The following is a 113813-nucleotide window of genomic DNA, read 5'->3' as shown; positions in this document are numbered from 1 at the left end:
CACGTCGTGGCCGGTCAGCACTCCCGGTTGGAGGCGGCCGGTGACGCGCACGATGCAGTGGTCGCCGCCCGCGTCCTCCAGGTGGATCAGGTCCACCGCGCCCGGTTCGGTCACCATCGGCCTCACTCTCGTCCTGGTCCGGCGGGCATCCTCCCGCATCGCCGTTGTCGCGCTCCCGCCGCCCTCGCGACGCCACCCAGATCACGTCCGGCATCACGTCCGGCATCACGTCCGGCAGCCGGCGGGGGTGAGGTCGAGGGGGCGGCCTTCCGGGCTGAGGGCGATGGCCCAGAGGCCGTGGGTGGCGGGGTGGAGGGGGGTGCGGGCCTGGCGGGCGAGTTGGTGGTCGAGGTAGGTGACGGTGTCCCGGTGGTTGACGGCGTTCCAGGCGTGCGGGCGGCCGTAGGCGTCGAGGGTGAGGAGGACGGCCTGGGAGCCGTGGCCGGCGCGACGGAGGTCGTCGGCGAGGCGGTCGAAGGCCCGGCCGCTGTCGCCCAGGTCGCGGAAGGGTGCGCCGAGTTCGCGTTCGGCGCGGTCCCGGCCGCCGCGTTCGCTGGCGTCTCCCTCGGTGGGGATGCGCGGGGCGGCGCAGGTGGGTCGGCCGGTGTAGCACTCGACCGCGGAGAGGGCGATCTCCAGGCTGTTGTTGGCCCGGCCCGGTTCGCGGTAGCCGCCGTCGTTGACGGCCTCCGCCCAGCCGCCGACCGCCGGATGGGGGTGGCGTACGGGCAGCCCCTCCCCGTCGCGGGGCGCACGGCGTTCGAGCTCGGCCTGGTGTTCCGGGTCGACGGGCCCGAGCCCGCCGGGCCGCCCGTACGGGCGGCTGTCGGCGATGCTGCGCAGCCGGACGGCCGGGTCGTCGGGGCGGGCTCCGTGCCGTGCGCGCAGGGCGAGTTGGAGGGCCATCGCGTGGGCGGTCGCGACCGGGACGGCGCCCCAGGCGAGGGCGGGGTCGGCGGCGGCGGTGGCGCTGTCCCGGCGTCGGGTGTCCGTGTGGTGCGGCTCGGGTCGGGCGGGTACCGGGGTGGTGCCGACGATCGGCGACGTGCCCGGGGCCGGTGGTTCGGCGTGGGCCGGCGGCGGACCGAGAACGGCCGGCGGCGCGGCGCCGACCGGAGGCCGCGGCGCGGGAGCACCCGGCCGGGGCTCGGTGGAGACCGCCCCACCCGACCCCGACCCGCCGGCCCCTGCCCCGCCGGATCCCGACCCGCTGCCGCCCGCTCCGACGCCGCTGCCGAACGGCGCCGCCACGTTCGCGGGTCCGCCGCCGCCCGCGAGCGGTCCGGGCCCGACGGCACCGATACCACCGATGCCACCGATGCCACCGACGGGTCCGGCCGCACCGGCGGTCCCGGCGGTACCTGCCAAGGGGTACCCGGCACCGTACGCCGGTGTCCCGAAGTGCCCCGCGACGCCGACCGGCCGGGGCGCGGACGGGCCGTCCGACGCCGGTCCGGTCGCAGCACCCGGCGCGACACCGGGCGCTGGCGGGGCGCTCACCGAGTCGGTCCGTACGGTCACCGGCCCGCCCCCGCCGTGGGTCGTAGCCGCAGGGGCCTGGAGCGGGTAGTCCCCGTCCGACCAGCCCGCCGCCGACCCGCCGCCCTGACGAACCGGCGCGGCGACCGACCGGCCGGACGCCCCGTCGTCCCGCGCCGGCGGCGTCCAGTCGCCACCGCCGGCCACCGCCCGGTGCTGCCCCTGCCACCCTCCGGTCGCGTACGAGGCCCCCGACGCCACCGCACCGGCGGGCGCGCTCGCGGCGGCGGCGATGTCCGCCCCGCCCGCGACCGGCCCCGCGGTCGGCCCCCCGACCGCCCCCGGGTCCGCCACGACGGCCGAGGCCACGGTCACCGTGCCGGGCACCTTCGGATCGAGCTTCCCGTCCGCCCCCGGGCCGTCGACCGGCTTCCCGTCCGTGCTCCCGTCCGTCCTCCCGTCCGGGCCGGCCGAGGGGTCCGTCGTCGCCGTCGGCCCGGCGAGCGGCAGCCCGTGGATCTCCTTGCCGTGCTCGTCGGTGAGCACCGGCTTCCCGTGCTCGTCCAGCCGGACGGCCAGGTCGGCCACCCCGACGACCGGCTTGCCGTCCGGTCCGGGTGCGACCAGCAGCCCGGAGGCGTCGTCCACGGGCGTGCCGTCGGCGCGGAGGATGACCGGCCGACCGTCCTGGCCGAGGACGGGCTGCCCGTGCTCGTCGAGCTTGACGGTGAGCCCGGGCACACCGACCAGCGGCTTGCCGTCCTTCCCCGCGAGCAGGACCAGCCCGGAACCGTCCGCGCCCAGTACGCCCGGTTCGCGTAGGGCGACGGGCAGTCCGGCGGCGAGCGGGTCGAAGGCGCCGGTGCGGTACGAGGCGGCGGTGATCCCCGTGCCCTGCGCGGTGCCAAGTCGGAGCAGGGCGACGGCGGCCGGCTCCTTGAGGGCCGTGGCGAGGGCGTCCTTCATGGCGCGGCCGAGTTCGCCGAGCAGCCCGCCGATCTTCAGCGCGGCGGCCTCGACGGCGACGGCCGCCACACCCGCCGCGACCTGTTCGGTGGCGGCGTTCTTCACCCCGGCCGCGAGGCCGCCGACGGCCTTCCGCAGCCCGCCGACCACCCCGTCCGCCCCCGCACCCGGCCCCGGATCGGCGTCGGCCGCCGCGGCGACCTTGCCCGCCGCCGCCTTGGCCTCGGCGGCCTGCTCCTCGGCCTGTGCGAGGTCGGCGGCGAGCTGCTGCAGGGTCGCGATGATCTCGGCCTTGCAGGTGTCCACGGCCCGGGCGGCCGTGTCGAAGGCGCCGGCGACCAGCCCGACCGCGGCGTGTGCGTCGTCCAGGTGCCCCTTGCCGCCGCCGCTGAAGGTCTGCCAGTACGCGCCGAAGGACTCGACCGCGTGGCCGGAGTTGTCTGCGGTGACGCGCTGGACGGACTCGCCGCAGCGGCGGGTGAGGCGGTCGGCCTCCTTGCCGAACTCCCGCCAGACTCCGGCCGCCCTGCGCAGGCCCTCCTCGTCGGCCTGCGGCCACTGGTGGCCGGTCCTGGCCAGCACCGGGGCCAGTTCCTCGGGCAGTTTCCGGGACACGCGCTTCCCCCTCCGAGCCGGGTCCGTCAGACGGACATGTCCTTGGGGACGGCGGGGGCCGCCCCCGGGGTTGCCCCCGCCGTCGAGTAGGTCGAGTAGACCGCCGAGACCGCCGACGCCGCGGACCCGCTTCCGGCCCCGGGCCGGCCTGCGGGCCCGCCCCCAGCCGCGCCCTCGGCCCCGGCACCGAACCCGCCGGCCGCCGAGGTGTCCGTGTCCGTCGTCCGCCCGGCCATCGTGTGCAGCCCGGTCCCGACCTTCCCCACCCGCCCGGCCAGCCCGCGCAGCCCACCGACGAGTTCGCCGTGTGCCGGGCCGTACACGGCGGCGAAGCCGCTGCCGGGCGAGTCCGTTCCCCAGGGGGTGCCGAGCGCGGCCAGGTCCCGTTCCAGGGCGGCTACGGCCTTCGTCAGCTCACCCCCGAGCTTCTCGAACTCCTTCCCCTCGCCGTGCAGTTCCCACGGCTTGAGGACGAACCTGCCGCCCGCACGGTCCGACGCCCCGGTGTTTCCGCCTGCCATCCCCGTACCTCCCCGTAGCGGACCGGCCGCCATCCTAGGCACGCTCGCGCCCCCGCCCGCAGCGCCCGACGGACCTCTTCACCCCGCCTTCACCCGCACCGAACCCTGCCCGGCCGTTCACCCGACCCCACACCCCAGCCCACGCCCGACCCCACACCCGAACCCCGACCCCACACCCGAACCCCGCCCCCGAACCCAAACCCCGCCCCCGAACCCGCACCCGAACCCGCGCCCCGACCCCTCCCAAAACCGCCGCCGCGCCCTCACCCCCGTCACCACCCGCGCGAAAGCTCTACCCTTGCCGGGTGGCACCAGCAGAAACGTCCAAGAAGAAGGCCAAGGCCTCCCCCGCCCCCGTCGACCTCGCGATGCCGACCCTGCGCCGCGAGATCCCGCGCGACGAGGTCCCGCTCGACTTCCCGCGCGCCTGGGTCGAGTTCGCCGACCCCGCCGACGAGGAGCAGGTCTTCCGCTGCGATCTCACCTGGCTTACCTCCCGCTGGTCCTGTGTCTTCGGCCAGGGCTGCCACGGCATCCGCGAGGGCCGCGGCGAGTCGGACGGGTGCTGCACGCTGGGCGCGCACTACTCGGACGAGGACGACGAGAAGCGCGTCCTGGGCCACGCGGCGCGGCTGACCCCCGAGCTGTGGGAGAACTTCGCCGAGGGCACCGACGCCAAGGGCGGGCTCGTCTCCGACGGCGGCATCACCATGCTGGACGAGGACGGCGACCGCCAGACCCGCCGGGTCAACGGCGCCTGCATCTTCGTGAACAGCCCGGACTTCGCGGGCGGCGCCGGCTGCGCCCTGCACGCGCTCGCGCTCAAGGAGGGCCGCGAGCCGCTGGAGACCAAGCCGGACGTCTGCTGGCAGCTGCCGATCCGCCGCACCTACGACTGGATCGACCGCCCGGACGACAGCCGCTACCTGCAGGTCTCGATCGGCGAGTACGACCGCCGCGGCTGGGGCCCGGGCGGCCACGACCTGCACTGGTGGTGCACCGGCGCCCCGGCGGCCCACCAGGGCGCGGAGCCGGTGTACGTGAGCTACCGCCCCGAGCTCACCGAGCTGATGGGCAAGGCCGGGTACGACGTGCTGGCCCGCCTCTGTGAGGAGCGGATCGCCACCAAGGGGGACCGCAAGGTCGCCCCGCACCCGGCCGACCCCACCACGAAGGCCTCCACGACGAAGGCCTCCACCACGAAGGCCCCGTCCTCCAAGGCCCCGTCCTCCAAGGCCGGCCCCACCACGAAGGCCAAGAAGAAGGACTGACCTACTTGTCGATGTCGCCGACCACGAAGAACATCGACCCCAGGATCGCCACCATGTCCGCGACCAGCGTCCCCGGCAGCAGCTCGGTCAGCGCCTGGATGTTGTTGAAGGACGCCGAGCGCAGCTTGAGCCGCCACGGCGTCTTGTCGCCGCGCGAGACCAGGTAGTAGCCGTTGATCCCGAGCGGGTTCTCGGTCCACGCGTAGGTGCTGCCCTCGGGTGCCTTGAGCACCTTGGGCAGCCGCTGGTTGACCGGGCCGGGGGCCAGGGTGGCGATCTTGTCGAGGCAGGCGTCGGCGAGGTCGAGCGCGTTGAGGGTCTGCTCCAGCAGGCACTCGAAGCGGGCCAGGCAGTCGCCCTCCTCGCGGGTGACCACGGTGAGCACCTGCCGCAGTTCCTCGGAGCCGTACGCCAGGTAGGGCTCGTCGCGGCGCAGGTCGAGGTCGAGGCCGCTGGCGCGGGCGATCGGGCCGCTGACGCCGTAAGCCTCGGCCTGTGCCCGGGTGAGGACGCCGACGCCGGCGGTGCGGGCGCGGAAGATCTCGTTGCCGAGGACGAGCTCCTCGAAGACGGGCATCTGCGAGCGGACGGTCGCGACGGCGGTGCGGACCCGGCCGAGCCAGCCGGCCGGGAGGTCCTCCTTGAGGCCGCCGACCCGGTTGAACATGTAGTGCATCCGACCGCCGGAGGCTTCCTCCAGCACGTGCTGGAGGTCCTCGCGCCCGGTGAAGGCGTGGAAGATCGGGGTGATCCCGCCCAGCTCCAGCGGGTAGGAGCCGAGGAACATCAGGTGGTTGAGCACCCGGTTGAGCTCGGCGAGCAGGGTGCGGATCCACACCGCCCGCTCGGGGACCTCCATGCCGAGCATCCGCTCGACGCCGAGGACGACGCCGAGTTCGTTGGAGAAGGCGGAGAGCCAGTCGTGCCGGTTGGCCAGCATGATGATCTGCCGGTAGTCACGGGCCTCGAACAGCTTCTCCGCGCCCCGGTGCATGTAGCCGATCACCGGCTCGGCGGTGATGATGCGCTCGCCGTCGAGCAGCAGGCGCAGCCGCAGCACGCCGTGCGTGGCCGGGTGCTGCGGGCCGATGTTGAGCACCATGTCGGTGGTGCCCGCCTCGCCGGTGAAGTTCTCGGCTCCCGCCCCGATGCCGACCGTGGTCTCCCTCATGCCCCCAGAGTCTGCCATCCCGGCAGGGACTCCGAGCTCAGAGCCCCTCGAAGATCTCAAGGGGTGACATCCGGACGGCCTGGACCAGCCACCCGAATCCGCCCAGCCCGTTCGGGTCGGTCAGCTCGGCTCCCTCCCCCGCGCCGCTCAGCGCCCGCAGGTAGCCCGCCGGGTCGGTGGAGGCGAGGGCGAGCGGCGGGCGGCCGCCGCTCACGCCGAGCGCGCGCAGGGCCTCGCGCTGCGTCGTCCACAGGCTGTGGAGACCGGGTGCGGCGACGGCGTCCAGGGCCACGTGCGCGGTGACGTCGCAGGAGCCGTCCGGCACCGGGGCGACCTCCCGGCCGTCCCGGAAGCCGGTGACGGTGCCGAAGGGCGGCCGCCGCCCCGCCGTGTGCCCGTAGTCGACCGCGACGGCCAGCCCGCGCTCCAGCCCGGCGACGGCCCGCGCCCAGGCGGCGTCCCGGGATCCGCCGAACTCCACCACCTCCCCGGGCTCCGTGACTGGCCACCAGCGCTCGGCCCAGGCCGCGTCCGTCTCCGACACCTCCGCGCCCGGCCGCACCGCGCCGGTCGCGGTGTCCACCTCGACGTAGCGCAGCACCCCGTCCTCGTCCACCTCGCCGGCGTCCAGCGGCACGTTGTCCAGCCACTCGTTGGCGAACAGCAGCCCGGTCACGCCCTGCGGCAGCTCGTCCGTCCACAGGACTGTGGACGGAAGCCCGGCCGGGCGCCGGGCGATCTCCACGCCGTACGGGCGCAGCCGCGCCAGCACCCCGGCGGGCAGCTCGGCCAGCACACCGGTCAGCAGTTCCCCCCGCCCGGCCCCCACGTCCACGAAGGCCAGCTCCTCCGGACGACCGAGGGCCGCGTCAACCTCAAGGAGCAGCCGGGCCACCGCACGGGCGAACCTCGGCGAGGCGTGCACGGAGGTCCGGAAGTGCCCGGCGGGGCCCTCCGGCCTGCGGTAGAAGCCGCGGTCGGGGTCGTACAGGGCCTGTTCCATGGCGGGCGCCCACCGCATCCAAGTCATGGGGCGGGACGCTACCCGGCGGTCGGAGGGCCCTCCCACTCGGAGCGGGTGCTTCTCCGACCTACGGAGTAGGACGGATCGCCCTACCGGCGGACCTGGACACACGGAGCGACTGCCTACGCTGGACACGTGCATCGACTCAACGCCTGGCTCCGCCGTCACCCCATGGTGGTCGACTCCGCCTGGGCGGCGATGGTGCTCTTCATCGGCCTGGTGCCGAACGACAACATCCCCGACGGCGGCTGGCGCTTCGGCGCGGACGTCCTGGTCGCGCTGGTGCTGCCCGCGCTGATGGTCTTCCGGCGTCGCTACCCCGACGTCACCGTGGCTGCCGCCACCGGCCTGGGCGTCAGCCAGGTGCTCGCCGACGTCGAGCCGGGCGGCTCCTCGATCGCCTACCTGGTCTTCGCCTACACCGGTGCCGCCTTCGGCCAGAAGTGGACCTCCCGGCTGGCGCTGACCGCCGGGCTGGCCGCCGGGCCACTGGTGTTCTGGCAGATGCACCCGGTGAAGACGGTCCGCGAGGGCCCCGGCCACTACGTCTCCCGCTCGTACAGCCTGGGCGAGGCAGCACTGATCATGCTGCTGATGAGCACCCCGTTCATCCTGTGCTGGGCCTGGGGCCGGCTGACCAGGGTGCGCCGCGCCTACCTGACCGAGCTGGAGGACCGCGCCGCCCGGCTGGAGCGCGAGCGGGACGCCCAGGCCAAGGTGGCGGTCGCCGCCGAGCGGGCCCGGATCGCCCGCGAGCTGCACGACGTGGTCGCGCACAACGTCTCGGTGATGATCGTCCAGGCCGACGGCGCCGCGTACGTCCTCGACAACTCCCCGCAGCAGGCGAAGGAGGCGCTCGGCACGATCGCCTCGACCGGCCGCCAGGCGCTGGTCGAGATGCGCCGGCTGCTGGGCGTGCTGCGCACCTCCGACACCACCGCCGAGGAGTACGTGCCGCAGCCGGGGGTGGAGGAGCTGCCGGAGCTGCTGGAGCAGGTCCGCACCGCCGGGCTGCAGGTGGACTACGCGACCTCCGGGCACCCGCGCGAGCTGCCGCGCGGGGTCGAGCTGACGGTCTACCGGATCGTCCAAGAGGCGCTCACCAACGTCCGCAAGCACGGCGGCCCCGATGTGCACGCCCGGGTCGCGGTCGACTTCGGCGAGCGCGAGCTGGCCGTGCTGGTGGAGGACGACGGGCGCGGCAGCACCGACGAACAGCTGGCCTCCGGCGGCACGGACGGCCTCGGCCACGGCCTGATCGGCATGCGCGAGCGGGTCGGCATGGTCAGCGGCAGCCTCGACGTGGGCCCGCGCCCCGGCGGGGGTTTCCGGATCCGCGCCGTCCTGCCGCTGAAGGCCGCACACTGATCCTCCGCCCCCCTTTCTAGGAGCCACCTTGACCATCCGCGTGATGCTCGTCGACGACCAGGAACTGCTGCGCACCGGGTTCCGGATGATCCTGCAGTCGCAGGGCGACATCGAGATCGCCGCCGAGGCGGGCGACGGCGCGCAGGCCGTGGAGCAGCTGCGGCACACCAAGGTGGACGTGATCCTGATGGACGTCCGGATGCCGCGCCTGGACGGTGTGCAGGCGACCCGCCGGATCTGCCTGGCCGAGGACGGCAGCCCGCTGCCGGGCGCCCCGCACGTGCTGATCCTCACCACCTTCGACCTGGACGAGTACGCCTTCGCCGCGCTCAAGGCCGGCGCCAGCGGCTTCCTGCTCAAGGATGTTCCGCCGACCGAGCTGGTGGCCGCGATCCGCGCGGTGCACGGCGGGGACGCCGTGGTGGCCCCGACCACCACCCGCCGGATGATCGACCGCTTCGCCGAGGTGCTGCCCACCCCGCAGAGCGCGCCCGGCTCGAACGTCCTCGGCCCGCTGACCGAGCGCGAGCGCGAGGTGTTCCTGCTGGTCGCCCAGGGCCTGTCGAACGGTGAGATCGCGGCCCGGCTGGTGCTCTCCGAGGCGACCGTGAAGACCCACGTCGGCCGGATCCTGGCCAAGCTCAACCTGCGCGACCGGGTCCAGGCCGTGGTGCTGGCGTACGAGGCCGGGCTGATCCGGGCCGGGGCCACCGACTGAGTCTCCCTGGCGGCCCGGCGCCGACCGTAGACTGGGGCGGTACGTCCGGTACCCGACGAGTGGACCGGAACGGTCATTCAGGACAAGGGTGGATGCGTGGATCCGTCCGACTTCGCCGGCTCCGGCGAGTTCGCCCCGTTCGCCGACGGTCTCGGCGACCCCGCTTTCGGGGATCCCCGTGATCCCGGCAACCGCCCGGCCCGGCTGGCCGTCGGCGTGGTCGGCACCGGCCGCGTCGGCCCTGCGCTGGGCGCCGCGCTGCAGCTCGCCGGGCACACCGTGGTCGCCGCGTCGGGGGTCTCCGCCACCTCCCGCCGCCGCGCCGAGGCGCTGCTGCCGGGGGTGCGGATCGTCACCCCGCCGCAGGTGCTGGCCGCCGCCGACCTGGTCCTGCTGACCGTCCCGGACGACGCGCTGGCCGACCTGGTGGCCGGGCTGGCCGCCACCGGCGCCGTGCGCCCGGGCCAGCTGGTCGTGCACACCTCCGGCGCGCACGGCGTGGCCGTCCTGGAGCCCGCCACCCGGGCCGGGGCGCTGCCGCTGGCCCTGCACCCGGCGATGACCTTCACCGGCACCTCGGTCGACCTGGCCCGGCTGGCCGGCTGCCCCTTCGGCGTGACCGCCCCCGAGGAGCTGCGGCCGGTCGCCGAGGCGCTGGTGGTGGAGATGGGCGGCGAGCCCGAGTGGGTGCCCGAGGAGGTCCGCCCGCTCTACCACACGGCCCTCGCGCACGGCGCGAACCACCTGGTCACCCTGGTCGCCCAGGCGATGGAGCTGCTGCGCACGGCGGGCGTCGCCGAGCCGGGCCGGATGCTCGGCCCGCTGCTGGGGGCCGCCCTGGACAACAGCCTGCGCTCCGGCGACGCGGCCCTCACCGGCCCGGTCGCCCGGGGCGACTCGGGCACCGTGCGGCGCCACCTGGCGCAGCTCAGTACGGTGTCCCCCGACATCCCGGCGGCCTACCGCGCGATGGCCCGCGCCACCGCACAGCGGGCGCTCGCCAACGGAACGATCGACGAAACGTCGGCGGCGGCGCTGCTGGACGTACTGAACGAGGAGACGCGCTAATGGCACGCGGCAAGCAGCCGAACAAGCCCCAGCGGACGCCGAAGGTCCACCGGGCCGTCGTCACCCGCACCGTGGACGACTTCGAGGCCGCGTTCTGGCCGGACGAGCAGCCGGTGGACAACGCCGTGGTGATGACCATGGGCGCGCTGCACGAGGGCCACGCCGCGCTGATCCGGGCCGCCCGCAAGCAGGTCGGCCGGGACGGCCGGGTCGCGGTGACGGTCTTCGTCAACCCGCTGCAGTTCGGCGCGGACGAGGACCTGGACCGCTACCCGCGCACCCTCGACGCCGATGTGAAGCTGGCCGAGGAGAACGGCGCCGACGTGGTCTTCGCGCCGTCCGTCGAGGAGGTCTACCCGAACGGCGAGCCTCAGGTGCGCCTGGTGGCGGGCCCGATGGGCGAGCGCTTCGAGGGCGCCACCCGCCCCGGGCACTTCGACGGCGTGCTGACCGTGGTCGCCAAGCTGCTGCACATCACCGACCCGGACTTCGCCTTCTTCGGCGAGAAGGACGCCCAGCAGCTGGCGGTCATCCGGCGGATGGTCGCCGACCTGGACTTCGACGTCGAGATCGTCGGCGTGCCGACCGCCCGCGAGGAGGACGGCCTGGCGCTGTCCTCGCGCAACCGCTACCTCTCCGAGGAGGAGCGCACCCGCGCCCTCGCGCTCTCCGAGGCCCTGTTCGCCGGCCGGGACGTCGCCGCGCAGGGCCCGAAGGCCGTCCGCGAGGCCGCCTCGGCCGTCCTGGACGCTGCCGAGGGCGTCACCCCCGACTACCTCGCCCTGATCGACCCGCACGACTTCTCCGAGGCGGCGGACGACTTCCAGGGCGAGGCGGTGCTGGCCGTCGCCGCGACGGTGGGCTCGACCCGTCTGATCGACAACGTCCGCATCATCGTCCGGTAGTTCCGGCAGTTCCGACCCCCTCAGGCATGCACTCACAGGAGGCGTGACCCGCAATGCTCCGCACCATGCTCAAGTCCAAGATCCACCGGGCCACCGTGACCCAGGCCGACCTGCACTACGTCGGCTCCGTCACGGTGGACGAGGACCTGCTCGACGCCGCCGACCTGCTCCCCGGGGAGCTGGTCCACATCGTCGACATCAACAACGGCGCCCGGCTGGAGACGTACACCATCGCCGGCCCGCGCGGCTCCGGCGTCATCGGCATCAACGGCGCCGCCGCCCGTCTGGTCCACCCCGGCGACCTGGTCATACTCATCGCCTACGGGCAGATGGACACGGCCGAGGCCAAGGGCTACGAGCCGAAGATCGTCTTCGTGGACGAGCGGAACCGGATCACCGGCCTGGGCGGGGACCCGGCGGAAGCCCGGGAGGGCACCGGACTGCTCCGCGGCGACGCGGCGTACGGTGGCGGCAACGGCGCGGCCGACGCCGCCTCGCGCTGAAGGAGCCACCGACCCATGTCCATGCACCGCCTCACCGCCCCGGCCCCCGGCTGGACCGCCACCACCGACGTGGTGGTGGTCGGTTCCGGGGTCGCCGGCCTCACCGTCGCACTCAACGTCCGCAAGGCAGGCCTGCGGGCCATGGTGGTCACCAAGGCGATGCTGGACGACGGCTCCACCCGCTGGGCCCAGGGCGGCATCGCGGCCGCCCTGGGCGAGGGGGACACCCCCGAGCAGCACCTGGACGACACGCTGGTGGCCGGCGCCGGGCTCTGTGACGAGGAGGCCGTGCGCACCCTGGTCACCGAGGGCCCGGACGCCGTCCGCCGGCTGATCGCGGTCGGCGCCGCCTTCGACCGCGGCGAGGACGGCGAGATCCTGCTGACCCGCGAGGGCGGCCACCACCGCCGCCGGATCGCGCACGCCGGCGGGGACGCCACCGGTGCCGAGATATCGCGGGCCCTGGTCGCCGCCGTCCGCACCGACCCGGACATCGAGCTGATCGAGCACGCGCTCGTCCTCGACCTGCTCACCGACGCCGACGGCCACGCCGCCGGGCTCACCCTGCACGTGATGGGCGAGGGCCAGCGTGACGGCGTCGGCGCCGTCCGGGCCCGCGCGGTGGTGCTCGCCACCGGCGGCATGGGCCAGGTCTTCTCCGCCACCACCAACCCTGCGGTCTCCACCGGCGACGGCGTGGCGCTCGCACTGCGGGCCGGCGCCGCCGTCACCGACCTGGAGTTCGTCCAGTTCCACCCGACCGTGCTCTGGCTCGGCCCGGAGGCCGAGGGCCAGCAGCCGCTGGTCTCCGAGGCCGTCCGCGGCGAGGGCGCGCACCTGGTGGACGCCGCCGGCACCCGCTTCATGCTCGGGCAGCACGAGCTGGCCGAACTGGCCCCGCGCGACATCGTCGCCAAGGCGATCACCCGGCGCATGCAGGAGCAGGGCGCCGAGCACATGTACCTGGACGGGCGGCACTTCGGCGCCGAGATGTGGGAGCAGCGCTTCCCGACCATCCTGGCCTCCTGCCGCGCGCACGGGATCGACCCGGTCACCGAGCCGATCCCGGTCGCCCCGGCCGCGCACTACGCGTCCGGCGGCATCCGCACCGACCGGCACGGCCGCACCAGCGTCCCCGGCCTGTACGCCTGCGGCGAGGTCGCCTGCACCGGGGTGCACGGCGCCAACCGGCTGGCCTCCAACTCGCTGCTGGAGGGCCTGGTGTTCGCCGAGCGGATCGCGGCCGACCTGACGGGGCGGCACCGGGCCGGCGAGCTGCCCGAGCGCACCGTGGACGTCGACGCCGCGCGGGCCGCGCACCCCGTCCCGCTGCCACCGTCCGAGTCGCGGGCCGACGTCCAGCGGCTGATGTCGCGCGGCGCGGGCGTGCTGCGCTCGGCCGCCTCGATGGCCGACACCGCGGCCGGGCTCGCCCTGATCTCCGAGTCGGCGTACGCGCACGTCGCCGAGGAGAAGCCGGCCGACCCCCGGGTGGAGACCTGGGAGGCCGCCAACCTGCTGCTGGTCGCCACCGCACTGGTCGCGGCCGCCGCGCAGCGCGAGGAGACCCGCGGCTGCCACTGGCGCCAGGACTTCCCCGAGCGCGACGACGCCCACTGGCGGCGCCACCTGATCACCACCCTCGCCGCCACCGGCGGTCCCGTCAGCACCCCTGAGGAGCAGTAGAACCATGACCCACTCCCACGAGGAACTCCCCCTGGCTGACCAGGGCGGCGGCTGCGGCGACGGTTGCGCCTGCGGGGACGGCGAGGGCTACGAGACCGGCCTGGACCCGCAGCTGGCCGAGCTGCTGGAGCAGGCCGGGCTGGACCCGGTCGAGGTCGAGGACATCGCCACCCTCGCGCTGGCCGAGGACCTGGCCGGCGGCGAGGACGTCACCTCGGTGGCCACGGTGCCCGCCGACGCCGTCGCCACCGCCGACTTCACCGCCCGTCAGGCCGGCGTGGTGGCCGGCCTGCGGATCGCCGAGGCGGTCGTCTCGCTGATCTGCGAGGAGGAGTTCGAGGTCGAGCGGCACGTCGAGGACGGCGACCGGGTCGAGGCCGGCCAGGTGCTGCTCTCGGTCCGCTCCCGCACCCGCGACCTGCTGACCGCCGAGCGCAGCGCGCTCAACCTGCTCTGCCACCTGTCCGGCATCGCCACCGCGACCCGCGCCTGGGCGGACGCCCTGGAGGGCACCGGCGCCGTCGTCCGGGACACCCGCAAGACCACCCCGGGCCTGCGCGCGCTGGAGAAGTTCGCGGTGCGCTGCGGCGGCGGCGCCAACCACCGGATGGCGCTGTCCGACGCCGCCCTGGTGAAGGACAACCACGTGGTCGCGGCCGGCGGCGTGGCCGAGGCCTTCCGGGCCGTCCGGGCCGCGTACCCGGAGCTGCCGGTCGAGGTCGAGGTGGACGAGATCGAGCAGATCGCGCCCGTCCTGGAGGCCGGTGCCGACCTGATCCTGCTGGACAACTTCACCGTGGGGCAGCTGAAGGAGGCCGTCGCCCTGGTGGCCGGCCGGGCGAAGCTGGAGGCCTCCGGCGGACTGACCCTGGCCGGCGCGCGCGAGGTCGCCCAGACTGGTGTCGACTACCTGGCCGTGGGCGCGCTCACGCACTCCTCGCCGATCCTGGACATCGGCCTGGACCTGCGCGCCTGACCGTCAGGAGCAGAGCAGAGCAGACCGTCCCGACTCGCAGAAAGCGCCCCATGCTCCTCACCATCGACGTCGGCAACACCCAGACCACGCTCGGCCTGTTCGACGGCGAGGACGTGGTGGAACACTGGCGGATCTCCACCGATCCGCGCCGCACGGCCGATGAACTGGCCGTGCTGCTGCAGGGGTTGATGGGCAACCACACCGCGGTCCGGGAGGCCTCGGTGGAGGGCCTGGCGATCTGCTCGTCCGTTCCCGCCGTGCTCCACGAGCTCCGCGAGGTGACCCGCCGCTACTACGGCGACGTCCCCGCGGTGATCGTGGAGCCCGGCGTGAAGACCGGGGTGCACGTCCTGATGGACAACCCCAAGGAGGTCGGCGCCGACCGGATCGTCAACGCGCTGGCCGCCAACCACCTGTACGGCGGCCCGTGCATCGTGGTCGACTTCGGCACCGCGACCACCTTCGACGCCGTCAACGCCCGCGGCGACTACGTGGGCGGCGCGATCGCCCCCGGCATCGAGATCTCCGTCGAGGCGCTCGGCGTCCGCGGCGCCCAGCTGCGCAAGATCGAGCTGGCCCGCCCGCGCAACGTGATCGGCAAGAACACCGTCGAGGGCATGCAGTCGGGCATCCTCTACGGGTTCGCCGGCCAGGTCGACGGCCTGGTCGACCGGATGGCCCGCGAGCTCGCCAAGGACCCGGACGACGTCCAGGTGATCGCCACCGGCGGCCTCGCCACCCTCGTCCTCGGCGAGGCCACCACCATCGACGTCCACGAGCCCTGGCTGACCCTCATCGGCCTGCGTCTGGTCTACGAGCGCAACCGGCCGAGCTGACCGTCCGGTTCCGTCCTGTCCGCCGCCGCCTCGCGCCGCCCCGTCACATGGATGACCAGGTGCGCGCGGGGCAGCGCCACGGGCGTGGCGAAAGGTTTCTCCAGCGGGCCGATCGTGCGGACTTCGGCGCGACGCTACCGACAAATCGGATATTCCTCACGTAGTGTCAGCCCATGCCTACGCCACACGGATCGCGCGGCGGCATGGCCTTCAGCGCCGACGAAGTCCGCGTGCTGCGCCGAGCCCTCGCCCAAGCCCTGCACCCCGCCGTTCCCGTCCACTTCCAGGGTCCCGACCGGCCGGCGCTCGCCGGGCCGGGCGCCGAGCTCTGGGCGGAGGACGTCCAGGACGCCCTGCGCCTGACCGAGGCGATCGACGAGGCCGTCCAGGAGGGCGGCCGACTGCGCGCCTTCCTGCTCGCCGACCTCGGCCGCTACCGCACCGCCCTGCCCGGCAGCGCGCCCGGCTACCTGGAGCGGCTGGAGGAGGCGGTGTCCGACGGCTACCTGCCCGGGCCGGAGGACCTCACCGCGCTGCGCGGGCTGACGCGTCAGCCCTGCGGCCAGGGCGAGCGCTCGCGCCGCTCGCGGCTGGCCGGGCGCTGCCACGCGCTGGCCGAGGCCGCCGTCCGCGAACGCCTCGCCCTCGCCACCGGCCAGCCGCGCCACCTGGTGGCCGTACCGAGCCCCGCCGCACCCCCCAGCAGTCACCCCACCCCTGTAGGAGGACGGACCACCATGAGCAGCACCGACTCCCGCCCGGAGCAGCCCGCCGAGCCCGCCCCGAAGACCCCGCCCCGTCCGCACCGGATGCCCACTCCGGCCGAGCTCTTCGGCCGCCGCCCCAAGCCCCCGGCCAGGCCCGCCCCGCCCGCCGAGGAGGCCCCCGAGGAGATCGAGCTCGCCACCGGCACCGGCTGAACCGCCCGGGCCCGTGAGGGGAGACCGCCGCCGCGGTCTCCCCTCACGCGCAATCCGGTCGCGGAGCACGGTGTACGGCTGGCTACCCTTGTGGGGTGAGCGATCAGAGCCTTGTTCCCGCGACCGACGACCTTCCCGAGCAGATGCGCGTCCGGCGCGAGAAGCTGGACCGGCTCCGGGCGGCCGGTGTCGACCCGTACCCGGTCGGATTCCCCCGCACCAGCACCATCGTGGACCTGCGTGCCAAGCACCCCGACCTGGAGCCGGACACCGCCACCGGCGAGCGGGTCGGCATCACCGGCCGGGTGATCCTCTCCCGCACCGGTGGCAAGCTGTGCTTCGCCACCCTGCGCGACGGCACCGGCGACCTGCAGGTGATGTTCTCCCTGGACAAGCTGGGCGCGGAGCGGCTGGCGGCCTGGAAGTCCGACATCGACCTCGGTGACCAGGTCGGCGTCGAGGGCGAGGTGATCACCTCCAAGCGCGGCGAGCTGTCCGTGATGGTGGACCGCTGGGAGCTCACCGCCAAGTGCCTGCGCCCGCTGCCGGACAAGCACAAGGGCCTGACCGACCCGGAGGCCCGGGTCCGCCAGCGCTACGTGGACCTGATCGTCAACCCCGAGGCCCGCGAGATCCTGCACCTGCGCAGCCGCGTGGTCCGCTCGATCCGCCGCACCTACGAGGACCGCGGCTACATCGAGGTCGAGACCCCGATGCTGCAGCCGGTGCACGGCGGCGCCAACGCCCGTCCGTTCAAGACGCACATCAACGCGTACGACATCGACCTCTACATGCGCATCGCCCCCGAGCTGTACCTCAAGCGGCTGGTGGTCGGCGGCGCCGAGAAGGTCTTCGAGATCAACCGCAACTTCCGCAACGAGGGCGCGGACTCCACCCACAACCCGGAGTTCACCTCGCTGGAGTCGTACGAGGCCTACGGCGACTACGACACCCAGGCCGAGCTGATCCGGGCGACGATCGTCAACGCGGCCCGGGACGCGCTGGGCACCACGGTGATCAAGGGCGTGGACGCGCACGGCGTCGAGCACGAGATCGACCTGGCCGAGCCGTGGGCGGAGGTCAGCGTCTACCCGGGCATCTCCGCGCACCTGGGCGTCGAGGTCACCCCGGAGACCACCGTCGAGGAGCTGCGCAAGCTGGCCGCCGAGCACGGCATCCCGTTCGAGAAGGAGTGGGGCCACGGTCAGATCGTGCTGGAGATGGTCGAGCGCCTGCTGGAGGAGAACGCCGTCCGGCCGACCTTCATCAAGGACTACCCGACCGAGGTCTCCCCGCTGACCCGCGAGCACCGCTCGATCCCGGGCGTGGCCGAGAAGTGGGACCTGGTGATCTTCGGCACCGAGATCGGCACCGCCTACTCGGAGCTGGTCGACCCGGTCGAGCAGCGCGCCCGCCTCACCGCCCAGTCCCTGCTGGCGGCCGGCGGCGACGTCGAGGCGATGCAGGTGGACGAGGACTTCCTGCGCGCGCTGGAGTACGCGATGCCCCCGACCGGTGGCCTCGGCCTCGGCGTGGACCGCCTGATCATGCTGCTGACCGGCAAGAACATCCGGGAGACCGTGCTCTTCCCGCTGGTGAAGCCGGAGCCGAAGGCTGCCGCCGCGACGGCGGAGAAGACCGAGGAGGAGTGACCTGATGGACTACGTCAGCGCGATCGTGCCGCCGCTGGTCATGGCGATCGGCTTCGGGTTCCTGGTGCGGGCCATCATCCGCAGCCAGGGCGGGAGCCGGAAGGCCAAGGAAGACTTCGACTGATCCCCCGGGGCCCCGGACCGTCCCCGGGCCCCGGACGACCCGCGGGGAGCCCGCGACTGACGCCGTCAGCCGCCCCGAACGACACGCGCGCCGCCATTCCCGAATCCCGGGGGTGGCGGCGCGCCGGTTTGGCGCACTTCACAAGATTTGCCCCATTCACTCCCTATCCTGGCCGCACTATGGTCCGGCAACTCGGCGAACTTGAGAACGCCATCATGACCCGGGTGTGGCAGTGGAACCGACCGGTGACGGTTCGCGAGGTTCTCCTGGATCTGCAGTCGGAACGCGAAATCGCGTACACCACGGTGATGACCGTCCTGGACAAGCTCCACAGAAAGGGCTGGCTGCGCCGCGAGCGGGTCGGCCGGGCCTATCGATATGAACCCGTCTCCTCGCGTGAGGCGTACACGGCGGCCCTGATGAACGACGCCTGGGCCACCAGTGACAATCCGGCGGCCGCCCTGGTGCACTTCTTCGGCCTGATGTCGCCCGAGCAACGCGAGGCGCTGCGGGACGCGTTGCGGGTCGCCGCTCTGTTCCCGCCCGATCCGCCGGGGGCGGATTCCGCGCCGGCGGACGGCCCGGATACCGCCGAAGCGGATACCCGCGGACCGGATACCGGTGGGACCGCACCCGGGGCGACGCGATAACGTCCCGCCATGGAGGTCACCATCCGCCGCGCACGGACCACGGACGTGCGGGCAGTACGCAGGCTCATCGACGCCTACTCGCGCGACGGCATTCTGCTGGACAAGCCCACTGTCACACTGTTCGAATCCGTCCAGGAGTTCTGGGTCGCGGAACGCGACGACAACGGCGCGGTGGTGGCCTGCGGCGCCCTGCACGTGATGTGGGAGGACCTCGCCGAGGTCAGGACACTCGCGGTCGATCCGGTCTGCCAGGGGTTCGGCATCGGGCATCTGCTGCTGGAGAAGCTGGTGCAGACGGCTCGCTGGCTCGGCGTCCGTCGGATTTTCTGCTTGACGTTCGAGGTCCCGTTCTTCGCGAAACACGGTTTCGTCGAGATCGGGGAGGTCCAGGAAACCGATGATGGTACGACAGACCCGGCGGCGATCGCTACGGATGTCTATGAAGAACTCCTCCGCTCGTACGATGAAGGCGTCGCCGAGTTCCTCGACCTGGAGCGGGTGAAGCCCAACACACTGGGCAACTCGCGCATGCTGCTGCACCTCTGACCGGCTCCGCCCGGGTCAAGGGTTTGTGTTTTCCGGAGAAAAGCGCTTTCCTTTCCTTAGGCAATGGGTCGTTTAGCGGAAAGGGAAGCCCGTGGCACAGAGGGTGCAGGTCATTCTTGAAGACGATCTCGACGGTGGTTCGGCGGACGAGACGGTGACGTTCGCGCTCGACGGCGTTGCCTACGAGATCGACCTGAAGAGCGCCAACGCGGACAAGCTCCGCGGTCTGCTGGCGCCGTACGTGGAGAAGGGCCGCAAGCAGAGCGGCCGGCTCGCCGGCGCCCGCCGCCCGGGCCGCACCTCGGCCCAGCGCCCCTCCGGCAGCGCTCCGGACACCGCGAAGGTCCGCGCGTGGGCCAAGGAGCAGGGCATGGACGTCAACGACCGCGGCCGCGTGCCGAGCACGGTCCGCGAGGCCTACGACAAGGCCAACGCGTCCTGACCCCGGCGCCGCCGGCACACCGGAGCGGGTGCGGGGCCCCGGCTGCCGCGCGCGGCACCGACGACACACGCGCGGGGCGCGGAGGAGTCTCCTCCGCGCCCCGCGGCGCGTACCCGGACGACCGCGGCGCGTGTCCGGACGGCCACGGCGCCACCGCTGCCGCGAGGCGTCCGGGGTACGGGCTCGGGCGGCGGAACAATCACGAGCTGTGCAACGCTGTAGGGGCGAAGCGGTAACGCGGACACCACCGGGATGGCGTACCGACCATCCGGGCCGCCGTTGAACCACCGTCACCGCGGCCCGACTTCTCGCCAGGCGAACACCGCCACCGCGGAAACTGCGCGAGAAGCGCCCCGATACCGGGTATGAATGCAGGTGGACGGGTTCTCGGACCCGTCCAGGGGCAGTATGCGCGACCGGCCGGAGAGGTCCGGCCGCGCCCCGGCGGCGCTTGTTCGCCGATGGCGTAGCGGATTCCGGTGCATCCGGCCCACCAGTGGGAACACCGTTTCCCAGCATCAGGTTGGGATTGGTGTCGGCTGGTCGCGCAGCATCTCTCTCCTCTACCGGGGAGTGAATCCGTGGGCCGCGCCGCTGAGCGGGACTAGCATGCGGAAGGACAGGGCGGGGACGGACCCCGAACTGCCCGACCGCTCTGAGGAGCGATAAACGATGTTCGAGAGGTTCACCGACCGCGCGCGGCGGGTTGTCGTCCTGGCTCAGGAAGAAGCCCGGATGCTCAACCACAACTACATCGGCACCGAGCACATCCTCCTGGGTCTGATCCACGAGGGCGAGGGCGTCGCCGCCAAGGCCCTGGAGAGCCTCGGGATTTCTCTTGAGGCCGTTCGCCAGCAGGTCGAGGAGATCATCGGCCAGGGCCAGCAGGCCCCGTCCGGTCACATTCCCTTCACGCCCCGGGCGAAGAAGGTCCTGGAGCTGTCGCTCCGAGAGGCCCTTCAGCTCGGCCACAACTACATCGGCACCGAGCACATCCTGCTCGGCCTGATCCGCGAGGGCGAGGGCGTCGCCGCCCAGGTCCTGGTCAAGCTGGGTGCCGACCTCAACCGGGTGCGCCAGCAGGTCATCCAGCTGCTCTCCGGCTACCAGACCAGCGGCGGCAAGGAGTCGGCCACGGCCGGCGGGCCCGCCGAGGGCACCCCGTCGACCTCGCTGGTCCTGGACCAGTTCGGCCGCAACCTCACCCAGGCCGCCCGCGAGGCCAAGCTCGACCCGGTCATCGGGCGCGAGAAGGAGATCGAGCGGGTCATGCAGGTGCTGTCCCGCCGCACCAAGAACAACCCGGTGCTGATCGGTGAGCCCGGCGTCGGCAAGACCGCCGTGGTCGAGGGCCTGGCGCAGGCGATCGTCAAGGGCGAGGTCCCGGAGACGCTCAAGGACAAGCAGCTCTACACGCTGGACCTGGGCGCCCTGGTGGCCGGCTCGCGCTACCGCGGTGACTTCGAGGAGCGCCTGAAGAAGGTGCTCAAGGAGATCCGCACCCGCGGCGACATCATCCTGTTCATCGACGAGCTGCACACCCTGGTCGGCGCGGGCGCCGCCGAGGGCGCCATCGACGCCGCCAGCATCCTCAAGCCGATGCTGGCCCGCGGCGAGCTGCAGACCATCGGTGCCACCACCCTGGACGAGTACCGCAAGCACCTGGAGAAGGACGCCGCGCTGGAGCGCCGCTTCCAGCCGATCCAGGTCGCGGAGCCGTCGCTGCCGCACACCATCGAGATCCTCAAGGGTCTGCGCGACCGCTACGAGGCCCACCACCGGGTCTCCATCACGGACGCCGCCCTGGTCGCCGCCGCCACCCTGGCCGACCGGTACATCTCGGACCGCTTCCTGCCGGACAAGGCGATCGACCTGATCGACGAGGCCGGTTCCCGGATGCGCATCCGCCGGATGACCGCGCCGCCGGACCTGCGCGAGTTCGACGAGAAGATCGCCGACGTGCGCCGCGAGAAGGAGAGCGCGATCGACGCGCAGGACTTCGAGAAGGCCGCGTCCCTGCGCGACGACGAGAAGCAGCTCCTGCAGGCCAAGGCCAAGCGCGAGAAGGAGTGGAAGGCCGGCGACATGGACGTCGTCGCGGAGGTCAACGAGGAGCTCATCGCCGAGGTCCTGGCCACCGCCACCGGCATCCCGGTCTTCAAGCTGACCGAGGAGGAGACCTCCCGCCTGCTGCGCATGGAGGACGAGCTGCACAAGCGCGTCATCGGCCAGAAGGACGCCATCAAGGCGCTCTCCCAGGCCATCCGGCGCACCCGTGCGGGCCTCAAGGACCCGAAGCGCCCCGGCGGTTCGTTCATCTTCGCCGGCCCGTCCGGTGTCGGTAAGACCGAGCTGTCCAAGACGCTCGCCGAGTTCCTCTTCGGCGACGAGGACGCGCTGATCGCGCTCGACATGTCCGAGTTCTCCGAGAAGCACACCGTCTCCCGGCTGTTCGGCTCCCCGCCCGGGTACGTGGGCTACGAGGAGGGCGGCCAGCTGACCGAGAAGGTCCGCCGCAAGCCGTTCTCGGTCGTCCTCTTCGACGAGGTCGAGAAGGCCCACCCGGACATCTTCAACTCGCTGCTGCAGATCCTGGAGGACGGTCGTCTGACCGACTCCCAGGGCCGCGTGGTCGACTTCAAGAACACCGTCATCATCATGACGACCAACCTCGGCACCCGGGACATCTCCAAGGGCTTCAACCTCGGCTTCGCGGCCACGGGTGACACCCAGACCGGGTACGAGCGGATGAAGGCGAAGGTCGGCGAGGAGCTCAAGCAGCACTTCCGCCCCGAGTTCCTGAACCGTGTCGACGACATCGTGGTGTTCCACCAGCTGTCCGAGGACGACATCATCCAGATCGTCGACCTCATGATCGACAAGGTGGACGAGCGGCTCAAGGACAAGGACATGGGCCTGGAGCTCAGCGTCGAGGCCAAGAAGCTGCTGGCCAAGCGCGGCTACGACCCGATCCTGGGTGCCCGTCCGCTGCGCCGCACCATCCAGCGCGAGATCGAGGACCACCTCTCCGAGAAGATCCTCTTCGGTGAGCTGCGGGCCGGCCACATCGTCGTCGTCGACGTCGACGGTGAGGGCAAGGAGGCCAAGTTCACCTTCCGCGGCGAGGAGAAGTCGGCCGTCGCGGACACCCCGGCCGCGGTCGCCTCGTCCGGTCCGGACCTGACGAAGTAGCCAACTTTTAACAGACAACTTCACAGCAACCGAGCCCCCGGCCTGAACGCCGGGGGCTCGGTGCGTTCCGCCCCGCCGGAGCGGGTCTCGCCGCGCGCCCGGACGGGCGGCTTCCGTGCTGGTTCGTACGGATGCGGTCGATTTCTCAGCCAGGTTTAACGAACATACGGTTGACAGATGGTCAGCTGATGGGGAGTCGCGGAGCATAGCGCCGTGACCATGTCATGGTCAAGGTCTATCTTTTTTATGCACGCTTGTATCAAATGACGTCCACCTGTCTTTCATTTTGGTTTGCCGGGCTTTGGCCATGAGCTGGCCCCGGTCGGGGAGGACGTCACAACGTTGAAGAACACCAGGAGAACCGCTGCGGCTGCGACTGCCGCGGCGGTCATAGTCACGCTCGGCGCGGGCCTGTTCCCGAGCACCGCGGTCGCGGCCGGCTCGGCCCCCGCGCCGAAGGACCCGGCCGAGGCCGTCCAGAACACCGAGCACAACATCCCGGGTCCGCTGACCGCCAAGGAGGAGGCCCAGCACAAGGCCGCCACCGAGCAGCTGCTCAACGGCACGGCCCAGGTCGAGCAGCACAACGGCAGCACCAGCGTGAAGCTCGGCAAGGACAAGTACGTCGAGCTCGCCCGTGAGCGCACGGACAAGATCTTCACGATCCTCGTCGACTTCGGCGACCAGGTCGACAACACCACCAAGACCGCCGACGGCAAGGTCAAGTACGGTGGCGAGGCCGGCCCGAAGCACAACGAGATCGCTGCGCCGGACCCTGCCACCAACAACTCGACCGCCTGGCAGGCCGACTACAACCAGCAGCACTACCAGGACCTGTACTTCTCCAAGGACAAGCCCTCGCTGAAGACCTTCTACGAGAAGCAGTCCTCGGGCCGCTACTCGGTCGACGGCGTGGTCTCGGACTGGGTCCGGGTGCCGTGGAACGAGGCCCGGTACGGCTCCGACTACTGCGGCTCCAACGTCTGCGCCAGCGCCCAGGACCTGATCCGCGACGCCGTGGACATCTGGTACAAGGACCAGCTGGCGAAGGGTCAGACCGACGCCCAGATCAAGGCGACGCTGGCCCAGTACGACCAGTGGGACCGCTACGGCTCGCACCACGACGGCAACTTCAACCAGCCCGACGGGTACATCGATCACTTCCAGATCGTGCACGCCGGTGAGGACAAGTCGGCCGGTGGCGGCAAGCAGGGCACCAAGGCCCTGTGGGCGCACCGCTCGTACGTCTACGGCAACCTGACGGGCCAGGCCGGCCCCGAGGGCAACAAGCTCGGCGGCGTGCAGGTCGGCAACTCCGGCCTCTGGATCGGCGACTACACGATGCAGCCGGAGAACGGCGGCCTCGGCGTCTTCGCCCACGAGTACGGCCACGACCTCGGTCTGCCGGACCTCTACGACACCGCCGGCAAGGGCATCGACAACTCGGTCGGCTTCTGGTCGCTGATGTCCTCCGGTTCCTGGCTCGGCGAGGGCAAGAACAGCATCGGCGACATGCCGAACGACCTCGACGCCTGGAGCAAGTACCAGCTCGGTTGGCTGAAGGTCGACCGCGCCAAGGCGGGCACCGAGTCGACGCACCACATCGGCCCGGTCGAGTACAACACCAACCTGCCGCAGGCGCTCCTCGTCGACCTGCCGAAGAAGAGCATCACCACCGACATCAACAAGCCGTTCGCGGGCGGCAACGAGTGGTGGAGCGGCAGCGCCGACAACCTGAACGTCACGCTCACCCGTGACGTCGACCTGACCGGCAAGACCAAGGCCAGCATCAACGCCAAGGCCTGGTACGAGCTGGAGCCGGACTTCGACTACGCCTTCGGCGAGGTCTCCACCGACGGTGGCAAGACCTGGACCGTCGTGGACGGCACCTGGAACGGCACCGCGCTCCCGAAGGAGAACGGCCGCCCGGCCGTCAACGGCCTCGCCGCCACCTGGGGCGACCTGTCCTTCAACCTGGACGCCTACGCCGGCCAGAAGATCCAGTTCCGCTACCACAACACCACCGACGGCGGCCTGCACTACAAGGGCTTCGCGGTGGACAACGTCTCGGTGACCGCCGACGGCGCCACCGTGTTCAGCGACGACGTGGAGAACGGTGTCAACGGCTGGGCCGCCACCGGCTTCACCCGCTTCGGCGGCTCGTACACCAAGGACTACGCGCAGTACTACATCGCGGAGAACAAGCAGTACGTGTCGTTCGACGCGACGCTGAAGACCGGCCCGTACAACTTCGGCTTCGCCGACAAGCCGGGCTGGGTCGAGCACTACGCGTACCAGCCCGGCCTGCTGATCTGGTACTGGGACGAGTCGCAGACCGACAACAACGTCAGCGCCCACCCGGGCCACGGCCTGGTCCTGCCGGTCGACTCGCACCCGGCGGCGATGAAGTGGTCGGACGGCACCCTGATGCGTCCGCGCATGCAGGGCTTCGACTCCACCTTCGGTTCGCGCCGCGTCCCGGCGCTGACCCTGCACAAGGCCGGCGTCGAGACCGTCGTCCCGAAGTCCAAGGGTGTCGACGAGTTCTCCGACCTGAAGTCCTGGTGGTCGAAGGACAACCCGTACAGCGGTGTCGACGTCCCGAAGACCGGCACCAGCATCGAGGTCGAGAACGAGTCCTCGAACTACCTGGAGACCTGGATCCGGGTCCGCCCGGTCGACAACTGATCGAGCCCGTAGCGATCGGCCTGTGACCAGGCAGCTCTGACGGAACCACGTCCGGCCCGTCCCCGCACCGCGCGGGGGCGGGCCGGACGCCTTTGTCGGGCCCGGTGCTTTCGTCGGGCCCGGTGCCTTTGTCGGGCCCGGTGTTCATCGCCGGGCCCGACGCTTCGTCAGGACCGGGCGGCGCGGGTCCGCAGCCGGTCCAGGAAGGCCGCGGCCGCCACCTCGACGTCGGAGCCGTTCCAGTCGAGGGCGGGCGAGGCGACCGTGACCTCGGTCATCGCCAGGCCCGGCAGCTCGCGTTCGCGCCAGGCGCCGAACAGCCCGATCCCGGTCTCCTCGGCCTGCTCCAGCGAGACCTCCTCCAACTCCTCGGCCGGGTACGGCAGCCAGAGCCGGAACTGGTGGGTGTGCGGCGGGGCCGGGTGCACCCGGGCGCCGGGGACGGCGGCGAAGGCCCGGGCCAGCGCCTCGGCGACCGTCCGGGCGTGCGCCACGTACCCCTCCAGCAGCGGCAGTTCGCGCTCCAGCCCGGCCAGCGCGGCCAGCGCGAACGGCCACTGCTGGAAGAGCTGCCCGCCGTAGCGGTGGCGCCAGGCCTTGGCGGTGCGCACGAAGCCCGCCGAACCGGCCAGCGCGGCACCGCTGATCCCGCCGAGCGTCTTGTAGAAGGAGACGTAGACCGAGTCGGCCAGGGCGGCGACCTCCGGCAGCGGGCGGCCGAGCGCGACCGCGGACTCCCAGATCCGCGCCCCGTCCAGGTGCAGCGCCGCGCCGTGCTCGTCCCGCACCACCGCGGCCAGCGCCCGCAGCCGCTCCCAGTCGGGCAGCACGAACCCGGCGTCGCGCAGCGGCAGTTCCAGGCTCAGCGCGGCGTACGGCTCGTCCAGGGCGCGCACCTCCTCGGCGGTGGGCTGACGCGGCGCGACGGTCGGCCAGAGGCTGCGCAGGCCGGTGAGGACGCCCAGCGCGTGCCGCTCGTGCCGGTCGGTGTGGGCCAGCGGGTGAGTGGCGACGGTGCGCAGCCCGGCGGCCTCGGCGTGGATCCGCAGGGCGACCTGCTGGGCCATCGTGCCGGTCGGGAAGAAGGCCGCGTCCTCGGTGCCGAGCAGCCCGGCGACCCGCAGCTCCAGGGCCCGGACCACGCCGTCGCCGTACTGGTCCGGCCGGTCGTCCAGATCGGGGGCGGCTCCCTTCCCGTCCGGAGGCGGATCGGCCAGGTCCGCGAGGCGTTCGCGGATGGTCGCCGGCCGGACGCCGGACAGGATGCGCTCGCAGCCGCGCAGGGCGGCGAAGCGGCGGTCCGCCGGGCTCGGGCGGCCACCGGCGTCGGGGTCTTCGCTCCTGTTGCCATACATGGGTCGATGGTCCCGCAGCGGGCCCGACCGGTCATCGGTGCGGACGCAAGCGGTTCGGACGGAGGCGGTTCGGGCCCGCCAAACCCCGGCCGCGGGTGGTACTGGTCACAGGCCGGGGACCCGGTACGACCCGCGGTAGTAGCGGGGCCGGGCGGGCCGGCGAGCCGCCCCGAAGCGGCCGTGGACGATCGGACGCCGTGATCGTCACTCCGCCGGTTCGCGGATCCGGCGCCGCGTCGACTACACGCGGTAGTACGTCACACCGTTTGGGAGTGCGCCCGGTGACGGTTAGACCTGTGTGGTCCCCCGCTCAGCAGACGCCCCGGACGGGCCCGTCGTGCTGCGCCCGTCTCGACCCGTGAGGTGCGGCCACCGATGTCCACCGTCCCGCCCGTGGGGCCGACCCTGCGCCGGCTCGCCGCCCGCACGGCGGCCCAGGCGGCCGCCTGGCAGCCCAGGCTCGGCCATGCCGTCCGCACCCGTGTCGCGCCACTGCGCACGGCCTGGCAGCCCCGGCTGGGCCACGCCGTCCGCACCCATGTCGCGCCACTGCGCACGGCCTGGCAGCCCCGGCTGGGCCACGCCGTCCGCACCCATGTCGCGCCACTGCGCACGCTCGCCACGCCCCGGCACACCACCCTGCCGGGCAGCCGTCAGCGGGCCGAGCACGACCACGCGCTGGCCTCGGTCGGGGCGGCCGCGGCGCTGCTGGCCGGCGTCCTGCTGGTCGCCGCGCCCGGCAGCGCCTCGGCGCAGACCGTGCGGCCCACCACGCCGGGCAGCTCGGCCTTCACCGCGCCGCAGGCGGAGGTGCCCGCGCCGGGACTGGTCCAGGTGGCCGGGCCCAGCTCGTACAAGCTGTCCGGGGACGGTCCCTCGGCCCAGCAGTCCGTGGCGGTGGCGGCCAACCTGCTGCCCTCCGATCCGCCCGCCCCGGCTGCCCCGGCTGCGGAGCCGGAGCCGGCCGCCGCGCCGGCGCCCGAACCGGAGCCCGCCCCCGCGCCCGCCCCTGCCCCCGCCCCCGAGTGGTCGGCGCCGGTGCCGGACGCGCCGACCAGCAATCCGTACGGGGTGGCCAACCGCGAGTACGCGGCCGGGTACCACACCGGGGTGGACTTCGCGGTCTCCCCGGGCACGCCGCTGCTGGCGGTCGGCAACGCGACCGTGGTGTCGGCCGGTTGGGACGGCGCGTACGGCAAGGAGGTCGTGCTGCGGCTCGCGGACGGGCACTTCGCGCAGTACGCGCACATGTCCTCGCTCGCGGTCTCGGCGGGCCAGCACGTGTCGGCGGGCCAGCGGATCGGGCTGTCCGGGAGCACCGGCAACTCGACCGGGCCGCACCTGCACTTCGAGATCCGCACCAGCAACCGCTACGGCGCGGTGGTCAACCCGATCGCGTACCTCGCGGGGCACGGCGTCACGAACTTCTGACCGTCCCTCACGGACGGGCGGAGGCGGGTGCCTGCGGCGCCGGCGGGGCCGGAGTCGGGGCGGGCGGTGCCGCGGGGTGGCTGATCCGGCCGCCGATCTCCAGCGCGATCTCCCGGGCCGCCCGGATCGCGTCGTCCAGCGTGGCCGCCGTGTCCAGCGGCTCGCCCCAGACGTTCTCGGCGTGGCCGCAGTCCGCGGTGTCCTGCTTGAGCAGGAACAGCGCCGAGTGGACGGTGAACAGCGCCATCGCCGCCCGCAGCCGGTCCGGGAAGTCCGCCTTCGGCCCGTGCACCAGCTGCACCATGGTGATCATGCGGTCGCGGAAGGCCAGCCCGGCCGGGGACTCGCGCAGCGCGGGCTGGTTCTCGTGGAAGAAGCGCAGCAGCGGGGCCCGCTCGGCCATCCCGTCCGCGAAGCGGCGGATCAGCTCGTCGCGCATCTCCGGGCTCCAGGACTGCTTGCGGCCCCACTCGATGGTCTCGTCGATCGGCGCGGCCATCCGCTCGACGATGCCCAGGACGATGTCGTCCTTGGTCTTGAAGTGGTAGTAGAGCGCGGCCTTGGTCACACCCAGGCGGTCGGCGATCTCGCGCAGTGAGGTCTGCTCGTAGCCCTGCTCGGAGAAGAGCTCCAGCGACACCTCGATGATGCGAGCCCGGGTGTCGCTGCGGGGGCTGTGCGGAGTGCCCATGGCCTGCCTCATGACTGCGTCGGTGACTGCTGCGGACTCCCGGTGGCGTCCGCCCCGGGCAACATTCTCCCTGCCCAGGTGGCCGGTTCGGAAACTGGCTTGACGACCGGCTAGGGAACAACTTACCGTGCCGACGGTACAAGAAACTAGCCGGGCGTCAAGTAAGTAGCCGCCGCGCGGCGCGGATGCGCGTCCGAACCACCCTCCGGGAGACCCCACCTCATGTCACAGTCCAAGACCGCCGGCCCGGTACCGGAGGACAAGACGGCCGAGGAGGAGCAGCCGCGGTCACCCCGCGAGATCCGCCTCGTCATGGTCGGTCTGGTCGTCACCATGCTGCTGGCCATGCTCGACAACCTGATCGTCGGCACGGCGATGCCGACCATCGTCGGCGACCTGGGCGGCGCCGAGCACCTGTCCTGGGTCGTCACCGCGTACACCCTGGCCACCGCCGCCTCGACCCCGATCTGGGGCAAGCTCGGCGACATGTACGGCCGCAAGGGCACCTTCCTCACCTCGATCGTGATCTTCCTGGTGGGTTCGGCGCTGTCCGGCCTGTCGCAGAACATGAACGAGCTGATCGGCTTCCGCGCCGTGCAGGGCCTGGGCGCCGGCGGTCTGATGGTCGGCGTCATGTCGATCATGGGCGCGCTGGTTCCGCCGCGCGACCGCGGCAAGTACCAGGGCATGTTCGCCGCGGTGATGGCCCTCGCCACCATCGGCGGCCCGCTGGCCGGCGGCTTCATCACCGACCACCTGAGCTGGCACTGGACCTTCTACATCAACCTGCCGCTCGGCGTGATCGCGCTCGCCGTGGTCGTCGTCACCCTGAAGCTCCCGAAGGTCCGCAGCACGGCCAAGATCGACTACCTGGGCGCCATCCTGCTCACCGTCGGCATCACCTCGCTCGTGCTGATCACCACCTGGGGCGGCCAGCAGTACGAGTGGGGCTCCAAGCAGATCCTCGGCCTGGCCGCGCTCGCCGCCGCCTCGCTGATCGCCTTCTGCTACGTGGAGCAGCGGGTCGAGGAGCCGATGCTCCCGCTGACCCTGTTCAAGAACCTGAACTTCACCCTGGTCTCGATCATCGGCTTCATCGTCGGCTTCGTGATGTTCGGATCGACCGTCTTCCTGCCGCTCTACCAGCAGATCGTCCAGGGCGCCTCGGCGACCAACTCCGGCCTGCTGCTGATGCCGATGATGCTGGGCATGCTGGTCGTCTCGCTGGTGGTCGGCCAGGCCGTGACCAAGACCGGCAAGTACCGGATCTTCCCGATCATCGGCACCATCGTGATGACCGTCGGTCTGATCCTGCTCTCCACCATGGGCATCCACACCAGCAGCTTCACCTCGGCCTGCTGGATGGTCGTGCTCGGCGCGGGCATGGGCTTCCTGATGCAGATCACCATGCTGGTCGCGCAGAACAGCGTCGAGCTCAAGGACATGGGCGTGGCCAGCTCCACCGCCACCCTGTTCCGCACCATCGGCGGTTCCTTCGGTGTCGCGCTGTTCGGCGCGCTGTTCAACAACCGGGTGACCGACACCATGAAGGAGAAGCTCGGCGAGCAGGCCGCCGGCGGCGGCGTGAAGGACCCGGGCCAGATGAGCCCGGCCGCCCTGCGCAAGCTGCCCGAGAACATCCAGGACGCCTACCACCACGCGGTGTCCAACGGCATGCACACCGTCTTCCTGTGGGGCGCCGGGGTGGCCGTGATCGCGATCGCCGCGGCGGTGTTCCTGCGCGAGGTGCCGCTGCGCGGCACCGGCAAGGGCGAGCAGCCGGCCGAGGCCTCGCTGGAGGCGGCGGCCGTCTGACGGTCCCCGCTCCGTACGCCCCCGTACGACCGCGGCGCCCCCGGGAGATCCTCCTCCCGGGGGCGCCGTCGTGTCTGGGGCGTCGTCGTCCCGGGACGTTGTCGTCCCGGGACGTTGTCGTCCCGGGGCGTTGTCGTTGCGGCTTACTGCGGCAGGCGGTAGACGCCCTGCTCGACCGGCTCGACCAGACCGTCCGCGACCAGGCCGTCCAGGGCCCGGGCCCGCTGCACCGCGTCCGGCCAGACCGCGTCCAGCCGGGCCTGCTCGACCGTCCCGTGCGCCTCGCGCAGCACCGCGAGCAGCTTGCCGCGCACCTGGCGGTCCGTCCCCTCGTAGGACTGCCCGCGCCGGGCCGGGCCCTCGTACGGCGGACGGCCGGCCCGCTGCCAGGCGCAGCCGGCGAAGAGCGGGCACTCCCCGCACTCCGGGCCGCGCGCGGTGCAGACCAGCGCACCCAGCTCCATGACGCCGACCGCCCAGGTGGCGGCGGTGTCGGCGTCGGCGGGCAGCAGCGTGGTGGCGGTGCGGCGCTCGGCGGCGGTGGTGGCCTGGGCCGGGTACTCGACTCCGGTCACCGCGCGGGCGAAGACCCGCCGGACGTTGGTGTCCAGCACCACGTGCCGCTGGCGGAAGGCGAAGGAGGCGACCGCCGCGGCGGTGTACTCCCCCACCCCGGGCAGCGAGAGCAGCGTGGCGTGGTCGTCCGGGACCTCGCCGTCGTGCTCCTCGGTGATCGCCACCGCGGCCGCGTGCAACCGCAGCGCGCGGCGCGGGTAGCCCAGCCGGCCCCACATCCGGACCGCCTCGCCGGGCGCGTCGGCGGCGAGGTCGGCAGGGGTCGGCCAGCGGGTCAGCCATGCCTCCCAGGCGGGCAGCACGCGCTTGACCGGGGTCTGCTGGAGCATGAACTCGCTCACCATGACCGCCCAGGGCGTCGCGTCCGGGGCCCGCCAGGGCAGGTCGCGCTTGGTCGCCTCGTACCAGTCCAGGACGGTCGAGTGGAACAGCGGCAGGGGCATCGGGAGCCGGGCGGCGTCGGTACCGATGGCGGTGGCGGTGATGGCAGTCATGGCCCTTCGATCCTCCCACGCCCGCCGACCCGGCCGAAGTGGAGGAGGCCGGTCCGGATCCCCGGAGAGAATCACGGCGAACGTCCCGGAGAACGTCCCGGAGAATCAGCCCTTCGGGGCTCCCTCGAACGGATCAAATGGCGGATCATGTGAAGGAAGGGACGACTGTGCGGTGTTGGTGAGTCAATCGCCACACACAGTCTCGTAGAGTTTGGTCGTGCCCTCTCTGCGTCAACCCGTGGGACCGCTGCCGGCCTCGATCTACTGGCGTCGGCGCGTCGTCGTGCTCGCCGCCGTCGCGGCGGTCGCCGCCCTGATCGCCTGGCTGATGACCGATCAGGGCGGAGGCGGTGACGGCGGCTCACAGAGCAAGGCCGCCCAGGCCGTTCCGTCCCAGAGCCAGACCCCGGCCCAGGCCATCACGCCCGGCGCCTCGCCGAGCGGCCCCGCGGCGCGCCCGGGCGGCGGCTCGGGCGGTTCCGGCGGCGGCCCGGTGGCGGGCGGTGGCGGCACGGAGGTCAACCTCAGCGGCGGTTCCACCGGCGGCGCCAACCCGGCCCCCGCGGGTGGTTCCGGCGGCTCGGGCGGTTCCGGCGGCGGGCCCGGGGGCGGTGCGGCGGGCGGCTCCGGCGGCTCCGGCGGCGGCGTCCCGGCGTTCAACACCCCCGAGGTCATGGCGCTCCCGGTCTGCGCCTCCTCGCAGGTCGCCCTGGAGCTGGCCGGCACCCAGAACTCGTTCCAGCCCAAGGACAAGCCGCGGCTCGCCCTGACGGTCAAGAACTCCACCGGCGCCAACTGCCGGGTGGACCTGGGCCGGATCGCCTCCGCGATCACCGTGAGCGCCAGCAACGGCGAGCGGGTCTGGTCCTCCGGCGACTGCCCGGCCGACAAGGGCAGCATCTGGGTGCAGCTGGCGGCGAACGGCAGCCAGACCGAGACCTTCACCTGGGACCGCAGCCGCAGCAAGCCGCAGTGTGCCACCGCCGACCCGACGCCGCCGTCGAACGGCACCTACGTGGTGCTCGCCGAGCTCACCGGGCTCTCCGGGGACAAGGTCTCGGCGCGGACCTCGATCCGGCTGGACAACTGAGGGTCGGTCGACTCCGTTCGGGAGCCCCCGGTCGCCGCGGCGGCCGGGGGCTCCGGCGTTCCGGGGATCCGGGGCTGCGGGACTCCGGGGCTGCGGGACTCCGGGGCTCCGGGGATCCGGCTCTCTGACGTGACGGGGTTCCCGGGGCGGTGGCTCGAGGCCTGGACGCGGGACGGCCCCCGGGGAAGCGATTCCCCGGGGGCCGTCCGCACGTCGTCGGATCAGACGTAGCGTTCCAGGATGGACGATTCGGCAAGACGGGACAGGCCCTCGCGGACCGAGCGGGCCCGGGTCTCGCCGACACCCTCGACCGTCTGCAGGTCGTCGATGCTCGCGGCGAGCAGCTTCTGCAGGCCGCCGAAGTGCTCGACCAGGCGCTCTATCACCGTGTTGGGCAGGCGCGGGATCTTCGCCAGCAGGCGGTAGCCGCGCGGCGAGACCGCGGAGTCCAGGGACTCCGGCGTGCCCGAGTAGCCGAGCGCCTTGGCGACGGTCTGCAGGTCCAGCAGCTCGGCGTGGGTGAGCGCCTCCAGGTCGGCCAGCACCTCGGTGACCGTCCGGCCCTTCTTGGCGGCCCGCTCCGGGAAGTAGTCCCGGGCGACCAGTTCGCGCTCCGGCTCCACGCCCGCGATCAGCTCGTCCAGCTGCAGCGAGAGCAGGCGGCCGTCGATGCCGAGCTCCAGCACGTAGCCGGCGATCTCGGTGGCGATCAGCCGCACCATCTCCAGGCGCTGGGCCACGGCCGTGACGTCCCGGACCGTCACCAGGTCCTCGATCTCCAGCGCGGAGAGCGTGCCGGCCACCTCGTCCAGGCGCAGCTTGTAGCGCTCCAGGGTGGCCAGCGCCTGGTTGGCGCGGGACAGCACCGTGGTGGAGTCCTCCAGCACCCGGCGGGTGCCGTTGACGTACATCGCGATCAGCCGCATCGAGTGCGAGACCGCGACCACCGGGAAGCCGGTCTGCCGGTTGACCCGCTCGGCGGTGCGGTGACGGGTGCCGGTCTCGTCGGTCGGAATGGTCGAATCCGGCATCAGGTGCACGCCGGCCCGGACGATCTTGGTGATGTCCTTGTCGAGCACCACCGCGCCGTCCAGCTTGCACAGCTCGCGCAGCCGGGTCGCGGTGAACTCCACGTCCAGGACGAAGCCGCCGGTGCAGATGGGCTCGACCGTCTTGTCGAAGCCCAGCACGATCAGGCCGCCGGTATTGGCCCGCAGGACCCGCTCCAGGCCGTCACGCAACGCCGTGCCGGGCGCGATGGCGGTGAGGGAGGCCCGCAGCAGGGCCTCCTCACGGGAGGCCTTGTCCGCCCCCCGGTCGCTGGCTGCCACGTGACTCCTCCGGTCGACCCCGTGCCGCGCGCCTCGCGCCGTGCGCCGGTCCGCGGTCTGTTGCTCTGTCGCTCAGTACCGCTCGGTACTGCCTACTGGCCAATGAGACTGGGGAAAGTCTAACTGCGTGTGGCTTCGGCAGGGCTTGGGTCAGCGCAGTTCGTCGGAGTCGAGCGGCTCCCAGCCGTCCATCAGCTCCTCCGGGTAGGCCGTGACCCGGGCCGAGCGCGGGGCCGGCGGCGCCGACGGTGCCTCAGCACGGGCCTCGGCACGCCCCTCCCCGCGGGCGTCCCCACGTGCCTCCCCGCGCGGCTTGGCGGCGGACCGGCGGCGGCCCGGGATGGCCCGCAGCGCCTCGCCGATGTCGGCCACCTCGACCACCTTCATGCCCGGGGGCACCTTGCCCGGGTCCGGCGGGACCAGGGCGTGGGTGAAGCCCAGCCGGTGCGCCTCGGCGAGCCGGCGCTGCACGCCCGTCACCCGCCGCACCTCGCCCGCCAGGCCGACCTCGCCGATCGCCACCAGGTTGCTGGGCAGCGGGGTGTCGGTGGAGGAGCTGGCCACCGCGAGCGCGACCGCGAGGTCGGCGGACGGCTCGCTCAGCTTCACCCCGCCCACCGTCGCGGTGTAGATGTCCTGCTTGCCGAGCTTCACCCCGCCGTGCCGTTCGACCACGGCCAGGATCATCGCGATCCGGGGCGACTCCAGGCCCGATGTGGTCCGGCGCGGCGAGGGGATCTGCGAATCCACCATCAGCGCCTGCACCTCGGCGACCAGCGGGCGCTTGCCCTCCAGCGTGACGGTGAGGCAGGTGCCCGGGACGGGCTTGTCACGCCTGGTCAGGAAGAGGCCGGACGGGTCGGCCAGGCCGACGATGCCCTCGTCGTGCAGCTCGAAGCAGCCCACCTCGTCGGTGGCGCCGTAGCGGTTCTTGACCCCGCGGATGAGGCGCAGCCGGGCGTGCCGGTCGCCCTCGAAGCTGAGCACCACGTCCACCAGGTGCTCCAGCAGGCGCGGGCCGGCGATCTGGCCGTCCTTGGTCACGTGGCCGACCAGCAGGGTGGCCATGCCGCGCTCCTTGGACGCCCGGATCAGCGCGCCCGCCACCTCGCGGACCTGGGCCGGGCCGCCGGGGGCGCCGTCCAGCTCGGCGGAGGCGATGGTCTGCACCGAGTCCAGGATCAGCAGGCCGGGGTTGACCGCCTCGATGTGCCCCAGCACCGCGCCCAGGTCGGACTCGGCGGCGAGGTAGAGGTGCTCGGAGAGGGCGTTGATCCGGTCGGCGCGCAGCCGGACCTGGCCGGCCGATTCCTCGCCGGTGACGTAGAGCGTGCGGTGCCGGTCGGTGGCCGCCTTGGCCGCGACGTCCAGCAGCAGGGTGGACTTGCCGACGCCGGGCTCGCCGGCCAGCAGCACCACCGCGCCGGGTACCAGCCCGCCGCCGAGCACCCGGTCCAGCTCCGGGACGCCCGTCGAACGGGCCGTCGCGACCTGGCCGTCCACCTGGGCGATCGGGCGGGCCGGAGCGCTGACCGGGCCGGCGGCCGTCGTCCGGATCGGCACCGCGCCGTACTCCTCGACCGTCCCCCAGGCGTTGCACTCCGGGCAGCGGCCGACCCACTTGGGCAGCTGGTTGCCGCACTCGGTGCAGCGGTACGCGGGGCGCGGCTTTGCGGTGGTCTTGGAACGCGGAGGCATGCGGCCCACGGTAGCGCCTGGGTACGACAGCGGCGGTCCGCCACCGGGCTCGCCGCGCGTCCACACAGATGGGCGATGTTGTTACCCGAAAGAAGTACATACGTGGCGATTGGCGGGGACGGGCCGTCCGGGTTCCCTACCGTCGGACGGGTGACAACGCGAACTGTTGGGCCGGTCGGGCCGCAGGCCTCCGCCGTGCTCGCGGCGTACGACCGGCAGGTGGACGGCCTGTTCACCTACTGCCTCTCGGTGCTGTGCGAGCACGACGCCGCTGCCGGCGCCCTGCGCGAGGTCCGTGAGCTGGCGCAGCGGCACGGCGCCCGGCTGGCCGAGCCCGGACTGGTACGGGCCTGGCTGTTCTCGCTGGCCCGGTACTGCTGCCTGCGGCGGCTGGCGGACGGGGTCGGGGCTGCGGACGGGGGTGCCGCTGCGGCCGGGCCCTCGGCCGGGGACGGGGCCGCGGCCGCGGGCGGGGCCCGGATCGGGTTCGGGGCCGGGCAGGCGGCGGGGGCGGCGGGGGCGGAGCCGAGCGAGGTCGACGCGGCCCGGCGGCGTCGCGAGCTGGCCTCGCTCGCCTGGCCGGAGGCGGCCGGCACCGACCCCGAGCAGCGCGAGGCGCTGGAGCTGTCCGTCCGGCACCGGCTGACGCCACTGGAGGTGGCGGCGGTGCTGGGCCTGCCGTTCGAGCGGACCCGCGCGCTGCTGGTCGGCGCGGAGACCGAGGTCGCCCGGACCAGGGCGGCGCTGCTGGTGCTCGGTGTGGGCAGCTGCCCGGAGCTGGACCGGCTCGGTGGGGCCGGGGCGGAGTCCTGGCGGGACTGGGTGCTCGGCCCGGCGCTGCGGCGGGAGCTGGTGCAGCACGTGGTGGACTGCCCGACCTGCCGGGGGACGGCGGATCGGGTGGCCGCCGGCGAGGCGGCGGAGGGGGCGGCGGGACTGTCCGGGCTGCCGTTGCTGGCTGCTCCGGCGGGGGCGACGGGTGCTGTGGGACCTGCGGGTGCCGCGGGTGTCGTGGGTGTGGTGGGTGTCGTGGGTATTGCGGGCGTTGGAGGTGTCGGGGGCGTCGCGGGTGCCTTCGGCCGTGTGGGGGCTGAGCCCGGGCTGCGGTTCGACCAGAGCGGCTTTCCCCGGCACCGGGCACCGGACGCGGGGCGCGGGCTGGCGGTCCGGCGGCGGGTGGTGACCACGGGTGTGCTGGCGGCCGTCCTGGCGGCACCGGTGGTCGCGCTCTGGGCCGGGCACCGGGGCGGCGGGTCGGGGGCGGCGGCCTCGGTGTCTGCGGTGCGGGTGGACGAGGCCGGCCGGGAGAGCGGGCAACGGTCACCGCAGCCGTGGCCGGGGGGCGCGGGCCCGGCCGGGCGGGGAGGACCGGGGGTACCAGGGCTGGAGCTGGCGGGGACGGGCGGGGGCGGCGGTGCAGAAACGTTGCTTCCCGGCTTTCCGCGGCTGACCTTCCAGGGTGCCGTGGTCCCGGTCCCCGCCCACGGCGCCACCCCGCTCGGCAGCCCGACCCTGGTCGCCGCCCCGGCCCCCGTACTCGAACGGGCCTCCGGACCCGGCGCGCCCGAACCGGCCCCAGCCGGACTGCTCACCGTCGAAGCCGGCGAGTACGGCAGCCGTACGGTCCTCACCCTCACCAACTCCGGCACCACGGAGATCCGCTGGCACGCGGTGACGGACGCCGGCTGGCTCCGGCTCAGCCGCGACTCCGGCACGCTCGCACCCGGCCAACGCATCACCGTGATCGTCACCGTGGACGAGGACCTCGCACCGACCACACACTGGACCGCCCGGATCGCGCTGCCGCCCTCGCAGGCGGTGGTCACCCTGGAGGGCGGCCCGCAGAACCGCGGCGGCTCGGCCTCCTCCCCGGCCGCCCCGCCCCCGACGACGTCCGCCCCACCGACGGACTCCCCTTCACCGACCGGCACGGGCGCACCCTCCCCGTCGGGCTCGCCGTCGTCGGCGCCGCCGGTCGGCACGCCGACGGGTTCCCCGTCCCATTCGGGCACCCCGACGGCTCCCCCGACAAGCAGCAGCCCCTCGCCGCATCCGACCGGGACGGGGACACCGCCGGTGTCACCGACGGCATCGGCGTCGGCGTCGGCGTCTGCGCGCTAGAGCGTGCCCCGCAGCGCAGACGCGCCACCGGTGGAGGGGTGAGGAGTGCGCGAAAAGTCGGCCAGACCGACTTCTCGCGCACCGTGTGGGCCCGCCAGCAGGGCTACACGGGACCACGGGACCACGGGACCACGGCAGCACGGCAGCACGGCAGCACGGCAGCACGGCAGCACGGACAAATATGTAGACCGGTCGGCATAGTCCAGCCCGCTGCCACCACCGGAATGCACAGAAAATCGACCAGGCCGACTTCTCGCGCACTGCGCCGGTTCCTGACGGGCTGATATGTAGACCGGTCGTCATAATTCTCCCGGGGCGAACACCGGGACGCACAGGAAGTCGATCGGGCCGACTTTTCGTGCACCGCCGGCCCCGGGACCCCGCAGAGTATGTAGACCGGTCTTCATAATCCTCCCCGCTCCGCGGGCGGGCGGGCCGGTGGCTCGGGGCCGGCGTTGGGGGTGGGCGTCAGGTGCGGTGGATCGGGGGGACCTGGTAGGTGCCGTTCAGGACCGGGGGTTCGGGCTGGTAGAGGCGGATGATGGGGCGGAACTCGCCGGGTGGGACGGGGAGCCAGTTGGCGGCGGCGGTCGGATCCTCGGGTTGGTCGTGCTGGAGGGTCAGCGTGAGGGAGCCGTCCGCGCCGTAGACCAGGCCCGGGGTGCGGTCGCCGATCGAGTAGCGGTCGATCGGGTTCTCCACCAGGTAGTAGTCCGGGACGGAGTACATCGTGACGGACCAGAAGGCATCGGCCGGGGGCAGTTGCTCGAAGCGCAGCGTGTAGTTGTTGGCGCCGCTGAGGGGGCGGCCGTCGGAGTCGTCGTAGGTCATCGCGTACGAGGCCTCGTAGGCGTGGTTGCCCCAGAGCCCGGCCCGGGCGGCGGCGGCGCGGCTGAGGTAGGCGGCGCGGCGGTCGGGGATGCGCCACTCGGGGTCGTCCAGGGTGCCGGGCCCGAGGTGGTCGGTGTTGTAGTCGAAGAGGTGGAGCGCGGAGCGCCACTCCCCCGGCGGGTGGTCCTCCGGCGGGCGGGTGGCGTCCTCGACCCGTTCGCGGCCGGCGGCCAGGCCCTTGGCCAGCGAGAGCGTCCACTCGGGGACGGCGGCGCGGTACGGCGAGGCGCCGTCGTCCAGCAGGCCGAGCGGGGCGAAGCGCCGCTGGTACTCGATGTCCGCGGTGGCCGGCGGGAAGGCCTGCATCCACACCCTCAGACGTTCGAAGAAGGCCAGCCGCTCGGGCACGTCCGGGTCGGGCTCGGGCAGTCCGGCGACCAGCCCGCCGGGTTCCAGCGGTTCCAGGGCGAGGGCCGACTGCAGGGCCTTGACCCGCGGCAGGTCGTCCGGGCCGGCGCAGGCGAAGCGGCCGACCACGGTGCCGACGGTGGTCGGCAGCTCGATCACCCGGTCCGGGTCGGACGGGGTGCCGTGCCAGCCGGGCGGGACGATCAGCCAGGTCTGCGCGCCGGTGCCGGTGGCGCGGCGGCCGAGGTAGGCGACGTTGTCCGTCCAGGCGTCGATGACCTGCAGCACGTAGTAGGAGCCCGCGGTGTCCGGGACGTGCAGGACCTGCGGGCCCTCGGAGAGGTCGAGCTGGGCGATCGAGTAGATCGTGTCGTTGTTGACCGAGACGAAGTCGTCGGCCGGGCCGGCCAGCCGGGTGGCGTGGCTGAAGTGGTTGAACGGCGCCGCCGGCAGGGTGCCCAGGCCGCCCCTGGTGAAGCGCTCGACCATGGTGAGGCCGGCGACCAGCGGGTAGCCGTAGACGTACGCGTCGGCGGCCAGGGCCTCCAGCTCGGGCTGATTCATCGGGGGTCCTTCGTGCGGTCGGTCGGGACGAGGCGGTCGGTCAGGACGAGCGGCGGTCGGCGAAGGCGGGTCGGGTCGGCAGGGTCGCAGTCAGCAGGGTCGCGGTCAGCGCGGGTCGAGCGGCGGGAGTCGCCAGCGGCCGTCGAGGACGACCCGGTCCGGCCCGTAGAGCCGGAGCACCACGGTGAACGGGCCGTCCGGGGCGGGCAGCCAGTTGGCGGAGTGGTCGGCGTCGGCGGGCCGCTTGTGCTGGACGTAGAGGGTCAGTCCGCCGTCCTGGTCGCGGACCAGGCCGGGGGTGCGGTCGCCGATCGAGTAGCGGTCCAGGGTGTTGTCGACCAGCCGGTGGTCCGGCAGCGCGTACAGGGTGGTGGACCAGCCGAAGCGGGCCGGCGGCAGCGCGTCCGGCGCGAAGCGGATGACGTGGTCGCGGTCGGCGGCGTCCGGTGGGTGGCGGCCCGCACTGTCCGCTTCCCAACGGCCGTACCAGGCTTCCTCGGTGGGCAGCCCGTGGGGCTCGGTCGCGGCGCCGACGGCCTGCCGGAGGAAGTCCGCGCCGATCTGCTCCCGGGTGCCGAACAGCCCGGCGCGGTCGCGGAGTCCGGCGATGGCGTGCGTCAGCCGTGCGCGGCCGTCGGCGATGCCGCGTTCGATCTCGGTGCGCAGCTCCAGTGGTAGGGCCGCGGGCTCGAACTCGCCGCGGCCGTCGACGCCGAGGTCCACGAGGCGGCCGCGCAGGTCGGTTTCGGCGGGCGGCAGCGGGACGGGGCCGTCCGCCGGGAAGAAGCCGAGCAGGAAGTCGAGGAAGGCGAGGAACTCAAGGCCGTCCGGGACCTCCTCGCGCCAGACCGGCCAGACCGGCTCCGGGGCGGGCGTCGGCGTGGGCGTTCCGGCGTATTCGTGCAGCGGGCGCAGGTGGTACCGCTCCTGGACGGCGGCGACTTCGGCGACCTCGGTAGGTGTGTTCCCGGTCAGCCGGGTGCGACCGAGGATGCCGACCAGCCGGGTGGCGGTGCGGATCACGCTGCGGATGCCGGGCGGGGGCTCGCCCCGCCAGTCGGGGCCGGCCACCAGGTGGTCGCCGGCCTGCGGGCCGGTGGTCCGGGACCCGATGAACCCGGCGTACACGGTGTCCAGTTCCTGCAGTGGGAGGACGTGGTAGCGGTCCTCGGCGGGGACGGAGAGCACCCAGGGCTCGGCGCGCAGGTCGAGCCAGGCCCGGGAGTACGGCGTGTCCCCGTCCTCGCCCCCGGTGACGGGGACGGGGACGGCGGCGGGGGTGACATCGGGGGTCTCGGCAGGCGTGTCGGCGGGGGTGGGCGGCTGCGGGTGGTGGCGGAAGACCCCGAAGCCGCCGACGTACGACGGATCCGCGTCGTCCAGGGCCTGGGCGTAGAGGGCCCGGTAGTTGCGCAGGATCGGTTGGGCGCGGATCCAGGCTTCGGCAGCGGTCGCGCGGACGGTGGCCGGGTCCACGAGTGCCGGGTTGACCATGCTGTCGCTCTCCCATTGCCGAATCAGGCGCAATCTCCACAGACCGGTACAGATCGGATGCTAAGTCGGCCGGAAGGGGGCGGCACGTCGGATCGGGCGCCCGCCGACACGTGCCCCGCACCGGGCCGGCACCACAGGATCTGCCCAGCGCTAAATCCGGGCGTACGGGTGGGACGGCAGGGAGAGGGTGGGCGGTATGAAGATCCTCCTGCTCGGCGGCTCGTCCTTCCTCGGACGGGCCTACGCCGCCGAGGCCCTCTCCCGGGGCCACCTGGTGACCACCTTCAACCGCGGCCGCAGCGCCACCGACCTGCCCGGCGTCGAGACCGTCCGGGGCGACCGCGACAGCGCCGAGGACATCGCCCGGCTGGTGGACGGCCGCGCCTGGGACGCCGTCGTCGACACCTCCGCCCAGCAGCCCGCCCAGGCCGCACTCACGGCGGGCCTGCTGCGTGACCGGGCCGGGCACTACACCGTCGTCTCCTCCGTACACGCCTTCGCCGACTGGCCCGACCGGGTGATCGACGAGGACTCCCCGCTGCACCCCTGCCCCGCCGACACTCCGCCCGACCAGCCGTTCAGCCCCGCCCTGAAGGCCGGCTGCGAGCGCGCGGTGCTGGAGATCTTCGGGGCCGAGCGCACGCTGGTCCTCAACAGCGGGCTGCTCGTCGGACCGTACGAGATCGGCGGCCGGCTGCCCTGGTGGCTGGAGCGGATGGCGCGCGGCGGCCGGGTGCTGGCCCCGGGGGACCCTCAGCGGACCATGCAGGTGATCGACGTCCGGGACTTCGCCGTCTTCGGGCTGGACCTGCTGACGGCCCGGACGGCGGGGCGGTTCCTCACCACGGCGCCGCCCGGACGGCTGCGCTTCGGCGAGTGGCTGGAGACCTGCCGGGCGGTCGCGGGCGTCGCGGACACCGAGCTGGTCTGGGTCCCGGACGCGAAGCTGCTCGCCGAGGGGCCGGACCGGGTCGAGCCGTGGAGCGAACTGCCGCTGTGGGCCCCGGACCTGCCCGAGCTGACCGGCACCTGGCTCGCCGACACCGGCCGGGCGGAGGCCGCCGGGCTGCGCTGCCGACCGTTCGCCGAGACCGCCGGGGACACCTGGGAGTGGCTGCGGGAGCGCGGGCCAGCCGAGGACACCGACGCCGCCGGGCGCAAGGGCCGACCGGGTGCGGCCGCACGGCAGGGCATCGAACCCACCAAGGAGCGCAGGCTGTTGGCCGCGTTCGGGTAAGCCGACTGTCGGAACGGGCCGTGGAGTGGGAAGTCGGCCGGGCCGACTTCCCACTCACCGTCGGTGCCCTCAGTGCGTCGGCGCCCTCGGCCTGTCCGGCGCCCTCAGTGTGTCCGGCGTCTCTAGTGTGTCCGGCGCGTGACCAGCTCGGCGAGCGCCAGCAGTTCGTCGGCCGCGGACGGCTCCGGTACGGCGGCGGCCAGCTGCGCCATCGCCGCGGCCATCCGCTCGCAGGACTGCCCCTGCGCCCACCCGCGCCCACCGGCCCCCTCGACGGCCGCCGCGCACTGCGCCAACTCGTCCTGGCTCAAGGGGCGTTCGAGTGTGTACAGCTCGGCCAGCCGCGCGCCGTCGACGGTCCCGGAGCCCAGCGCGGCAACCACCGGCAGCGACTTCTTCCGGGCGACCAGGTCGGCGCCGACCGGCTTGCCGGTCACCGCGGGGTCCCCCCAGATGCCGATCAGGTCGTCGATCAGCTGGAACGCCAGGCCGATCTCCCGGCCGAAGCCGTCCATCGCCTGCGCCACCTCCTCGGACGCCCCGCCGTACAGGGCACCCATCGCACAGGCGGCGCCGAGCAGGGCACCGGTCTTGGCCTCCGCCATCGCCAGGCACTCCGGCAGCGAGACGTCGTTGCGCTGCTCGAAGGCGCAGTCGATCTGCTGGCCCTCGCAGAGCTCGACCACGCAGTCGGCGAGCCGGCGGATCGAGCCGTGGGCGGCGGGGTGGGTGTCCTCGGCGAGCAGCCGCAGCGCGAGGGAGTGCATGGCGTCCCCGGCCAGGATGGCCTCGGTGGTGCCGAACACCCGCCAGGCGGTGGGCCGGTGACGCCGGGTGTCGTCCCGGTCGATGACGTCGTCGTGGAGCAGGGTGAAGTTGTGCACCAGCTCCACTGCGGCGGCCGCGGCGGCGGCCTCGCCAGGCGTGCCGCCCAGGGCCTGGGTGGCGGCGAGGACCATGGCCGGCCGGATCGCCTTGCCGGCGGAGGCCGCGGCGGGGGTGCCGTCCGCCTCCCACCAGCCGAAGTGGTAGCCGGCGACCTTGCGCATCGTGCCGGGCAGCGAGTCGACGGCGGCCCGCATGACCGGGTCGACCAGCGCGCGGGCACGGGCGAGGATGTCGGCCGCCTCCTGCCCCTCTTTGTGGTCCCGCTCCAGTGTGGGACTCGTCATGGGTCTCCCCCTTCTTGGCGCCTGTCGTGGAATGGCCCGGCGCGGACGGGCCGGGGTCGCACTGCGGGTGTCGACGGCGGCCGGCTCGGCGGCTGCGTGCGGTACGGTCCCGGGCACACCGGGAGGCGCCGGAGCCGCACCGGGACGCGTCGGAACCGCACGGGGCGCGTCGGAACCGCACGGGACATGCCGGAACCGCACCCAAGCGCGTCGAAACCCGCACGGGACCCGCCAGGGCGCGCCGCCGACCGGGGTGTGGTGGCACCTCCGGCCGGACGACGCGGATCTCCGATCGGCCCCGCCGGGCCGTCAGCGGTGCGCGATGTCCACGTTCTCCAGGACACCGACCGCATCCGGCACCAGGATCGCGGCGGAGTAGTAGGCGGTCACCAGGTAGGAAATGATGGCCTTGTCGTCGATTCCCATGAACCGCACCGAAAGGCTCGGCTGGTATTCGTCCGGAATTCCGGTCTGGTGCAGCCCGATGACACCCTGGTTGTCCTCGCCGATTCGCATCGCGATGATCGAGCTGGTGTTCCCGACGATCGGGATCTTGTTGCACGGGAAGACCGGCACCCCGCGCCAGGACATGACGTGCCGGCCCTCGACCTCGACCGTGCCCGGGTTGATGCCCCGCTTGTTGAGCTCCCGGCCGAAGGCGGCGATGGCCCTGGGGTGGGCCAGGAACATCTTGGTGCTGCGCCGGCGGCTGAGCAGCTCGTCCATGTCGTCCGGGGTGGGCGGGCCGGAGTGGGTCTGGATCCGCTGGTCGTACGCGGCGTTCTCCAGCAGGCCGAACTCGGGGTTGTTGACGAGCTCGTGCTCCTGGCGCTCGCGCAGGGCCTCGATGGTCAGCCGGAGCTGGTGCTCGGTCTGGTTCATCGGCTGGTTGTAGAGGTCCGCGACGCGCGCGTGCACCTTGAGGATGGTCTGCGCGACGCTCAGCTCGTACTCGCGGGGCTTGAGCTCGTAGTCCACGAAGGCGCCGGGCAGCTCGTACTCGCCCTCGTGGCCGGCGGAGAGGTCGATCGCGGCCTCGCCGTGCTTGTTCTGCGCCTGCTGGAAGCCGTTCAGGTACTCGATGACCTGCAGCTGCAGCGCCTCGGAGCGGTCGTGCAGCTCCTGGAAGGAGGGCCAGGACAGCGCCATCACGGTGCCGGAGGTCGCGGCGCGGACGGTGTACGGCCAGGTGCCGCCGTCCTGCTGGACCGCCTCGTCACCGAGGTGGTCACCGTCGGCGAGGGTGCCGACCACCGTCTCCTCGCCGTACTTGCCGGTGCCCATCCGGTCGAGCTTTCCGTGCGCGATCACGAAGACCTCGGTGATCGGCGTGCCGGCCTCGACCAGGACGTCCCCCGGGTCGACCTCCCGCTGCACGAAGCGCGAGGCCAGCTCCTCCAGCACGGCGTCGTCCTGGAAGCCGCGCAGCACCGGCACCTCGGCGAGCGTCGGCGGGACGATCCGCACCTCGGCACCGGTCTTGACGAAGCCCACCCGGCCCCGGCCGACCGAGTAGCGCAGGCGGCGGTTGACCCGGTAGGTACCGCCGGACACCTGCACCCAGGGCAGCTTCCTGAGCAGCCAGCGCGGGCTGATGCCCTGCATCTGCGGCGCGGACTTGGTGGTCGTCGCGAGGTTCCGCGCGCCCGCCGTGCTCAGACTCTGCTGCTGCCGGATCTCCGTCTGCGCGCCCGGCGCAGGAATACCGGCATTGGTTTCGGTCGACATGAGGGGAGCCCTTCGCATACCCGATACCCGATGAAGTCACCTTGCACATTCGTGTTGCAGCTTCATGGTGGGCCCATTCGAGGGCAGCCCGCAATCACTCATACGAGTGGTTTGGAATAGCCGAACAAATAGTACGAATAGATCAACTGATCGATATTTGTTCGACTATTTATTCGAACATACCGGGCTCCGGCACCCCATCTTCCCCCATCCACCCCCTCACCCGCGCCACCCCTTGACACTTCGGCGCCGCCGCACCCCCCACATCCACCATCACCGCTTCCCCGCACCGCGGCATCGCCGCTACAGCGGCCCGTCCCAGTCGAGCGTCGGCTCCAGCACCCCCTCCAGGGTGAGCAGCCAGCGCTTCACCTCGATCCCGACCCGGCCGCCGCCGAACCCGCCGATCCCGTCCGCCGCCACCACCCGGTGGCAGGGCACCAACAGGGGGACGGGGTTGGCGGCCATCATCTGCCCGACCGTCCGGGCGGCCAGACCGGGCTCGGTGACGTCCTCGAACACCCCGCTGCGGGCGGCCAGTTCGCCGTACGTCACGGTGCGGCCGTACGGCACCTCGCGCCAGAGCGTCTGCAGGACGGCGCGGTGCGGGCCGGAGCTCAGGCTCCAGTCGATCGGCAGGCCCAACTCGTGGGTGCGGCCCGCCAGGTAGGCGCCGATCCGCTCGGTGACGGCAGTGATCTTCGCTTCGTCGGTGCACGGCGGCGCCTCGCCGTCGCGCCCGCCGTAGCCGGCCGCGGCCACGCCCAGTGGGGTCACCGCGATGTGCATCGGGCCACTGGGCAGCGGCGTCGGCACGGTCAGCCAGGACATCGACCAGGACTGCGGCACGCTCGGGCCCCCACCCTCCGCCGGACCGGCCGTCGGCCACCCCGGCGCCCGGGGGGCGTCCCCGCCCCGCGCGTCATCGTACGGCGGTCGAGCGGCCGTTCGGCGGTGGGCGGTGTCGGTCAGAGCCGCCCCTTCAGCTGGGTGGCGAGCGCCTGGCACCAGTGCGCCAGCTCGGCACGGTCGGGGGTGCGGCCCTCGCACAGCAGGGCGAGCTGCGCCTCGTTGATCCGGTTCGGACCCGGGATCTCCAACAGGTAGGCCATTTCGGCCAGCACGACGGCGAGCCGTTCGGCGTCCGTGTGGTCCAGGGTGACCGCGGACTCGTGGTGGCTGATGGTGAGCGAACCGGGCATTGTTCAACCTCCTCCGTCACCCCCCACCCTCCACGGTACGACCGGGTCGGCCGCCCCGCCCGCCGCGGAGGCGTGCGCGGGTGGGGCAGCCTGTTGCGCTCCGGGGCCGGCCGGGCGTGGTGCGCGGTGGGCCGCACCGGGGGCCGGGGGTGCGCCCCGGAGCCGTCCGAGGGGTTGGTCAGTTCTCCGAGCCCTCCTCCCAGCGGCGGTTCCGTACGGCCGGTATGCCCAACACTACGGCTCCGGCCGCCAGTTGCCAGACTGATCCGAACATAAGCAGCGTGTCCACGCCAAATCGGCTCCCCAGCGGGCCGGCCACCGCGAGGCCGAGCGGGCCGAGGGCGAAGGAGCCGAGCACGCCGAAGGACGTCACCCGGCCGAGCAGTTCCACCGGCACCCACTTCTGCGTCGTCGAGCTGTAGAGCGTCCCGCAGACCGCCGAGCCGACCCCGGCCACCAGCGCGCCGGCGGCCACCCAGGGCAACGGCGCCCCGAGGGCGAGCACCCCGGAGGGCAGCGCCCAGCCCAGCGCGGCCACCGACGCCACCGCGAGCGGACGGGCGGGCACGCGGCCGAGCATCACGAGGCCGCCCAGCACCGCGCCGACGCCGTACACCCCCATCACCAGGCCCCAGCCGGGGGCACCGCCGAGGTCCCGCTGCGCGGTGAGCGGGCCGAGCACCAGGAAGGGCGCCCAGACCAGCAGGTTGAACAGGCCCATCTGCGCGGTGGTGATCCACAACCACGGACGGGAGGCGAACTCCGACCAGCCGGCCCGCAGTTCGCCCGGCAACGACTCCCCGCCGTCCGCCGCCACCCGCTCGGGCAGCCGCAGCCTGGCCAGCGCGAAAGCGCCGACGCCGTACGTCACCGCGTCGACCAGCAGCACCGCGGCCGGGCCGTTGGTCGCGGTCACCAGGCCCGCCGCGGCGGGACCGACCACGGTCGACACCGAACGGGACAGCCCCAGCAGGGTGTTGGCGTCCGCCACCAGCTCCTTGCGGCGCACCAGGTCGGGCACGATCGCGCCGAAGGCCGGCATGAACAGCCCCTCGCCGATCCCCCACACCGCGACCAGGGCGACCATCACCCAGACCGGCGCGTGCCCGGCCGCCAACAGCCCGGCGAACAGCGCCTGGACCAGGCCGCGCAGGACGTCCGACCCGAGCATCACCCGCCGGCTGCCGAGCCGGTCGGCGATCACCCCGCCGGCCAGCAGCACCAGCACCACGGGGAGGATCCGGGCCGCCAGCACCCACCCCAGGTCGGTGCCGCTGCCGCCGCCCTCGCCCCCGCCGCCGCTGCCGCTGCCGTCGAGCACCGCGAAGGTCACCGCCACCGGCGCCATCGACGAGCCGACGAGGGAGGTCGTGTACCCGATGAAGAACCACAGGAATTCGCGCTCGCCCAGCACGGCGAGCCGGTCTCCCGGGCGCCTGCGGCGGGCCGGGATCCGTTCGGTCTGCACTGCCATGGGCAGCAAGTCTGGATTCGGCGGTGGCGGGGTTCAAGGGTTTCCGACGAAAAACTTGAGTCTTTCCGCATCAATTTTCGGAGTTCGGCCACCTGCCGCAGTAAATGGACACCATCATGGCTTTCCACCTGCTGTTTACTGCGAATCACAGCTATTCTCCGAGGGACTTCGGTGATTCGATTTACTGCGGAAGAGAGCGAACGTGACAGAGACCCCGGCAGGGCTCCCACCGGTCGAGTACGCCGTCGCCGTCGAGCGCTACCTGGCCGCCTCCGGGCTCGCCGAAGGCTCCCGGCGGATCTACCGGATCGCCCTCGACACCTGGGCCTGGGCACTCGCCGACCGCCCCGCCCCCACCGGGCCCGAACGGCGGCGCGCCCGGCCGCCCGTCCTGCCGCTCGCGCTGCTCGACCACCCGGACGCCACCGCCCGGCTCCGCGCCGCCGTCGGCCGGCGCGCCGCCGACACCGACCCGCGCACGCTCAACCGGGAACTCTCCACCCTGCGCGCGGCCGCGGCCTGGTGGCGGGCCCGCGGCTGGATCGCCGGCGATCCAGCCGCCGACCTGCACCCCCACCCCCTGCCCGAACCCGCCGCAGCCAACGCCCCGTTGACCCCCGACGAGCTTCGCGCCCTGTTCGCCCTGCGCGCCCCGCTGCGCGAGCAGACCCTGTGGCACCTGCTGCACGAGACGGGCGCCGCCATCGAGACCGTCCTGGCCCTGGACACCGACCACCTCGACCTCCCCCGCCGCCGCACCCGCCCCGGCCACGCCCCGGTCCACTGGCAGTCCGGCACCGCCCGCCTGCTCCCCCTGCTCGTCGTCGGCCGCGCCACCGGACCGCTCTTCCTCACCGACCGCCGCGCCCCCACCGGCACCCCCACCGCCGACCGCTGCCCCTACACCGGCCGCGCCCGCCTCTCCTACCGCCGCGCCGCCGAGCTCTTCACCACCCACACCCGGGCACTCGGCCCCGGCTGGACCCTCCGACGGCTCCGCGCGGCGCGCTGAGGGTCGGGTGGTCGGTGCGGGGACGGTGGCTGCGGGGGCACGCTCCGGCGACTGCGGGCGGCGTGCCGAAGGCCGGCCCTCCGGGATCGACACCGGGTGCACCTGCGGCTACTCCTCCGGCGGCGGCACCGCGCGGCGTCCCTGGTCGAGCAACTCGTCCAGGGATTCCGCCAGTTGCGGCAGGCTCGGCCGGTCCTCCGGGGTGAGGCGGAGGCAGCCGTCGATGGCGGCGGCGAGGAGGCGCGGGAGGCGACGGCTGCGGGTCACCGGGGGGACGGGGCCGTGCGGGGACGGGCCGGGGAAGGGGCCGGTGCCGGTGGCGGCCTCGTAGAGGGTGACGCCGATGCCCCAGGCGTCGGTGGCCGCCGTGAGCAGGCCGCCGGAGGCCTGCTCGGGGGCGAGGTAGCCGTCCGTGCCGATGCCGGGCGTGCCCGGGCCCGGGGGGCGGGCGATGCTGAGGTCGAGCACCTTGGCGTGGCGGCAGTCGATCACGATGTTGGAGGGCTTGAGGTCGAGGTGCAGCAGGCCCTGCCGGTGCAGGTAGCGGGTCGCCGAGCAGAGGTGCAGTCCGAGCACGGCCAGGTCGGTGGCGGCAGGTCGGCGCGGTCGGGTGTCCAGCAGGTGGGCGAGGGTCTCGCCGGTGAGGGTCTCGAGCACCGCGTACGGCTGCGGGCGCTCGCCCGTGCCGTAGCCGCGCACCAGGTGCGGGTGGGTGAACTCGGTCAGCCAGCGACCCTCGCGGAGCAGGCGCTCGCGCAGTCGGCGTTCGCGGCGGCGGTCGGGCCGGAGCACCTTGACCACGCAGCGGCAGTCCCGCTCCTCGCTCCAGCAGTCGTACACGTCGAGCCAGCCGGTGCGGCACAGGTGCGCCAGGACCTGGTAGCCGGGGGCGATGGGGTCACCCGGGGGAAGCGGCTTCCGGGACGTCATGGCGCCACCTCCTGGAGCGGCGGCCGGTGCAGCCGGTCGAGCCGGGCGTAGCCGTCGTCGCCGGCCAGCAGCTCCCGGTGGGTGCCGCAGGCGGCGACGCAGCCGCCGCGGAGCAGCACGATCCGGTCCGCGTTCCGTACGGTCAGCAGGTTGTGCGAGATGATGATCGTCGTCCGGCCGCGCATCAGCCGTCCCAGCGGCTCCAGGATCCGCCGCCCCGACTCCGCGTCCAGCCCGGTCGTCGGCTCGTCCAGCAGCAGGACGGGCGCGTCCCGGACCATCGCGCGGGCGATGGCGATCCGCTGCCGCTGCCCGCCCGAGAGCAGGCCGCCCTGCCGGCCCACCAGCGTGTCGTAGCCGTCCGGCAGCCGGCTGACGAACTCGTGGGCGTCGGCGGCCTTCGCGGCCGCGACGACCTGGGCGTCGGTCGCGCCCGGCCGGCCATAGGCGATGTTCTCCCGGACGGTGCCGTGGATCACCAGGGTCTCCTGCAGCAGGACCGCGATGTGCTCCCGCAGGTCGGCCAGGGCGAGTTCGCGCAGGTCGATGCCGTCGAGCCGGACGGCCCCGCGCTCCGGGTCGTAGAAGCGCAGCAGCAGCTTGGCGGTCGTCGACTTGCCGGCCCCGCTCTCCCCCACCAGGGCCACCGTCTCGCCCGGTTCGGCGTGGAAGGACACGTCGAACAGCCCCACCCGGGTCGTGCCCGGGTAGCGGAACCACACCCGGTCGAAGGCCACCGCGCCGCGGATCCGGGCGGGGCGCAGCGGCGCCGGTGGATCGGCCACCTGCGGCCGCTGGTCGAGCAGTTCGATGATCCGCTCGGCGGCGGCCGAGGCGGAGTAGAAACCGTTGCTGAGCCGCGAGATCCCCCGGATCGGGCCGTACAGCCGGCTCAACAGGGCGACGAAGACGAGGAGTTCGCCCAGCGTCAGGCGGCCGCCGGCGAGCTCCCAGGCGCCCAGCCCGAGCACGGTCAGCGCGCCGAACAGCTCCAGCAGCTCGACGATCGGCGCGAACAGCGCCCGCAGCCGGGTCGCGGCCATGGTCGCCCGGAACCGTGCCAGGCTCTCCCGGCGGAACCGCTCCTGCTCCCAGTCCTGCCGGTTGTACGCCTGCACCAGGGCGATGTTCTCCAGGGTCTCCTCGGCGAGCGCACTCACCGAGCCGCTGCGCCGCCGCCGCTCCCGCGAGGCGGCCTTCACCCGCACCGAGAAGCGCCGCGCGGTGAACCAGAACACGGGCCCGACGACGAGGGCCGCCGCGGCGAGGTCCCACCGCAGGTAGAACAGCACGCCGAGGAAGACGGCCAGCTCGGCGACGTACGCGACCGCGTCGAGGACGCCCGAGAGGAGGAAGGTCTCGACCGCCTCGACGTCTCCGGTCAGCCGCGACAGTACGTCGCCGAGCCGCCGCCGCTCGAAGAAACCCAGCGAGAGGCCCTGCAGGTGCCTGAACACGTCCGTGCGCAGGGCGAGCAGGAAGCGCTCGCTGACCCAGGTCGAGGTCGTCTCGTCGGCGAAGCGCAGGCCACCCGCCACCAGCGTCAGCCCGGCGTAGCCGAGCGCGACCGGCAGGAACAGCCCGAGCCTGCGCGGTATCAGCACGTCGTCGACGACGACCTTGAACAGCCAGATCGCGGCCGCGTCGACCACCGGCCCGAGCAGGACGAACCCCAGCAACAGGGCCAGCCAGCGCCGACCCCCGCGGGTGTAGGGCCAGAACCGCCCGAACGTCCGCCGCAGCGGGACGACCGGGGCCTGGTCGACGACCGGGGCCGCCCGGCCGTCGCCGTCGCCCGGGTCACCCGTGCCGACGGTGCCGATGGCGGTCAGCCGCCGCAGCGACCACACGGTACGAGTCCAGCCCTGGGGATGTGGCCGGGCCGTTGCCGGCCCGGCCCTGACAGGACGGCGAAGCCGTCAGTGCCGCGAGTTGCTTCCATGACGGCGGCGACGACGGTCGTTCGTCTTCGAGGTCCTGGTCTCCTTGCCGGTCCCGGTCCGCTTGCGCGGATGCCGCAGCGCCGGCGCCAGGTTGGCCAGCATGCTCATCACTGCCACCTCTCTGTAGGTCGTTCGATCCCCACCCAGGGGTACGCGCCGGGGGCCGGGGGCGCTCACCGGTCGTCGGTGCGATTCGGCACCGTCGGTGCGATCCGGCAGCGTCGGTGCGATCCGGCACCGTCGGTGCGATCCGGCACGACGGCCGGTGGTGGTGCGGTGCACCCGAGCGGTGCGTTGCGAACCGGACGGTCCGGCCGGTGACGAGACAGGCAGGGAAACGGCCGTTACACACCCGATGGGCGGCCGTGACACGACCGGCCGAGGACCGCGACACGGCCCTCCTACCGTCACTGTCGACGCCCCGGCCGCAACGGCCGAACCGCAGAACCGGACCCACCGGCACCCGGCCCCACCGGGCGGAGGGCGTCCGCGACGAGGACGTGCGCGTCCGGCGCCGACCGCGAACGTCCGCAACCGCGACCGCGACCGACGTACACCACCGATGCAGATGGAGATCACCGCATGAGCAGGAGCCGTACCGACCGCACGCCCGCCCGCCGTGTCCTGGCGGCCTGCGCCCTGACCGGCGCCGCGCTGCTGGCCGCCGTCACCGGCGGCCAGGCCTGGGCCGACGGCGCGCCGAAGACCGCCGCGCCCGCCCCGGGTGTCGTCGCCTCGCCCGCCTCGGGCGCCGTGCCGACCGCCACCCCGGCGCCGGCCGACCCCAAGGCCCCGGCCCCCGCCGCCTCCCCCGCCGCGCCCGCCGCCCCGGCCCGCGGCGCGGAGTCCCCGAAGGCCGTGCCCGCCCCGCAGGCCCCCAACGGCGCCCAGCCGCAGGTCCGCGAGGTGCCGAAGGGCGCCGCGCAGGCCGGCGACGGTTCCGGCGCCACCGACGGCTCCGGCCTGATGCTCGCGGGCGGCGGCGCCGTCGCGGCCATCGGTGCCGGAGCGCTGGGCTTCGCCGTCCTGCGCCGCCGCTCCGGTGCGCGCGGCTGACACCGGTCCCGAGTCCGCCGGGCACCCCGGCGCCGTTCCCCCGCACCCGAGCGGTCGGGGGAACGGCACCGGGGCCGCCCCTGCGGCGGGGACCGGCAGCCGCACCCGCCCCGGAGCCGAGCAGGCGGCCCCCGGACGGGCGGTGCGGCGCAGGGCGCGCGGACACGGGGACCGACACGGAGGCCGACACGGAGACCGGCAAGGCCGGCCCGAAGACCGGCCCGGGCACGCACACGGGCGGCGGCGCGCCGCCCGACCCGCACCGAGCGCCCTGCGCCGTACGGCCTTCGGCACGGTGGGCCTGCTCTGCCTGGTGCTCGGCACCTCGCTGGCCCTGTCCGGCCGGGAGGCGCCGGTGGTGCGGATCGAGGCCTCCGGCCACGGCAGCACCGCGGACACCCGGCCGACGGCACCCGCCACCGGGACCGCCCCGTCGCCCGCCACCACCGCCCCGAAGCCCTTCGCGCCCTCGCCGCCGACCCGTCTGCTGGTCCCCGCCGCCGGGGTGGACGCGCCGGTGGCCGACCTCGGCCTGAACGCCGACGGGACGGTCCAGGTGCCGACGGCCGACCGCGGTGACGAGGTCGGCTGGTACCGCAACGGCCCCAGCCCGGGCGAGACCGGGCCCGCCGTGCTGATCGGGCACTACGACACCGTGCACGGCCCGGCGGTCTTCCGGCAGCTGCCAAAGCTGCGGCCCGGCGACCTGGTCCGGGTCCGGCGGGCGGACGGCAGCACCGTGGACTTCAGGGTCCGGACGCTGCTCCAGGCCGCCAAGGACAGTTTCCCCACCGAGCAGGTCTACGGCGACACGCCCGCCCCCGCGCTGCGGCTGATCACCTGCGGCGGGCGGATCGGTTCGGACGGGCACTGGACGGACAACATCATCGTGCTGGCGGACCTGGCCACCTGACCCGCGCCCGGGCCGCCGACCCCGCGGCCGGCCGGCCACCCCCGCCCGGCCGGCCGCCCGGCCGGAACCGGCGGCGCGGTCCGGAACCGCCGGCGCGACCCGGCACCCGGCGGCGCTCCGGAACCGCCGGCCGCCGTCCGGGCGACCTACCACCAGGACGCCACGGGGGCGACGAACCGGCACCGCGCCGCAGACCAGGAGGACGAGCACCGACCGTGGCAGCAACACCCCCACCCCGTCGCCGGCCCGGCGCCGTCGCCGTGGCGACCCTGGCCGGCCTGGTCGTCGTCCTCGCCCTCGCCGCGCTGGCGTTCGGCCGGGCCGCGCCCGGCGGCCTGCAGGACCAGGGCCCGGCCCGGACCATCACGCCACCGCCCGTCCACCGGCCGCTCTGGCCGGATCTGGCCACCCCGCCGGCTCCGGCCCCGTCCCCCACCGGGACCGGTGGCACCACCGCCCAGGCGCCGCAGCCCGTACCGGACCTGACCGTCCCCGGGCGCGACATCACCGCGGTGGACGTCCGCACCGTCCTCGCCAAGGACCCGGGGGTGACCCAGGAGGAGCGCCAGGCGCTCGACTCCTGTGCCGGGTGCGAGGTCCGCAGCCCCGAGTTCCGCGACCTCACCGGGGACGGCCGGCTGTCGCTGATCACCACCGTCATCACCCCCGGACCGGTGGTGCTGCACGTCTACACCCTCGCCCTCACCGAGGACCGCCTCCTGCCCGTCCTGCGGGTGCAGGTCCAGCGGACCTTCAGCGCCGAGACCGCCGGCTCCGACCTCTGGCTGTACGAGTCGACCAGCCTGTACGTCCTCACCAGCAGCTGCTACCACTGGGACGGCGTGAGGCTCGTCCTGCAGGAGCGGAACGACAAGGGCCTCGGCGTGCTGCCGCCCACCGGCGTGGACCCCGGCCCGCCGACGCCCACCGCCACCCCCAAGTCCGCCGCGTCCCCGGGCGGCCGCCCTGCCGTCGGCTCCCCTGCCACCGGATCGCCGGAACCGGCTCCCGGCGCGGCCGTCCCGTCCCCGCGCGCGCCCCGGACGACCGCCCAGCCCTCCGCCCAGCCCTCCGCCCCCGCCGTGTTCCCGGAGCCGAAGCGATGATCCCCGCCGCCCCCGCCGCCACCACTCCCGCGCACCCGCACATCCTCCTGGTCGAGGACGACGAGGTGATCCGGGAGGCCACCCGGATGGCCCTGGAGCGCTACGGCTTCCCGGTCACCACGGCCGCCGACGGCCTGGAGGGGCTGGAGGCCTTCCACGCCGTCCGACCCGACCTGCTCCTGCTGGACGTCATGCTGCCGCTGCTCGACGGGGTCGGCCTCTGCCGCCGGATCCGCGAGGAGAGCCAGCTGCCGATCCTGATGATGTCGGCGCGCACCGACCCGGTGGACGTGGTCTCCGGCCTGGAGGCCGGCGCGGACGACTACGTCGTCAAGCCCTTCGAGAGCGCCGTCCTGGTCGCCCGGATCCGTACGGTGCTGCGCCGCATCCGCGTCGTCCCGACGACGGACACAACCGCCCCGACGCCGCCCTCCACGGACGCACCGACGCCCCCGCCCTCCACCGCCGCGCCGCTGCCGCCGGACACCCCGGCGCCCGGCCCCTCCACCGCCGTCCGCAGCTTCGACGGCCTGCGCGTGGACACCGACAGCATGGAGGTACGGGTGGACGGCCGCCTCGTCCCGCTCACCCCCACCGAACTGCGGCTGCTGCTGGAGTTCACCGCCGCGCCCGGCATCGTGCTGGAGCGCTCCACCCTGCTCGAACGGGTCTGGGACTACGAGTGGGGCGCCGACACCCGGGTCGTGGACGTCCACGTGCAGCGGCTGCGCGCCAAGATCGGCTCCGGCCGGATCGAGACCGTCCGCGGGTTCGGTTACAAGCTGCGGCGCCCGGCATGACCCTGCGCCGCCAGATCGCCACCGCCGTCGCCGCCATCTCCGTCCTGGTCGCCGTGGCGGTCGGCCTGCTGGTCCACCAGGCGATGATCCGTCAGCACGTCGACCAGGCCCGCGCCGCCGCGCTCACCGCCCTCGACTCGACCCTGACCGGCTACGAACGCAACCGCGAGACGGCCGGCCCGGGCGCCGCGGTCGACGACCCAGCCCTCCCCGACCGGCTGCGCACCCTCGCCCGGAGCGGCCGGCAGGGCACACTGCTCGCGGCCGACGGGAAGGGCGAGTCGATGTGGGCGGCCGGCCCGGTCCCGGACGGAGTGGTCTCCGTGCGGGTGGACTTCACCCAGGACCGGCAGGCCATCGCCGACCTGGACCGGATCATCCTGCTCACCGTCGTCGCCGCGGTCTTCACCACCGTGCTGGTCGGCGTCCTCGTCGCGGACCGGATCAGCCGTCGCCTGCGCACCGCCGCCACCGCCGCCCGGGGCATCGCCGCCGGAGGGACGGACACCCGGATCGGCGAACTCGTCGACGGCAAGGACGAGGTCGCCGACCTCGCCGCCGCCGTCGATCTGATGTCCCGCACCCTGCACCGCCGCCTGGCCGACGAGCAGCGCTTCACCGCGGACGTCGCCCACGAGCTGCGCACCCCGCTCACCGGCCTGGTCACCGCCGCCGAACTGCTGCCGCCCGGCCGCCCCACCCAACTCGTGCAGAACCGGGTCCAGGCCCTGCGCGGCCTGGTCGAGGACCTCCTGGAGGTCTCCCGCCTGGACGCCGACGCCGAGTCCCCCGACCTCTCCGCCGTCCCCCTGGAACGCGCGGTGCGCCGCACCGTCTCCCTCACCGGACTGGACGTCACGGTCGAGGTCGCCGCCGACCGGCAGGTCCGCACCGACCTGCGCCGACTGGACCGCATCCTCGGCAACCTGATCCTCAACGCCCACCGCCACGGCGCCGCCCCGGTCCACCTCCACGTCGACGGCCCCCGCATCACCGTCCGCGACCACGGCCCCGGCTACCCCGACGACCTGCTCCGGCACGGCCCCCAGCGCTTCCGCACCAACGTCCCCGAACGCGGCCGCGGCCACGGCCTCGGCCTCACCATCGCCACCGGCCACGCCCGCGTCATCGGCGCCACCCTCACCTTCGCCAACCACCCCACCGGCGGCGCCCTCGCCACCCTCACCCTCCCACCCGACTGACGCCCCCTCCCCCAACGCCGAAGGGCCGGCCCGACAACACGTCGGACCGGCCCTTCACACGCTGAGCCCCCTGTCGGGTTCGAACCGACGACCCCCGCTTTACAAGATCAAACGCGGGCGTCACGGAGCGGCCCTTACGCATCCCGCTCGCCAACGCCGCGGATCCACGGTGACGCACGGGCATGTCGGCGTCCGGGCGTGTTGATGTCAGGAAGCGATGTCAGCACCCCGACTCAGTGCGGGGTGGCGGGGCTTGAATCCAGGGCCTCTTCATCCCGAATGAGGTCCGGGGTGGCGGCCGACCTGCGCTAGTCAGCATCAGTCCTGTTCAGACGGTTGCTTTGTGTTGGTCCCGCACCGGACTAGGCGGCCCTGATTTCAAGATCGTCTGCCAGGGTTCTCCCAAGTGAGCAAGTGGTGGAGATCCGGCGCTGTGCTCTCGGCCTGTCAGTCGCAACTTGGCCGACGCTCTGACAGGCCGATGGGTCTAGCTTGGCGGCCCAGCAGGTGCCGGACCCCTCTTGGCTGCCATGGTCGTGCTGTTCCGCCGCGATATGAGCAAATAGCCAACTAGCGCCAGGTGCTTGTGCCATGCTTTGCCCCGAAGCAACTCCACAGACCGAAAGAATATAAACTTTGACGACAGCTATAATTACCGCGAGTGCCAGCGTTTTGATAGCCGTGCTTGCGTACTGGATGAATCATCGTGGTGAAGTCAGGCGCTCCTCTCATCAGGCGCAGCTGGAGTGGGTGAATTCTCAGCTTCGCGAGCTCTATGGGCCGCTCCTGGTTCTTGCGGAAACAAACGAAAGATCCTGGCATGCTTTCCGGGTCCAGCACCTTCCGCCACAGTCAGGGCGAATCCACGATGCATCACTTCCGACCCCCGAGCGCGAGCGATGGGAAAGATGGGTTGCTAGTTCATTTGCGCCATCGGCCCAAAGAATGCGCGACGTAATCCTCAGTCGAGGAGATCTAATAATTGGGGATAGCATCCCCGATGTGGTTTTAGAATTCTGCGCCCATGCGTCATCTTATGAGCCTTTCTTGGCTATCGATGGCACACAGGAAGGCGAGCTGGAGAATCTGCTAATTCGACACCCCGGGGAACCATTTTTGGAGTATATTCGAACTTCATATGGTGAGCTAAAAAACCGACAAGTGGAACTGATGAGCATTCGCTAGTTGGATCAGGAGCAAATGTTGAAGGTTTTTCTGAGTTGGTCTGGCGAGACTTCCAGGCGCGTGGCCGAGCTCCTGAAGGGATGGCTTCCGGATGTCCTGCAGGCGCTCGATCCGTGGGTATCTTCCCAGGACATATCCAAGGGGAGCCGAGCGTCTAGGGAGATATCCGATGAGCTGGAGGGTGCCAACTTTGGCATTATTTGCGTGACAGCAGGAAGCCAGCAGTCACAGTGGGTGAACTTTGAAGCCGGGGCGCTCTCGAAGCAAATCAGCGAAGCGCATGTCATGCCATTCCTGATTGACCTTAAGCCCACCGACCTCACGGGTCCCCTGGCTCAGTTTCAAGCGACATCGAGCCAAAGCCGTGATGACGTTCTCAAGCTAGTCTTGGATCTCAATAACGCCCTCCGTGAGGCAGCGGTTGCTCCTGATCGAGTTCGTCGAACCTTCGACAGGTATTGGCCTGACCTTGAGAAGGAGCTGGGAGAGATTAGGTCTGGAGGTGCTGCAGATTCTAATCTGGAGCCTCGGCGACCCCAGGCTGAAATGGTTGAAGAAGTGCTACTCCTGATGAGGCAGCAAGAGCGCCGACTGGTGGATATCGAGACCAGGCTTGAGCGCTCCTTCAATGGTCCCAGAAAGTCGGGGACAAGACTGCGGGCAACTGTCGATACCGCCCTAAGGGAGCGCGGGATTGAATATTTCGAGGCGGATGTGTCCGACGCAGGACTCTTTGTAACCATTCCGGCAAATATTAACCTTTCGGGCGATCAATTGAGGCAGGCGGCTGGCGAGGTTTGCAATCTGCTCAACCTGCCCTATATGGAAATTAAAACAAAGCAGGGAAGGGTTCTCGTGGAGTATCCATTTTAATTTGAAGCCTCTTCGGCAAATTTACCGGTCGGCCCTTTGAGAGAAATGGGACCTCATGACCACGACTGGCAGGACTGCTGCCCTCTGCAACCGGTGCGGCGCCAGGCTCAGCCGCACCAACACCGACACCGTGTGCAGCCCGTGCCGCCGTGCGATCGGGCCGGCCGCCGCAGTCGCGCAGGCCGTCCCGGCGGCCAAGCCCGTCAGCTGGCTCCCCGCCCCCGCCGAGCGCACCGCGCCGCCGGACGGGTCCAACCTCGGAGACGTCCTGAAGGCCTACCGCGCGCTCCACAAGCTGAAGCAACAGGACCTCGCTGACCTGCTCGGCTACGACCAGTCGTACGTCTCGCTGTTGGAGCGCGGGAAGCGCGTGATCAAGGACATGGATGAGCTTCGGCGCCTAGCTCAGGCGTTGGGGCTGCCCGAGGACGAGTTGGGTTTGCTGCCAGCCGTCGAGGCGGCTGTTGTCTCGGCGGCCGGTGGCGAGGCTGGTCCGCAGGACGCCGCCGAGGAACAGCGCCGTTGGCGGATGACCCGCCGGGACCTGAACCGGCACCGGAGCGAACTCACCACCGCCGCCGCCCGGCTGTACCCGGACGTGGCCCGTGCGGGGAACAGCCCCGTACTCACGACGACCGGCTGGATGTGGCCGGAGCCCTTGGACTTCGGCGAGATCAACCTCACGTGGTTGCCGCAGACGGCTCCGCCGGCGGTCGTGGGCGCCGAGCCCGAGTCTGAAGGTGTCCGTCCCTTGGCTGCGACCGGCGGGCGTTTCGCCCGGTACTCGCAGGCCATCCGCATGGTCGACCGGCCGTCGCTGTTCGTGAACCGGCCGAGCTTCCGGCTGCTTCACGTGGCCCAGGTCGACGGGCGGCCCAAGCTGTCGTTCGGCTACACGACCTACTTCGACATGGCGGACGTCTGCGAGGGCGTGGCGCACGAGCTGGCGGGCGCGTGGCTGGCGACCGGCAGCGACCCCGCATGGATCGGGGAGCCGAACTGGGACGCGCTCCCGTTCCGCGCGCTGGTCGGTGACCCGTTCGACCTTGGTCGTCGTCCGCTGCTGCCGTCCATCGACACCCTGACCATCCGGCTTGCCGCGGACGGCACGGCATCGTTCCCGCTGCACCACCGAGCGGCGAGCAACGTGGCGTTGGCCGGCGGGACGTACCACATCATGCCCGCCGGGGTATTTCAGCCGTCCTCGGTGATGCCGTGGGACCAGTCGAACGACTTCGATCTCTGGCGCAACGTCCTCCGCGAGTACGCGGAGGAGTTCCTGGGCGACCCGGAAGCCGACGGCAGCAGCGGCGAGCCCATCGACTACGACGGGGTCGAGCCGTTCCGCACGCTCAACGAGGCCCGGCGCGCGGGCAAGGTGCGGCCGTACTGCTTCGGGATCGGCTTGGACCCGCTCACGCTGGCGGGTGAGATCCTTAGCGTCGTGGTCATCGACGCCGACGTGTACGACGCGGTGTTCTCCGGCATGGTCTCCCGCAACACCGAGGGCAGCGTCATTGCCGGCACGGGCAGCGCCGGGGGGATCGACTTCACCGAGGCCAACATTCGCCACCTGCTGGAGAATGAACCGCTCGCGTCTGCCGCCGCCGCGTGCCTCGACCTGGCGTGGCAGCATCGCGGACTGATCCTGAACTGAGGAGGAAATCCGTGCGCGTACTCGTGACGGGTGCCTTCGGCTTCGTCGGCAACGCGGTTGTCCGGCGACTTGTCGAGGCGGGCCACGAGGTAGTTGCCCTGACCCATCGACCCCCGGGCGCCCCGCTCCCCGAGCTGCCGGTGGCCGATGTGGTCCACGGCGACATCCGCGACGAGCAGGCCGTGGCATCGGCCGTGCGCGGCGTGCACGCCGTCTGCCACCTGGCCGCGCTCACGCGGGTGCGCGAGTCCTTCGAGATGCCCGACGAGTACCACGACGTGAACGTCAACGGCACCGCGGCCCTGCTGGCAGCGCTGCCCGGTCGAGCTGCCACGGATCGCCCTGTGGTCGTGCTCGGTTCGACGGCCGCGATCTACGGGGCCCCTGACCAGCAGCCCATCGGTGAGGACGTCGTGCCTGCTCCGGGCAATCCGTATGGCATCTCGAAGCTCGCCGCAGACGAGTTGCTGAAGCTCGAAGGTGAGCGCGGCACCGTCCGGGCGGTGAGCCTGCGGTGCTTCAACATCGCGGGCTCGGTGGGTGGGGTGGCGGACGCTGACGACTCCCGGATCATCCCGAAGGCGCTGGCCGTGGCGGCCGGCCGCTACCCACACTTGGAGATGAACGGCGACGGGAGCGCTGTCCGCGACTTCGTTCACGTGGATGACCTGGCCCGCGCGTACGTGTTGGCGCTGCACGCCGGGAAGTTCGCGCACCGGTCCTACAACGTGGGCGCAACTCCGGCGAGCATGCGCGAGATAGTCGATGCCGTGGAGCAGGTCACTGGACGGCCTGTGCCGGTGGTTCACCGCCCTCCGCAGCCGGAACCGCCCCGGCTGGTCGCCGACCTCACCCGGATCACAGCCGAGCTCGGATGGAAGCCCGAGCGGTCCGGCCTCCAGGACCTGATCCGAGACGGGTGGGCGGCAACCAGCCACGACGATCTCTGATCTACTCCGCCAAGCGGCTCTTCAGGCTGTCGGGAAGCGCATCGAACGCGGCCCGCCAGCGCTGGAGAGCCGCTTCGGCATCTGTGCCCTTCCCTTCCCCGCGGGCCAACTCGCGTAGGGCTTGTTCGAGCGCCTGGCTGGCTTGCAGCACCGGCACAGCCCAGTCGGCGGCCCCCCGGGAGTGCCCGGCCAACCGCGGCGGGAGCTGGACGAACACGCCCTTGCCTTGGTGTCCGATCACGTAGCCCTCTGCGCGAAGCAGGGACACGGCGTTCTTCACGACGGTGCTCGACACGCCGTGGCTGTCCATGAGCTTCTGTGTTGACGACAGTGCGGTGCCTGCGGCCAGCTTGCCGCTGCGGATCTGTTCCCGCAGGTCATCGGCTAGCTGGAGATAGGCCGGCGCGCCTTGGAACTCGGTCACCAGTGGTCCTCCAGTCGACGTATCGCACTTAGTGCACCAGTGTGCCGCAGCGAAGCGCTTGCCAGCTTGGCGCACTAGGTGCACCATGTTGGTTGTGAAGGCAACGCCCCGGCGGAAAGCCTCATATGACAGGCCGTCATTGGTCTGGCGCTGTGCGTCGGAGCAGGCTTGTCGCAGCAGAACGGGCCTGTGAACCAGCGGGGCCGCTGCAACAACCACCGGCTCTTGAGGCCCTTCTTTGGGCTGCCCTGAGCTGGACAAATGCGCCCGGAAGTCGGCTCCTCGGGGTCGGCCAGGGAAGCGCAGTCCCTTGAGAACTGAACAGTGATCGTGCGGGACCGACGCGAGGGCGGCGGTCGCGGTAGGCGCCTAGGTTGAGGAACCGGGGGCGAACCGCCGCGATGAACGAAGCTCTCCCCCTACGCAGTGGCATGCCACCCCTTCGGGGGTGTGGGGAAGTACAGCGGAGTGCCAGCGCACGTGGCGGGATGAGACAGACCGCCCCCGAGGCGACCGGGTGATGTCGCTGGCGGCAGCGAGCCACGCGTCACTCCCTGATCCGGGGAGTGTGCCGCCCTGTGGTGCCGAACAGAGAGAGGCACCGGACCAGGCCCGAAAGACCTGACAGCCCGTAGGACGGGCAACCCCAATCAGCCAGCCCTTCAAGGGGCTTCGACCTGAGGAGGCGCGCCCATGGGCATGCCCCAGATCTGTACCCAGCCCCGCCGCTGACAGCGGGCGGGGCTCACCGCTTCCGGTCGCGTTACCAGCGATCACGGTCCCCGACGCGCGCTGGCCGCCCTCACGGCGGCGGGTCCGCGTCGGGTTCCGCGGCTGCTCGTGAACGACGAGAAGCCCAGCCCGCATAAGTCGGGCCACCGCGCCCCCGGCCAAGGTACGCGCGGCGGCCCTGCGGGCTCGCCCCCCGATTGGACGAGGTGAACCCATGAAACTGATTGTTGCAGGCCAGGAAGCCGCGACCCCCGAGGAGTTCGCGGAACTGGCCTTCGGGACCGGCGCCGACTTCGGCTTCGGCGTCGACACCGAGCTGTTCGACGGCACCGCGGACAGCTCCGACGAGGACCGGATGGTCCGGCTCGACGTCGCCCGCGCGGTCCTGCGGGACCTGCCCGCACCGGCCGCCCGATTCGCGTCCGCGCTGATGCGCACCGCCGAGCGCCGCTGGGTGCTGACCTGGAAGGCGGCGGCGTGATGACCCAGCTCCACAGCCTGATCAACGGCGCGACCCGCACTCCGCACCTGGCCGCCCGGCCGGCAGCCACGGTACTCGCCGAGTACCGTCCGGACGGCGGCGGCGACTTGCGCGGCGCGGCCTGCGTCGGCGTCGACACTGAGGTGTTCTACCCGGACCCCGACAAAATCGGCGCCGGATGGGCCGAGCGCCGCGCCAAGATGATCTGCGCCGGCTGCCCGGTGAAGTCGCTGTGCCTGGCTGACGCGATGGAGCGACGTGAGCCGCACGGCGTCTTCGGCGGCTTGACCGCCAACGAGCGCGCCAACCTCCGCCGCCGTACGGCCCGCGCGCAGGCCCGGGTGAACGCCGGGGGTGCCGGGTGAACGTTCACCGCTCCGGCGGGGGTGTTCACCCGGTGCTTACCGAGGTGCCCACCCGGACCCAGATCCGCCGCACGTCCCGGGTGATCAGCGCCGGAACGTGGGTGCTGACGGGGGCGGTGGTCGCGGTGAGCATGTCCACCGCCGCCCCGTTCATCGACGCCCATTCGACCGGGTACGGCACCGGCCCCGTCATGGCGGTCGCTGGCGACGGGTGCTTCATCCTGAGCCTCCAGGCGGACAGCACTCTGTCCCGCTTCGGCGTGAAGCCCGGACGCTGGCCAGCCGTCTTCCGGTGGGTCACCGGGCTGGCCACGGTCTGGCTCAACATCGGGGCCGCCGCCCTCGCGAAAGACCTGGTCGGCGTGGTGATCCACCTGATCCCGCCGCTGTTGCTGCTGCTCGTCGCCGAGGCCGGACCGGCCTACCGCCGGTCCCTGGCCCGCCTCGCGCGCCGATCCCAGCCGCCGCTCCGCACCCGCCCGGCCACGGTCCCGCAGGCCGCCCGGCAGGTGGTGAACGTGCCGCTGTTCACCCTCCCGACGGCGCCGTTCACCCTCCTTCCGCCGCCCGTCGCGACCGTGCCGACCGGACCCGCTCCGGACGCCCGGGAAGCGCTCCCGGCGGGCCCTGCAGACAAGGTGAACAGCGAGCCCGTTCACCCGGCGCTCACCCCCGTTCACCCCGCCGCGGTCGACCCTGCCGAGCCGATCGCCGACCCGGCCCCGGAACCGGGCGACGACGTGATCGACGGCCCGGTGTACCCGGACGGGCCGGACCCGGTGAACACCCCGGAGCCTGAACCGTTCACCGCCGAGCACGAGGTGAACGCCCACGCCGACCAGGTGAACACCGACTCGCCGGAGCCGATCCGGCTGGACGAGGCCGAGGCCGCCCGCGTGATCGAAGAGTGCTGGCGCGACCGGGTCTCCCAGCGCGAAGCCGCACGGCGCTCCACCCGCTCCCCGGCCTACGTCAACATCGTCTACAAGCGGCTCAACGAGCAGCAGGACGGCGACGCCGAGGCGGTCGCCGCATGAGCCGCCCCCGTTACTGGGACCCCGAAGGCACCCGCCACGGCGGTACGCCCACCTACCCGTGGCGCATGGCGCCGGGTGGCCTCTTCACCCGCCGCCAACTGCGCGCCCGCGGCCTGCGCCCCGGCGGGCAGGACGTCGCCGCGCAGATCATGTGGCGCTCCCGCTACGGCGGCACCCGCCCCGCCTACCTCTACCGCCTCGCGCTGGCCAAGCCGGTCCGGCCGATGACCCCCGCGCGGGCCGCCGCCCTCGCCAAGGCCAACGCCGCGCGCCGCACCTGCCCGCTCTGCCACGCGGACGCCGGCTACGTCCTGCCCGCGCACCTCGGCACTTGTCTGACCTGCGCCGCCCCCGACTCGATCGCCGCCTGACCCAAGGGAGAACCGATGAGCACCGACCGCATCCCCGCCCCGCAGCCGGAGTTCGAGCAGACCCGCGTCGTGGACGTCTTCCCGCTCCACGGCTTCACGTGCGCCCACACCAGCAACGACGACGGCACCGCCCACTGGTGGCACCTGTTCACCTCCGCCGGCCGCTCGCTCGGCGCCACCAACCGCCCCGAGCTGCTCGGCTCCCTCATCCAGCAGACCCGCTGACCAACGGAGGAACCGTGTCCGACACCGCCACCACCGCCCCGGCCGTCGAGCCCACCCACTCGTGGCTGATCACGCTCCAGTACCAGGTGCCCAACGGCTACGCCGTCGTCACCCACAACGGCACCCTGAGCATCGCCCCCGGCAGCAACCGTGAACGCGCCTACCTGGACATCCGGGAGTGGCTGACCCAGCAGCGGCCCGAGCTGGGCCGCGGCAACGTCCTGTTCTTCTCGCTGGAGCCCTACCGGCTCTGACCGCCCCGGAGGTCCGTCATGGCACGCATCCGCACTACCAAGCTGCAGATACCCGCACAGCGCGGCTTCAGGCGCCGGGGCGCTCCCGCGGCGCACGTGGTCGACCTCGGCCGGGGCACCGCCCCCGTCGTGCTGGTCGTCCCCCACCAGCCGTCCCTGAGCGGCCGGTTGGCCCTCGCGACCGGCCGCGCACTGTGGCGCCGCCGCATCGCGTGGGCTCCGGTCTGGGCCGGGATCGGCGTGTTCGCGGCGGCCGGTGCGCTGTCCGCCGTCCCGGCCGCCGCGCTCGCCCTCGCCGTCCCGGCCGTGCTGCTGCCCGCCGGGTGGGCCCTGGCCGTGCGCCGCAAGGCCCGTACCCGCACCCGCTCCGTCGCCGCCTTGTCCGCCGGCCTCGGCTGGTCGGCGCTGGCCGTCTGGTTCGGCCCCACGAGCGGCCTGCTCGCCGTCGCGTGGCTGGCCGGCACCGTCACCGCGCAGACGCTCTGGTGGCAGCACCGCCGCAAGCTCGCCACCACCGCGCTCACCGCCGAGACCGACTGAACTCCCCGAGGAGACAGCAGATGAGCACCCCTCCCAACCCCGGAAGCCCGTTCCCGCCCCCGCGCCGCTCCGGCAACTCCGCCGGCGGCGGGAAGACCCCACCGCCGCCGCCCGGTGGCAACTCCCGCACCCGCGTCGGGCCGAGCTACCACTTCAACTACACCCGCAACACCGCCGGCGGCGGGGGTGGCGCCGCGTACGGCGGTGGCCGTGGCCCCGGCGGTCCCGGTCCGTCGTCGGGCCCGATCGGCAGCCCGTCCGGCGGCGGGCAGCGCGGCGGCGGGCGCGAGTACTCCCCGCTCGGCGACCCGGAGTTCTTCACCAACGCCGACGTGCGCAACTACTGCGAGCAGGGCCGCCGGGCCATGTCGCAGGTGTCGTTCGACCTCGCCATGGCGCACGAGCTGCTGAGCGCCGTGCTCAAGGAGGTCCCCGACGCCGACGGCCGGCCGTTCGGCTCCCTGACCCGCGCCCGGCGGGTGGCCAAGCACCTGAAGAAGGCCGCCGACGACGCGAAGGACTGCGCCGCCGAGATCGCCCGCACCTACGCCGCGTTCCAGCGCGAGTACGACCCGGAGATCTCCCGCGTGGCCAAGCCCCGCCAGCCCCGCCGCCGCTTCGACTTCGGCTGATCCCGCTCTGATCCCCGGCCGGGGCAGGGCGCGCACCGCCCCCGCCCAGCCGGTCGGGTGAGCTGTGCCGCGCGCTGCCCCGGCCGGGCCCCACCCCACGCCCCGCAGCCCAGGGAGACCGCCCATGCGCCGCCAGCCTCAGCCCGTCGCGCACCTCGACACCGGCCAGCAGGCCGGGTACCTGCAGCTCGACCCCAACCAGCACGCCGGCGGTGTCGGCGAGTACCTGCTCCACCGCATGAAGCCCTACCTTCCGCCGTGGATCGTCGCGGGCGGCACCGGCATCCTCTCCCTCCCGGCATACGCCATGTGGGGTGAGTCGGCGGCCGGTGCGGTCGGGCTCACCCTCGCCTCCCTCGGTCTCACCGCCGCCACCTGGTGGGCGGGCAAGCCGACCAGCCAGCAGCGCCGTCTGCACTCCGCGATCACGGTCGCCGCGGGGACGTCGTGGTTCACCGCCGCGGCCCTCGCCGGGCCCGCGGCCGGCCCCCTGCCGAGCCTCTACCTGATAGGGGGACCGGCGCTCGCGGCGACGTGGAACATCCGTCAGCTGCTGCGGGTCAACCCCGACGGCACGCCGAACGACGGCGACAAGGGGCTGTTGGAGAAGGTCGGTCTCGCCAAGACCCTGGTCACCTCCGCCAAGGTGCAGCCCAACAAGGCCGAGTTCGAACTTCAGCTTCCCGGTGGGGAGTTGACGCCGGACGACGTCTCGAAGGCGTTGCCGAAGCTGGCCGGAGCGCTGCGGGTCGCCAAGAACGCCCTGCGTACGACCCCGGACCCGGACGACTCGTCCCGCACGACGCTCACCGTCGTCCCCCATGACCTGCTCAAGGCCGGCATGCCCTACCCGGGCCCCTCGCACCCGGGCGGGTCGATCGCCGACCCGGTCCACACCGGGATCTACGAGGACGGCGCCGACATGGCGATGTTCTTCCCCGGAGACCCGGAAGCGCAGCGCAACGCGATGCACCTGCTGATCATGGGGATGACCGGCTCCGGGAAGTCCGAGGGCGGCCTGACCGCGCTGACCGAGGTCATCACCCGCCGCGATGTGATCGTGTGGGCGTCCGACCCGGCCAAGTCCGAGCAGACTCTCGGCCCGCTGCTGCCGGCGCTCGACTGGGCCGCGCTCACCATGGACGACACCAAGGCCATGATCACTGCACTCAAGGCCGTCATCCCGGCCCGCACGTCCTGGCTGGCCAAGTACGGGTACAAGCAGTGGGAACCCGCATGCGCCGAGACACAGGCCGACGGCTCCCCGGGCATGCCCTACCTCATCGCCTGGTTCGAAGAGGCCGCCAAGACTCTCCGTGAGACCGACGACGACGTCTTCACCGGCCCGGCCCAGGAAGCCCGTTCCGCCGGGATGTCCCTGGTCGTCTCGATGCAGCGTGCCTCCCACACCCAGCTCAGCACCGACACCCGTGCCTCCCTCGGCTCCAGCTGGGTGTTCGGCCTGCGAGACGACCGGGACGCGCAGTTCGCCCTGCCCGACGAGGCCATGGACGCCGGAGCAGCGCCGCAGGTGTGGAAGGACAAGAAGCCTGGTTACTCCTACCTGGTTGCCAACGGCATCCCGGAGACCTTCTGGGCCACCCCCGGCCGCGGCTACCTCACCCCGGTGGACGCCATGAACTGGGCCGTCGCCGAGTTCGCCCACCTCCGTGCCCAGTGCGACCCGGTCACCGCCAAGGCCGCCGCGAACGCAGTCGGCCCCGCCTTCACCCAGCGCACCCGCTACCCCCTCCCCGCCCCACCCGTCGAGGACGGCGACGACGGCGGGATCTACGACGAGGAGAACGCCGCGGTGGACTACGACTACGACATCGACCCCGAGGAGGCCGACGGCGACGAGGACGGGTGGATCGACCCGGACGCCGAACTCCCGCCCGTCGAGCACGTGGTGGAGATCGCCCCGCCGGAGATCCCGCCGCGCACCCGGGTCGGCAAGAACGAGGCCAAGAAGATCATGGGCGAGCTGCTGGCCGAGTTCGAGTCCGAGGGCCGTACCGAGGTCGGCCCGGCCGACTTCATGGAGTACTGCGACCGCTTCAACCGAGGCCGCAGCTGGGTGTCCGGACAGGTCTCCGAGATGGTCGACTCCGGCCGCCTGCGCGAGACCGACGAGGTCGGACGCTACGAGATCATCCCGCTCCAGCCGGCCGCCGCCTGAACCGCTTCTGACGGCCCTGACGCGTCTGACGCGTCAGACGGCCCTGACACCGAACGGGCCGTTTTCCCCAGGTAACGCGTGCGCGCGAGGGGTGTCTGACGCGTCTGACACCCCTTCCTGACGCTTCTGACACCCCCGCCCCGCACGCCTCTGACACCCCCTCCCGCACCGCTCGACCACACCCCGAAACCGCCCCCGGGGCGCCCGGAAGGACCCTCCGCCGTGATCGTCTCCATCTCCTCCGCCCTGCTGTTCGCCGTCATCACCGTCGTCCTCGTCCGCGCCCAGCGCGTCAGCGTCGGCAGCGCCGTCCTGGTGTGGCTGTCCGGCTTCACCGCCGCCGGCACCGGCCTCGCCAAACCCGTGAACGGCGCCCTCGCCTCCCTCGCCAACTACGTCTCCACCATCCACTGACCCACCCCCGCCCCGCCGACAGGAGAAGCACCGTGGACCACACCGCCAACCCGCAACCGTTCACCGCCCCGGTGCTCTACACCCAGGACGGCACCCCCTACTACGCCACCCAACCCGCCCCCGCGCCCCTCGCCCTCTACCAGCCGGCCGCACAGCTACCGGCCCCGATCCACCACCCCGCCTCCGGCTACCTGCCCGCCCAGCACGCCCCCGCCACGCTCCCGGCGCCGGTTCCGGCACGGGACCCGTGGCCCGCCCGCCTGCTCGCGGGCGGCATCGGCATCGGCGGCGCAGGCCTCGGCGTCGGCTTCCTGCTCCAGACCCTCGCCACCGCCACCACCGGCCTCGGCCTGCTCGTCGCCGCACTCGGCGTCGCCTACCTCCTCAAGAACAGCGGGGGCGGCGGGGGCCGGGGTGGGCAGGGCGCCGTGAACGTGAGCGTCAACGTCACCAACCGCAACCGCTGACCTTGGAGATTCCCGTGTCCTACTGCGACGAGTGCGACGACTGGGGCTGCCCTGGTCACTACTGCGACGAATGCGCCAACGAGGAGTGCCCCGGCCACTGGCTGTGCGAGGCGTGCGAGGACGACGTCTGTCCCGAGTGCTCCGGCTGTTCCTGCCCGGACGCCCAGTGCGAGGGCCCGCACCACTGACTGCCTGCCCAACCGGCCGTGCCGCCCGGACCACCGCCGCAGCCAGCGGCCGGGGCCCGGACGGTGCGGGGGACCGGCAGACCCGCTGCCGTGCAGCACGAAGCCCCGCCCCGGCCGTCTGTTCTTGGCAGAGAGCCGGCCGGTGCGGGGCTGTGTATCCCCTTCACGGAGATGGAATCAGCATGCCCGACTTCGACCGCTCCACGCTCGTCATCGTTGACGACACCGCCGACCGCGAGAACGCCAGCGACGGCCACTCCCGCTACGGCGCCTACATCGCCCACCACGCCGCCGACTTCCACGACGACGACCAGCCGCTCCGGCCGGTCGACTTCGCCGCCGCCGCGTGGCGCACGGCCACCTCCCCCGTCATGGCCCCCGGCTATGCGGTCGTCCGGCCCGACCTCGACCGGGTCGAGGTCTACGTCGACCACGACGACTGTGCCCACTTCTGCGCGAAGGTCGGCCTTCGGCACTCCGCGCTCACCCGCCGCCCCGCCGGGCGGCCGCTGGACTGGGAGCGCGCCCCGTGGTCCCGCTCGAACGAGCCGTGGCCCGTGCTGGTCAGCCCGGAGCGCACCGACCGCCCCGCCGTCCTGGTCACCGCCACCGTGCTCCTCCCGATCCCGGACAGCATCCTCATCACCCCCACCACGGCCCGCCCCGGCCACACGCTCACCCACCAGGCCAAGACCGTGGTCGGCGCCCTCGCCGAGTACGCCAACGCGCACCTCGCCCCGCTCGTTGCCGACCTTCTTGGCGGTGCCCGGTGAGCGCCCCGGGCCTCTCCCTCGCCCTGCGCCCGGCGGCCGAGTGGCTGCCCGCGCGGCCGTGGAACGGCATGACCGTGCTGGACGCATACTGCAACATCGGCGGCGCCGGCATGGGGTTCTGGCTGGCCGGGTTCGACATCGTCGGCGTCGACATCCTCGACCAGCCGAACTACCCCTTCCCGTTCCTGCAAGGGGACGCCGTCGAGACCATCGCCGCCCACGGCCGCCGGTTCGACCTGATCTCCGCCGGACCGCCCTGCCAGTACGACTGCACGCTCACCGCGGGCACCAACGCCGCCCGCCGCGACCGGTACGCCGACCTGCTCGAACCCACCCGCGCCGCGCTGGAGTCCACCGGCCGCCCGTACGTGATCGAGCAGCCCCCAGGCCGCGCCTCCAAGCGCATGCGGGTCGACCTCACGCTGTGCGGGGAGATGTTCGGCCTGCGCGTGCTCCGGCACCGCAACTTCGAAGCCGGCGGCGGCCTCGTCCTCGACCAGCCGCCGCACGTCCCGCACCGGGGCCTGACCATCGGCTACCGACACGGCCGGTACGTCAGCCCCGAACAGGGCCGCTACTTCCAGGTCTACGGCAACGGCGGCGGCAAGGGCAGCGTGCCCCAGTGGCAGGACGCCATGGGCATCCACTGGACCACCGACCGCCGCGAGATCGCCGAAGCCATCCCCCCGGACTACAGCCAGGTCATCGGCCAGCAGGCCGCCCGCCAGCTCCACGCAGCCCCCGCCAGGAGCGCCGCGTGAGCACTTACAACATCCCGATCGTTCACTGCGACGGCCCCGACTGCGACGCACCCGAGATCCACCACCCCGCGGCCCGAACTGCCAACGATGTCCGCCAACTCCGGCGCCCGGACGGATGGCACCAGCGCCCCGGCGGCCGGGACATCTGTCCCGGCTGCTGGTCTGCTGGCCACCGCTGACCGGCCGGGCTGGCAACCGTGTCCGCCTTCCTGGACTGGCGCGACGCTTCCCACTTCGACCGCACCGGCCCTCGGCCCTGTCGCTGGTGCCGTCGCCCCACCCCGCTTCGCGACGAGCAGCGCAGACCCGCGCACAAGGTCTGCGCCGAACAGCACGCCGCCGAGCAGCCCCCGCCGACGTCTGGAGACCGGCGTGACCCCCATCCTCCGACTCGCTCTCGACCTGACCCGGCTCGGCCTTCCGGTGCTGCCACTTCGGGCCGGGAAACGCCCGGTCGGCAACTGCCCGGCCTGTGAAGCCCTCGCGTGCGGCGGGCGGCCGAACATGAAGGTGCCGGGCCCGTGCACGTGCCCGGCGCCGTGCCACGCGTGGGCCGCTGCCACCACAGACCCCACCGTCCTGGCCAGCCCGCTGTGGCTGCGGGCCTGGCGGGAGGCCGAAGCGGTCGCCTACCACCCGGGCGGCGCCGGCCTGACCGTGGTCGACCTCGACAACGCCGCCGCCGTCGCGTGGGCCCGCACCGCCCTACCCCCGACGCTCACCGTGCCCACCACCCGCGGCGAGCACTGGGTCTACCGGGGCGCCACAGTCTCGGCCAACGCCGTCCGTCCCGGCGTCGACATCAAGTCGGCCGTGGCGTATGCCCGTTGGCTCGGCTACGGAACCGGCGTCATGGTGCCGCTGCCCGACGCCGTCCGTGCCCTGGTGGTCAGGGAAGAGACCACCCCGCCGCCGAGCGGGGGGCGGGTGGCTTCTTCACCCTCGCCGCCCTGGACCCGCACGGTGGGCAGCGGGTGCCGACACACCGACCGCTACATCCACACCGGGCTGCAACGAGGTCTCGCCAAAATCGCGGATTGCCCGGAGAGCGGCGCCGGATCGCAGGCCTTCGGCGTCGCCCGCTTCCTCGCTGCCCAGCACACCCGCTGTCCCGGCCCCTGTGGCCTCGACACCATCGCCTGGCAGCTCATCGACGCCGCCGTCAACGTCGGCGTCCCGCACGACTACGCCACTCGCGCCGTCGACCGCGGCTTCACCGCCGCCGGCGCCTGCGCTGCCTGACCTGCTCGAAGCGGGCCGCCCCTCTCGCCAAAGACCGGCGGCCCGCTCCCATCCAGCCCCAACAGACCGGAGAGGCAAGCATGACCGATCCCACCGCGTCCGTCACGACCACTACCGAGGACGGTGCCGCCGTGCTCGACGCCGTCGAAGCCCACCACCGCCGCTTCAACGTCTTCCCCAGCGAAGCCGCCTACGTCGCCGTCGTGCTCTGGGACGCCCACACCCACCTGCTCGACTGCTTCGAATCCACCCCGCGCATCGCGTTCCTCTCCCCGGAACCCGGCTCCGGCAAGACCCGTTCCCTGGAGATCATCGACGGCCTCGTCCCCCGGCCGATGATCACCACCGATGTCAGCCCGGCCGCGCTGTTCCGCTCGATGTCCGACGCCGACGCCCGCCCGACCGTCCTGCTCGACGAGATCGACACCGTCTTCGGCCCCAAAGCGGCGGGCAACGAGGATCTGCGCGGCCTCATCAACGCCGGCCACCGCCGAGGCGGCGTCGTCTACCGGTGCGTCGGGGACGGCTCCACCCAGACCGTCCAGCCGTTCCCCGTCTACTCCGCCCTCGCAACTGCCGGTCTCGGCGACCTGCCCGACACCATCATGAGCCGCTCCGTCATCATCCGGATGCGCCGCCGGGCCCCCAACGAGCGGGTCGAGGCGTACCGGGAGCGCATCCACAAGGCCGAGAGCAACACCCTGCGCGACCGCCTCGCTGCCTGGGCCAACACCGTCCGCGACCAGCTCCACGACGCGTGGCCCGAGCTGCCCGAGGGCATCAGCGACCGGCCCGCCGACGTGTGGGAGCCCCTGATCGCCGTCGCCGACGCCGCCGGCGGACAGTGGCCCAAGCGCGCCCGCGCCGCGTGCGTCCAACTCGTCACTGCCGCCAAGGCCAACGACAAGGGCAGCGTCGGCATCCGCCTCCTCACGGACCTGCGGGACATCTTCGACGGCGCCGAGCGCATGCTCAGCGCCGACCTGCTCAGCAAGCTCGCCGAGCTGGACGACGCGCCGTGGGCCGACCTCGACGGCAAGCCCATCACCGCCCGCGCCCTCGCCCGCATGCTCGGCGACTACGTCACCGCCGACAACGACCCCATCAAGCCCCGCAACATCAAGACCGGCCCGAAGAGTTCGGCGAAGGGCTACTACGCCGCGGACCTGTCCGACGCGTGGCTGCGGTACTGCCCGCCCTGTCCCCTTCGTTCCCAGGAATCCGCTACTGCCGCTACTGCCGCTACCGCGCAGGTCAGGGCCCTGTTTCCGGTAGCGGATACGCCCGAGGTAGCGGATACCGAACCGCTACCCGCCACCCCGGCCGCCGCCGCGCCGTAGGCCGTCCGCCGCTCCCGCCCGCCGCGGCGGGAGCGGCACCAATCCGCTACCGCTACCCAATCCGCTACCAAAAACATGCCCCTGACCAGGGAGGTAGCGGCAGTAGCGGCAGTAGCGGATCCCAGAGAAGGAAGGGGGCGGAGCCGCGGCAGGGTTCCGCCCCCTTCGTCGTGTCTCGAACCCCGGGAGCCGCCCAATGGCCACCGCCATCCCCGAAGCCCTGACCGTGCCCGAGGTCATGGCCGCCCTTCGAATGAGCCGCAGCAAGGTCTACGACCTCATCCGCTCCAAGAGGATCGACAGCTTCAAGGAAGGCGCCCTTCGCCGCATCCCTGCCGAGTCCCTCGCCGAGTACTTCCGCACGAAGAAGGAGGAGAGCGCCTGATGACAAAGAAGCGCAACCCCAACGGCGCCGGCACCGTGACCAAGCGCAAGGACGGCCGCTACCAGGCCGCCGTCTACGTCCCGCAGCCCGACGGCACCCGGGCCCGCAAGTTCGTCTATGGCAAGACCTGGACGGAGTGCGACGAGAAGCGCCAGGAACTCGTCCGGCGCGACCGGCAGGGCGTCCCGACGCCCACCCGGTCGGCCAAGCTCGCCGAGTGGCTGCCGTACTGGCTGGAGCACTTCATCGCGCCGCACCGCAAGCGGACCACCTACGACAAGTACGAGATGCACATCCGGCTTCACCTGGTGCCGGTGCTCGGCTCGAAGAGCCTGGAGAAGCTCGGCACCGCCGACGTCCGCCGGCTCATCAGCACCGTGACCAAGAAGGTGTCGGCGGCCACCGCCAAGGAGTCCCACCTGGTGCTCCGCACCGCCCTGTCCGCCGCCGTGCGGGACGAACTGATCACCCGCAACGTCGCCAAGCTCGTTCAAGCCCCCCGAGTGGAGTACCGAGTGACCAAGCCCTGGAGCCTCGATGACACGCTGGTCTTCCTGGAGGGGTCCCGGCGTGACCCGCTGTACGCCGCGTTCGTCCTCGCCGTGGCGCTCGGGCTGCGGCGGGGGGAGATCCTCGGGTTGCACTGGTCCGACATCGACCTTGAGAACCGCACCCTGACCGTCCGGCGCCAACTCCAGCGCCGGGACGGCGAGCTGTACGAGGACACCCCGAAGTCGCGCCGCCAGCGGGTCATCCCGCTGCCGATGATGTGCGTCGCTCCGCTCCGCTGGCAGCGACTCCGGCAGGCCGAGCAGCGCCGCCAGCGGCTGGAGGCGGGGAAGGACTGGCCGGAGTCCGGCTCCGTCTTCACCACGGCGACCGGCCAGCCGATCGAGCCGCGCAACCTCACCCGCTCGTTCACGCGGGTGGCGAAGGCCGAGGCTCTGCCGCCGATCCGGCTGCACGACACCCGGCACGGCTGCGCGACGCTCCTGTCCGCGGCCGGCGTGGCGCCCCGGGACCTGATGGCCATCCTCGGTCACAGCCAGATCGCCGTCACGATGGAGATCTACACGCACGTGGTGCAGGAGAAGCAGCGGGAGGCGATGAGGCACATGGACCGCCTGTTGAAGCGCCGCCGCAAGACCGACTGATGTCATCCGGAGATGTCAGAACGCCCCGGGCCGTGGACGGCGCCGGGGCGTTCTGCGTTCTTCGGCGCTCTGACCTGCACCGGAAACTGAGCCCCCTGTCGGGTTCGAACCGACGACCCCCGCTTTACAAGAGCGGTGCTCTGGCCAGCTGAGCTAAGGAGGCACGGTGGCCGTCCGCGAGGGATCACGGCGGCACCGGGGGCAGTCTACCGGGCCTGGGTGGTGGGGTGGTGGGATATCCGGGGGTTGGTGGGACGGGGTGGGCGTGATGGAACCGATGCCGAAATCGGGTCGGTGGGGGGCTGACAAGCCGCGGAACCGCAGGTAGCGTCGCCGGGAGTCGGGCTTCGTCCGGTGGTTCAGACCACTGACGGGACGACGGACAACTACACCCCCCCTTTACTCGGATCGTCCGGCACGTTCCTGCCGGTGAAGGAGAACAACGACCATGGCTTCTGTCACGTACGACCAGGCGACCCGCATCTACCCCGGGGCGGACAAGCCCTCGGTGGACGCGCTGGACCTGGAGATCGCGGACGGCGAGTTCCTCGTGCTGGTCGGCCCCTCGGGCTGCGGCAAGTCGACCAGCCTGCGCATGCTGGCCGGCCTGGAGGACGTCAACACCGGCGCGATCCGGATCGGTGACCGGGACGTCACGCACCTGCCGCCGAAGGACCGGGACATCGCCATGGTGTTCCAGAACTACGCGCTCTACCCGCACATGACCGTCGCGGAGAACATGGGCTTCGCGCTCAAGATCGCCGGCGTGAACAAGTCGGAGATCCGCACCAAGGTCGAGGAGGCCGCGAAGATCCTCGACCTCACCGAGTACCTGGACCGCAAGCCGAAGGCGCTCTCCGGCGGTCAGCGCCAGCGCGTCGCGATGGGCCGCGCGATCGTCCGCCAGCCGCAGGTCTTCCTGATGGACGAGCCGCTGTCGAACCTGGACGCCAAGCTCCGTGTCTCGACCCGTACCCAGATCGCCGGCCTGCAGCGCCGCCTGGGCATCACCACGGTGTACGTCACCCACGACCAGACCGAGGCGCTCACCATGGGCGACCGGGTGGCGGTGCTCAAGGACGGTCTGCTGCAGCAGGTCGACACCCCGCGCAACATGTACGACAAGCCCGCCAACCTGTTCGTGGCGGGCTTCATCGGCTCGCCGGCCATGAACCTGGTCGAGGTGCCGCTGGTGGACGGCGGCGTGAAGTTCGGCGGCTCGGTCGTCAACATCTCGCGCGAGAACCTGGCCGGCGCGGGCACCGACAAGACGGTGACCGTCGGCATCCGCCCCGAGCACTTCGAGATCGTCCCCTCGGGCGGCATCGAGGGCGTCGCGGTGACCGTGAACGTGGTCGAGGAGCTCGGCTCGGACGGCTTCGTCTACGGCACCACCAAGATCGGCGGCGAGGACAAGGAGCTGGTCGTCCGTGTCCCCGGCCGCCAGATCCCGGCCCGCGGCGAGACCGTCCACGTGGTGCCGATCGCCAACGAGGTTCACGTCTTCGCGACCGGCACCGGCAAGCGCCTGAGCGTCTGCGACTGACGCGGACGGCACGGCAGCCGGCACGGCGGACAGCACGGCCGGCGGACGCGGCGAGCAAGCGACGAGCAGGCGACGAGCAGGCGAGCCCAGCGAGCGAACGCGACGGAGCCCGTCGGACCCTCCCCGGTCCGGCGGGCTCCGCCCGTACGCCCCGGCGTCAACACGGCGCGGGGACGAACCCGGACACCGTGTCACTCGATGGTGTAACGGAGGGCGATCCGGCCCGTACCCACCGCTACTCTCCTGAGGGTGAAGCAGCTTGTGCGCCGTATCGGCCAGACCTTCGCCCTGACCCTGCCGGTCGTCCTGGTGACCACCGGCACCCTCGCCGTGACCCGGGTCCCGTGGGCCCCGCCGACCGGGCTCGACCAGCAGGTCGTGGCGGCGTCCAGCGGCGACGGCGCCGGGATCGGGCGCTCCGACAACGCGGCCGCCACCGCGGCCAAGGCCGCCGACGGGCTCGCCCCGCAGGAGTCCCTGCGGGTGGCCCTGCTGGACGAGCTCCGGGCGAAGAACCCCTCCGCCGCGCTGGACCTGCTGGAGCGCTCGATGCGCGAGCAGCCCTCGCTGACGCCGTACTGCACCTCGCTGGCCACCGAGTTGGGCAAGGCCGCGGTGCGCAAGTACCAGGGCGACGTCCAGCGGGCCCGCTCCTTCGCCCGTCCGGTCTGCGACGGGGCGTTCGCGGCGGGCGTGGTGGGCTGACGCTCGCCCGGTCCGTGGCCGGGGCGGCAGGCCTATCGTTCTGACATGACCGCTGACTCCGGCCCCGCCGCCGACCCCGCGTCCCCCAACTCCCGGCAGTCCCAGGGCACCTCGCAGTCCCCGGGCTCACCGGGCACCTCGCCGTCCCCGGGCTCTGCGCAGCCCCAGGGGTCCCCGCAGTCCCACCCGCCCCGGCCGACCTCGACGCCGGTCACCCAGGCCGTCATCCTGGCCGGCGGCCAGGGCTCCCGGCTGCGCCCCTACACGGACGACCGTCCGAAGCCCCTGGTCGAGATCCCGGGCACGGGCACGCCGATCCTCGGCCACCAGCTGGCCTGGCTCGCCGACGAGGGCGTCACCGACGTGGTGATCTCCTGCGGGCACCTCGCCGACGTGCTGGAGGAGTGGCTGGACAAGGCGGACCTGCCACTGCGGGTGCGCACGGTGGTCGAGGCGGAGCCGCTCGGGCGCGGCGGCGGGCTCAAGTACGCGGCCAGGGCGCTGCCCCGCCCGGACGAGCCCTGGTACGCCACCAACGGCGACATCTGGACCCGCTTCAGCCTGCGCGAGATGGCCGCCTTCCACCACGAGCGGGACGCCGTCGCGACGCTCGCGCTGGCCCGGCCGCGGATCCCGTGGGGCGCCGTGGAGACCGACCAGTTCGGCAACGTGCTGGACTTCATCGAGGCGCCGCCCTCGCCCTTCCTGATCAACGCCGGCCTGTACGTGTTCAGCCCGGAGTTCGCCGAGCTGCTGCCGGACGTGGGCGACCACGAGCGCACGACCTTCCCCCAACTCGCCCGCGGCAAGCGGCTGGCGGGCTACCAGCTGCCGCAGGGCGTGTACTGGCGCGCGATCGACACCGCCAAGGACCTCACCGAGGCGGCCAAGGAGCTCGCCGCCGGAGCCGGCCGCGCACCCCAGTAGCAGCCACGCCACCACCGGCGCCACTGACTCCACCGCTCCCGCGCCACCACCGGCTCCACCGGCGGCAACCGCGGTGCCACGAAACGCCGGTCGGCCGGGTGCTCCCCCACGGAGCACCCGGCCGACCGGCGTGTCAGCCGCCCTCAGGTCGCCGTCGGCGCCCCCGGACGGGAGGCGCGGTCGCCACCCGACAGGTCGGCCAGCGGCGCGCTGCCCAGCACCCCGCCGAGCAGCCCGGAGCCGGAGCTCGGGCTGGACTTGGGCGCCGAGCCCGAGCCGCCGGGGCCCGGGGTGCCGCGCTGGGCGGGCGCTGAGCCGCCCGCCCCGGCGGACGGGGAGCCGGGTGCCGGGGAGGAGCCCGCGCCGGTCTCCGACTTGCCGGAGTGCCCCTTGCCGCTCGGCGTCGGGGTGGCCGGCTTGGAGGTCGGCGCGGTGGACGGGGTGGTGGCGCTCGGCGTCGGGGTGGCCGGGCGCGTGGCGGCGGGCGAGGGTGTGGTGGACGGGCCCTTGCCGGCCGGGGCACCGGACGGACCGCCGGACGGCCACACCGGGGTGCCGTAGTCGGTGGCCGGACGGGACGGCGCCTCGTGCGCGCGGGCGCCGGTGCGGACGGCGGCGCCGAGCATCGAGCCGAGCAGCAGGGTCAGGCCGACGACGACCGTGGTGACCATCGCGCCCCGGCGCAGCACCCGGCGGCGCAGCGCCCCGGACGCGTCCGCGCCGAACCGCCGCCAGGCCTCCAGGTTGAGCCGGCCGTCCAGCGAGGCGAACGGCGCCCCGGCGATCAGCAGCGGGCTCCAGGCCGCGAGGAAGATCAGGTCGGGCGTGTCGTAGACCGGAACGGCCCGCCAGCTGACGGTGAACAGCAGCGCGGCGGAGAGCGCCATCGCGGCCCCGGCCGCGAGCCGCTGCCAGAGGCCGAGGACGGTCAGCACGCCGACCACGATCTCGGTGAACGAGACGACCAGGCCGGCCCCGACCGGGTGCGCCATGGCGAAGGCCAGGAGCGGCTCGGCGACCTTCCAGGGGTGCAGCGAGGACAGCCAGCGCATCATCGAGCCGCGCTCGCCGCCGTCGAAGTACACCGGGTCGCACAGCTTGCTGAACCCGGCGTAGATCGACAGCGAGCCGAGGACGGCGCGCAGCGGCAGCAGCACCAGGCCGAGGTCGACCCGGCGGCCCGGGTACCAGGGCTGCTTGCCCTCGGCGTCGGCGGCGGAGACCTCGGGCAGCTCGCCGCTCGGGGTCCAGCCGTGCGGCTCGCCGACCGGGCCGACACCCGCGTCGGTCGCGGTGCCGTTGCCCTCGCGGGGCTGGCGCGGGACGGTCCGGGCGCCGGCCAGGGACGGGATCACCTGGGTGTCCGCCTCGGCCAGGCCGACGCCGCCGCGCCCCGGCGCACCGCCCTGGCGGACGGCCTCCAGCAGCTGGGTGGCCGCGAGGTCCCCGGGGGGCGCCTGGCCGGTCCAGGTGACGGCGGTGACCCGGCCCTTGCGGCGCGGGGCGCCACCGGCCACGGCCCCGGCCAGCGCCGGGACGGCGGAGGCGGGCACGACGACCTGCGGGGTGACCAGCGGACGGCGGATCAGGCCCTGGTTGGCGTACGGGTCGCCGAACGCGGCGCCGGTGGACAGCAGTCCGACCGGTGCCTCGATCAGCGGCGCCACCGGCGCGCCGAGCCGGAGCCGGAAGCTCGCCTGGGTGCTGCTGAGCCGCGCGGGGTCCGACTCCACCTTGACCGTGTTGAGGCCGGGGCCCGCGTCTATCCCGGTGCTGCCGCCGCCGAACAGGGGGCGCCGAGGTGTTCTGGTGTCCACGCCCGTCTAACCGGGTGACGGCCGCTTAGGACACTCTCCCGGGTGGATGTCCGGCGCACACTTGAAGTGATCATGAAAAAAGCGATCGGACCCGGTCGGGCCCGATCGCCTTTCACTCGGACTGCAGGCAATTCGGAAGATCGCCTGCGCCCCGCCCTTCACCCGTGCTCAGGGCCCCGCCCGTCACGCGCGCTCAGGGCCCCGCCCCTCACGCGCGCTCAGGGCCCCGCCCGTCACCCGTGCTCAGGGCCTTGCGTACCGCCGCCTCAGCGCTTGGCGCGCAGCCGAGCGGCCTCGTACAGCACGATGCCCGCCGCGACACCGGCGTTCAGCGACTCGGTCAGGCCCGACATCGGGATCCGCACCCGCATGTCGCAGGTCTCCGAGACCAGCCGGGAGAGGCCCTTGCCCTCGCTGCCCGCGACGACCACCACAGGGCCGGTCAGCAGCTCCAGGTCGCCCAGCTCGGCCTCGCCGTCGGCGGCCAGGCCGACCACCATCAGGCCGGCCTTCTGGTACGCCTCCAGGGTGCGGGTCAGGTTGGTGGCCCGGGCGACGGGCAGCCGGGCCGCGGCGCCGGAGGAGGTCTTCCAGGCACCGGCGGTCATGCCGGCCGCGCGGCGCTCGGGGATGACCACGCCGTGCGCGCCGAAGGCGGCGGCGGAGCGGACCACGGCGCCGAGGTTGCGGGAGTCGGTGACCCCGTCCAGCGCGATGATCAGCGCGTCCTGGCCGGCGTCGGCGGCCTCGGAGAGCAGGTCGTCGGGGTGGGCGTACTCGTACGGCGGGACCTGCAGCACCAGGCCCTGGTGGTTCATCCCGCCGGTCATCTGGTCCAGCTGGGCGCGCGGGGCCTCCATCAGCGGGATGCCGCGGTCGTTGGCGGCCTGGAAGGCGTCGCGCACCCGGTCGTCGGTGTCGATGAACTGCTGGACGTACAGCGCGTTGGCCGGCACGTCACCCTGGAGCGCCTCGACCACCGAGTTGCGGCCGAAGACCAGCTCGGCGCTGCCCGCGCCGCCGCGGCCGCCCCGGCCGCCGGCACCGGCCCGGCGCATGCCGGCCCGGGCCTTGGCGTCCCGCTCGCGCTTGATCGCGGCGTTGGCGGCCCGCTGCTTGGGGTGGCCCTTGCGCGCCTCACCGGGCGGGGTCGGGCCCTTGCCCTCCAGTGCCCTCCGGCTGTGCCCGCCGGTACCGACAGACGCACCCTTCTTCGATCCGGGGTTGCGGCGGTTCCTGCGCTGGCTGTTGCCGGCCATGGCTGTACTTCCTGTCTGTCCGGCATGCCCGGCCGTCCCGCTCGGTGCGGCGGCGGCCGACGGCATGCGCTACGTCATGCGGGAGGGCCGCACCGGTCCGGTACGGCCCACCCATCACCCCGATCGTCAGATGGGGTTACTGGTTGTTGATCGTCCAGCGCGGGCCGGACGGGGTGTCCTCGATGGCCAGCCCGGCCAGGCCGAGCTGGTCGCGGATGGCATCCGCGGTGGCGAAGTCCTTGCGCTGGCGCGCCGCCTGCCGCTGGTCCAGGACCAGACGGACCAGCGAGTCGACCACACCGTGGAGGTCCTCGCCGCGCTCCGCCCCGGCCCACTGCGGGTCGAGCGGGTCGAGGCCCAGTACACCGAGCATCGCACGGACCTCGGCCAGTCGCGCCACCACGCTCTCCTTGTCGTCCGCGTTCAGGGCGCTGTTGCCCTGGCGGACGGCGGTGTGCACGACGGCCAGCGCCTGCGGAACGCCGAAGTCGTCGTCCATCGCCTCGGCGAAGGCCGGCGGCACCTCGGGTGCCGCGTCGACCGTGCCGCAGCGCTCGACGGCCCGCTGGACGAAGCCCTCGATCCGGCCGAAGCCGGCCTCGGCCTCGCGCAGCGACTCCTCGCTGTACTCGATCATCGAGCGGTAGTGCGGCGCCGCCAGGTAGTAGCGGAGCACGATCGGCCGCCAGGCCCGGACCATCTCGGAGACCAGCACCGAGTTGCCGAGCGACTTGCTCATCTTCTCGCCGGCCATGGTGACCCAGGCGTTGTGCACCCAGAAGGCGGCGAAGTCGTCGCCGTAGGCCTTGGACTGGGCGATCTCGTTCTCGTGGTGCGGGAAGATCAGGTCCAGCCCGCCGCCGTGGATGTCGAAGGCCGCGCCCAGGTACTTGTGGGCCATCGCCGAGCACTCCAGGTGCCAGCCCGGGCGGCCGCGTCCCCACGGGGTCTCCCAGCTCGGCTCGCCGGGCTTGGTGGCCTTCCACATCGCGAAGTCGCGCTGGTCCCGCTTGCCGGTCTCGCCCTCGCCGCTCGGCTGGCGCAGGTCGTCCAGCTTCTGGTTGGAGAGCGCGAGGTAGTCCGGGTAGGACTTCACGTCGAAGTAGACGTTGCCGTCGGCCGCGTAGGCGTGGCCCTTCTCGATGAGGCCCTGCATCATCTCGATCATCTCGGGGATGTGCCCGGTGGCCCGCGGCTCGACGGTCGGCGCCAGGCAGCCGAGCGCGGTGTAGCCGTCGTTGAAGGCGCGCTCGTTCTCGTAGGCGATCTGCCACCACGGCGTGCCGAGCTCGCGCTCCTTGGCGATGATCTTGTCGTCGATGTCGGTGACGTTCCGGGCGAAGGTCACCTGGTAGCCGCGGTAGGCGAACCACCGCTGCATGACGTCGAAGTTGAGCCCGGAGCGGATGTGCCCGATGTGAGGCGCCGACTGGACGGTAGCGCCGCACAGGTAGATCGAGACACAACCCGGTACAAGCGGGACGAAGTCGCGTACCTGGCGGGTGCTGGTGTCGTACAGACGAATGCTCACAGCGTCAAGCGTAGTGGGCAGCGGGGGGTGCCCCGCTACATTCCCCGGGACAACGGTGCACCGATCCCGGGGAACGGCAGGTCGCGGGCGGGAGGGATCAGAGGCTGCCGACCACCTTGCGCGGGGTGAGCCGCACGATCACCCGGACGTCGTCCGGGCCGTCCCAGGTGTACTTGTCCACCCCGCGGTACTTGGCGGCCAGCTCGTCGATCAGGTCCCGGCCGCCCTCGGTGGTCATGGTGACCTCCCCGCGCGCCTCCAGGTACTCGTACGGGCTGTCCGCCGGGTTGAGCAGGATCGAGACGCGCGGGTCCCGCACCAGGTTGAGGTGCTTGCGGCGGCCCTCGACGGTGGAGAACAGGATGTCGTCGCCGTCCCGCTTGACCCAGACCACCGAGGACTGGGGGCTGCCGTCGGGCTGGACGGTGGAGACCACGGCGAAGCTCTTGCCGTCGATCAACGCCTTGGCACGGTCGGAGAGTTGGGCGGTCATCTGGCGAACCTCATCTCGTCGGCGGCGGTAACGGCCCGAGGGGGGAAACCCCGCGCGGGCACGAAGCCGAACAGTATCGACTCGGGCCCCCGCACCACCCGGTGAACACCCGTCAGGCGCGGACTTCTTCCCCGCCCGCCCGCTCCGCCGACCCGCTCGCTCCGCCGGCCCGCCCGGCCGGCAGTCCGGCCGGCCTCAACGCCGCTCGTACACCAGGGCGGTGGCGATCGCGGCCAGGCCCTCGGCCCGGCCGGTCAGGCCCAGCCCGTCGGTGGTGGTGCCGGACACGGAGACCGGTGCGCCGACCGCCTCCGACAGCGCGGCCTGCGCCTCGGCCCGGCGCTTGCCGATCTTCGGCCGGACGCCGATCACCTGCACCGCGACGTTGCCGATCTCGAAGCCCGCCTCGCGGACCAGCCGGGCGGCCTCCCCGAGCAGCTTCACCCCGGGGGCGCCGGCCCACTCCGGGCGGTCGGTGCCGAAGTGCGCGCCGAGGTCGCCGATCCCGGCGGCCGAGAACAGCGCGTCGCAGGCGGCGTGCGCGGCGACGTCGGCGTCCGAGTGCCCGGCGAGCCCGACCTCGGCGTCCGGCCACTCCAGCCCGGCCACCCGGAGCGGGCGGCCGGCCTCGAAGGCGTGCACGTCGGTGCCGATCCCGACACGGGGGATCACGGGGGTCTGCGGATCAGTAGGCATCGGCGGCCCTCCGGCGGGCGAGTACGGCCTCGGCGAGCACGAGGTCCAACGGACGGGTGACCTTGAACGCCTCCTCGTGGCCGGGCACCACGACGACCCGGCCCCCGTAGCGCTCGACCAGGCCGGCGTCGTCGGTGACCGGCGGCGCGTCGGCGGCGCCCGCGTTCTCCTCGGCCAGCGCCTCGGCGTGCACCTCGACCAGGGTGGCGCGGTCGAAGCCCTGCGGGGTCTGCACCGCGCGCAGGGTGGACCGCTCGGGCGTGTCGAGCACCGGCTCGGGGCCGCCGGGGTTCGGCTCGACCCGCTTCACGGTGTCGGCCAGCGGCACCGCGGGCACCACGGCGCGCGCCCCGGCCCGGACGGCGGCCGCCACGGCGTCCACCACCTCGACCGGCACGAGCGGACGGGCCGCGTCGTGCACCAGGACGATCTCCACGTCCTCCGGGATCGCTGCCAGGCCCAGCCGGACCGACTCCTGGCGGGTCGCGCCACCGGCCACCACGCGGATGTCCTTGCCGTCCAGCCCGTGGCTGTCCAGCAGGGCGACCACCTCGGCCACCCCGTCGGCGGGGGCGGCGACCACGACCAGGCCGACCGCCCGGCTGCGGGCCAGTGCCCGGACGGCGTGCACCAGGAGCGGCACACCGCCCAGTTCCCGCAGGGCCTTCGGGGCCCCGGGCCCCAGGCGCTCACCGCGCCCGGCGGCGGGCACCACTGCTGCTGCGACTGCTGCTGACGCGTTCAGGTTTCACTCCTTCGGCGAAGTGGGTATGGCCATGGCGTGCCCGGCGGGCGCACCGGGCCCCTTCCGAAGAACCACGGTCCGCTGCCCGCCGCACAGTTCGGCAGGACCCGTGTCCGCACTCTGCGGGAGATCCGCGAAAGGGCGGGTACGGGAAACGGTCCCGCAGGCCTGGAGCGGCTCGGTGGGCTCGGGTGGGAGGCGTCGTCCGGACACGCCTCAGCGCCCGGAGTGCCACTGCACCACTCCCGGACGGTTGGTCCGTGGAGCGGCGCGCCGGCACCGGGCGCTGTGAGCGTTGGGCGGCAGCCCGACCGCATGCGGTGACGCGTGCGCTACGAGGCGAGGACCTCGTCGAGCAGCGTTTCCGCCTTGTCCTCGTTGGTGTTCTCCGCCAGCGCGAGCTCGCTGACGAGGATCTGGCGCGCCTTCGCGAGCATCCGCTTCTCGCCGGCCGAGAGGCCGCGCTCGCGCTCGCGACGCCAGAGGTCGCGCACAACCTCGGCGACCTTGATAACGTCGCCCGAGGCGAGCTTCTCCAGGTTCGCCTTGTAGCGGCGGGACCAGTTGGTCGGCTCTTCCGTGTACGGTGCGCGCAGCACCTCGAAGACCCGGTCCAGACCCTCCTGGCCGACTACATCGCGCACGCCGACGAACTCCGCGTTCTCGGCGGGCACGCGGAGCGTCAGGTCTCCCTGCTGCACCTTGAGCACCAGGTAGGTCTTGTCCACACCTTTGATCTGGCGAGTTTCGATGGCCTCGATCAGCGCGGCCCCGTGATGGGGGTAGACCACCGTGTCGCCAACCTTGAACGTCATGTGACAGGACCCCTTCCGTGGCTTTCCAGAATAACACGCTTCTCGGCGCACCCGAAGGGCGTTTTCGCAGGTCAGGGCGGGTCTCGGGGCTTGACAAGCACCCCCATGACGTGCTGCGACCGGTGTTCGAGAGGGGCTTCCCGCAGGTCGGAGGCGGTTCCGGGGTTCGGCGAAACCCTTGCGCAACACCCCCGCAACCATGATTGGATCTTGAGCTTTCACCCCTTTTCCGGTCGCGACCCAATCGTTATTCGATCTTGGTCGAAGCTTGTCCGCGACGTGACCTGGACATGGCGGGCGTACCGCCGGACGGCTCCCGGCGGCCCCCGGGAGTGCGACACGGGGACCACCCCGTGAGGAGCGCATAAGCGAGGTCGATAATCTGAGACCTGACCTACCGACACGTGACTTAGGAGAAGCCGCCGCCGTGAGCCGCAGCCTTCGACGCGGCAGCATCGCCGCCATCGCCGCCATCGCCATCGCCTCGCTGTCGTCCTGCGCCGCCGGCAACACGCCGGACACGCTGGAGATCAAGCCCGACAACGCGGCGGCAACCCTCGGGACGCACCTGAAGCTGAACAACATCGTGGTCGTCACCGGGGAGGGCACCTCCGGCGATTACAGCGGGCCCGCCAACGTGGTCGTGAACATCGCGAACACCTCGAACGTCCCGGCGGAGCTGCAGTCCGTCACCGTCGGCACCTCCGCTGCGACCCTCACCGACGCCGCGGGTGCCCCGCTGTCCAGCCTCGTCATCCCGGGCGGCGGCGCCGTCGCGATCGGCGGTCAGGGCAACCCGACCGCCACCGTCCCCTCCGCCACCGTCCACGTCGGCGGCTTCGCCGACACGACCTTCACCTTCAAGGACGGCCAGAAGGTCGAGGTCCAGGCCGGCGTGAGCCCGGACGGCAAGGGCATCTACAAGGGCTACGGCCCGACCCCCTCGCCGAGCGTCGCGCCCGTCAAGACCACCCCGACCGCGACCGCCCCGGCCACCGGCGGCGCCACCCCCGGCGCCACGACCACCCCCGGTGCCACGACCGCCCCGGGCGCGACGGCCACCGGTACGGCCGTCCCGGCCGGCGCCACCACCCCGGCCGTCCCGGCCGCGCACTGACGCCGTGCACCGCCTCCGGCGGGCCCGCCCGGGCCCGCCGGAGCGACGCGAAGGCCCCCTCCGGCTACTGCCGGCGGGGGCCTTCCGCATGGGTGGGGCGGCTACGGCTTACGGCTCGAACTTGTAGCCCAGGCCGCGCACGGTGACCAGGTAGCGCGGCGCGCCCGGGTCCGGCTCGATCTTGGCCCGCAGACGCTTCACGTGGACGTCCAGGGTCTTGGTGTCGCCGACGTAGTCCGCACCCCAGACCCGGTCGATCAGCTGCATGCGGGTGAGCACCCGGCCCGCATTGCGCAGCAGCATCTCCAGCAGGTCGAACTCCTTGAGCGGCAGGTCGACCTTGGCGCCGTCCACGGTCACCACGTGACGGTCCACGTCCATCCGGACCGGGCCCGCCTCCAGGGCGCCCGGGCCGCCGCCGTTCTCGCCCGCGCCGCCGTCCTCGCCGCGGCGCCGCAGCACCGCGCGGATCCGGGCGACCAGCTCCCGGGTGGAGTACGGCTTGGTGACGTAGTCGTCAGCGCCTATCTCCAGCCCGACGACCTTGTCGATCTCGCTGTCCTTGGCGGTCACCATGATCACCGGGACGTTGGACCGCACCCGGAGCTGGCGGCAGACCTCGGTGCCGGGCAGGCCCGGCAGCATCAGGTCGAGCAGGACGAGGTCGGCACCGTTGCGTTCGAACTGCTCCAGCGCGTCGGGGCCGGTGGCGGCCACGGCCACCTCGAAGCCCTCCTTGCGGAGCATGTACGAGAGGGCGTCGCTGAACGACTCCTCGTCCTCGACCACCAGTACTCGGGTCACGATCAGGCCTCCGGGGCAAGCTGCGGGGTTGTGTCTGACAGGGGTTGTTCCCGCTCCCCGGCAGGGAGCGAACGGTCCGTGCGGTCCGTGCGGGCCGTACGGTCCGTGGTGAGGGTTCGGGGTGCCGCGGCGGGCGCGGCGTCGTCCGGCTCGCGGTCCGGCTCGGCGGGATCGCCGGACTCGGCGGGATCGTCGAACTCGTCGGGATCGTCGAACTCGTCGGCGGGCACCTGCCCGGCGGGCAGGCGGACGGTGAAGGTCGACCCCTGGCCCTCGACGCTCCACACCGACACGGTGCCGCCGTGCGAGGCGGCGACGTGCTTGACGATGGAGAGGCCGAGGCCGGTACCGCCGGTGGCCCGGGAGCGGGCCGGGTCGACGCGGTAGAAGCGTTCGAAGACCCGCTCGCGGTCCTTCTCGGAGATGCCGATGCCCTGGTCGGTGACCGAGATCTCGATGAGCTCGCCGTCCGCCTCCCCGAGCGCTGCGGCGCTGGAGATCCGGCGGGTGGCGATCGCCACCCGGGTGCGGGGCGGACTGTAGTTGACGGCGTTCTCGACCAGGTTGCCGAGCGCGGCGGCGAGCTGGCCGCGGTTGCCGTGCAGGTAGAGGCCGGCGATGCCGCCCGCCGCGATGAGGATCTGCTTGGCGGCGGCCTGTTGGCGGCAGCGGTCGATCGCCTCGGCGATCAGCTCGTCCACCGCGACCGGCTCGGGGTCGACCATCAGCCGGTCGTCCTGGACCCGGGAGAGGTCGATGATCTCCTGGACCAGGCTGGCCAGCCGGGCGGCCTCGACCTGCATGCGGCCGGCGAAGCGCTGCACCGCCTCCGGGTCGTCGGACGCGTCGACGACCGCCTCGGAGAGCAGCGACAGGGCACCGACCGGGGTCTTGAGCTCATGGCTGACGTTGGCGACGAAGTCCCGGCGGACCGCCTCCACCCGGCGCCGCTCGGTCTGGTCCTCGACCAGCACCAGCACCAGCCGGGAACCCAGCGGGGCGACCCGGACGGAGACCGCGAGCGGCTCGGCCGCGCGGGCCGCGCCCGGTCGGGGCACCTCCAGCTCGACCTGGCGGATCTCGCCGTCCCTACGGGTGCCGCGGGCCAGCGCGAGCATCTGGTCCACGGCGACCGCGCCACCGCGCACCAGGCCCATCGCGTACGCCGCCGAGCTGGCCTTGACCACCTCGTCGCCCTCGCCGAGCACGATCGCGCAGGAGCGCAGCACCGAGAGCACGGTGTCGACCCCCGGCGGCAGGGGCGGCTCGGGGTTGCCGGTGCCCAGTGCCTGGTACCGGCTGTGGTTTTTGCCGCTGGTGCCGCTGTACTTGCCCCTGGCCTGCTCGCGCTCGCTCCAGCGGAATGCGATGGAGGCGGTGAGGCCGACGCCGAGCCCGGCTATGGCGCAGGCAGCGGCGGCGGCCACGTTCACGTCCATGTGGCCAGCGTAAGCGTACGGCCAGGCCACTCCCCAAGGGCTGGATCAAGGCATCGATCACACGTTGCCGAGAATTCACCTTCACGTAGCTGTCGATTCACCGCACTGGCCGTGCTGCGTCGCCCTGGCGGCGGAAAGTTGGCCGCGCAGCCCGTGTGGGAGAGATCGGTGCGCCGGACTACGGCCACCGGCTCAGGTGTGCGCGTACGATGCGCGCCACCAGCAGCGGTCACCCGGACGCCGGAACGGCGGTCGGACGGGTCGGCCGGTCGGCACCGCCACCGACACAGCTACTGAGGAGAGAACATGCGCGACGCGTACCACGAGGAACTCGATGCGATCGGCGACAGCCTGATCGAGATGGCCCGGCTGGCCGGCTCTGCCCTCGGCCGCGCCACCACCGCCCTCCTCGACGCGGACCTGGCGCTGGCGGAGAGCGTGATCGCCGCCGACGAGAACATCAACGAGCTGCACCACGAGCTGGAGAACCGGGCGATCGACCTGCTCGCCCGCCAGCAGCCGGTCGCCACCGACCTGCGGATAGTCGTCACCTCGCTGCGGATGAGCGCCGACCTGGAGCGCTGCGGCGACCTCGCCCGGCACGTCGCCAAGGTCGCGCGGATGCGCTACCCCGACACGGCCGTGCCGCGCGACCTGCACTCCACCGTCCTGGAGATGGGCCAGCTCGCCCAGCGCCTGGTGGCCAAGGCCGGCCTGGTGATCGCCACCAAGGACGTCGACAAGGCCCTGGAGATGGAGCAGGACGACGACGCCATCGACACGCTGCACCGCGAGCTGCTGTCGCACCTGATCGACGAGCGCTGGCACCACGGCATCGAGACCGCCGTCGACATCACCCTGGTCGGCCGCTACTACGAGCGCTTCGCGGACCACGCGGTGTCGGTCGCCAAGCGCGTGGTGTACCTGGTGACGGGCGAGCACGTGGCCGATTTCGTGGCCGCTTCCGAGTCCGCGGAGGCCGGCTCGGGGGAGTGAGCCCCGTTCCGGGGGCCGCTCCCCCGAGGGTTGGGTAAACCTGTGGCGGCGGTGGTGCGGGCGCACGGTCCTCCGTACGTCCCACCACCGCGCGCCCGTTGACGCTCCCTCCGTCCGGCGGTTTCACTCGACGTATCGGGCGCCGCAGTGTGCCCGCTTCACGGAGGGAACCGCTCGATGAAGGCCAACCCGACCCGCCCGGCACCTGCCCGCGAGACCGTCGAGCCGCCCGCCCCGAAGCTGCTGCCCGTCCTCGCCGCCGGCTGCGGCTGCGGCCCGGGCTGCGGCTGCGGCTGCCAGTCCGGTGCGCCCTGCCAGTGCGGTGGCGCGGACGGCGGCTGCTGCGGCGGGCACTGACGGCCTCGGGTGCACGACCGCCGTGGGCGACGGCCGTGCACCCGGTGGCCCGCGCCGGGCCCGCGCCCGGTCCTTGCAGGGGCTTCACCGGGCTGTTCGGGCGTCAGAACGTGACGTCGGTGCAGGAGTAGAAGGCGTTCCCGGTGTCGGCGATCTCCCAGACCGCGACGATCACCTGGTGGCCGGTGCGCCCGCTCGGAACGGTCGCGGTGTGGCTGAGCGTGCTCGGCACCTGCTTCCCGCCGTACGGGACGGTCAGGAAGGGCGTCAGCTCCAGGCTCGCCCGGGTGACCGGCCGGCTCGCGTCGTAACCCGGCTTGGTCAGGTAGTACTTGAAGTTCGTGGTCGCGTGCCGGGCGGTGAACCGCCAGGTGAAGGTGAGCTGCCGCCCCGCCGTCACCGGCGTGGTCGGCCAGGCGCCGCCGTGCGGGTCGTCCAGCTCGGCGAAGCGCGCGTTGCCACCCGCGCAGATGGTGCCGTCGGACGGGCCGGCCGACGGGAAGCCCTTCGGCCCCTCGACGCTCTGCGGCTCCCACTGGATCTCGCCGCAGTCCCAGGCGACGGCGTCCGCGGCGCAGAGCGCGGCCCGGCTGGGCGGGGTCGAGATGTACCCGTGCGAGGACGCGGGGAGGGCGAAGGTGAGCGGGATCGCCAGCGCGGCGACCGCCGCCCCGACGATGTGACGTGTGCGCATTGTGCTCCTCCGTGGGGGTGGATGGAGAGTGCGCCGGGGCGCGGACGCGCACGTGGGGGTGCGGGCCCGGACGGGGAGGTCCCTGGCATGCCCGCGCCGGCCTGGTGCCCTCACGGTAGGAGCCGCCGCCACCGCCCGTCAATGGTCTGAACCACTTTCGAACCCGCCCAACTCGCCTACCGCACAAGCGCGTTGAATGCAGAAGGCCCCGCCCCCGGCGAACCGGATGGCGGGGCCTGCACGCCCTCTCGGGCTCGCCGCTCGGGCGTGCTCCTCGGGCTTGTTCCTCAGGCTTACTTCTTGCCCTGGGTCTGGCCTGTCCGTTTTCCGGGCCTGATCAAGGGGGTCTGACCTGGGGCTGAGCCGTCGACAGTTGTCATCGTTGGCCGCCCTTGGCCGACCCCGGACGGCCCACAGACGGCCCAGAAGCGGACCCTGCCAACACCAAACCGCTTGATCGGCCGATAGGTGGTGCGGGAATCTCGCAGGCATGGAAGAGACCGGCAACGAACCCGAGTTGGCACATAAGCTACGCGAGGCTCTCGGCCACGTGGTCCAGGCCGCTGCAAATGTGGAGAGCGATCTACGCACGGTCACTGCTGCGCTGCTGGAAACGAAGTATGGGGCGGTGGTGGTAGCTGGCCAGTCCGCCAACTGGCTGATCGAGACCATTCAGGCCCTCATCAAGGTGCACGATCGCGTAGACGATCAGAAGCGCGACGAGCTTAAGGGGGTGTTGACTCGGATCAAGCAGGCCTTTGAGGAGCGGAACCGCCTTGCGCACGGTGTTTGGGGCACTGGCGTGGACGGCGCGATCATGTCGCACACGAGCAAGCTCCGCCGCATCGATTGGCAGCAGAGTCCAGTCACGCTGGATTCAATGAACACCACTGCTTCGGAGTTGCTGAACCTTTCCAGCGGCTTGTATGCGTGGATGTTCGGCACACTTCCTCCGGAAGCCATCACCACGGAAGCACAGCTTCGATGGGAGGCGTACGTAAGGTCGCTGTCTCCCGAGGAGTTGGCCACCCTTGCAGAGCGTCGCCAGCACGGAACTACATGAATCAAGTACTCACAGCACTTCCATGACGGGCGCTGGGCCAGCTCACACAGCTGGCCCAGCGCGTGCGTCAGGGAAGCTGGCAGAACGCCACGGTCGCGTCATCGCCGGACTTAAAGCGCGGCCAACGGTGCCCGTTTGGGTCCGTAGCCTCGATCCTCCGGACCTCCGCGATCAGGCCGTCAGTGCCGGACCCCCGGAGCATCGCGAACGCGTCTGCCCAGGATGCCGTGCGGTACTCGGTCACGAGGCGCGAGGTCCCATCGGACAGGACCGCCACCGAGCGGACACCAGCAAGCGGCATTGCACCGGTCAGCGCGTGGTGCGCGGCTTCGCCGTTGGAGGCAGCCACCCAGTAGCCGTCCACGGTGTTCCGGGTGAGCCGCTGGGCCACGACCATCCGACGGAGGGCCTCGGTGTGCTCTGGCGTCCCTGTGGCGAACCGTTCCGTCTCCGCGCGAAGCTCCGGCACCATGGCGTCCACCCGCAGGTCCGTGACCACCTGGTAGCGATCGGCTTGCTCGAAGACGATGGGCGAATCGGCGAGCACGAGGTAGTCGAACCGGTCGTCACCGGCCCGCAGGATCGAGACCGTTGCGGACGGCGTGCCGGGATTGCCGAGGTCGCACTCGGGGTGAAGCGCCGCCACCCTCTCCAGCGCCTCCGCCAGCCCGTCCGTCAGCGGCCGGCCGGACTCGACCAGCGCGGCCATCAGGTGGCCTCCGAGCTGGGAGACGTACCACGGCACGCCGTGCCGACAGCCGGTGTCGAGGCCGACCGTGCTCAGGCCGTCCAGAACAACGGCAAGCGTGGGCGTGGCCGCCACCCAGTCTTCGTTGGGGTTCGAGCCACCGGGAGCGGTGGCGATAGAGACGCGCATCTGTCAGGCCTCGTGTCGGTAGATCGGAGTAACCCTGTTGCTCTCCAGAACTTCCAGAGTCTTCGGGTCGTAACGGCAGGAGATGAGCGTGGAGAAACGCTTCGCCCGAACCTCGCGGTACAGCTCCCCTAGGTGGTTCTCCAAGTAGTGCACGACGCCGCTCGCACCGATCGCGTGGATGCCCGCGATGTAGAGGAATGTCCCCTTGCCATCGAGGCGGGGAAGCCGAGCGAGGTAGCCGATGTCCCCAGCCGTGCCGTCCACATCGAGCGGGGAGCGGTACTCGGTCTCGCTGTGCAGGTCCACCAGGTGCCAGGCCTCGTCCTTGCGGAATCGCAGGTTGTCGTCGCCTTCGAGCACCTGGGCCACGATCGGGGACAGCCGCGGGCCACAGATGACGACCAGGTGCTCCCGGTTGAGGTTGACGATGCCGGACGGCGGGATGACCTCGTAGTCAGAGTCGAGCTTCAGGCCCGTAAAGAGCTTCCGCAGGTGCTCGTAGTTGTTCAGGTCTTCCCTGGTCACGACCTGGCTTGGGTTCTCGTCCAGAGACTTCCCTGCCTCGTACTTGCCGCCAACCGCCACGGTCATCGGCCCCAGGCCGAAAAACGCCCGCTCCGGCGCGGGGCCGGCCGACGCGAGCTGACCGACACGCCCGCGACTTACGCCAAGCAGAGCTGCGATCTCGGTCTGCGACATGCCCGACGCTGACGCCTCTTCGATGGCCTCCCGGCGGACGCGGGACAGCTCGACCACCCGGTTCTGATAGTCCGCCATCAGGGCAATCGCCGCCTTGGCCCGTTCGATCGGGACGGCCACGCCGGCCACCCGCTCAAGCTCCTCGTGCATCGTGATCCCTTCACTGCCTAGGGGGGCGAAGCAAGGGTACCGCTAGAGGGGCTTGACGCACAGATGGCAGCTGCCTACCTTGGGTATCGCAAGAAAGCGAAAGCCCCCCTAAGCACCATGGGGAACGGGCCTAGCGCTTCGTTGACCTGCACAAATGCGAAGGAGCGGCGCCCCAACCGCCAAGTCAGTACGCCGCTCCGTGCCCCGATGAAGGGAGTTCCATCATGCACGACACGGTCGTTGAGATCCGCCGGTGCCCGCGCTGCTCGGCCCGGCTCAGCCGCAGCAACTCGGACACGCTGTGCGGCCCGTGCCGCCGGACGGTCGGTCCGGAGGACACCCGCCGCAGCCGCCTGGCCGAGTTCCGCGAGTCCGCCCCGGTCGGCGCCCCCGTCGTGGAGGCGGGCCCGGATCTGGGCGCGGTCCTGCGCAACTTCCGCACCCAGACCCAGCTCAAGCAGCTCGACCTGGCGGACCTGCTGGGCTTCAGCCAGTCGTACGTGTCGCTGCTGGAGCGCGGGAAGCGCACGATCCGGGACATTGCGGAGCTGCGGCGGATCGCCTCCGTCCTGCGCCTGCCGGAGGCCGCGTTCGGTCTGCTGCCGCTGGCGGTGGCCGCGTGAACGCCGCGCTGAGGAATACGGCGGGCAACGCCCGGCTGCGGGCCGCCCTGGTGGCCTCGAAGATGACGATCGAGGGCCTGGCCCACGAGGTGGGCATGGACCCGCGCACGGTGGAGCGGTGGCTGAACGAGCCCGGCCGCACCCCCTACGCCCGCCACGCCCACCAGGTGGCCCAGCTGCTGCACGTCGACCCGTACGAGATCTGGCCGACCCTCGGAAACCGCCGCAAGACCAGCGCCCAGCCCCAGGACGAACTGCTCACCTGGTACCCGACCCGGGGCGCCGTCCCGGCCGCCCTGTGGGCCACGCTGCTGCGCGGCGCGGGCGACCGGATCGACCTGGCGCTGTCCTGCGGGCTGTTCCTCGCCGACGCCGTCCCGGACCTGGTCGAGCTGCTCGCCGAGTGCGCCGCCGCCGGAACCCGCGTGCGCCTCGCCCTGCCCGACCCGACCGCGGCACCGACGCAGAACGAGGCCACCCGCCTCCTGCTGGTCGAAGACCTTTACTCCGCCCTCCAGCACGTGCCCGGCGTCCGCATGGTCCGCCACGGCGGCATCGCGAACGACGTCGTGCGGGCGGACGACCAGCTCCTCGTGATGCCGAGGGTGGACGGCTGCCCGCCGGCCGCCGCCCCGGCCCTGCACCTCAAGCGCCTCGAACAGGCCCCGCTCACCGGCGCCTACCTCCTCGGCCTGGACCACGTCTTCACCACCGCCGTGCCGCTGGTGAACACCCGCCGACTCGCCGCCGTCTGACCACCACTTTCGGAGCAGCCATGAACAACCCCGACCCGCACCTGCCCTCGCTCGCCGATCTGGTCAGCTACACCAGCCGGGAGCCGCTGACGGTCAAGCAGATCGCCGCCGCGCTCGGCACCACGAAGTGGACCGTGCACCGCGAGATCAACTCCGGCCGCCTGCCGCACTACCGCATCGGCTCCCACATCCGCGTCCAGCGCTCGGTCTTCAGGGCCTACCTGAAGGACTTGAACGTCCCCGTCGGCATCACCGGCATCGCGGGCTGACAACCCCGGCTTCAGCAGCGCTCACGCCCGCTCAGGGAGCGCTCATCGGGTGCCGCTGAAGTCCGACCGGCCGGGCCCGGAACGGCCGCTGGTAGAGCTGAAACGGCGGCCAGAACGGGTGAACACTCACCGGTGAACACGCAGGCGCTCACCGCGCTCACGGGCCGCTCACCGGGCGGACCTGAAGCCCGAGCGGGCGGACCTGAAGAGACCACCCCGGCGCCTGAAACGGTGCTCGGCCCGGATGGGTGTTCACCGGTGAACGCCCTGGGCGTTCACCCCACTCACGACCCGCTCACCGGCCGGACCTGAAACACCCGGACCCGCCCCTGAAACGGCCCGGGGCCGGACTGAAGCCCACGGCCGCAGACCCGAAACCGCAGGCCGCAAGCCGTGAACACCGGTGAACGCCCGACCCGGGGCCGGTGAACACCGGGGCCGGAAAAGCGCTTCTCCGGTCCACCGACCGGCCCGCCGGCACCCGGCCCGGCCACCGTTTCAGGCGCGGCGGTGGCCTCTTCAGGCCCGCCCGTGAGCACCGGTGAGCACCCGACCGACGGCCCGTGAACACCTCCCTCCTTAAGAGCGCTTCTCCTCGACGGACCAGGGCGAGCGTGCCCGGCCGAGCACCGCCAACTCCCCCAAGGAAAAGCGCTCTTAAGAGGGCAGTGAGCGGGCCCGCAGCCGCCTTGCCCGGCCCGCTCACCCCCTGATCTCCCAGGCCGATTGACCATCCGATGGAAGGACACCCGACGGTGCCGGAGACGACCCGACCAACCCCCACCGCTCCACCAACCAACCCCCGCAGCGAGAGCCGCCCGGCCGACGCCAGGCCCGCCCGACCGGTCACCCGCACCACCGCCGCCGCGAAGGCGGAGGACGGAAAGCCGAACCAGGCCACCCAGCTCGTCGCCCTGGCCCGGACCCGCTACGACTTCATCGTCTCGGAGGACGGCCGCCCCTACGCCGTCGCCCTGGACGGGCCGAGGATCGTGCTGCCACTGCGGGGAAAGGCCGGTCTGCGCTCGGCCCTTGCCCGCGCCTACACCGACGCCAACGGCGGCTCCGTGCCCTCCCAGGGCTCCCTGGCCGACGCCATGACCGTGCTGGAGGGCCAGGCCGCCGCCACCGACCCCGTCCCCGTCCACCTGCGGGTCGCCGGAGGCCCCGAGCGCATCGTCCTGGACCTGGGCACCGCCGACGGCCGGTGCGTCATCGTCACCCCCGGGTCCTGGCTGCTCGCCGACCGCTCCCCCGTGTACTTCCGCCGCTCCGGCGCCATGGCCGTCATGCCCACCCCCGACCGTGACCAGGCCGCCACCGGCCTGGACCGGCTGCGCTCTCTGGTGAACATGGACGACACCGCCTTCCGCCAGCTCGTCGGCTGGCTGGTCGCCGCCTGGATCCCGCACATCCCCCACCCGATCCTGACGTTCAAGGGCGAGCAGGGCACCGGCAAGTCCAAGGCCGCCCAGACCGTGGTCAACCTGATCGACCCCAGCCCCGCGACCAAGCGCTCCCAGCCCCGGGACATCAAGGCCTGGGCCACCCAGGCGTTCAACTCCTGGGCGCTGTGCCTGGACAACGTCTCCACCATCCCGCCGTGGCTGTCCGACACCCTGTGCAAGGCCGTGACCGGCGACGGCATCGTTGACCGCGCCCTCTACACCGACGACGACGTCGTCGTGCTCACCTTCCGCCGGGTGCTGGCCATGACGACCATCGACGCCGGCGCCCTGGCCGGAGACCTGGCCGAGCGGCTGATGACCCTGGACCTCCAGCTCATCGACCCCGCCCAGCGCCGCACCGAGCAGGAACTCGACGCCGCGTTCGCCGAGCACCGCCCCGCGATCCTGGCCGCCCTCCTCGACCTGCTGGCCGAAGCCCTGGCCCTGCTGCCCACGGTCCGCCTCGACAGCCTGCCCCGCATGGCCGACTTCGCCCGCGTGCTGGCCGCCCTCGACCAGATCCGAGAGTGGACCACCCTGGACGCCTACCTCGCCGCCTCCGCGAACACCAACGCCGACGCCCTCGAAGGCGACCCGTTCGGCTCGGCCGTCCTGGCCCTGGTGGACGACGCCGGGCACTGGAGCGGCACCGCCGGGGAACTCCTCGCCCGCCTCTCCCTGACCGGCGAGACCTTCCACCCGAAGTGGCCCAAGGACGCCACCCGCGCCAGCGGCCAGCTCAAACGCCTCGCACCGGTCCTGCGCAGCGTCGGCGTCCTGGTCGACGACACCCAGCGCTCCGCCGACCGACACCGCCGCCGCCTCATCACCATCTCCCTGGCCGATCCGGAGAGTTCGCTGAAGACAGCGTCCGCAGCGCCCGCAGCGTCCTGGCCGCCCGTACGCAGGCCCCCTGACCAGCAGGAACTCCCCGGACACTAACCGACCCGCCAGCGTCCGCCCAGCGTCCGCAACGGCCCCTCCAGCGTCCGCAACCGCCCTTCCTGCGGACGCTGGCCCCCCGGCTGCGGACGCTGCACCCCCGCCAGCGTCCACACCACCACACCCAGCCCGACCAGCGCGGATACCGCACCTGCGGACGCTACGGGCACTACGGACGCTGCACCGCACCAACTCTCCGAACCGAACCACCAAACCACCCCGCCACCACGGCGCCCCAGGGCCGGCCGTCAGGTGACAAGCGCCAGTCGGTGACTGTCACCCGGACCCGATTTCCCCAGGTAACGCGCGCGCGAGACCGACAGTCCGCGCCTGTCACCCCGACTGTCACCCCCGCTGGCACCCGATCTTGACCCTTCTGGCACCCCCGAAACGGAGACCCGCGATGCCCCACACACCCACCGCCCCCGACACCCGGCCGACCCACACGGACGCACCACCGGCCACCACGACGCCCCGAGCGCGCTCCCCACCAAGGGCGGCCGGGGCCAGAAGACGCCACCCCGCCGCGGGGGCGGGTGGTCTCTTCAACCCGCGCCACACAGCCACCCGGCCCGCCGGCCGAGCCACCCCCGCAACGGCCCGTCACCTCCCCCCACCCACCCCCAACCCGAGAAAGACCCACCCCCACCCGCTCAGGAGCCCGGGAGGACGTTCTTCGGCCGGGTGGGGGGTGGGTGGGAGGTCACACTCCGCGCTCACCATCACCGCCCGCTCCGTGAATCCGGGAGCCCCACGTGCGCGTGCACGCGTACGCGCAAGGAAGCCCCCGACCGACACACAGCGTCACTGAAGTACCGACCGCCCCACCCGCTGATCAGCACGCCCCAGACCACCTGTCGTCTGTCGCTTGTCGCCTGTCGCCCGACCCCCGCCGATCCACCTGCGGACCCCGAAACTCCCCTTTGACCTGCGGGGCGACAGGCGACAAGACAAGCGACAAGCGAGGCAGGCGACAAGCGAGACGACAGGCCACACGACAGGCACGACAAAAGCCCGACCGCCCACCTGTCACCTGTCATCCCCACCCCCGGAACGGGCCCCACACAGCCCGAACCCACCCCCGACCTGCGCCTTACAGGTAGCAGGACAGGTGACAGGTGACAGACAGGGCCCAACCGCCCAGGAGAACACCTTGGCCAACCGCCGCACCCAGACCGACACGGGACCCACCGTCGTCGCCCTGCCCACCCGCTTCTTCACCCCCGAGGACATCGCCTCGATGTTCGGCGTCCCCCTGGAGACCGTGTACCAGTGGCGCCGCAAGCGGACCGGCCCGCCCGCCTTCCGCGTCGGCCGGCACCTCCGCTACCACCCCGAAGCCGTCGCCCAGTGGGTCGCCGACAAGACCCACCAGGCCGCCTGAACCACCCGTCCGGCCCACACTCCTGACGGCCCTGACGCGTCAGACGCGTCAGACGGCCGTGACGCCGAACGGGCCGATTTCCCCAGGTAACGCGTGCGCGCGAGGGGTGTCTGACGCGTCTGACACCCGCTTCTGACGCCTCTGACGCCCCTCCCGCGCCCGGCCTGACACCCCCTCCATCACGTCCACGCCCAACCCCAAGGAGCGGCCTCATGGCCGGACACATCCAAGACCGCTGGTACAAGACCGAGCCCGGCCCCGACGGCAAGCCCCGTCGGGTCCGTACCGACCGCTATGGCACCGGCAAGCGCTACCGGGCCCGGTACGTCGCCCCGGACGGCACCGAGAAGAGCAAGAGCTTCCCCGACCGCCAGAAGCGGCAGGCGGAGGAGTGGCTGGCCCGGATCGAGGCGGACATGTCGCGCGGCCAGTACCTCGACCCGGCGACGGCGAAGACCACCTTCCAGGAGTTCGCCGAGCACTGGCTGAGGAGTCAGACCAGCGACCCCAACACGCAGGCCTCGATGCAGTCGCAGCTGCGGCGGCACGCCTTCCCGCGGATCGGGGCCCGGCCGCTCAGCTCGTTCCAGCCCAGCCACATCCGGGAGTTCGTGGCCGAGCTGGAGACCTCCGGCATGTCGGGGTCGTACGCCCGGGTCATCTTCTCCAACGTGCGTGCCGTGCTGAGCGCGGCCGTGGACGACGGCATCCTGCTCAGGAACCCGTGCGCTGCGCAGACCGTGCGCCCGCCGGTCGTCGGCTCCCGGCGGGTCGTGCCGTGGGAGCCGGAGCGGGTGTTCGCCGTCCGGGCGGGCATGACGGAGCGGTACCGGGCCACGGTCGACGTGGGCGCCGGCTGCGGGCTCCGGCAGGGCGAGATCCTGGGCCTGGCCGTGGACGCGCTGGACTTCGACGCCAGCACGATGCACGTCACCCAGCAGCTCAAGCTGAGCCGGAGCAAGCCGGTGTTCGCGCCGCCGAAGGGCGGGACGCTGCGGAGCGTGCCGCTCCCCCGGCCGGTGGCCGACGCGCTCAGGGCCCATATGGAGCGATTCCCGCCGGTGGAGATCACGCTGCCGTGGATGAAGGTGAGCGGACCGCCGGTCACGAAGCGCCTGATCTTCACCAGCCTCTCCGACTCGATCGTCTGGCGAGGCATGCTGAACGAAGACCACTGGAAGCCCGCACTCGCCGCCGCCGGGGTCATCCCGAAGCCGGGCAAGGGCGACTCCTACGCGTCTGCCCGGGAGCACGGCATGCACGCGTTCCGGCACTTCTTCGCGTCGGTGCTGCTGGACGCCGGGGAGAGCATCAAGGCCGTGAGCGAGTACCTGGGCCACGCCGATCCGGGGCTGACGCTGCGGGTCTACGCCCACCTGATGCCGGACAGCCGGCACCGGGCCCGGAAGGCGATCGAAGGGGTCTTCAACCCCCAAGATCACGAAGGCTGACGGCCCACAGACGGCCCGGGAATGACGACGGCCCCTGATCTGCGCCATACGCGCAGATCAGGGGCCGTATCGCCAGGCTGGTTACTTCTTGCCCTGGTTCTTGACCGCCTCGATGGCCGCGGCGGCGGCGTCCGGGTCGAGGTAGCGGCCGCCCTTGGTGACGGGCTTGAAGTCGGCGTCCAGCTCGTAGACCAGCGGGATGCCGGTCGGGATGTTCAGGCCGGCGATGGCCTCGTCGGAGACGCCGTCGAGGTGCTTGACCAGCGCGCGCAGGCTGTTGCCGTGGGCGGTGACCAGGACGGTCTTGCCGGAGGCGAGGTCCGGGACGATGGCGTCGTACCAGTACGGGAGCATCCGGTCGACGACGTCCTTCAGGCACTCGGTGCGCGGACGCAGCTCGCTCGGGATGTCGGCGTAACGGGCGTCACCGGCCTGCGAGTACTCGGCGTCGTCGGCCAGCACCGGCGGCGGGGTGTCGTAGGAGCGGCGCCACAGCTGGAACTGCTCCTCGCCGAACTCGGCCAGGGTCTGGGCCTTGTCCTTGCCCTGCAGCGCACCGTAGTGCCGCTCGTTCAGGCGCCAGCTGCGGCTGACCGGGATCCAGTGGCGGTCGGCCTTGTCCAGGGCGATCTGCGAGGTGCGGATGGCGCGGCGCAGCAGCGAGGTGTGCAGCACGTCGGGGAGCAGACCCTCGGCGGCCAGGAGCTCGCCACCACGGGCGGCCTCCTTCTCACCCTTCTCGTTGAGGTCGACGTCGACCCAACCGGTGAACAGGTTCTTCTGGTTCCACTGGCTCTCGCCGTGGCGGAGCAGGATGAGTCGGTACGTCGTGTCAGCCATGGGCCCCAGCTTAGTGGAGGGCCCGAAAACCCCTGGTGGGGACCTTATAGGGCTGTGTAATGTGTGCTCCGCGCATCTGCCACTTACATGCGTCGGCTGGCCGGGCCTGCCCGCGCCGCTCAGCGGACGCCTGCCCTCGGGAGCCCCCACATGCTCGTCGCCCTGGCCGCCAACCCCCGGATCCGAAGACTGGTGCAGGAGACGGTGGGCGGGCTGCCGCGGCAGTTCTGGTGGCTCTGGGTGAGCACCTTGGTGAACAAGCTCGGCGCCTTCGTGGTCACGTTCCTGGCCCTCTACCTGACCGCCGACCGGGGCTACTCGGCCTCCTACGCGGGCCTGGTGGCCTCGCTGTTCGGGCTCGGCTCGGCGATCGCGGCGGTCGGCGCGGGCGTGCTGGCCGACCGGATCGGGCGCCGGCCGACGCTCGTCGCCGCCCAGCTCGGCACCGCGCTGTCCACCGCCGTGCTCGGCTTCGTGCACGGCCAGGTGGCGATCGCCGCCGTGGCCTTCCTGGTGGGCCTGTGCAACAACGCCACCCGGCCGGCCACCTCGGCGATCATCGCCGACCTCGTCCCCGCCGAGGACCGGGTCCGCGCGTACGCGCTGAACTACTGGGCGATCAACATCGGCTTCGGCCTCTCGGCCGCGGTGGCCGGTCTGATCGCCACCCAGGGCTACCTCACGCTCTTCCTGCTGGACGCGCTCTCCACGCTGGTCTGCGCGGTGGTGATCTTCATCCGGATCCCGGAGACCAGGCCCGCACAGTCGCCCACGGCGGCGAAGGAGGCCGGCGGGCCGGCGGTCGGCCTCGGCACGGTGTTCCGGGACGGCCCGTTCATGACGGTGGTCGGACTCAACCTGCTGCTCGCCCTGATCTTCCAGCAGAGCAGCACCACCCTGCCCGTCGACATGGGCGCCGCGGGCCTCACCTCCACCGAGTACGGGCTGGTCATCGGCCTGAACGGGGTGCTGATCGTGGTGCTGCAGATCCCGCTCACCCGGTGGATGGAGGGCCGATCGCGGACCGGGCTGCTGATCGCCAGCTGTCTGCTGGCCGGCTGGGGCTTCGGGCTGGCGGCGCTGGCCGGGTCCTCCGCGTGGCTGTTCGCGCTCTCGGTGGCGGTCTGGACGGTCGGCGAGGTCCTGAACGCGCCGACCATGATGGGCCTGGTCGCCGAGCTGGCACCGACCCACGCGCGCGGCCGCTACCAGGGCGTCTACTCGCTCTCCTGGTCGCTTGCCTCGTTCCTCGGCCCCGGGGTCGGCGGCGTGGTGCTGGAGCACGCCGGCGCCGGGGTGCTGTGGGGCGCGTGCGGGGTCTGCGGCACGGTCGCGGCGCTCGGGCACGTGGTGCTGGGCCGCCGCAACCGGGCGGCGGCGGGGGCCGGCGGCGCGACGGAGGTGCCGGCGCCCGCGGCGGAGCCCGCGAAGGCACCGGCGGGCGCCTGAGCGTCCGAGGCGGCGTCAGCCGGTGTCCGACTCGCCGTCAGTCGGACACCGGGGCGGTGTCAGTCGGCGGCCGGGGCGTCGTCCGGGGTGTCCTTCGGGGCTGCCTTCGGGGCTGCCTTCGGGGCGGCGAGATGGGCGAAGGCGGCCAGGTTGCGGGTGGACTCCCCGCGCTTGGTGCGCCACTCCCACTCGCGCCGGATCGCCGAGGCGAAGCCCAGCTCCAGCAGGGTGTTGAAGGGCTCGTCCGCGTTCTCCAGCACCGTCCCCAGCAGCCGGTCCACCACCACCGGGGTGAGCGCCTCCAGCGGCAGCCGGCCCGCCAGGTAGACGTCGCCGAGCGCGTCGACCGCGTAGGCCACGCCGTACAGCTTGGTGTTGCGCTCCAGCAGCCAGCGGTAGACGGCCTCGTGGTTCTCGTCCGGGCGGCGGATCACGAAGGCGTTCACCGACAGGGTGTGGTCACCGACCCGCAGGGCACAGGTGGTGCTCAGCTTCCGGGTGCCCGGGAGGGCCGCCACCAGCGTGTACGGGTCGGTGGCGGCCGGTTCCCAGGCCACCCCGGCGTCGTCCAGGGCGGTGCGCAGGAGGGTCAGGGCCTCGTCCTTCGTGCGGATTGCCATGAAGGTGACGTTACTCGTCGGTACCGGTCGGGCGCAGCCTCAGGTGAGCCGACGCCTGGCGGCGGCCAGCCGACCGGCCGGACGGGCCAGGCTGCCGGCGTACACCTCGGCGGTGGTCGCCGCGGCGGTGTCCCAGCCGAAGCCCGCCGCGTGCCGGGCCGCCGCCGCACCGCGCCGGGCCACCAGCGCCGGATCGGTGACGTACGGCTCCAGCGCGTGCGACCACTCCGACGGGTCGTGGCCGCGCACCAGACTGCCGGTCTCGCCGTCCCGCACGGCGACCGGCAGGCCGCCGACCGCGGCCGCCACCACCGGGGTGCCGCAGGCCTGGGCCTCCAGCGCGACCAGGCCGAAGGACTCGCTGTACGAGGGCATCACCAGGGCCGACGCCGCGCGGTACCACTCGGCGAGCCGCTCCTGGCCGACCGGCGGGTGGAAGCGCACCACGTCGGAGATGCCGAGCTGGGCGGCGAGCTTGTGCAGGCTCTCCGGCCGGGCCAGCCCGGTGCCGGACGGCCCGCCGACGACCGGCACCACCAGGCGCTCGCGCAGCTCGGGGCGGCGGGCCAGCAGCGCGGCGACCGCCCGCAGCAGCACGTCCGGGGCCTTGAGCGGCTGGATCCGGCCCGCGAAGAGCAGCACGGCGGCGTCCTGCGGCAGACCCAGCCGGGCCCGGGCGGCGGCCGGGGCGCCGGCGCCGTCGGGGCGGAAGACGTCCAGGTTGACCCCGGGGTGGACGACGGCCAGCTGGTCCGGCCGGGCGGCGTAGTGCAGCGCCAGCTCGGCGGCTTCCTCGGTGGTGTTGGCGATCAGCCGGTCGGCCGCCTCCACCACCTGGGTCTCGCCGATCACCCGCGCCACGGGCTCAGGCGTGTCGCCCTCGGCCAGCGCGGCGTTCTTGACCTTCGCCATGGTGTGCATCGTGTGCACCAGCGGGACGCCCCAGCGCTGCGCGGCCAGCCAGCCGACCTGCCCGGAGAGCCAGTAGTGCGAGTGCACCAGGTCGTAGTGGCCGGGACGGTGGCCCGCCTCCGTCCGCAGCACCCCGTGGGTGAAGGCGCAGAGCTGGGCCGGCAGGTCTTCCTTGACCAGGCCTTCGTACGGCCCGGCGGTGACGTGGCGGACCAGCACGCCGGGGGCCAGCTCGACCGTCGGGGCGTCGTCCGAGCAGATCGCCCGGGTGAACACCTCGACCTCGATGTTGAGGTCGGCCAGGCGCTTGGCCAGCTCGACGATGTAGACGTTCATCCCGCCGGCGTCCCCGGTGCCGGGCTGGTGCAGCGGGGAGGTGTGGACGCTCAGCATGGCTATCCGGCGCGGCCGGCGGCGGCCCGGGACGAGCGACTGGAGCCGGCCGCGCGCGGGCACGGCGGGCTGGGCACGGCGTACCGAACGGACGGGGTGCTGGATCACCTGGCTGAAGCCTCCTCTGTGCGGCCCGTCTAGGCGGTCCGCGCCGGGCCGCCCGTTGTCCGGTGTGCGCTGCCCCGTCCCGGGCACACATCACCACCAGTGTGCCAACCACGCGGGCTGCGCCCGGCATTCCCGCTCCGGCCCACGAGCCTCACCGGTCCGTCCGACCGGCCGGACGGACCGGCATCACCCCAGGTCAGCACGGTGTCGCCGGGCCCCGACTACCCTTCTGGGCATGGCTGCCTCCTTCGACCCCGCGACCGCCGCGCCCTCCCGTGGGCGGACCGGACGCCCGGTGGGGACCGTCACCCGGGGCACCACCAACACCAACCGGCTGCGCCGGATGGACCGCTGGATCGCCCACACCCTGGGCCGCACGCTGCGCACCGCCGGGCTCCCGCCGGTGGCGGTGGACCTCGGCTACGGCGCCGCGCCGTGGACGGCCGTCGAGCTGGCCGCCCGCCTGCGCGCGGTGCGGCCGGACGTCCGGGTGGTCGGGATCGAGATCGAGCCGGAGCGGGTCGCGGCCGCGCTGCCGTACGCCGAGCCGCCGCTGCTCACCTTCCGGCGCGGCGGCTTCGAGGTGCCGCTGGACGGCGGCGCGCCGGCCCGGCTGATCCGGGCGGCCAACGTGCTGCGGCAGTACGACGAGGCGGCGGTGGCCGGGGTCTGGGAGCGGCTGTGCGGGCGGCTCGCCCCGGACGGGCTGCTGGTCGAGGGCACCTGCGACGAGATCGGGCGGCGGCACGTCTGGGTCGCGCTCGGCCCCGAGGGCCCGCGGACGGTGACCTTCGCGGCCCGGCTCGGTGGCCTGGAGCAGCCCTCCGACCTCGCCGAGCGGCTGCCGAAGGCGCTGATCCACCACAATGTGCCGGGTCGGCCGGTGCACGCCTTCCTGGCCGACTTCGACCGGGCCTGGGCGGCGGCCGCGCCATACGGGGCGTTCGGGGCGCGGCAGCGCTGGGTGGCGGCCTGCACGGCGCTCGCGGGCAGCTGGCCGCTGGTGGACGCGCGCGGGCGGTGGCGGCAGGGCGAGGTCACGGTGCCCTGGTCGGCGCTCGCGCCGTAGGCCCCGCGGCGGCCGTTCCGGTGGCGGTCGCGACGGCGGCGGTCGGGCCGTGGCCGTGGCGGTCGCGGCCGTGGCGGTCGCGGCCGTGGCGCCGCGGTACCGGCGGGAGCTGGTGAGCGACCCGACACATTCACTCGAACGAGTTATCGAATATCTCTGGCGTGTTGACGCCTCGTCACGCCACGATGGACACGACCGAGCGGCGTCACCACACGCCGCTCGGTGCGCACCATGCCCCGCCGTCAGCCGTCAGTCGTCCCGCCCGAGCAGCTCCCGTCGGGCCCGTTCGAACACCTCGTACATCTCCGACCCGAACAGCACGAACCGCACCTCCACCGGCTGCGCGCCCGCCTCCGCGTCACCGCTGTCCAGCACCTCCGCGACGGTGCCCAGCGCGATCCGGGCCGCGTCCGCCGGCGGCCAGCCGTAGATCCCGGCCGACACGGCCGGGAAGGCCACCGTGCGCGCGCCCAGCTCGGCCGCGACGCGCAGCGACTCGCGATAGCAGGAGGCCAGCAGCTCCGCCCGCTCCTCGTACTCCTCCGCCCGGTACACCGGCCCGACGGTGTGCACCACCCACCGGGCGGGCAGCCGTCCGGCCGTCGTCGCCACCGCGCGCCCGGTGGGCAGCCCCTTGCCCCAGTGCGAGGCGCGCAGCCGACGGCACTCCTCCAGGATCTGCGGCCCGCCCCGGCGGTGGATCGCACCGTCCACCCCGCCGCCTCCCAGGAGGGACGAGTTCGCGGCGTTCACCACCGCGTCCACCTGCTGTTCCGTGATGTCACCCTCGACCAGGGTGATCCGTGTCACCACCGTCTGTCCCCTTCTCCGCCCCGCGCGGCAGCCGCCGCACCGGGCATCCGAGCCGTCGTCCGAGTCCGATCACCACACCGCCACCGGCGTGGCAATAACCACAACGGCGCCGGTCGGCCGAAGAAATCCCCGGAGATCACGTTATGGTCGCGAGAAGTTCCCCGACGCACGGTGCCAGGCGGGCACTGCGGACGGACGTCGACCGTTACGCAGTCGGGGAAAGGGAGGAACCACCGATGCCCGCAACGGGAGACGGGCGGGCACCTGGTGCCGCGGACCTGCCGGGCGCCCACGGCGCCCCCGTCGGCCATGCCCGCAACCGCCCGGCCATGACCGGCCCGGTGACGGCTCCCCCGATACCTCACCCCCGCTCGCAGGCGGCGCGGGCGGCACGGGCGGCGCACGCCGCGCACCCCTCCCACATCGCCGAGGTGTCCCCCGGGCCGGGCCCGGACGTCCCCGCCGACGGCGCCGCGCCGCTGCGGCTGCTGGTCATCGAGGACGACGCCTCGGACGCCCAACTGATCAAGGCGGCGGTGGCCGACAGCGGCACCTCGATCGAGATCCACTGGGCCCGCGGGCTCGACCAGGCCACCGCGCTGCTGGCCGCGCTCCCGAACCGGCGCGGACGCTCCCGCGGCACCGGGTTCGGCTGCGTGCTGCTCGACCTCGCCGCACCCGCCGACCTGCCGCACCCGTCCGACGCCTCCGACGGGCTGGAGGGCCTGCACGAACTGCTCCGCCGGGCCCCGCATATCCCCGTCGTGGTGCTCACCGACGCGGCCGGGGCCGAACTCGGCGCGGCCGCCGTCGCCGCCGGCGCCCAGGACTTCCTGATCAAGCACGAGACGGACGGCCCGCTGCTGGCCCGCGCCCTGCGCTACGCCGTCGAGCGCAAGCGCGCCGACGAGTCCCAGCGCCGCCTCGTCGAGGCCGAGCTGCGCGGCCAGGAGAACGCCCGCCTCCAGCGCCACCTGCTGCCCACCCCGCTGCTGGACGGCGCCGGGCTCTCCTTCACCCGCCGCTACCGCCCCGGCCGCCGCCGCGCCCTGCTCGGCGGCGACTTCTACGACGCCGTGCGCACCGACGACGGCACCGTCCACGTCGTGATCGGCGACGTCTGCGGGCACGGCCCGGACGAGGCCGCGCTCGGCGTCGCGCTCCGGATAGCGTGGCGCACCCTGGTCTTCGCCGGCCTCACCGGCGAGACCCTGCTCACCACCCTCCAGCACGTGCTGGAGCACGAGCGGCGCAGCGACGAGATCTTCGCGACGCTCTGCATGCTCGTCATCGCGCCGGGCGGCACCGACAGCGACCTCGGCTCGATCGGCACCGGCGAGAAGGCCCGGCTCTACCTCGCCGGGCACCCCGCCCCGCTGCTCCTCGGCCGCGACCACGAGCCGGTCACCCTGCCCGCCGACCTCGCCGGGCCCGCGCTCGGCCTGCTGCCGTGCCACGACGGAGAGGCCGCCTGGCCCGCCCACGAGGTCGAACTCCGGCCCGGTTGGCGGCTGTTGCTCTACACCGACGGCCTGATCGAGGGCCGGGTCGGGGCCGGCTCCCGCCGCCTGGGCCAGGACGGGCTCGCCGACCTGGTCGGCGACCACCAGGCCGCCGGGCTGACGCGGGGGCGGCTGGTCGACAGCGCCATCGCCGAGGTCGAGGAGCTGAACGGCGGCGCGCTGACCGACGACGTCGCGGTCCTGCTGCTGGAGCGCAATCCGGTGCAGCTGATCCTCGGCTGACGGCCCGACGAACGGACCGACAGCCCGACGAACCGGCGGGGTGCCGGACATGCGGCGGCCCGGGCGGGTGAACTCCCCGCCCGGGCCGCCGTGTTGTCGCCGCCCGGCCTACCAGGGCCCGTACGGGCCGGTGTTGCTCCGGCCGCCGCGGCCGCCGCCTCCGGTCAGCGCCCGGATCGCGGGGCGGACGTCCACCACGTAGACGATCGAGGCGACCAGGCCGGCCAGGGTGCCGATGCCGGTGAAGAAGTTCACCCCGAACAGGAAGTCCCAGCCGAAGGAGATCGCGAGGATCGCGACCCAGAACCCCTTGGTCTTCTTGTCCGCCGCCCGGTACGCGTCCTCCCGGCGGGTGGCCGCGTCGACCAGCGCGAACAACTTGTAGGCCAGGATGGCGATCGTGGCCCACCAGATCGGGTTCAGGTAGGAAAAGGCCAGAATCTGGAGCACTCCGACCATCACGATCTCCTCAGTCTCTCGATTCCGGCGTACGACCGCCGTCCATCCTGGCACGGCGGCCGCCCGCACCGGTGTCAACGTTCCGTGGTCACCGGATGTGCCCTCCGTGGAGGACCGTGCTCACTCCGCGTCGGCGGAGGCGGACTTCCGGGCCCGGGCGGACTTCTTCGGCGCCGGCTCGGCGGCCACGTCCTCCACCGACTCGGCCTCGACCGGCTCGTCCTGCGCCGGCTGCGCGGCCGCTTCGACGGCCTCGGCCGGCGCGGCCGGACGGGCCTTCTCCACCACGACCTTGCCGCGCTCGGCCAGTTCGTCGTACGTCTCCTTGGCCTTCACCGCCAGCTCGACCGCGCGGCCCACCTGCTGCAGGGCGAAGCCCTGGGCCCGCTCCTGCAGGGCCTTGAGGTCGGTGGGCAGGGCGTTGACGGCCTCGCCGACCTTGGCCGGAGCCCCGGCCAGCAGCGACTGCGCCTCCTGGAGCCTGGCGGTGGCCTTCTCCTGGGTGCCCTTGCGGTCCCCCGCCAGCGCCTCGACCTTGCCCGGCACCTCGCGCAGCTTCTCGTACGCGAGGTCCCCGGCGCCGGCCAGGGCGTACAACGGGGTCGGGTCGCTGAGGGTCTTCTTGATCTCGTCAGTGATCGGCATGGTTACCGGTCCTCCCGGTGGGTGTTCTGGGTGGCTGAGCCGTCGGTCGTCGCGCCGGGGGCCGGAGCGGCGTTCTCCTTGAGGAAGGCGTCGTAGACCGCGAGCAGCGCCTGCTTCTGCTGCTCGTTGATCAGCGGATCGGCCAGGATCGAGGCCCGCAGTTCCAGGCCCTCTCCCCGCCGCTCCTCCAGGATCCCGGCCTGGACGTACAGCGTCTCCGCCGAGATCCGCAGCGCCTTGGCGATCTGCTGCAGGATCTCCGCGCTCGGCTTGCGCAGCCCGCGCTCGATCTGGCTGAGGTACGGGTTGGACACGCCGGCGGCCTCCGCCAGCTGCCGCAGCGAGTACTGCGCGTTGCGGCGCTGCTCCCGGATGTACTCGCCGAGCGAGCCGACGTTGAGTGAGGCCATGCGGACAGCGTGCAGCACCCTGCTTGCAAATGCAAGCAGGGTGCTAGCGCGAGCAAACGTGTCGGGCCGGCGGGCCGGTCAGGACAGGTGGGCGAGCAGCAGCTCGGTGAGCCGTTCGGGGGTGCGCAGCGGGAGGTAGTGGTCGGCGGCCGGGACGAGGTGACCCCGGGCACCCGGGATGTCGGCGGCGAGCCGCCGCGCGATCGCCGCGATCTCCGAGTGGTCCCGGTCCCCGTGGACGACCAGGGTGGGGGCACCGACCTCGCCGAGGCGGGATTCGGCGGACCGATCGGGCGCGCCGGCGAGGTGGCGCTCGCTGACGACGCGGCGGGCCGCGTTCTCCTCGACCATCGCCGCGATCAGCTCGCCGCCCGGCGCCGTCCGGCCCATGGCGGCCCAGACGGACAGCTCCAGTTCGGCCAGGGCCGCCGCGTCGCCCCGCCGACGGGCCTCGGCGTAGGCGGTGGTCCCGGGGGACGCCGGCCAGTCGTGGCCGCTGACCGAGGCTCCGACGAGGGCCAGGGCGGTCACCCGGTCCGGATGGGCGAGGGTGAAGTCCAGCGCCGTCTCCCCGCCCATGCTGAGGCCGACCAGCGCGGCGCTCGCCAGACCGAAGTGGTCCAGGACGGCGCACAGGTCCTCGACGTCGTCGAACGGCCGCTCCGGCTCGGTGGAGCGGCCCAGCCCCCGGGCGTCGTAGCGGATCACGTCGTGGTGGCGGGCGAGCTCCGGGAGGACGCCGTCCCACAGCCGGGAGTCCATGCCGGAGCCGTGCAGCAGCACCACCGGGCTGCCGGAGCCGCCGCGCGCCGCCCACAGCCTGCCGCCGCCGGGGGCGGGGACGTGGACCTCGGACTCGGGGCGACCGGTGCGCTGGCTCATGCGGCGATCCTTTCAGACCCCCGCGCAGCCAGGGCCCCGCACAGCCGCAACGGTTCCGGGCGGGCGCTGCCGACTTGGAGGGCCGGACCGGTCAGGCGGGCGCGGGCAGGCGGACGGGCATCAGGACGGAGAAGGTGCCCGCCCGGCCGGGGGTGCGGATCGCCAGCGGGGCGATGGGGCCGCCGAGTTCGAGCAGGAGCTGTTCGGGGCGCCCGGCGTCCAGGGCGTCGAGGAGGAAGTCCCGGTTGACGGCCACGCGGAACTCCTCGGGGGCGTCGTCGGCGGCGACGACCAGCCGGCCGTCCCCGGTCAGGGTGAGGACGGTGACCTCGCACTCGGCGCCGTGCGGGCCGGAGGGCAGGGTGCGGGTGGCACCGGCCTCGACGGCGGCGCGCAGTTCGACGGCGGGGAGAGTGATCCGGTGTTCCGGTTCGAACCTGGTGACGGCCCGGTGGTCGGGGTAGTCGAAGTCCGGGGCGGCGCCCTCGATCCGGTGCCCGCCCGTCTCGGCGCGGACCAGGCCGCCGCCGAGGGTGAGCGCGACCTCGGCGTTCCCCGGGACCAGCAGGGCGCGCAGCGCGTCCACCAGCGGGGTGGGGACGATCGTGCCGGCTGACGGCTGGTCCGGCACCTCGCCGGAGGCGGGCACCTCGGCGAAGGCCATCCGGTAGCGGTCGGTGGCGACCAGGCGCAGCACCGGGCCGTCCGGCTCGAAGAGCACCCCGGCGATGGAGGGCAGCCCGGGATCGCCGCCGACCGCGAAGCGGACCGCGTCCAGAGCGGCGGCCAGGGCGCCGGCCGGGACGGTGAGGCGCGGGACGGCCGGGCTGGGGACGGCCGGGCTCGGGGCGGTGGAGCGGAGGTCGGCGGGGTCGGTGGTCATCGGCTGCTCCCTCTGGTCGATCATCGCGTGGATCAGGGAGAGCTCGCGGCGGGCGTCGGCGAGGCCGTCCTCCAACCGCCGAAGGTGCGCGTCGAGCACCCGACGGGCGTCGCCGCTGCCGGGCGCGGCGCCGAGCACGGCGCGGATGCCGGCCAGCGGCAGGCCGACCCGGCGCAGCCGGGCCAGCAGCCGGGCGTCGGCGAGCTGGCCCGGCCGGTACCAGCGGTAGCCGGTCTGCGGGTCGACCCAGGCGGGGGTGAGCACCTCGGCACCGTCGTAGTAGCGCAGGGTGCCGACGCCGAGGCCGCTGGCGCGGGCCAGCTCGCCGATGCTGTGCAGCTCGCTCTCCATGCCGGTGACTCTGCGGGCTCGACCTGGTCGAGGGTCAAGCCCGCTCGACGGCGTCGCCGGGGGCGGACACGTGGGTGAGCTTGTGCGGGTTGCGGACGGCGCGGATCGCGGAGATCAGGAGCGTGCCGTCCGTCCCCGCGACGAAGTCGAACACCGAGACGGAATCGACCGAGCCGTCCACGGTGACCAGCAGGCCGGGTTCGCCGTTGACCAGGACCGGGTGCACGGCGGCGCCCTCGCCAAGCTGCCGGAGCACGCCGAGGGTGAAGCGGGCCACGCTCTCGGCACCGGTGACCGGGCGCAGCGCGGCGCGGATCACGCCGCCGCCGTCGCTCCAGGTGGTGACGTCGGGGGCGAGCAGTTCCAGCATCCGGTTGAGGTCGCCGCCGACGCAGGCCGCCAGGAACTCGTCGGTGGCGCGGCGGCGCAGCTCGGGCGGGGCGTCGTACCGGGGCCGGCGGGCGCGGACGTGCGCCCGGGCCCGGCTGCCGACCTGCCGGCAGGCGGCCTCGGTGCGGTCCAGGGCCTCGCCGATCTCCTGGTAGGAGAAGCCGAAGGCCTCCTTGAGGACGAACACCGCCCGCTCCAGCGGGGACAGGCTCTCCAGCACCACCAGCAGGGCGAGCGAGACGCTCTCGGCGCGCTCGACGCCGTCGGTCGCGTCCGGCTCGGCGACCAGCGGCTCGGGCAGCCACGGGCCGACGTAGGACTCGCGGCGGACGACGGCCGAGTCCAGCCGGTTGAGGGCGAGGTTGGTGACCGTACGGGCCAGGAAGCCGCCGGGGCCGGCGACCTGGCCGGTGACCTGGCTCCAGCGCAGCCAGGTGTCCTGGACCAGGTCCTCGGCGTCGGCGACGCTGCCGAGCATCCGGTAGGCGATGCCGAAGACCATCCGCCGGTGCCGCTCGAAGTCGGCCAGCCGGGTGTCGGCAGGCCGGTCGTCGGACGTGCGGGTGTCGTGGGTGTCGGTCACCCTCGGGACGCTACCGCACGGTAGTGGCGGCTCTC

The 113813-nt window shown here is 72.7% G+C and carries 107 protein-coding genes and 1 tRNA gene (1 of these 108 running past the window's edge); 64 read left to right on the top strand and 44 right to left on the bottom strand.

Going from position 1 to position 113813, the window contains the following annotated elements; all coding sequences use genetic code 11:
• The 3 genes from ABTY56_RS08485 to ABTY56_RS08475 all read right to left on the bottom strand — a co-directional run.
• A protein-coding gene (locus tag ABTY56_RS08485) for a DUF5959 family protein (protein WP_350627600.1) crosses the window boundary here: on the bottom strand, positions 1-117 show its beginning. The gene continues 357 nt to the left of window position 1, outside the view; 117 of the gene's 474 nt are visible here — the first part of the coding sequence; its start codon is at positions 115-117; its stop codon lies off the left edge, out of view.
• Positions 118-225: 108 nt separating this feature from the next.
• Positions 226-3060, bottom strand: coding sequence for a toxin glutamine deamidase domain-containing protein (locus ABTY56_RS08480; RefSeq protein ID WP_350627599.1), 2835 nt, complete (start codon positions 3058-3060; stop codon positions 226-228).
• A 26-nt stretch (positions 3061-3086) separates the two neighbouring features.
• Entirely contained in the window at positions 3087-3581 is a 495-nt protein-coding gene (locus tag ABTY56_RS08475) for a hypothetical protein (protein WP_350627598.1), read from the bottom strand.
• Positions 3582-3886: 305 nt separating this feature from the next.
• Between ABTY56_RS08475 and ABTY56_RS08470 the strand changes: the two genes are divergently transcribed.
• Positions 3887-4852, top strand: coding sequence for a DUF3109 family protein (locus tag ABTY56_RS08470; protein WP_502893054.1), 966 nt, complete (start codon positions 3887-3889; stop codon positions 4850-4852).
• A gap of 1 nt (position 4853) precedes the next feature.
• Here ABTY56_RS08470 and ABTY56_RS08465 read toward each other — a convergent pair whose 3' ends face one another.
• Both ABTY56_RS08465 and ABTY56_RS08460 read right to left on the bottom strand, forming a co-directional pair.
• Positions 4854-6023 carry an NADH-quinone oxidoreductase subunit D gene (locus ABTY56_RS08465; RefSeq protein WP_350627597.1) on the bottom strand — a complete coding sequence of 390 codons (1170 nt, stop codon included), beginning with the start codon at positions 6021-6023 and terminating at the stop codon, positions 4854-4856.
• Positions 6024-6060: 37 nt separating this feature from the next.
• Positions 6061-7053 (bottom strand): SAM-dependent methyltransferase, encoded by a 993-nt coding sequence (locus ABTY56_RS08460; protein WP_350627596.1) that lies wholly within the window; start codon positions 7051-7053, stop codon positions 6061-6063.
• A 129-nt stretch (positions 7054-7182) separates the two neighbouring features.
• Between ABTY56_RS08460 and ABTY56_RS08455 the strand changes: the two genes are divergently transcribed.
• From ABTY56_RS08455 to ABTY56_RS08385, 15 genes are all read left to right on the top strand, one after another.
• Entirely contained in the window at positions 7183-8415 is a 1233-nt protein-coding gene (locus ABTY56_RS08455) for a sensor histidine kinase (protein ID WP_350627595.1), read from the top strand.
• A gap of 28 nt (positions 8416-8443) precedes the next feature.
• On the top strand, positions 8444-9133 hold the full coding sequence (locus tag ABTY56_RS08450) for a response regulator transcription factor (protein WP_350627594.1): 690 nt from the start codon (positions 8444-8446) through the stop codon (positions 9131-9133).
• A gap of 204 nt (positions 9134-9337) precedes the next feature.
• On the top strand, positions 9338-10201 hold the full coding sequence (locus ABTY56_RS08445; protein ID WP_502893056.1) for a Rossmann-like and DUF2520 domain-containing protein: 864 nt from the start codon (positions 9338-9340) through the stop codon (positions 10199-10201).
• On the top strand, positions 10201-11106 hold the full coding sequence (gene panC / locus ABTY56_RS08440) for a pantoate--beta-alanine ligase (RefSeq protein ID WP_350627592.1): 906 nt from the start codon (positions 10201-10203) through the stop codon (positions 11104-11106). Before ABTY56_RS08445 ends, panC begins: the two co-directional genes overlap by 1 nt.
• A gap of 53 nt (positions 11107-11159) precedes the next feature.
• Positions 11160-11609 carry an aspartate 1-decarboxylase gene (panD, locus tag ABTY56_RS08435; RefSeq protein ID WP_350627591.1) on the top strand — a complete coding sequence of 150 codons (450 nt, stop codon included), beginning with the start codon at positions 11160-11162 and terminating at the stop codon, positions 11607-11609.
• 15 nt (positions 11610-11624) lie between these two features.
• On the top strand, positions 11625-13295 hold the full coding sequence (locus tag ABTY56_RS08430; protein ID WP_350627590.1) for an L-aspartate oxidase: 1671 nt from the start codon (positions 11625-11627) through the stop codon (positions 13293-13295).
• A gap of 4 nt (positions 13296-13299) precedes the next feature.
• Positions 13300-14271 carry a carboxylating nicotinate-nucleotide diphosphorylase gene (gene nadC / locus ABTY56_RS08425; RefSeq protein ID WP_350627589.1) on the top strand — a complete coding sequence of 324 codons (972 nt, stop codon included), beginning with the start codon at positions 13300-13302 and terminating at the stop codon, positions 14269-14271.
• A 50-nt stretch (positions 14272-14321) separates the two neighbouring features.
• A complete protein-coding gene (locus ABTY56_RS08420; RefSeq protein WP_350627588.1) occupies positions 14322-15107 on the top strand; it encodes a type III pantothenate kinase in 786 nt (261 codons plus the stop codon).
• A gap of 173 nt (positions 15108-15280) precedes the next feature.
• On the top strand, positions 15281-16027 hold the full coding sequence (locus ABTY56_RS08415; protein ID WP_350627587.1) for a hypothetical protein: 747 nt from the start codon (positions 15281-15283) through the stop codon (positions 16025-16027).
• 95 nt (positions 16028-16122) lie between these two features.
• On the top strand, positions 16123-17679 hold the full coding sequence (gene lysX, locus ABTY56_RS08410) for a bifunctional lysylphosphatidylglycerol synthetase/lysine--tRNA ligase LysX (RefSeq protein WP_350627586.1): 1557 nt from the start codon (positions 16123-16125) through the stop codon (positions 17677-17679).
• Positions 17680-17982: 303 nt separating this feature from the next.
• Positions 17983-18453 (top strand): BlaI/MecI/CopY family transcriptional regulator, encoded by a 471-nt coding sequence (locus ABTY56_RS08405; RefSeq protein ID WP_350627585.1) that lies wholly within the window; start codon positions 17983-17985, stop codon positions 18451-18453.
• 9 nt (positions 18454-18462) lie between these two features.
• Positions 18463-18999, top strand: coding sequence for an amino-acid N-acetyltransferase (locus ABTY56_RS08400; protein ID WP_350627584.1), 537 nt, complete (start codon positions 18463-18465; stop codon positions 18997-18999).
• A gap of 91 nt (positions 19000-19090) precedes the next feature.
• Positions 19091-19441, top strand: a complete 351-nt coding sequence (locus tag ABTY56_RS08395; RefSeq protein WP_350627583.1) for a histone-like nucleoid-structuring protein Lsr2 — start codon at positions 19091-19093, stop codon at positions 19439-19441.
• 672 nt (positions 19442-20113) lie between these two features.
• Positions 20114-22633, top strand: coding sequence for an ATP-dependent Clp protease ATP-binding subunit (locus ABTY56_RS08390; RefSeq protein WP_350627582.1), 2520 nt, complete (start codon positions 20114-20116; stop codon positions 22631-22633).
• A 342-nt stretch (positions 22634-22975) separates the two neighbouring features.
• Positions 22976-25321, top strand: coding sequence for an immune inhibitor A domain-containing protein (locus ABTY56_RS08385; RefSeq protein ID WP_350627581.1), 2346 nt, complete (start codon positions 22976-22978; stop codon positions 25319-25321).
• A 167-nt stretch (positions 25322-25488) separates the two neighbouring features.
• On the opposite strand, the gene ABTY56_RS08380 is transcribed toward ABTY56_RS08385, so the two are convergent.
• Complete coding sequence (locus ABTY56_RS08380; protein WP_350627580.1) at positions 25489-26676, bottom strand: threonine aldolase family protein; 1188 nt, start codon at positions 26674-26676, stop codon at positions 25489-25491.
• Between the two features lie 375 nt (positions 26677-27051).
• Here ABTY56_RS08380 and ABTY56_RS08375 point away from each other — a divergent pair, with 375 nt between their 5' ends.
• On the top strand, positions 27052-28107 hold the full coding sequence (locus tag ABTY56_RS08375; RefSeq protein ID WP_350627579.1) for a M23 family metallopeptidase: 1056 nt from the start codon (positions 27052-27054) through the stop codon (positions 28105-28107).
• 7 nt (positions 28108-28114) lie between these two features.
• Here the strand turns inward: ABTY56_RS08375 and ABTY56_RS08370 are convergent, their stop codons facing one another.
• Positions 28115-28798: a TetR/AcrR family transcriptional regulator gene (locus ABTY56_RS08370; protein WP_350627578.1), complete on the bottom strand. Its 684-nt coding sequence runs from the start codon at positions 28796-28798 to the stop codon at positions 28115-28117.
• Positions 28799-29020: 222 nt separating this feature from the next.
• On the opposite strand from ABTY56_RS08370, the gene ABTY56_RS08365 reads away from it, so the two are divergent.
• A complete protein-coding gene (locus ABTY56_RS08365; protein WP_350627577.1) occupies positions 29021-30613 on the top strand; it encodes an MDR family MFS transporter in 1593 nt (530 codons plus the stop codon).
• A gap of 143 nt (positions 30614-30756) precedes the next feature.
• Here the strand turns inward: ABTY56_RS08365 and ABTY56_RS08360 are convergent, their stop codons facing one another.
• Complete coding sequence (locus ABTY56_RS08360; protein WP_502893053.1) at positions 30757-31683, bottom strand: HhH-GPD family protein; 927 nt, start codon at positions 31681-31683, stop codon at positions 30757-30759.
• Between the two features lie 217 nt (positions 31684-31900).
• Here ABTY56_RS08360 and ABTY56_RS08355 point away from each other — a divergent pair, with 217 nt between their 5' ends.
• A complete protein-coding gene (locus ABTY56_RS08355; RefSeq protein ID WP_350627576.1) occupies positions 31901-32773 on the top strand; it encodes a hypothetical protein in 873 nt (290 codons plus the stop codon).
• A gap of 221 nt (positions 32774-32994) precedes the next feature.
• Here ABTY56_RS08355 and disA read toward each other — a convergent pair whose 3' ends face one another.
• Together disA and radA are read right to left on the bottom strand one after the other, a co-directional pair.
• Positions 32995-34053 carry a DNA integrity scanning diadenylate cyclase DisA gene (gene disA, locus ABTY56_RS08350; RefSeq protein ID WP_030304894.1) on the bottom strand — a complete coding sequence of 353 codons (1059 nt, stop codon included), beginning with the start codon at positions 34051-34053 and terminating at the stop codon, positions 32995-32997.
• 201 nt (positions 34054-34254) lie between these two features.
• Positions 34255-35802, bottom strand: a complete 1548-nt coding sequence (radA, locus tag ABTY56_RS08345; RefSeq protein ID WP_350627575.1) for a DNA repair protein RadA — start codon at positions 35800-35802, stop codon at positions 34255-34257.
• 150 nt (positions 35803-35952) lie between these two features.
• On the opposite strand from radA, the gene ABTY56_RS08340 reads away from it, so the two are divergent.
• A complete protein-coding gene (locus ABTY56_RS08340) occupies positions 35953-37923 on the top strand; it encodes a BACON domain-containing protein (RefSeq protein WP_350627574.1) in 1971 nt (656 codons plus the stop codon).
• Between the two features lie 468 nt (positions 37924-38391).
• Here the strand turns inward: ABTY56_RS08340 and ABTY56_RS08335 are convergent, their stop codons facing one another.
• Together ABTY56_RS08335 and ABTY56_RS08330 are read right to left on the bottom strand one after the other, a co-directional pair.
• A complete protein-coding gene (locus tag ABTY56_RS08335) occupies positions 38392-39726 on the bottom strand; it encodes a DUF1254 domain-containing protein (RefSeq protein ID WP_350627573.1) in 1335 nt (444 codons plus the stop codon).
• 105 nt (positions 39727-39831) lie between these two features.
• Positions 39832-41220 (bottom strand): DUF1254 domain-containing protein, encoded by a 1389-nt coding sequence (locus ABTY56_RS08330; protein WP_350627572.1) that lies wholly within the window; start codon positions 41218-41220, stop codon positions 39832-39834.
• 196 nt (positions 41221-41416) lie between these two features.
• Here ABTY56_RS08330 and ABTY56_RS08325 point away from each other — a divergent pair, with 196 nt between their 5' ends.
• A complete protein-coding gene (locus ABTY56_RS08325) occupies positions 41417-42457 on the top strand; it encodes an NAD-dependent epimerase/dehydratase family protein (protein WP_350627571.1) in 1041 nt (346 codons plus the stop codon).
• A 122-nt stretch (positions 42458-42579) separates the two neighbouring features.
• Here the strand turns inward: ABTY56_RS08325 and ABTY56_RS08320 are convergent, their stop codons facing one another.
• The 5 genes from ABTY56_RS08320 to ABTY56_RS08300 form a co-directional block, all read right to left on the bottom strand.
• Positions 42580-43629 carry a family 2 encapsulin nanocompartment cargo protein polyprenyl transferase gene (locus tag ABTY56_RS08320; RefSeq protein WP_350627570.1) on the bottom strand — a complete coding sequence of 350 codons (1050 nt, stop codon included), beginning with the start codon at positions 43627-43629 and terminating at the stop codon, positions 42580-42582.
• Between the two features lie 309 nt (positions 43630-43938).
• The gene (locus tag ABTY56_RS08315; protein ID WP_350627569.1) at positions 43939-45357 is read right to left on the bottom strand and encodes a family 2B encapsulin nanocompartment shell protein; all 1419 of its coding nucleotides are present in this window, start codon (positions 45355-45357) and stop codon (positions 43939-43941) included.
• Positions 45358-45660: 303 nt separating this feature from the next.
• Positions 45661-46206 carry a methylated-DNA--[protein]-cysteine S-methyltransferase gene (locus ABTY56_RS08310; protein ID WP_350627568.1) on the bottom strand — a complete coding sequence of 182 codons (546 nt, stop codon included), beginning with the start codon at positions 46204-46206 and terminating at the stop codon, positions 45661-45663.
• A 119-nt stretch (positions 46207-46325) separates the two neighbouring features.
• On the bottom strand, positions 46326-46559 hold the full coding sequence (locus ABTY56_RS08305; RefSeq protein WP_350627567.1) for a hypothetical protein: 234 nt from the start codon (positions 46557-46559) through the stop codon (positions 46326-46328).
• Positions 46560-46737: 178 nt separating this feature from the next.
• The gene (locus tag ABTY56_RS08300; RefSeq protein WP_350627566.1) at positions 46738-48033 is read right to left on the bottom strand and encodes an MFS transporter; all 1296 of its coding nucleotides are present in this window, start codon (positions 48031-48033) and stop codon (positions 46738-46740) included.
• Positions 48034-48235: 202 nt separating this feature from the next.
• Between ABTY56_RS08300 and ABTY56_RS08295 the strand changes: the two genes are divergently transcribed.
• Positions 48236-49045, top strand: coding sequence for a site-specific integrase (locus ABTY56_RS08295; protein WP_350627565.1), 810 nt, complete (start codon positions 48236-48238; stop codon positions 49043-49045).
• 108 nt (positions 49046-49153) lie between these two features.
• Here the strand turns inward: ABTY56_RS08295 and ABTY56_RS08290 are convergent, their stop codons facing one another.
• From ABTY56_RS08290 to ABTY56_RS08280, 3 genes are all read right to left on the bottom strand, one after another.
• Positions 49154-49975, bottom strand: a complete 822-nt coding sequence (locus ABTY56_RS08290) for a serine/threonine-protein kinase (RefSeq protein ID WP_350627564.1) — start codon at positions 49973-49975, stop codon at positions 49154-49156.
• Positions 49972-51825, bottom strand: coding sequence for an ABC transporter ATP-binding protein (locus tag ABTY56_RS08285; RefSeq protein WP_350627563.1), 1854 nt, complete (start codon positions 51823-51825; stop codon positions 49972-49974). Before ABTY56_RS08285 ends, ABTY56_RS08290 begins: the two co-directional genes overlap by 4 nt.
• A gap of 69 nt (positions 51826-51894) precedes the next feature.
• On the bottom strand, positions 51895-52026 hold the full coding sequence (locus ABTY56_RS08280; protein ID WP_350627562.1) for a hypothetical protein: 132 nt from the start codon (positions 52024-52026) through the stop codon (positions 51895-51897).
• A gap of 474 nt (positions 52027-52500) precedes the next feature.
• Here ABTY56_RS08280 and ABTY56_RS08275 point away from each other — a divergent pair, with 474 nt between their 5' ends.
• From ABTY56_RS08275 to ABTY56_RS08240, 8 genes are all read left to right on the top strand, one after another.
• On the top strand, positions 52501-52974 hold the full coding sequence (locus tag ABTY56_RS08275; RefSeq protein ID WP_350627561.1) for a hypothetical protein: 474 nt from the start codon (positions 52501-52503) through the stop codon (positions 52972-52974).
• Between the two features lie 295 nt (positions 52975-53269).
• The gene (locus tag ABTY56_RS08270) at positions 53270-53887 is read left to right on the top strand and encodes a class F sortase (RefSeq protein ID WP_350627560.1); all 618 of its coding nucleotides are present in this window, start codon (positions 53270-53272) and stop codon (positions 53885-53887) included.
• Positions 53888-54102: 215 nt separating this feature from the next.
• The gene (locus tag ABTY56_RS08265; protein WP_350627559.1) at positions 54103-54993 is read left to right on the top strand and encodes a hypothetical protein; all 891 of its coding nucleotides are present in this window, start codon (positions 54103-54105) and stop codon (positions 54991-54993) included.
• The gene (locus ABTY56_RS08260) at positions 54990-55793 is read left to right on the top strand and encodes a response regulator (protein WP_350627558.1); all 804 of its coding nucleotides are present in this window, start codon (positions 54990-54992) and stop codon (positions 55791-55793) included. The genes ABTY56_RS08265 and ABTY56_RS08260 overlap by 4 nt, the downstream gene beginning before the upstream one ends.
• Complete coding sequence (locus ABTY56_RS08255; protein ID WP_350627557.1) at positions 55790-56995, top strand: sensor histidine kinase; 1206 nt, start codon at positions 55790-55792, stop codon at positions 56993-56995. Before ABTY56_RS08260 ends, ABTY56_RS08255 begins: the two co-directional genes overlap by 4 nt.
• A gap of 1200 nt (positions 56996-58195) precedes the next feature.
• A complete protein-coding gene (locus ABTY56_RS08250) occupies positions 58196-59053 on the top strand; it encodes a TIR domain-containing protein (protein WP_350627708.1) in 858 nt (285 codons plus the stop codon).
• A gap of 55 nt (positions 59054-59108) precedes the next feature.
• Positions 59109-60710, top strand: coding sequence for a helix-turn-helix domain-containing protein (locus tag ABTY56_RS08245; protein ID WP_350627556.1), 1602 nt, complete (start codon positions 59109-59111; stop codon positions 60708-60710).
• A gap of 11 nt (positions 60711-60721) precedes the next feature.
• Positions 60722-61660 carry an NAD-dependent epimerase/dehydratase family protein gene (locus tag ABTY56_RS08240; protein WP_350627555.1) on the top strand — a complete coding sequence of 313 codons (939 nt, stop codon included), beginning with the start codon at positions 60722-60724 and terminating at the stop codon, positions 61658-61660.
• Position 61661: 1 nt separating this feature from the next.
• Here ABTY56_RS08240 and ABTY56_RS08235 read toward each other — a convergent pair whose 3' ends face one another.
• The gene (locus ABTY56_RS08235) at positions 61662-62084 is read right to left on the bottom strand and encodes a GntR family transcriptional regulator (RefSeq protein ID WP_350627554.1); all 423 of its coding nucleotides are present in this window, start codon (positions 62082-62084) and stop codon (positions 61662-61664) included.
• Positions 62085-63030: 946 nt separating this feature from the next.
• On the opposite strand from ABTY56_RS08235, the gene ABTY56_RS08230 reads away from it, so the two are divergent.
• The 18 genes from ABTY56_RS08230 to ABTY56_RS08145 all read left to right on the top strand — a co-directional run bounded on the left by ABTY56_RS08230 (position 63031) and on the right by ABTY56_RS08145 (position 75624).
• Complete coding sequence (locus tag ABTY56_RS08230) at positions 63031-63297, top strand: hypothetical protein (protein WP_350627553.1); 267 nt, start codon at positions 63031-63033, stop codon at positions 63295-63297.
• Entirely contained in the window at positions 63297-63662 is a 366-nt protein-coding gene (locus tag ABTY56_RS08225; RefSeq protein WP_350627552.1) for a WhiB family transcriptional regulator, read from the top strand. Before ABTY56_RS08230 ends, ABTY56_RS08225 begins: the two co-directional genes overlap by 1 nt.
• Positions 63663-63694: 32 nt before the next feature.
• Positions 63695-64699, top strand: a complete 1005-nt coding sequence (locus ABTY56_RS08220; protein WP_350627551.1) for a hypothetical protein — start codon at positions 63695-63697, stop codon at positions 64697-64699.
• Positions 64696-65070, top strand: coding sequence for an RRQRL motif-containing zinc-binding protein (locus ABTY56_RS08215; protein WP_350627550.1), 375 nt, complete (start codon positions 64696-64698; stop codon positions 65068-65070). The genes ABTY56_RS08220 and ABTY56_RS08215 overlap by 4 nt, the downstream gene beginning before the upstream one ends.
• Positions 65071-65085: 15 nt before the next feature.
• Positions 65086-65295: a hypothetical protein gene (locus ABTY56_RS08210; protein ID WP_350627549.1), complete on the top strand. Its 210-nt coding sequence runs from the start codon at positions 65086-65088 to the stop codon at positions 65293-65295.
• Between the two features lie 14 nt (positions 65296-65309).
• A complete protein-coding gene (locus tag ABTY56_RS08205; protein ID WP_350627548.1) occupies positions 65310-65549 on the top strand; it encodes a hypothetical protein in 240 nt (79 codons plus the stop codon).
• A gap of 18 nt (positions 65550-65567) precedes the next feature.
• Positions 65568-66089 (top strand): hypothetical protein, encoded by a 522-nt coding sequence (locus ABTY56_RS08200; protein WP_350627547.1) that lies wholly within the window; start codon positions 65568-65570, stop codon positions 66087-66089.
• Positions 66090-66109: 20 nt separating this feature from the next.
• On the top strand, positions 66110-66721 hold the full coding sequence (gene traA / locus ABTY56_RS08195) for a plasmid transfer protein TraA (protein WP_350627546.1): 612 nt from the start codon (positions 66110-66112) through the stop codon (positions 66719-66721).
• A 124-nt stretch (positions 66722-66845) separates the two neighbouring features.
• Positions 66846-68900 (top strand): plasmid transfer protein TraB, encoded by a 2055-nt coding sequence (traB, locus tag ABTY56_RS08190; RefSeq protein WP_350627545.1) that lies wholly within the window; start codon positions 66846-66848, stop codon positions 68898-68900.
• Positions 68901-69122: 222 nt separating this feature from the next.
• Entirely contained in the window at positions 69123-69314 is a 192-nt protein-coding gene (locus ABTY56_RS08185) for a hypothetical protein (protein ID WP_350627544.1), read from the top strand.
• Positions 69315-69346: 32 nt separating this feature from the next.
• Positions 69347-69781: a hypothetical protein gene (locus tag ABTY56_RS08180; RefSeq protein WP_350627543.1), complete on the top strand. Its 435-nt coding sequence runs from the start codon at positions 69347-69349 to the stop codon at positions 69779-69781.
• 14 nt (positions 69782-69795) lie between these two features.
• Positions 69796-69969, top strand: a complete 174-nt coding sequence (locus ABTY56_RS08175) for a hypothetical protein (protein WP_350627542.1) — start codon at positions 69796-69798, stop codon at positions 69967-69969.
• Between the two features lie 182 nt (positions 69970-70151).
• Positions 70152-70742 (top strand): hypothetical protein, encoded by a 591-nt coding sequence (locus ABTY56_RS08170; protein WP_350627541.1) that lies wholly within the window; start codon positions 70152-70154, stop codon positions 70740-70742.
• Positions 70739-71503, top strand: coding sequence for a class I SAM-dependent methyltransferase (locus ABTY56_RS08165; RefSeq protein WP_350627540.1), 765 nt, complete (start codon positions 70739-70741; stop codon positions 71501-71503). The genes ABTY56_RS08170 and ABTY56_RS08165 overlap by 4 nt, the downstream gene beginning before the upstream one ends.
• Before the next feature lie 372 nt (positions 71504-71875).
• Positions 71876-72745 carry a bifunctional DNA primase/polymerase gene (locus tag ABTY56_RS08160; RefSeq protein WP_350627539.1) on the top strand — a complete coding sequence of 290 codons (870 nt, stop codon included), beginning with the start codon at positions 71876-71878 and terminating at the stop codon, positions 72743-72745.
• An 80-nt stretch (positions 72746-72825) separates the two neighbouring features.
• Complete coding sequence (locus ABTY56_RS08155; protein ID WP_350627538.1) at positions 72826-74085, top strand: DUF3631 domain-containing protein; 1260 nt, start codon at positions 72826-72828, stop codon at positions 74083-74085.
• Between the two features lie 196 nt (positions 74086-74281).
• Complete coding sequence (locus tag ABTY56_RS08150; protein WP_350627537.1) at positions 74282-74470, top strand: helix-turn-helix domain-containing protein; 189 nt, start codon at positions 74282-74284, stop codon at positions 74468-74470.
• Positions 74470-75624, top strand: a complete 1155-nt coding sequence (locus tag ABTY56_RS08145) for a site-specific integrase (protein WP_350627536.1) — start codon at positions 74470-74472, stop codon at positions 75622-75624. Before ABTY56_RS08150 ends, ABTY56_RS08145 begins: the two co-directional genes overlap by 1 nt.
• Before the next feature lie 89 nt (positions 75625-75713).
• Here ABTY56_RS08145 and ABTY56_RS08140 read toward each other — a convergent pair.
• Positions 75714-75787, bottom strand: a tRNA-Thr gene (locus ABTY56_RS08140).
• A 285-nt stretch (positions 75788-76072) separates the two neighbouring features.
• Here ABTY56_RS08140 and ABTY56_RS08135 point away from each other — a divergent pair.
• The 3 genes from ABTY56_RS08135 to ABTY56_RS08125 all read left to right on the top strand — a co-directional run bounded on the left by ABTY56_RS08135 (position 76073) and on the right by ABTY56_RS08125 (position 78802).
• Positions 76073-77170, top strand: coding sequence for an ABC transporter ATP-binding protein (locus tag ABTY56_RS08135; RefSeq protein WP_350627535.1), 1098 nt, complete (start codon positions 76073-76075; stop codon positions 77168-77170).
• A gap of 249 nt (positions 77171-77419) precedes the next feature.
• Positions 77420-77875 carry a hypothetical protein gene (locus tag ABTY56_RS08130; protein WP_350627534.1) on the top strand — a complete coding sequence of 152 codons (456 nt, stop codon included), beginning with the start codon at positions 77420-77422 and terminating at the stop codon, positions 77873-77875.
• Between the two features lie 45 nt (positions 77876-77920).
• Entirely contained in the window at positions 77921-78802 is an 882-nt protein-coding gene (locus ABTY56_RS08125; RefSeq protein ID WP_350627533.1) for a nucleotidyltransferase family protein, read from the top strand.
• A 143-nt stretch (positions 78803-78945) separates the two neighbouring features.
• Here the strand turns inward: ABTY56_RS08125 and ABTY56_RS08120 are convergent, their stop codons facing one another.
• From ABTY56_RS08120 to ABTY56_RS08090, 7 genes are all read right to left on the bottom strand, one after another.
• Complete coding sequence (locus ABTY56_RS08120) at positions 78946-80619, bottom strand: DoxX family membrane protein (protein ID WP_350627532.1); 1674 nt, start codon at positions 80617-80619, stop codon at positions 78946-78948.
• 266 nt (positions 80620-80885) lie between these two features.
• Positions 80886-81878 carry a 23S rRNA (guanosine(2251)-2'-O)-methyltransferase RlmB gene (gene rlmB / locus ABTY56_RS08115; protein ID WP_350627531.1) on the bottom strand — a complete coding sequence of 331 codons (993 nt, stop codon included), beginning with the start codon at positions 81876-81878 and terminating at the stop codon, positions 80886-80888.
• Positions 81879-82014: 136 nt separating this feature from the next.
• Positions 82015-83409 (bottom strand): cysteine--tRNA ligase, encoded by a 1395-nt coding sequence (gene cysS / locus ABTY56_RS08110; protein ID WP_350627530.1) that lies wholly within the window; start codon positions 83407-83409, stop codon positions 82015-82017.
• A 97-nt stretch (positions 83410-83506) separates the two neighbouring features.
• On the bottom strand, positions 83507-83902 hold the full coding sequence (locus ABTY56_RS08105; RefSeq protein WP_350627529.1) for a PPOX class F420-dependent oxidoreductase: 396 nt from the start codon (positions 83900-83902) through the stop codon (positions 83507-83509).
• 195 nt (positions 83903-84097) lie between these two features.
• Positions 84098-84598 (bottom strand): 2-C-methyl-D-erythritol 2,4-cyclodiphosphate synthase, encoded by a 501-nt coding sequence (gene ispF / locus ABTY56_RS08100; protein WP_350627528.1) that lies wholly within the window; start codon positions 84596-84598, stop codon positions 84098-84100.
• Positions 84588-85313: a 2-C-methyl-D-erythritol 4-phosphate cytidylyltransferase gene (gene ispD, locus ABTY56_RS08095; RefSeq protein ID WP_350627527.1), complete on the bottom strand. Its 726-nt coding sequence runs from the start codon at positions 85311-85313 to the stop codon at positions 84588-84590. The genes ispF and ispD overlap by 11 nt, the downstream gene beginning before the upstream one ends.
• Before the next feature lie 362 nt (positions 85314-85675).
• Positions 85676-86158: a CarD family transcriptional regulator gene (locus tag ABTY56_RS08090; RefSeq protein WP_014136563.1), complete on the bottom strand. Its 483-nt coding sequence runs from the start codon at positions 86156-86158 to the stop codon at positions 85676-85678.
• 427 nt (positions 86159-86585) lie between these two features.
• Here ABTY56_RS08090 and ABTY56_RS08085 point away from each other — a divergent pair, with 427 nt between their 5' ends.
• The gene (locus tag ABTY56_RS08085; RefSeq protein ID WP_350627526.1) at positions 86586-87275 is read left to right on the top strand and encodes a DUF461 domain-containing protein; all 690 of its coding nucleotides are present in this window, start codon (positions 86586-86588) and stop codon (positions 87273-87275) included.
• Positions 87276-87383: 108 nt separating this feature from the next.
• Here ABTY56_RS08085 and phoP read toward each other — a convergent pair whose 3' ends face one another.
• Positions 87384-88079, bottom strand: coding sequence for a two-component system response regulator PhoP (phoP, locus tag ABTY56_RS08080; RefSeq protein ID WP_030061050.1), 696 nt, complete (start codon positions 88077-88079; stop codon positions 87384-87386).
• 2 nt (positions 88080-88081) lie between these two features.
• Positions 88082-89518 carry a sensor histidine kinase gene (locus ABTY56_RS08075; protein ID WP_350627525.1) on the bottom strand — a complete coding sequence of 479 codons (1437 nt, stop codon included), beginning with the start codon at positions 89516-89518 and terminating at the stop codon, positions 88082-88084.
• A gap of 306 nt (positions 89519-89824) precedes the next feature.
• Between ABTY56_RS08075 and phoU the strand changes: the two genes are divergently transcribed.
• Complete coding sequence (gene phoU / locus ABTY56_RS08070; RefSeq protein ID WP_350627524.1) at positions 89825-90514, top strand: phosphate signaling complex protein PhoU; 690 nt, start codon at positions 89825-89827, stop codon at positions 90512-90514.
• Positions 90515-90691: 177 nt separating this feature from the next.
• Positions 90692-90871 (top strand): hypothetical protein, encoded by a 180-nt coding sequence (locus ABTY56_RS08065; protein WP_350627523.1) that lies wholly within the window; start codon positions 90692-90694, stop codon positions 90869-90871.
• Between the two features lie 103 nt (positions 90872-90974).
• Here the strand turns inward: ABTY56_RS08065 and ABTY56_RS08060 are convergent, their stop codons facing one another.
• The gene (locus tag ABTY56_RS08060) at positions 90975-91565 is read right to left on the bottom strand and encodes a lytic polysaccharide monooxygenase auxiliary activity family 9 protein (RefSeq protein ID WP_350627522.1); all 591 of its coding nucleotides are present in this window, start codon (positions 91563-91565) and stop codon (positions 90975-90977) included.
• 490 nt (positions 91566-92055) lie between these two features.
• On the opposite strand from ABTY56_RS08060, the gene ABTY56_RS08055 reads away from it, so the two are divergent.
• Positions 92056-92628 carry a hypothetical protein gene (locus tag ABTY56_RS08055; protein WP_350627521.1) on the top strand — a complete coding sequence of 191 codons (573 nt, stop codon included), beginning with the start codon at positions 92056-92058 and terminating at the stop codon, positions 92626-92628.
• Between the two features lie 67 nt (positions 92629-92695).
• On the opposite strand, the gene ABTY56_RS08050 is transcribed toward ABTY56_RS08055, so the two are convergent.
• Complete coding sequence (locus ABTY56_RS08050; RefSeq protein ID WP_350627520.1) at positions 92696-93505, bottom strand: protein phosphatase 2C domain-containing protein; 810 nt, start codon at positions 93503-93505, stop codon at positions 92696-92698.
• 3 nt (positions 93506-93508) lie between these two features.
• Entirely contained in the window at positions 93509-94354 is an 846-nt protein-coding gene (locus ABTY56_RS08045) for an RNA polymerase sigma factor sigma-70 region 4 domain-containing protein (protein WP_350627519.1), read from the bottom strand.
• Between the two features lie 224 nt (positions 94355-94578).
• On the opposite strand from ABTY56_RS08045, the gene ABTY56_RS08040 reads away from it, so the two are divergent.
• The 6 genes from ABTY56_RS08040 (at position 94579) to ABTY56_RS08015 (ending at position 101226) form a co-directional block, all read left to right on the top strand.
• Positions 94579-94977 (top strand): helix-turn-helix domain-containing protein, encoded by a 399-nt coding sequence (locus tag ABTY56_RS08040; RefSeq protein WP_350627518.1) that lies wholly within the window; start codon positions 94579-94581, stop codon positions 94975-94977.
• Positions 94974-95732 (top strand): helix-turn-helix domain-containing protein, encoded by a 759-nt coding sequence (locus ABTY56_RS08035; RefSeq protein ID WP_350627517.1) that lies wholly within the window; start codon positions 94974-94976, stop codon positions 95730-95732. Before ABTY56_RS08040 ends, ABTY56_RS08035 begins: the two co-directional genes overlap by 4 nt.
• Before the next feature lie 20 nt (positions 95733-95752).
• Complete coding sequence (locus ABTY56_RS08030; protein WP_350627516.1) at positions 95753-96001, top strand: helix-turn-helix domain-containing protein; 249 nt, start codon at positions 95753-95755, stop codon at positions 95999-96001.
• 755 nt (positions 96002-96756) lie between these two features.
• Positions 96757-98391, top strand: coding sequence for an AICE element replication initiation protein (locus ABTY56_RS08025; protein WP_350627515.1), 1635 nt, complete (start codon positions 96757-96759; stop codon positions 98389-98391).
• A gap of 1153 nt (positions 98392-99544) precedes the next feature.
• A complete protein-coding gene (locus ABTY56_RS08020; RefSeq protein WP_350627514.1) occupies positions 99545-99775 on the top strand; it encodes a helix-turn-helix domain-containing protein in 231 nt (76 codons plus the stop codon).
• Between the two features lie 212 nt (positions 99776-99987).
• Positions 99988-101226 carry a tyrosine-type recombinase/integrase gene (locus ABTY56_RS08015; RefSeq protein WP_350627513.1) on the top strand — a complete coding sequence of 413 codons (1239 nt, stop codon included), beginning with the start codon at positions 99988-99990 and terminating at the stop codon, positions 101224-101226.
• An 81-nt stretch (positions 101227-101307) separates the two neighbouring features.
• Here the strand turns inward: ABTY56_RS08015 and ABTY56_RS08010 are convergent, their stop codons facing one another.
• Entirely contained in the window at positions 101308-102066 is a 759-nt protein-coding gene (locus ABTY56_RS08010; protein WP_350627512.1) for a phosphoglyceromutase, read from the bottom strand.
• Positions 102067-102216: 150 nt separating this feature from the next.
• Between ABTY56_RS08010 and ABTY56_RS08005 the strand changes: the two genes are divergently transcribed.
• The gene (locus tag ABTY56_RS08005) at positions 102217-103515 is read left to right on the top strand and encodes an MDR family MFS transporter (RefSeq protein ID WP_350627511.1); all 1299 of its coding nucleotides are present in this window, start codon (positions 102217-102219) and stop codon (positions 103513-103515) included.
• Between the two features lie 59 nt (positions 103516-103574).
• Here ABTY56_RS08005 and ABTY56_RS08000 read toward each other — a convergent pair whose 3' ends face one another.
• Together ABTY56_RS08000 and mshA are read right to left on the bottom strand one after the other, a co-directional pair.
• Positions 103575-104135, bottom strand: coding sequence for a type III secretion system chaperone family protein (locus ABTY56_RS08000; protein ID WP_350627510.1), 561 nt, complete (start codon positions 104133-104135; stop codon positions 103575-103577).
• Between the two features lie 39 nt (positions 104136-104174).
• Positions 104175-105545 (bottom strand): D-inositol-3-phosphate glycosyltransferase, encoded by a 1371-nt coding sequence (gene mshA, locus ABTY56_RS07995; RefSeq protein WP_502893055.1) that lies wholly within the window; start codon positions 105543-105545, stop codon positions 104175-104177.
• Positions 105546-105783: 238 nt separating this feature from the next.
• Here mshA and ABTY56_RS07990 point away from each other — a divergent pair, with 238 nt between their 5' ends.
• Complete coding sequence (locus ABTY56_RS07990; RefSeq protein WP_350627509.1) at positions 105784-106617, top strand: class I SAM-dependent methyltransferase; 834 nt, start codon at positions 105784-105786, stop codon at positions 106615-106617.
• 249 nt (positions 106618-106866) lie between these two features.
• Here ABTY56_RS07990 and ABTY56_RS07985 read toward each other — a convergent pair whose 3' ends face one another.
• Entirely contained in the window at positions 106867-107427 is a 561-nt protein-coding gene (locus ABTY56_RS07985; protein WP_350627706.1) for an O-acetyl-ADP-ribose deacetylase, read from the bottom strand.
• Between the two features lie 239 nt (positions 107428-107666).
• On the opposite strand from ABTY56_RS07985, the gene ABTY56_RS07980 reads away from it, so the two are divergent.
• A complete protein-coding gene (locus tag ABTY56_RS07980) occupies positions 107667-109175 on the top strand; it encodes a PP2C family protein-serine/threonine phosphatase (protein ID WP_350627508.1) in 1509 nt (502 codons plus the stop codon).
• 108 nt (positions 109176-109283) lie between these two features.
• Here the strand turns inward: ABTY56_RS07980 and ABTY56_RS07975 are convergent, their stop codons facing one another.
• The 6 genes from ABTY56_RS07975 to ABTY56_RS07950 all read right to left on the bottom strand — a co-directional run bounded on the left by ABTY56_RS07975 (position 109284) and on the right by ABTY56_RS07950 (position 113778).
• Positions 109284-109634, bottom strand: coding sequence for a DUF2516 family protein (locus ABTY56_RS07975; protein ID WP_350521690.1), 351 nt, complete (start codon positions 109632-109634; stop codon positions 109284-109286).
• Between the two features lie 120 nt (positions 109635-109754).
• Complete coding sequence (locus ABTY56_RS07970; RefSeq protein WP_350627507.1) at positions 109755-110279, bottom strand: hypothetical protein; 525 nt, start codon at positions 110277-110279, stop codon at positions 109755-109757.
• A gap of 2 nt (positions 110280-110281) precedes the next feature.
• A complete protein-coding gene (locus tag ABTY56_RS07965; protein WP_350627506.1) occupies positions 110282-110689 on the bottom strand; it encodes a helix-turn-helix domain-containing protein in 408 nt (135 codons plus the stop codon).
• A gap of 78 nt (positions 110690-110767) precedes the next feature.
• A complete protein-coding gene (locus ABTY56_RS07960; RefSeq protein WP_350627505.1) occupies positions 110768-111571 on the bottom strand; it encodes an alpha/beta fold hydrolase in 804 nt (267 codons plus the stop codon).
• Positions 111572-111662: 91 nt separating this feature from the next.
• Positions 111663-112805, bottom strand: a complete 1143-nt coding sequence (locus ABTY56_RS07955) for a DNA polymerase III subunit beta family protein (RefSeq protein WP_350627504.1) — start codon at positions 112803-112805, stop codon at positions 111663-111665.
• A gap of 34 nt (positions 112806-112839) precedes the next feature.
• A complete protein-coding gene (locus ABTY56_RS07950; RefSeq protein ID WP_350627503.1) occupies positions 112840-113778 on the bottom strand; it encodes an RNA polymerase sigma-70 factor in 939 nt (312 codons plus the stop codon).
• Positions 113779-113813: the final 35 nt, after the last annotated feature.

It is taken from the genome of Kitasatospora sp. NPDC097691 (assembly GCF_040302665.1).
Lineage (GTDB): Bacteria > Actinomycetota > Actinomycetes > Streptomycetales > Streptomycetaceae > Kitasatospora.
This window is presented reverse-complemented; position numbering and strand designations above follow the sequence as displayed.

Excerpts from the sequence above, each read along its gene's own strand:
- ABTY56_RS08045 (WP_350627519.1), bottom strand. The coding sequence starts at position 94,354 with ATGCACGAGGAGCTTGAGCGGGTGGCCGGCGTGGCCGTCCCGATCGAA.
- ABTY56_RS08375 (WP_350627579.1), top strand. The coding sequence starts at position 27,052 with ATGTCCACCGTCCCGCCCGTGGGGCCGACCCTGCGCCGGCTCGCCGCC.
- ABTY56_RS08465 (WP_350627597.1), bottom strand. The coding sequence starts at position 6,023 with ATGAGGGAGACCACGGTCGGCATCGGGGCGGGAGCCGAGAACTTCACC.
- ABTY56_RS08390 (WP_350627582.1), top strand. The coding sequence starts at position 20,114 with ATGTTCGAGAGGTTCACCGACCGCGCGCGGCGGGTTGTCGTCCTGGCT.
- ABTY56_RS07970 (WP_350627507.1), bottom strand. The coding sequence starts at position 110,279 with ATGCCGATCACTGACGAGATCAAGAAGACCCTCAGCGACCCGACCCCG.
- ABTY56_RS08170 (WP_350627541.1), top strand. The coding sequence starts at position 70,152 with ATGCCCGACTTCGACCGCTCCACGCTCGTCATCGTTGACGACACCGCC.
- traB (WP_350627545.1), top strand. The coding sequence starts at position 66,846 with ATGCGCCGCCAGCCTCAGCCCGTCGCGCACCTCGACACCGGCCAGCAG.
- ABTY56_RS08155 (WP_350627538.1), top strand. The coding sequence starts at position 72,826 with ATGACCGATCCCACCGCGTCCGTCACGACCACTACCGAGGACGGTGCC.
- ABTY56_RS08430 (WP_350627590.1), top strand. The coding sequence starts at position 11,625 with ATGTCCATGCACCGCCTCACCGCCCCGGCCCCCGGCTGGACCGCCACC.
- ABTY56_RS08000 (WP_350627510.1), bottom strand. The coding sequence starts at position 104,135 with ATGGCAATCCGCACGAAGGACGAGGCCCTGACCCTCCTGCGCACCGCC.
- ABTY56_RS08125 (WP_350627533.1), top strand. The coding sequence starts at position 77,921 with ATGACCGCTGACTCCGGCCCCGCCGCCGACCCCGCGTCCCCCAACTCC.
- ABTY56_RS08280 (WP_350627562.1), bottom strand. The coding sequence starts at position 52,026 with ATGAGCATGCTGGCCAACCTGGCGCCGGCGCTGCGGCATCCGCGCAAG.
- ABTY56_RS08010 (WP_350627512.1), bottom strand. The coding sequence starts at position 102,066 with ATGGCTGACACGACGTACCGACTCATCCTGCTCCGCCACGGCGAGAGC.
- ABTY56_RS08135 (WP_350627535.1), top strand. The coding sequence starts at position 76,073 with ATGGCTTCTGTCACGTACGACCAGGCGACCCGCATCTACCCCGGGGCG.
- ABTY56_RS08030 (WP_350627516.1), top strand. The coding sequence starts at position 95,753 with ATGAACAACCCCGACCCGCACCTGCCCTCGCTCGCCGATCTGGTCAGC.
- phoU (WP_350627524.1), top strand. The coding sequence starts at position 89,825 with ATGCGCGACGCGTACCACGAGGAACTCGATGCGATCGGCGACAGCCTG.
- ABTY56_RS08150 (WP_350627537.1), top strand. The coding sequence starts at position 74,282 with ATGGCCACCGCCATCCCCGAAGCCCTGACCGTGCCCGAGGTCATGGCC.
- traA (WP_350627546.1), top strand. The coding sequence starts at position 66,110 with ATGAGCACCCCTCCCAACCCCGGAAGCCCGTTCCCGCCCCCGCGCCGC.
- ABTY56_RS08260 (WP_350627558.1), top strand. The coding sequence starts at position 54,990 with ATGATCCCCGCCGCCCCCGCCGCCACCACTCCCGCGCACCCGCACATC.
- radA (WP_350627575.1), bottom strand. The coding sequence starts at position 35,802 with ATGCCTCCGCGTTCCAAGACCACCGCAAAGCCGCGCCCCGCGTACCGC.
- ABTY56_RS08360 (WP_502893053.1), bottom strand. The coding sequence starts at position 31,683 with ATGACTGCCATCACCGCCACCGCCATCGGTACCGACGCCGCCCGGCTC.
- ABTY56_RS08255 (WP_350627557.1), top strand. The coding sequence starts at position 55,790 with ATGACCCTGCGCCGCCAGATCGCCACCGCCGTCGCCGCCATCTCCGTC.
- ABTY56_RS08075 (WP_350627525.1), bottom strand. The coding sequence starts at position 89,518 with ATGGACGTGAACGTGGCCGCCGCCGCTGCCTGCGCCATAGCCGGGCTC.
- ABTY56_RS08230 (WP_350627553.1), top strand. The coding sequence starts at position 63,031 with ATGAAACTGATTGTTGCAGGCCAGGAAGCCGCGACCCCCGAGGAGTTC.
- ABTY56_RS08060 (WP_350627522.1), bottom strand. The coding sequence starts at position 91,565 with ATGCGCACACGTCACATCGTCGGGGCGGCGGTCGCCGCGCTGGCGATC.
- ABTY56_RS08315 (WP_350627569.1), bottom strand. The coding sequence starts at position 45,357 with ATGTCGACCGAAACCAATGCCGGTATTCCTGCGCCGGGCGCGCAGACG.
- ABTY56_RS08290 (WP_350627564.1), bottom strand. The coding sequence starts at position 49,975 with ATGACGTCCCGGAAGCCGCTTCCCCCGGGTGACCCCATCGCCCCCGGC.
- ABTY56_RS08300 (WP_350627566.1), bottom strand. The coding sequence starts at position 48,033 with ATGGCAGTGCAGACCGAACGGATCCCGGCCCGCCGCAGGCGCCCGGGA.
- ABTY56_RS07965 (WP_350627506.1), bottom strand. The coding sequence starts at position 110,689 with ATGGCCTCACTCAACGTCGGCTCGCTCGGCGAGTACATCCGGGAGCAG.
- ABTY56_RS07960 (WP_350627505.1), bottom strand. The coding sequence starts at position 111,571 with ATGAGCCAGCGCACCGGTCGCCCCGAGTCCGAGGTCCACGTCCCCGCC.
- ABTY56_RS08055 (WP_350627521.1), top strand. The coding sequence starts at position 92,056 with ATGGAAGAGACCGGCAACGAACCCGAGTTGGCACATAAGCTACGCGAG.
- ABTY56_RS08050 (WP_350627520.1), bottom strand. The coding sequence starts at position 93,505 with ATGCGCGTCTCTATCGCCACCGCTCCCGGTGGCTCGAACCCCAACGAA.
- ABTY56_RS08325 (WP_350627571.1), top strand. The coding sequence starts at position 41,417 with ATGAAGATCCTCCTGCTCGGCGGCTCGTCCTTCCTCGGACGGGCCTAC.
- ABTY56_RS08245 (WP_350627556.1), top strand. The coding sequence starts at position 59,109 with ATGACCACGACTGGCAGGACTGCTGCCCTCTGCAACCGGTGCGGCGCC.
- ABTY56_RS08460 (WP_350627596.1), bottom strand. The coding sequence starts at position 7,053 with ATGACTTGGATGCGGTGGGCGCCCGCCATGGAACAGGCCCTGTACGAC.
- ABTY56_RS08365 (WP_350627577.1), top strand. The coding sequence starts at position 29,021 with ATGTCACAGTCCAAGACCGCCGGCCCGGTACCGGAGGACAAGACGGCC.
- ABTY56_RS08335 (WP_350627573.1), bottom strand. The coding sequence starts at position 39,726 with ATGAATCAGCCCGAGCTGGAGGCCCTGGCCGCCGACGCGTACGTCTAC.
- ABTY56_RS08105 (WP_350627529.1), bottom strand. The coding sequence starts at position 83,902 with ATGACCGCCCAACTCTCCGACCGTGCCAAGGCGTTGATCGACGGCAAG.
- ABTY56_RS08405 (WP_350627585.1), top strand. The coding sequence starts at position 17,983 with ATGGTCCGGCAACTCGGCGAACTTGAGAACGCCATCATGACCCGGGTG.
- ABTY56_RS08065 (WP_350627523.1), top strand. The coding sequence starts at position 90,692 with ATGAAGGCCAACCCGACCCGCCCGGCACCTGCCCGCGAGACCGTCGAG.
- ABTY56_RS08200 (WP_350627547.1), top strand. The coding sequence starts at position 65,568 with ATGGCACGCATCCGCACTACCAAGCTGCAGATACCCGCACAGCGCGGC.
- ABTY56_RS08305 (WP_350627567.1), bottom strand. The coding sequence starts at position 46,559 with ATGCCCGGTTCGCTCACCATCAGCCACCACGAGTCCGCGGTCACCCTG.
- ABTY56_RS08400 (WP_350627584.1), top strand. The coding sequence starts at position 18,463 with ATGGAGGTCACCATCCGCCGCGCACGGACCACGGACGTGCGGGCAGTA.
- ABTY56_RS08145 (WP_350627536.1), top strand. The coding sequence starts at position 74,470 with ATGACAAAGAAGCGCAACCCCAACGGCGCCGGCACCGTGACCAAGCGC.
- ABTY56_RS08475 (WP_350627598.1), bottom strand. The coding sequence starts at position 3,581 with ATGGCAGGCGGAAACACCGGGGCGTCGGACCGTGCGGGCGGCAGGTTC.
- ABTY56_RS08015 (WP_350627513.1), top strand. The coding sequence starts at position 99,988 with ATGGCCGGACACATCCAAGACCGCTGGTACAAGACCGAGCCCGGCCCC.
- panC (WP_350627592.1), top strand. The coding sequence starts at position 10,201 with ATGGCACGCGGCAAGCAGCCGAACAAGCCCCAGCGGACGCCGAAGGTC.
- ABTY56_RS08420 (WP_350627588.1), top strand. The coding sequence starts at position 14,322 with ATGCTCCTCACCATCGACGTCGGCAACACCCAGACCACGCTCGGCCTG.
- ABTY56_RS08275 (WP_350627561.1), top strand. The coding sequence starts at position 52,501 with ATGAGCAGGAGCCGTACCGACCGCACGCCCGCCCGCCGTGTCCTGGCG.
- ABTY56_RS08210 (WP_350627549.1), top strand. The coding sequence starts at position 65,086 with ATGAGCACCGACCGCATCCCCGCCCCGCAGCCGGAGTTCGAGCAGACC.
- ABTY56_RS08330 (WP_350627572.1), bottom strand. The coding sequence starts at position 41,220 with ATGGTCAACCCGGCACTCGTGGACCCGGCCACCGTCCGCGCGACCGCT.
- ispF (WP_350627528.1), bottom strand. The coding sequence starts at position 84,598 with ATGCCTACTGATCCGCAGACCCCCGTGATCCCCCGTGTCGGGATCGGC.
- ABTY56_RS07955 (WP_350627504.1), bottom strand. The coding sequence starts at position 112,805 with ATGGAGAGCGAGCTGCACAGCATCGGCGAGCTGGCCCGCGCCAGCGGC.
- ABTY56_RS08215 (WP_350627550.1), top strand. The coding sequence starts at position 64,696 with ATGAGCCGCCCCCGTTACTGGGACCCCGAAGGCACCCGCCACGGCGGT.
- ABTY56_RS08250 (WP_350627708.1), top strand. The coding sequence starts at position 58,196 with ATGTTGAAGGTTTTTCTGAGTTGGTCTGGCGAGACTTCCAGGCGCGTG.
- ABTY56_RS08040 (WP_350627518.1), top strand. The coding sequence starts at position 94,579 with ATGCACGACACGGTCGTTGAGATCCGCCGGTGCCCGCGCTGCTCGGCC.
- ABTY56_RS08380 (WP_350627580.1), bottom strand. The coding sequence starts at position 26,676 with ATGTATGGCAACAGGAGCGAAGACCCCGACGCCGGTGGCCGCCCGAGC.
- ABTY56_RS08225 (WP_350627552.1), top strand. The coding sequence starts at position 63,297 with ATGACCCAGCTCCACAGCCTGATCAACGGCGCGACCCGCACTCCGCAC.
- ABTY56_RS08090 (WP_014136563.1), bottom strand. The coding sequence starts at position 86,158 with ATGACGTTCAAGGTTGGCGACACGGTGGTCTACCCCCATCACGGGGCC.
- ABTY56_RS07975 (WP_350521690.1), bottom strand. The coding sequence starts at position 109,634 with ATGGTCGGAGTGCTCCAGATTCTGGCCTTTTCCTACCTGAACCCGATC.
- ABTY56_RS07990 (WP_350627509.1), top strand. The coding sequence starts at position 105,784 with ATGGCTGCCTCCTTCGACCCCGCGACCGCCGCGCCCTCCCGTGGGCGG.
- panD (WP_350627591.1), top strand. The coding sequence starts at position 11,160 with ATGCTCCGCACCATGCTCAAGTCCAAGATCCACCGGGCCACCGTGACC.
- ABTY56_RS07980 (WP_350627508.1), top strand. The coding sequence starts at position 107,667 with ATGCCCGCAACGGGAGACGGGCGGGCACCTGGTGCCGCGGACCTGCCG.
- ABTY56_RS08415 (WP_350627587.1), top strand. The coding sequence starts at position 15,281 with ATGCCTACGCCACACGGATCGCGCGGCGGCATGGCCTTCAGCGCCGAC.
- ABTY56_RS08320 (WP_350627570.1), bottom strand. The coding sequence starts at position 43,629 with ATGACGAGTCCCACACTGGAGCGGGACCACAAAGAGGGGCAGGAGGCG.
- nadC (WP_350627589.1), top strand. The coding sequence starts at position 13,300 with ATGACCCACTCCCACGAGGAACTCCCCCTGGCTGACCAGGGCGGCGGC.
- ABTY56_RS08005 (WP_350627511.1), top strand. The coding sequence starts at position 102,217 with ATGCTCGTCGCCCTGGCCGCCAACCCCCGGATCCGAAGACTGGTGCAG.
- rlmB (WP_350627531.1), bottom strand. The coding sequence starts at position 81,878 with ATGGCCGGCAACAGCCAGCGCAGGAACCGCCGCAACCCCGGATCGAAG.
- ABTY56_RS08370 (WP_350627578.1), bottom strand. The coding sequence starts at position 28,798 with ATGGGCACTCCGCACAGCCCCCGCAGCGACACCCGGGCTCGCATCATC.